The following is a 115343-nucleotide window of genomic DNA, read 5'->3' on the forward strand; positions in this document are numbered from 1 at the left end:
ACCAGCACCAGATCCGCCTGCTGCAGGGCGGTGGCCAGATCGGTGGTGGCGTGCAAGGTCTCCGGCAGCGGAATGCCGGGGAGGTAGCGGACGTTTTCGTGGTTCTGGTCGATGACCTCGGCGGCCCGCGCATCACGGCCCCACAAGATCACGGCATGTCCATGCCGCGCCATCAGCGCGGCCAGCGCGGTGCCCCAGGAACCCGCGCCCAGTACCGCGATTTTCAAGGATTCGGCCAAGCTTCTCCCTCCTGGAAACAACGGCGGGCCGGTTACGGCCCGCCAGATCGCCGCTTACCGCGGCGATTCAACCACAGGATCGGGTCGCGAAGATCAGACGTTGCCGACCGGCTCGGTGTTGGCGAGCTCGCCGCCATCGCCTTGGGCCGCGCGCTGGCGCAGGGTTTCGGCATACAGGCCGTCGAAGTTGATCGGCTGCAGGAAGAACGGCGGGAAGCCGCCGGCCTGGATCAGGTCGCTGAGCAGCTGGCGGATGTACGGGAACAGGATGTTGGGGCACTGGGTGCCGAGCAGGCCGTCCACCGCCTGCGGTTCCAGGCCGACCAGGCCGAATACGCCGGCCTGCTGCACTTCGGCGACATAGGCGGTCTTGTCGCCGGCCTTGCAGGTCAGGGTCACGCCGAGCACGACCTCGAACGCGTTCTCGCCCAGGCGCTGCACGCGCTGGTTGAGGTTGAGCTGCAGCTCGGGCTGCACATTCTCGCTGTAGATCGCGGGCGCGCCGGGCACTTCGAAGGACACGTCCTTGACGTAGATCTTCTCCACGGTGAAGGCGGGAGCGTTGGCTTCGGCGGGCGCGACGGCGCCGTTGGTGATTTCGTCGGACATGAACGTACTCCGTGGATCTGTATGGGAAAATCTGAATGGAAGAAGGAGGGCGCGAAAGAAAACGATTATCGCATGGGATGGCGACGCACCGGCCCGTGTTCAAGGACCGGCCGACGAAACGGCAGCAAGATTCAGCGGCTCTTGATCAGCGACCCTTGACCAGCGGCAGGTCGGCCTGCTGCCAGGCAGCGACGCCGCCGTCCAGCCAGTACACCTGCTCGAAGCCGGCTTTCTTCAGGCGCTTGGCTGCCGCGGCCGAGGCCTGGCCGTTGCGGCAAACCACCACGATGGGCAGTTGCCTGGCCGCCGCCACTACCTTGTTCTCCGGATCGAACTGGCTGGGGGCGATGTTGCGGCTGCCGGCGATATGGCCTTTTTCGAAATCGGCGCTGGCCGACAGGTCCACCACCAGGGCGTTGTCGCGGTTGATCAGGCCGGTCAGCTCGGCCGGGCGCAGGGCCTTGTAGCCGCGGAACAGGCGGGCGATCTCGGTGACGATGATGGCCAGGGTCAATCCGACCAGGGCCAGCGACAGCATGGGCGAGGAGCTGGCGAAGGCCTGCAGTTGTTCGAAGTTCACGGTATGGATGGCTGCAAAACGGGCCGCGATTGTCGCATAGGCCCGGGGCAAGTTCGTGCCCGGCGGGCGAAAGGCGCTTTGCCGGCAGGTCGGGGCCTTATTCGCCGTTCCACAGATCGGGCAGCCCCACCACCAGCCACCAACGCTTGGCTACGGGGTCCCAACGCCATTCTTCGCGGTAGCGCAGGCTGCGTTCGGCCATGTTGTGCTTGTTGATCACGCGCAGTTCGACGTTGCGCAACACGTTGCCGTCTTCGCTTACGGAACTGTTCTTGTCGGTATAGCCCGAGATCTCGATGTGCTTGTAGCGCTCGAACGCCAGTTCGGTCATTGGATGCGCTTCGCGATAGGCGGGATCGACCAGTTGCCAGGCTTCCTCGAATTCGCCCCAGCGAATCGCCGTGGCGTACGCCAGCTGCATCGCTTCGAGCTGGCCGCCCTTCTTGCGCTTACCCAGGGCGCTGGCTGGCGCTGCGACCATAAGCGCCAACAGCAGCACCGCCAACAGGTTCAGCCATTTGCGCATATCGGACCCCTCCGTTCCCAAGCGCTGCATCCTACCCTTTCGCAATGGCTACGTAGCGGCCGCTCAGGTCGGCCATGACCTCGCCTTCAGGCCCGTTGATCCGCGCCTGCAACTGGATGCGTGCCCGGCCCCGTTGGGCCAGCGTATTCAGGAACGGCGCCCACGACTCCTCCGGCGCCAGTTCCGCCTCGGTGCGCAGGTCCGCATACAGCGGCTTCCGATAGCGCACGGCGCTGTCGGCGACGAACACGTCGGCCTGCAGTCCCGCCTGGTGCAGCTGCAGCGTCACCAGTCCCCAGCCCGCATAGGTCATCAGCGAGGTCATGCTGCCGCCGAACGCGCTGCCCTTGTCGTTCATGTTGACCGCCAGCGGCGCGTCCATATGCAAACGCACGCCGTCGTATTCGCCAACGCGTACCTGCATCGCAGCGAGCGGCACCAGTTCGCGGGTATAGACGCGCAGCGCCTCCAGGGCCGATTCGCGCGTGGTCGCCTGCTTCAAACCTGCCTGCTTCAAACCTGCATTCTTCAAAACCGCATCCATCTGAGATGATCCACCCATGGCTTTCGCCGAACCGCCCGGATGGTACGTCATCTCGCTGCGCCCGCAGGGCGGGCACGCTTCGTTGCGCCATGCCGCCAGCGCGCAGGGTGCGCGATTGATCGCGTTGTCTCCGTGGCGCGTGGTGCTGCGCGGCGACGATCAGGCGCGCCAGGCATTGGCGCGTGCTTTGCCGGCGCGGCGCCTGCTGTTCACCAGTCCCAATGCCGTACGCGCAGCCGCGGCGCTGTTGCCGCTGGTGCGCAGGCCGGGCCAGACCTGGATCGCGGTCGGCAGCGGAACCGCGGCGGCGCTGCGGAAAGCGGGAGTCGATGGGATCGACTTTCCCTCGCGCATGGACAGCGAGGGCTTGCTGGCGTTGCCCGCGTTGAAGGATCTGCAGGGAATCCGGATCGGATTGGTGACCGCGCCCGAAGGCCGCGAAGTCCTCTCGTCCGCATTGCGCGAACGCGGCGCCGAAGTCCTGCGCGCGGATGTCTATGCGCGCGAACCGATTGCGCTGTCGACGCAGGCGCTACGCAAGCTGCGCACGCTCGACGCGCCCGCCGCGCTGGCGCTGAGCAGCGGCGGCGCATTGAAACAGTTGCTGGACAAGGCGCCGGCCGATTTGCTCCAACAACTTCGCAATCAGCCGGTAGTGGCGGCCAGCGCGCGATTGCAGCAGCTCGCCCGCGATGCCGGTTTTGCCGAAGTGGAGCTGGCGGAGGGGCCCTTGCCGAGGCAACTGATTGCCGCCATGGCGCGCCGCTTCCGTTAGCATTCGGATTGCAATGACTGCTTGTGAACAGACTGCTCGTAAACAGGGACGCTGGCGTGACCGAAGAAACAATTCCTTCCACCCCCAGGCGCGGCCGCACCGGAGTGATCGTGATGCTGCTGGCGCTGCTATTGCTGGGCCTGTTGGGCTGGCGCGGTTGGGCGATGTGGCAGGCGCGCGAAACCCACGCCCGGGCCAGCGCGGCCGAGGCTGAACAGCGTCTCGGTGCGCTGGAGCAACGCATCGACGCCCTGCGCCGCGATCAGCGCGCGCAGACCCAGCGCATTCTCGATGCCGCGGCCACCAATCGCGTGCTGCGCGACGAGGTGCTGGGCCTGAGCCAACGCGGCGCGTTGCTGGAAGACAGCGTCTCCAAACTCGCCGATCCCACTCGCCACGGCGCCCAAGCCTTGCGCCTGGACGAAGTGGAATTGCTGTTGAGCCAAGCCCAGCAGCGCCTGGCCATCGCCGACGACCTGGACGGTGCCCGCCGCGCCTACACCCTGGCCGACGGTGCCTTGCAGGGGATCGACGACCCGCGCCTGCTCAACCTGCGCCAGGCGCTGGCGCAGGAGCGCGCCGCTCTGGATACGCTGGGCAACGGCCCGCATGCGGCCATCGCACGGCAACTGGACGTATTCGCTGCCGCCTTGGACAAACTTCCGGACCGCGCGCCCGCCGCGGAAGGTCATCAAGCCGTCTGGCAACGCCTGCTATCCCCTCTGGTGAAGATACGGCCAACCGAAAGCAAGACCGTGATCGCACCGACCGAGCGCGCCGCCGGCGAAGCCGCCCTGCAGATCGAACTGGGCCTGGCGCGTGCGGCACTGGAACGCGACGATGCCGCCGGTTTTCGCGCCGGAATCGTCCGCATGGAGGCCTGGCTGACGCGCCTATGGCCGGAGTCGCCGGCCTTGCAGCAGCGCCGCAATGAATTGAAGGCGCTGCGCACCGCCGCCTTGCAACCCTCGCTGCCGGTGTTAGGGAGTACCTTGCAGCAACTGCGGCAGTTGCGGAACTCGGGTTACTCATCTCCGCTTCCGCAGGCCGCCGCAACGCAGCCGCCCCCCACTGCGGAGATCGAACGATGAAAATATTCCGCACCGCGATCCTGCTGCTGTTGATCCTGCTCGGAGTGCTCGGCGCGCAATGGCTGGCCCGCGATGGCGCCCGCGATCTCGGCGAAGTCTTCGTGCGCGCCGGCGGCTACGATTTCAGCGCGACCCTGCCCGGCGCGCTGCTGGCGCTGGCGGCCGCCGCGTTGCTGCTGTGGATCGGCTGGAAACTGCTGACCTTGCCGTTCCGCGCCTGGGGCCGCTACCGCCGCAAGCAGGCACGCGCACGGCTGACCGAAGGCCTGGAGGCGTTGCATGGCGGCTACTGGCAACGCGCGGAGAAATTGCTGCAGCTCGCCGCCGAAGACGACGAGGTCGGCACCATCGCCCGCACCGCCGCCGTGCGCGCGGCCGATGCGCGCGGCGATGAAGCCGCGGTGCAATCGCATCTGAGCGCGCTGGCCCAGCGTAGCGCCAGTGCGCATGCGTTGGCCGTGGCCGACCGGGCGATGGCGCGGCAGCAACCGGCCGAAGCGCTGGCCGCGCTCGACGCGCCTGCCGCCCAGCCGTTGCCGCCGCGCGGTCTGGCCTTGCGCGTGCAGGCGCTGGCCGACAGCGGCCGCGCCGGCGATGCCTACGGCATGTTGGGACCGCTGAAACAGCAGCAAGCGCTGTCGTCGGCCCGCTACACGACGCTCGAATCGGAACTCGCCGCGCAGGCCATGCGCGAGGCCAGCGACGCCAATGTCCTGGCCGAACGTTGGGAAACCCTGCCCAAGCCGCTGCGCGCCGATGCCGCCATCGTCGCCGCCTATGCCGAACGCGCGGCCGCGCTGCGCTGGGAGGATGCGGCCGCGCGCAGTCTGGAGCAGGCCATCGACGCCCGCTGGGACGAATCGCTGGTCGCACTGTACGGCCGTCTGCCGATCGGCAAACTCGATTCGCGCCGCGCCAGCGCGCAACGCTGGCTGCAGGCGCATCCCGCCAGTCCGCCGCTACTGGTCACGCTGGCGCAGCTGGCGCGCCTGCAGGGGCAGTGGCCGCAGGCGCAGGAGTTCCTGCATCGCGCCTTGGCCCAGGGCGCCAGCGCCGACGCCTGGGAAGAACTGGGCCATGGCTTCGCCGCCGCGGGCGAGGAAATGCTGGCGCGCCGCAGCTACGCCAATGCGCTGGCCGCCAAACGCGGCGTGGCGGCGACCGAACTGCCCGGTCGCGACCTCAAGCAGAAGATTTTCGATGAGGCCGTGGTGGAAGAACGCGATGAGCATGGCGTGCCGCGATTGCGCGAGTAGCACATGCGCGCATCAGCGCATGGCTGTAGCGCGTCCTCGATAAGGTCGTCATCCCGGCGAATGCCGGGATCCCTCTTCCCGATCTCGTTAAGTTGGGTCCCGGCATTCGCCGGGATGACGACCCTTTTATTCTCTTGTTTGCCGCTGCCGCCGACTGACTTACTTCCTGCGCCACCGCCGGTAAGCCCACACGCCGAATGCGATCAGCAGCCACAGCGGCCACAACGCAATCAGTTGGATGAACGCCTCCAGCACGCCATACCAGCCGATCCGCAACGAACTGCCCAGGCGCGGGAAGAAGCCGGGACTGTTGGCTTCGAACACCGCTTCCACATCGGTCAATTCGGTCTGTCGGATCTTTGACAACTGATACAACGACAGGTCGATGGTGGCGAAGGCGACCCGGTCCTCGAATTCCTTCTGCGCCACCAACGCTTCGTCCCGAGCGGATTTCGCGTCGCCGCGTGCGGCTATCGATTCCACCTTCTGGCCCAGCTTGCCGCCCTGCTGGGTGGCCTGGCCGAGTTCCTGCTGCGTTTCCTGATTGCGCTGGTAGGCCAACTGCTGCCGCAGCATCGCGAACTGCGCGTCGGCGGCGTCGAAGTTACGACGATCCAGGAATTCCATCTGGTTGACGATGCTGCGCAGGAATGCCTGCGCCTTGTCGCTGGGCACGCGCACCGACAGGTTGCCGCGCACCGTGTACTCGGCGAGCTCGATCAGCTTGCCGTCGCCCTTGGGACGGCGCTGCACTTCCTGCACATCGGCGGCGATCTCGTTCCTGACCACGAATCCGCCCTGCGCCGCGACCGCGTCCTCAATGGCCAGCGCGGACTGATACACGTCCTTGACCCGGAAGTTGGCTTGCGCGGTGCGGATGAACTTGCGTTGCGCGTCGGTGTAGGTGGCGGCGCTGGAACTGAGTTGCGCCTGGGTCGGCGGCGCTGCGGAAGGCGCGTCGGCGGAAGCGTCCTCTCGCAAGGACCCTCCCACCGATGCCTTCGCGGCATCGGTGGCGGCGGCTTCCATTTCCATTGCGGGAGCGGCGGCGGGTGCCGGCGCCGCCGAGTCCATCGATGCTTCAGCCGCCTGTTCCTGTTTGGAACAGGCAATCAACAGGGTAATCAGTGCCGTGCACAGCGTGATGCGAAGCAGATGGCGGGATTGCATGTCTCGTCCTCAAGGAAAATCGCCGGCCTGGCGAAAGCCGCGCACGGTGCGCGGCGTGATCCCTGACAACGAAGCAAGACAAGATTCGGGGTTAAGCGAACCCCGGCAATACCGCTTGCGAATGCTCAGCGTTCGACGATGGCGACCACGCCCATGCCGCCGGCGGTGCAGATCGACACCAGCGCGCGGCCGCCGCCGCGCTGTTTCAGTTCCTTGGCCACGGTGGCGATGATGCGGGCGCCGGTGGCGGCGAAGGGATGCCCGGTGGCGAGAGAAGACCCGTTCGGATTCATCTTGGCCGGATCAATACGGCCCATCGGCGCGTCCAGGCCCAGACGGTTCTTGCAGTATTCCTCGCTCTCCCACGCGCGCAGCGTGCACAGCACCTGCGCGGCGAAGGCTTCGTGGATTTCGTAGATGTCGAAATCCTGCAGGGTCAGGCCGTGGCGCTTGAGCATTTCCGGCACGGCGATGGTCGGCGCCATCAGCAGGCCTTCGCCGTGCACGAAATCCACCGCCGCGACCTGCGCGTCGCGCAGGTACGCCATCGGCTCATGGCCATGGGCCTTGGCCCATTCGTCGGAGGCCAGCAGCACCGCGGCGGCGCCATCGGTCAACGGAGTGGAATTGGCGGCGGTCAGCGTGCCGCGGCCGGAAGTCTTATCGAAGGCCGGCTTCAACGTCGCCAGCTTTTCCAGCGACGTATCGGCGCGCAGGATGTTGTCGCGTTGCAGGCCGCGGAACGGCGCGATCAGGTCTTCGAAGAAACCGCGTTCGTACGCCGCGGCCAGTTTGTGGTGCGAAGCGACCGCCAGTTCGTCCTGCGAATCGCGCGAGATGCTCCACTGTTTGGCCATGTCTTCGCAGTGATCGCCCATACTCTTGCCGGTGCGCGGCTCGGCCACGCCGGGGAATTCGGGTTTGAGTTCGGCGAACTTGAAGCCTTTGACCAGCGTCTTGACCTTGTCGGCGGTGGTCTTGGCGCGATTGGCGGCCAACAGGCGCGCGCGCAGCTTCTTGCCGTAGACGATCGGCACTTCGGAAGTGGTGTCCGAACCGCCGCCGATGCCCGATTCGATCTGGCCCAGCGCGATCTTGTTGCCGACGGTGATGATGGAATCCAGGCTGGTGCCGCAGGCGCGCTGCAAGGTGATGCCTGGAGTGAGCGGCGACAGGCCGGAGGAAAGCGCGGCTTCGCGGCCCAGGTTCCAGTCGCTGGAATGCTTGATCACCGCGCCCATCGCCACTTCGCCCAGTTGCTGGCCGTGCAGGCCGAAGCGCTCCACCAACGCACCCAGCGTACGCACCGACATGCCCAGGTTGCCCACGTCCGAATAAGCCGTGTTCTGCCGACAGAACGGAATACGGACGCCGCCGAGGATGGCGACGGGACGGGCTGCTGGCATGGGTAACCTCGCGGAGTGAAGGCGGGACAAGCGGCCCGTTAACGCACAGCGGGCATAATGCGAAAGTGTAATGCCGTGACGGCACCGGGCCAACCTAACGATGACTCAATCCGACTTCGGTGTTCATGTGATGGATCAGCATGTGATGGGCGAGCATGTAATGGGAGTGTTCGCGCTCGAGCTCAGCGGCGGCAGTTTTCCCGCCGCTGCGGCGTTGCCGCAAACCCAGGCCGGCGGGCTGGCGGAGCTGCTGGCGCGCGACCTGAGCAAGCTGGTGCCGGGTGCGAGCGCGCTGGACTTGAGCTTCGCCGCCGCCCATTTCGATCCGGCCGAAGTGCTGCGCCCGGGCTGGCCGCTGCATCGGAGGCTGGACGAATTGCGCCAGCGCGCGCCGGGGCGCGAACAAGGCCCACGGGTGATCGCGTTCGGTGCCGACGGCGAAGGCAAGGTGCCGCTACCGTTCGCCGCCGAGGCCGGGTTGCAAGGCGGACAGATGCGCGTGCTGCCCTTCCTGCTCAGCGGGGCGCCGGAAACCGTCCGCGCCTTGCAGGAGAATTTCGAGGAAGTGCTGCTGGACCGCGGCATGGCCGGGGCCGATACCGCGTTGCTGGCCCAGCAAGCCTTCGGCGCGCAGATCGAACACGCGCGTTACCTGACCGTGCACGACCTGACCGCGATCACGGCCATGCAGTACCAGAACCAAGGCCTGCAGCGCCTATGGCCGATCATCGAGACCGCGCTGCTGGCCCCGAACAGCGAAGAATGGTTGGATGAACCGCCGGAACCGCTGCTGCGCTACGCCGGCGGCGAAGTGCAGATAGCGCTGCTGGATCCTGTTGCATGGCGGCAGCGTCATGCCGATCACCTCTCCGGCGATGCGACGCGGCTGGAACAGGCCTACGAGTACTTCCAGGCGCGCCAGCGACAAATTGCGGCGGTGCTGGAAGCGCACGGGATTCCGGTGACTTTTGCTTATTGCTCGGGTGCGGAAGACGCGCGCGACACACTGCGCGTCTGATTTTCCTTCTCCCATCGGGAGAAGGTGCCCGAAGGGCGGATGAGGGAATGGGATATCAGCTTGTAATGTAGTTTCCGTGAGTTTGAGTTCTCCCTCCCTCATCCGTCGCTACGCGCCACCTTCTCCCGGAGGGAGAAGGGAAGCAAGAACTATTGCGTGACCTTGATCACCCCGCAGGCCACACGCGCGCCGGCATTGCCTGCGGGCTGGCTGGTGTAGTCGTCGGGTGCGGCGTGCACCACCAGAGCGCGCCCGGCGATGTCGTTGACCGCGCCGCCGCCCAGGGTGACGCCAGTGATGTGGATATCCAGCTTGACCACGCCTTCACGGTCGGCGACCACGTTGTCCATGTCCCCGGCATGGTGCGGGCCCGATTCGGCGTTGCCGTGCGCAGCAGCGAAGGGATTGAAATGCGGGCCGGCGCTGCTGGCGTCCACCGCGCTGCAGTCGCCTTTTTCGTGGATGTGGAATCCATGCGTGCTGTTGGGCGGCAATCCACCGACGGTGCCGGTGATGTGTACGCCACCGCTCATCGGTACCAACGTGGCCTTGCCGCTGACCAGACTGCCGGAGGCAGACGCCAGATTCACGACCGCCTGTTTGGCGGTGCTCTGCGTCGGCACTTCCACCTTGGGGGCCTGCTTCGGCGGCGGGGTACTGCCGCAGGCGGTGAGAAAAACGGCAGTAGCGGCGGCCATCAGGGCGATGCGCATGGGGATGCTCCGTAGAGGTTCGCAGCCAACGTAACCGCGCGACGGTTTACGCGCGATGAAAGCGGTACTGATGCGAGCAGGATCGTGGGAGCGGCGCGTGGGAGCGGCGTCCCGCCGCGAGCTTTCCGCACGGACCGAGCACCAAGATGAAAAGCTCGCGGCGGGACGCCGCTCCCACGCAAGGCCGCAAGGCTATTTGGCGATCAACGCCGTTTGCGTCCCGGCCCCAACTTGCGTGTCACCGTATTGCGGCCGACGCCCAGCTTGCTGGCCGCTTCGGCGCGGCGGCCATGGGTGAACTGCAACGCCACTTCCAGCAAGGTGCGATCGAAGCGCTCGCGGGCTTCGGCGTGCAGACCTTCGGCGCCTGCGTCCAACCGCGCATGCGCCCACACCGCGAGCGCCTGGTGCCATTCCATCGCCTGCGGCGCCGACGTCGTGACGTTGGTGGAGAGCGCGCCCTGCAGGTCGAAGGGAGTAATGGTTTCGCCCGGCGCCATCGCCGCCAGGCGCCAGCACACGTTTTCCAGCTCGCGTACGTTGCCCGGCCAGTCGTAGGCGCGCAAAGCCTCGAGTGCGGCCGTCGCGAAACGCTTGGCCGGCGCGCCGAGCTTGCGCGAAGCGATGGCGAGGAAATTTTCCGCCAGCTGAGCGACATCGTCGCGGCGTTCGCGCAACGGTGGAAGCTGCAGGCGCACCACGTCCAGCCGATGCAGCAGGTCGGCGCGGAAACGGCCTTCGGCGACCAGCGCTTCCAGGTTCTGGTGGGTAGCGGCGATCACGCGCACGTCGACCCGGATCAGTTCGCGGCCGCCGACGCGGAAGAATTCGCCTTCGGCCAGCACCCGCAGCAAGCGGGTCTGCAAGGGCAGCGGCATGTCGCCGATTTCATCCAGGAACAACGTGCCGCCGTCGGCTTGTTCGAAACGCCCGATGTGCCGGCGCTGGGCGCCGGTGAAGGCGCCGGCCTCGTGGCCGAACAGTTCGCTTTCCAGCAACTCGGCGGGAATCGCCGCGGTGTTGAGCGCGATGAACGGCTTGCGCGCGCGCGGCGACTCGCTGTGCAGCGCGTGGGCGACCAGTTCCTTGCCGGTGCCGGTTTCGCCGGTGACCAGCACCGACAGCGGCGCCTGCGCCAGACGGCCGATGGCGCGGAACAACGCGCGCATGGCCGGCGTATCTCCGATCAACTCGGTGCCACCGACGTCGGAGCCGGACGCTTCGGCAACCGGTTCCGGCGCGGGACTCGCGGCGACATCGGGCAAGGTGCGCGCGGCTAGCGCGACGGCGTCGTCCAGATCGAAAGGTTTGGAAAGGAATTCGTGCGCGCCGCCGCGGAACGCACCGGCAGTGCTGGCGATATCGGTATAGGCCGACATCACGATCACCGGCAGTTGCGGATGCGCGAGTTTCAACTTCTCCAGCAGCGCCAAGCCATCGTCGCCGGGCATACGCACGTCGGTGAACAGCAAATCAGGCGCGCCGCGCGCGCTGAGCGCCTGCAAAGCGGACGCCGCACTGTCGAAACCATCGACCGCATAACCGGCATCGCGCAACGCGGTGGCCAGCACGAACCGCACCGAACGATCGTCGTCCACCACCCAGATGCGCTGCGCGTTGGGCGCGGCGGGAGCGAAGGAAGCCGGGTCAATGGACATGGCGCTGCTCCTCGGGGCGCTGCCCCTCTGAGCGATGCTCGTCCGGCTGCGGCAGCAGCAGGGTGAACACGGTATGTCCCGGGCGCGAACGGTAGGTCAGCGAGCCGCCGTGTTCGCGCGCCACCTGCTGAGCCAGCGCCAGACCCAGCCCGCTGCCTTCTGCGCGGCCGCTGACCAAGGGCAGGAACAGGTGTTCGGCCAATTCTTCGGGCACGCCCTTGCCGTCGTCGATGATCTCCACCCGCAGCGCCATCGCGTGCAGGTGGTCGTGGATGCGGACGCCATGCTCGACGCGGGTGCGCAGGGTCACGCTGGCGGCGCCAGCCTGGATCGCGTTGCGCACCAGGTTCCAGACCGCCTGGGTCATGCGGTCGGCGTCGCCGGGGAATTCGGGAATGCTGGGGTCGTAATCGCGTTGCAAGCGCACCGACCAGCCGCCTTCGGTCTCGGCCAGGCGCAGCACGCGTTCCAGCACCACGTGGATGTTGAGCGCCGTATGCGGGCGTTGCGGGGAGGGAGAAAGCAGTTGGTCGAGCAAGCCGTTGAGGCGTTCGATCTCCGATTCGATCAGGCCGATCAGCTCGCGCTCGTCATCGTTGTCGTCGCGATGCAGCGCACGTCGCGCCAGCAGCTGCGCGGCACCCTTGAGGCCGGCCAGCGGATTGCGAAGTTCGTGGGCCAGACCTTTCAATGCCGCACCCAGGGCGCTGGGCAGTACCTGGGCCGGATCCAACGCCGGGAATTCGTCCAGCGGATGCGCCTCCAGCAACCAGCCGCCGTCATCCAGCCGCGACAGCCAGCCTTCGGCGAAGCGTTGCGATTCGCCCGGCAGGCCCAGGGCCATGCGGTGCAGCCGCAACACATCGCGATCGGTGTTTTCTAGGAAACGCGCCATGGCATCGCCATCCATTTCCAATGCCGCAAGAGGTTGGCCGAGCAAGCGTCGTGGGCTGACGCCCATCCAGCGCGCAAAGGCCGGGTTGACGCCGAGCAGGTTGCCCCCGGCGTCCGCCCAGGCCACCGCCGTGCTGAGCACGTCGGCGGAGGGTCCGTCTGTAGCCAAACTTTTGAGGGTCAAGGGCGGCATTGCACCAGTTTAGTGCAAGGCCGCCCCCGATGTGCCATCAGGCCTCGTACGCCGCTTCGCCATGCGAGGAGATGTCCAGACCTTCGCGTTCGGCTTCTTCGCTGACGCGCAGGCCGACGGTGTACTTCACGATCAGGAAGGCGACCAGGGCCACCACACCCGACAGCACGATCGTGGTCAGCACGCCCTGGGCCTGGATCCAGACCTGGCCGGCGATGTCGTATTCCGGCAGCGCGGTTTCGGTCACGTAATCCCAGATGCCCGCGCCGCCCAGCGAGGGAGCCGCGAACACGCCGGTCAGCAACGCGCCGGTGATGCCGCCCACGCCGTGCACGCCGAACACGTCCAGGCTGTCGTCCGCGCCAAGCAGCTTCTTCAGCCCGGTCACGCCCCACAGGCACAGCACGCCGGCGATGGCGCCGATGGCCAGTGCGCCGTTGAGGCCGACGAAGCCGGCCGCCGGGGTGATCGCGACCAGACCGGCCACCGCACCCGAAGCCGCACCCAACAGCGACGGCTTGCCCTTGAAGATCCACTCCATCAGCGTCCACGCCACCACCGCCGCGGCCGTGGCCAGGAAGGTGTTGACGAAGGCGATCGCGGCCACGCCGCCGGCTTCCAATGCGGAACCGGCGTTGAAGCCGAACCAGCCGAACCACAGGATCGAAGCGCCGACCATGGTCAGGGTCAGGTTGTGCGGCTTGATCGCTTCACGCCCGTAACCGGTGCGCTTGCCGATCACATACGCACCGACCAGGCCCGCGACCGCGGCGTTGATATGCACGACCGTGCCGCCGGCGAAATCCAGCGCGCCCTTGGCGAACAGGAAACCGGATTTGGACAGCGCGGTGGTGGCGGCAGCGGCGTCGGTGAACGCATCCGGGCCGGGGAAGAACCAGACCATGTGCGCCATCGGCAGGTAGGCGAAGGTGAACCACAGCACGGTGAACAGCATGACGCCAGCGAATTTCACGCGCTCGGCGAAGGCGCCGACGATCAGCGCGCAGGTGATGCAGGCGAACGCGCCCTGGAACACGAAGAACGCCAGTTCCGGGATGTACACGCCCTTGGTGAAGGTGGCGCCGATCGACGCGGCATCCAGTCCCTTGGCGAACAAGCGATCCCAACCGCCGATGAAAGGCGAGCCTTCGGTGAAGGCGATGCTGTAGCCGTACAGCGCCCACAACACGGCCACCAGCGAGAACACCGCCAGGTTCTGCACCAGGATCGACAGCACGTTCTTCGAACGCACCAGACCACCGTAGAACAGCGCCAAGCCGGGCAGCGTCATGAAGATCACCAGCGCCGCCGACATCAGCACCCAGACCGTATCCGGCTTGCTGATGGAGGGTGCCGGCGCGGCTTCTTCCGCAGGAGCGGCTTCGGCAGCGGCGGGCTCGGCAGCGGCAGTCGCGGCGGCTTCGGCAGGCGCCGGAGCGGGGGCGGCGTCAGCGGCGGGAGCGGCGGCCGGGTCGGCCGGCGCGGCAGCGGTTTCTGCAGCCGGCGCCGCGGTGTCCTGCGCCATCGCGCCGAATCCGGTACCGAGCGCCACGCAGCACAATGCCGCCAGGCTCATGACTTGCAGTCGGGTTTTCCACCCGGAGAAAAAACGCGTCTTCATGTGGGAACTCCGAGTAGGGGTTAGAGCGCGTCCGCGCCGACTTCGCCGGTGCGGATGCGGATGACCTGGTCGATGGCGGTGACGAAAATCTTGCCGTCTCCGATCTTGCCGGTGCCCGCCGCCTGCTGGATGGCCTCGATCACGGCATCCAGGCGTTCGTCGGTGACCACGGTTTCGACTTTGATCTTGGGCAGGAAATCGACGACGTACTCGGCGCCCCGGTACAACTCGGTGTGGCCCTTCTGCCGGCCGAAGCCTTTGACTTCGGTGACGGTGATGCCCGACACGCCCGCTTGCGACAAGGATTCTCGAACCTCGTCTAGCTTGAACGGCCGGATGATGGCGGTGATCAGTTTCATGCGCATTCCCCGTGGGTGGATGGAACCGGCCTCGCGAAGAGACCGGTGGGTTTCGTACACAAAACAGAAACCGCATTCGACGTGGGAGAGGGAGCTGCGGTTCGCTGTTTCTGTTCTTCTTTCTGTTGCCGGTCGAAAGTTACGAAGGAAAAACGCGGCGATAGCGACGTGTGGGAGGGGTACGTCCGTCGCTATCGCCGCTAAAACTCAGTTGCCGTAGTACAGCTGGTATTCGAGCGGATGGGTGGCGGCGCGGAACTTGGTCACTTCCTGCATCTTCAGCGCGATGTAGCCGTCGATGAAGTCGTCGCTCATCACGCCGCCGGCCTTGAGGAACTCGCGGTCGGCATCCAGCGCTTCCAATGCCTGGTCCAGGCTGGAGCAGACCTGCGGGATGTTCTTCTCTTCTTCCGGCGGCAGGTCGTACAGATCCTTGTCGGACGGTTCGCCCGGATCGATCTGGTTCTTGATGCCGTCCAGACCGGCCATCATCAGCGCGGTGAAGGTCAGGTAGCCGGTCTGCAACGGATCGGGGAAACGCATCTCGATGCGGCGCGCCTTCGGGTTGGACACCCACGGGATGCGGCACGAAGCGGAACGATTGCGCGCGGAGTACGCGAGCATCACCGGCGCCTCGAAGCCCGGCACCAGGCGCTTGTAGCTGTTGGTGCCGGAGTTGGCGAACGCGTTGATCGCCTTGGCGTGCTTGAAGATGCCGCCGATGTACCACAGCGCCAGCTGCGACAGGCCGCCGTAGCCGTCGCCGGTGAACAGGTTGGTGCCGCCCTTGGCCAGCGACTGGTGCACGTGCATGCCGCTGCCGTTGTCGCCAACGATCGGCTTGGGCATGAAGGTGGCTGTCTTGCCGTTGCGGAAGGCCACGTTCTTGACGATGTACTTCATCGTCAGCAACTCATCGGCCTTCTTCACCAGCGAATTGAACTTGGTGCCGATCTCGCACTGGCCGGCGGTGGCCACTTCGTGGTGGTGCACTTCGACTTCGATGCCGACCTGTTCCAGCGTCTTGCACATCTCGGCACGGATGTCGTGCAGGGTGTCGGCCGGGGCCACCGGGAAGTAGCCGCCCTTCACGCCCGGGCGATAGCCGCTATTGCCGCCTTCGTATTTGGTGCCGCTGTTCCAGGCCGCTTCTTCCGATTCGATCTTGAAGAAGGTGTTGCCCATGTCGTTGGCGTAGCGCACCGAATCGAAGATGAAGAATTCCGGTTCCGGGCCGAAGAACGCCTGCTCGGCGATGCCGCTGGACTTGAGGAAGGCTTCGGCGCGCTTGGCGATGCCGCGCGGGCAGCGCGAATAGCCCTGCATGGTGGCCGGATCCAGCACGTCGCAGGTCAGGACCACGGTCGGGTCGGCGGTGAACGGGTCGAGGTAGGCGGTGCTGGCGTCGGGCAGCAGGACCATGTCCGATTCGTTGATGCCTTTCCAGCCGCTGATGGAGCTGCCGTCGAACATGCGGCCGTCCTCGAACAGCGATTCGTCGACGATATTGGCCGGGAAGGTCACGTGGTGCTGGATGCCGCGCACATCGGCGAAGCGCAGGTCGACGAACTCGACCTTGTTGTCCTTGATCAGCTTTTCGACTTTGTCCGCAGACATCTTGGAACCTCGGTTTTCGGATTTGAGTGAGGTCCTTATTGCAAGCCGCGTGCCAAGCTTCGATGCACCGTAAGTGGCTGATTCGTATGGTGCGACGCGTCACGGATAGAGGCTTAATGCACAATTTCGGGGATTTAAGTACAGAAATTGCACCATATTGGTTCTTTATAAATCCACTATTCTTGAGGGCGTCGCACCGAACGTGGTCCCTACAGAACGTCGTCATCCCAGCGAAAGCTGGGATCCACCTTGATCTTGCTTTTTGCTTGGCGTGACCAGCCAGAGCCAAAGTCAAAATGGATCCCAGCTTTCGCTGGGATGACGATCCTTTTGAGGTGATTGCCCTCGTCTGGGCTGCCAGGCCCTTCGACTGCCCGAAGCCACATCCCCTACCTCAGACCCCACTCCATGATCGAACTACTCAAAGCCCTGCTCCTCGGCATCATCGAAGGCATCACCGAATTCCTGCCCATTTCCAGCACCGGGCACCTGTTGCTCGCCGAACGCCTGCTGGGGCTGGGCCACCGCAGCGACCTGTTCAACATCGGCATTCAGGCTGGCGCGATCCTGGCCGTGGTGCTGATCTATCGGCAGCGGTTGTGGGATCTGGCGATGGGATTCTTCGGTCGCGGCGCGCCCGCCGACCACGACCCTGCCGGCATGGCGCTGAGCCCGGCGCAGGCGCGCGCCTACGCGCTGAAACTGGCAGTCGCCTTCGGCGTCACCGCCGTTCTCGGCCTGCTGGTGAAGAAGCTGGGCTTCAAGCTACCGGAAGAAGTCATCCCCATCGCTTGGGCGCTGATCCTGGGCGGTATCTGGATGATCGCCGCCGAATATTTCGCCGCCAAGCGCGCGCAGGCCTTGGGCGAACGCAGCGAGATCAGCTGGACGGTGGCGGTCCTGGTCGGCATTGCGCAGGTGGTGGCTGGCGTATTTCCCGGCACCTCGCGTTCGGCGGCGACGATCTTCGTGGCCTTGCTGGCGGGTACGACCAATCGTGCAGCGGCGACCGAATTCGCCTTCCTGATCGGTATTCCGACCATGTTCGCAGCCACCGGCTACGAACTGATCGACGTGCTGCACTCGGGTCAGGCCGCGAACGAGGACTGGGCGGCGTTCGCCGTCGCTTTCGTCGCTTCGGCCATCACCGCCTTCATCGCGGTGAAATGGCTGCTGAGCTATATCCAGAGCCACCGCTTCACCGCGTTTGCGATCTACCGTTTCGTGCTGGGCTTGGCATTGCTGGCGATGGTGCCGGCCGGCAGTTGATCCCGTGCGTAGGAGCGACGTGAGTCGCGAAACAGACATCAATCGCGACTCACATCGCTCCTACGCCGATCCGGCAGCTTCACCCCATTCGTTGCATTGATGCGTTTGCCTGAGCTCATCGCTGGAGAACGAAATGAAACGCTGCCTGATCCTGATGTTGCCGCTCGCACTCGCCGCCTGCGCCAAGCCCCCTGAGGGTGAGCCGGCCACGCCGCCCGCCGCGGTCGCTCCGGCCGCAACACAACCCGCGCCGGCCGATACGACTGCCCTGTCCGCCTATCACTGGCGATTGAACGACGCCAAGGATGCCAGCGGCAAACGCATCGAGGCGCTTTTCGTCAGCGCGGACAAACCGTTGCAACTCGATTTCGCAGACGGACGCATCAGCGTCAGCAACGCCTGCAACCACATGGGCGGCGCGTATTCGGTAGAAGGCGACAAGCTGAAGTTCGACCGCCTGGCGTCGACCCTGATGGCCTGCACCGATCCCAAACTGATGGCGCTGGACCAGGAGATCGGCAAGCGCCTGGAAACCGTGTCGACGTTCGCGCTGCAATCAGGCGATGCCCCGACGCTGACGCTGACCGGCGGCAACGGCGACGTACTGACCTTCAAAGGCGATCCCACCGCCGAAACCCGTTACGGCGGGAAGGGCGAAACCGCCTTCCTCGAAGTCGCCGCCCAGACCAAGCCCTGCAATCATCCGTTGATCCCGAACATGCAATGCCTGCAGGTGCGCGAGCTCGAGTACGACGACAAGGGCATCAAGACCGGCACCGACGGCGAGTTCCAGAATTTCTACAGCGCTATCGAGGGATATACCCACGAGCCGGGCATCCGCAACGTCGTACGAGTCAAGCGTTACGCGATCAAGAACCCGCCGGCCGATGGCAGTTCGCTGGCCTACGTGCTCGACATGGTGGTGGAGTCGGAGACCGTCGCGCCCTGATCATGGGTCGCTTCGACACGCGGCTTGGATACCACGTAAGTGCGGGTAATAGAATCGTGCCACGCCCGACGCACGTCGTCGTCGCTTATGAGCAGCGACAGCGCATCGAAGGGAATCAGTCGGCATAAGCTGCGCAGCAATGCCCGCTTGAACGTCAATCGCCTCCCCTCCGCATCGACTACGCGCGTACCGGTGATCAGCTTCCCGATCGTCAGACCAAACAAGCCTTCCATTGCGGTGTAGTAGATCAAAACCATGGCGAAATCGATCGCATATTCGGTCGGCTTGTTCATGCCGTCGATCCATTCCAGCGCAGCGTCGCTTCCGAAGACTCCAATCAACGCCGCCGCCAACACCATCAATCCAAGCATGGCCAGCTTGTCGATGAGCCAGTTCAGGAATCGGCGCGGCTTGCTCGCCGATTGGATATGGTGGACCAAAGGCGCCTCGACGATCTCGCCATCGGGCGTTCGATACGGGTTATGCGCATCCATGCGGTGTTCGGTCAAACGCCGGAATTCAGCGAATAGAAGCCATGTATCGCGGTTTCCGCCAGGACATGTCCCTGCATCGCACGTAGCACCTGCGCCGCAGTGAAACGCTCCGGCACCTCGAGCTTTTCCACATCCAGCGCGAACAAGCGGAAGAAGTACCGGTGCGTGCGCAGGTCGTTGAACGGCGGGTACGGACCGTCGTAGCCGAAATAATCGCCGCCCATGTCCGCATCGCCGGCGAACCAACCGGTGTAGTCGTTCAATCCCTGGCGCGCGCCCGGCGGACCCGGCGGGTTCCGCTTGCCCTTTGGCGTGATGCCATCGCTGCAGCTGCCCGCTTCGATCAGGCGCACATCGGCGGCGATATCGATCATCGCCCAGTGCACGAAATCGCCCCGCGGCTGTTCCACCGGAATCTGCAGGTCGTCGCGACCCACCGTTTCCGGCACCGTCGGCGCGTCCGGATCGACGCACAGCAAAGCGAACGAGCGGGTTCCCTCCGGAACTTTATTCCATTCCAGATGCGGGTTGCGGTTCCCGCCGAACCCATCGGGCAGACCCATCGCGAACTCTGCCGGGATGCGCTTGCCGGATTCGAAACTGTCGCTTGCGATGCGCATGGCCATTCTCTGGGAAATCAGGCGTCGGGATAACCGAGGCGGCGGGCAACGGCGTTCAGCGCCGCGAACGGACCGGCGAGGGCCTCAGCATAATTCCGCCAGTGCCCTGAGACAAAACGACCAGGGCCTAGCGCGGGTGCGGGCGACAACTCGATACCCAGCGCCTGACCGGTGGCGGCAGCGATCGCCGCGGCATCGTCGGCGATCGCATCGATACGTACGACGCGATTGGAAACCGGGCTGCCCTCGGCCACGGTCGCGACCTGTTCGAGTACATGGGCCAGCCAGACCGCGATTCGCATCGGCGTGCCGGCGTCGTAGCGGATATAGGAATCGCGCTGCAGCCAATCGACAAGCATGTCGCGAGGATCGCACAGTACGAACAACACCAGAGCCTCAGGCAGCGCATTGCGCAAGGCGTGCAGCAATGCGTTGTCCCACCATGGCAGCCAATCGATCGGTCCGTTCGACTCGTCCAGGCCGCGCGACGCCAGAGTGGCGCGCCACGCGGAAATGACCGTCGCAGCGTCCAGTTCGCCTACCGAAAGGCGCAAGGCGGTCTGTGGGTATTGCAGGGGGTCGTGCGGCGGTTGCAGGCTGGTGCGGTCTATGCCGATCCGCGACCTCGTGTTGTGGAGCAGCGTCGACACCACGCGCTCGACGCCCGACCCCGAAGGGCCGAACAGGAAAACCGGGCGGGGTGCGTTGCCCTCCGGCTCGGCGATAGGAGGATAGATCGTTGCGTCTCCGCTGCTCGCCGGCAGAGGCTGCGCCTGTGGGTCGGGGATCGCGTGCAACCGAGTCCAAGTAGCCGCCGCATCGGCATACTGGCCCGCCCGATCCTGCGCCCGGCCCAGCCAACCCAGCACCATACGTCCGGTCCGCGGATCGGTAATGTTGGGGAGCAGAGCCTGGATGTAGGCGACCGCCGCGGGCGGATCGTCGAGAAAGAGCTGGTTGACGATCTGGCTGTTCGCTTCGACGTGCCCTGGCTCGAGCTCGATGATGCGCTCGGCCAGCGCCTTCGCCGCCTGCTTGTCGCCTTGCTGTTCGGCTTGCCACATCTTTACATGCAGGGGCTGCACCGATTCCGGAATGGCGGCCTGCCAGCGCTTCGCAAGTCCGTCGATATCGCCATCGGCCGGCTCGAAGGACAACCTCGCGGACCATAAACCGTCGATGTGGGGCGACGTAGCCAACGCGGCCTCGAGCGTGTTGCGTGCGTCGGCGGCATCGCCGTTGCGGCGCAGCGCTTCGATCAGCGCGTCCAAGGTCACCCGATCGTCCGGCGCGGCAGCGGCGGCGCGCTTCAGCAACGGAAGCGCGCGGGCATGATTGCCGGCGACCAGCCACAACTCGCCGGCGTAGCGCATCAGGTCCGGCGGCATGGTGTTGTTGGGGACCAGGCCCGCTTCGATCACTTCGGCCGCTTCCGCATGCCGGCCTTGACCGCGGATCACATCGGCCAGCATGTGGCGCACGCCGTGCGCGGTCGGATTTTTTTCGACCACGACGCGGAACGCCTGCTCCGCGAACGAAAGATGGTCTTGGGCAAGGAAAGACAATCCGAGCGCATAGCGTGTCTGCAACGCATCGGGAGCGAGCTGCGTCGCGCGCATCAGAAGCGCATGCGCCTCCTTCAACTGCTTGCGATGCAGCAGCACCATGCCCTGCACCGTCAACAGCCACGCGTGGTTCGGATCGACGCGCGACGCAAGGCGGACCAAGCGTTCGGCTTCGTCCAGATCGCCACGGCCAAGCGCGATCTGCGCCTGCATCACATAGGCTCGCAGTTCGTTAGGATCGGCGCTTATCGTGCGGCCGAGTTCGGCCTGCGCTTCGTCGATGCGAGCTTCGGCCATCAGCAACGTCGCGCGCTGGTAGTGCAGGCTGCTGTCAACGGGGGCAAATGCCATTGCTCGATCGAGCGCGGCATGCGCTTGCCGCGAATCGCCGTTCATTCCGAGCGCGAGCGCGAGCAAACGAAGTTTCTCGGGATCGTCCGGGGCAACCGCAACGGCGGCCTGCGCCATCCCTAGGGCAGCCGCAATATCTCCGCGGCGGAGTGATTCAACGATTTCTTCGTGCATGTGGCTGGAATGCTGCTGCAGGCGCGGGCCCGGAACCGCTTATTGTAGCCAGTCGACCGTCAGGTCGCCGCCAGCAGGTGCTCGGTCACCCAGCGTTCGCCGAATCCGTCGCAAGCCGCGTTCTCGATGAATCCGCAATGTCCGCCCCAGCGCGCGGTTTCCAGATGCGCCAGGGCGGGCAGCTGCCAGGCCTGGAAATGGGCGAAGGGGATGACCGGATCGTCCTCGGCCATCAGGATATCGGCCGGCACGGTCAGGCCGCTAAGGCGGTCGCCGGCGATGGAATAGCCTTCGAAATAGTCGTCGATGGTGCCGAAATCGGTATGCCGCTCGACCATCCAGCGGGTCAGTTCGCGCACGCTCTTGGCCAGGGTTTCGTCGTCGTAGTTGTGGCGCTCGGGAAACAGCTCGCGCTTACGCTCCAGCGAGTGCCGCCACTTGCGCTGGAAATACCAGTGATACAGCGGCAACCCTTCCTCCATGCCCATCAGCGATGCGGAAGGATCCAGTACCGGGCAGACCGAGGCCACCCGCGCCAGCGGCAAACCCGCCTGGGGCGCGCGCAAGGCCAGGCGCAGGACGAAATTGCCGCCCAGCGAATAACCGGCCGCCACGAACCGGCGGTGCGGGAAGCGCCGGGCCACATCGCCGGCCGCGTTGACCACTTCATCCAGCCGGTTGGAGTGGAAGATTTCTTCGTTGAGATGATGGGTGCCGCCGTGGTCGCGGAAATTCAGCCGTACCACCTCGAAACCGGCCTCCAGCAGGCGCGCGGCGGTCATGCGCATGTAGCTGGATTCGGTGCTGCCTTCCCAGCCGTGCAGCAACAGCGCCAGGCCGCTGGAGGTCTTGCCCGGTACCGCGCTGTGCCAGCCCTGCAGGCGCACGCCGTCGCCGCCGTCGAAGATGTGTTCGGTGGTCACCGCACCAGTGGCGTTGAGCGCGCGCAGGCCGCGCCGGCGGCGCAGGCCGCTGGAACTCAGCACCGATTGCAGATGCGGGTTATGCAGCCACTTGGGCGGATGGTAGTCGTCTGCAGTCAGCATCGGGGCGAGCATGCTCGCGTGGATTGGAGCATTGTCTCCAAACCCCTCAAGCGTCCGATTCCATCGCCGCGACGATGCGCTCGCGCGCCAATTCGGCGATCTTGCTGCGGCCTTCCAGTTCGCCCGCCGCGATCGGGGCCAGGAAACAGATATCGGCGCTGCGTGCCGGTTCGCCCAGCAGACGCATGAAATTGGCGAAGAAGCTTTCCCCGGCGCCGAACGCCACCAGCGTCTGCGCGCTGCCGCGCGGGCCGTAACGCAGGGCCACCGGCTGCACCGGCACGCCGGCTTCCACAGCCGGCTGGAAAATGCGCGCATGGAACGGACCCACCTCGGAACCGTCGCGGGTGCGTCCTTCGGGAAACACTCCGACCGGCCGGCCGGCCTGCAGGCGCGCCAGCATGGCGTGCATCACCCCGCCCATCGATTCCTGGCTGCCGCGCTGGTGGAAGATGGTTTCGCCGCGGGCCGTCAGCCAACCCACCAGCGGCCAGCCGCGGATTTCCTGCTTGGCCACGAAGCCCATCATGCGCTGGCTGTGCAGCATCTCGATATCCACCCAGCTGACATGGTTGGCCACGAACATCGCCGGATCCGGCAACGGCGTGCCGAGCCGGCGCAGACGGAAACCGAAGATGCGCATCAACCCGGCCGACCACAAGCGGATGGCCAGATGCTCGATGCGCAAACCGGCCACGCGGATCCCCGACCACAGCGGCACCATGCTCAGCAGCACCAGCGGCAACAGCACCAGGATGTGGATCAGCAGCAGGGGAACGCGGTATAGGTAGCGGAACGCGCGCCCCAGTCCGCCGCCTGAGGTGGCGTGAGGTAGGGGGGAAATCATCCCCTCACAATACCGGATGGGGCTGGAGTACGGCTACTAAGCGCTGGGCCGTAAGTCGGGGCTACGCCCCCGACGCACGCGGCGCATGGTCTGCGAGCGTCATCGGGACAATGCGGTCGGGGGCGTAGCCCCGACCTACACTGCGGCTGGAATCACCGCCAGCGTGATCCGCGAAATGCAAACCGGCTTGCCGGCTTCGTTCTCGATGCGGATTTCCCAGACGTGCGTGCTGCGTCCGACGTGAAGCGCGCGCGCGGTGCCAATGACCATGCCCTCGCGTACGGCGCGCAAGTGGTTGGCGTTTATTTCCAATCCGACCACCGCTTCGGTGGCGCTGTCCACGCACAGGCCGCCGGCCATGCTGCCCAGGGTTTCGGCCAAGGCCACCGACGCGCCGCCATGCAGCAGCCCATAGGGTTGCTTGGTGCGCGCGTCCACCGGCATGGTGCCGCGCAGCCAGTCGTCGCCGGCTTCGATGATGAGGATTCCCAGGTTCTCGACCATGGATCCGCGCACGCGCGCGTTGAGGGCGTCGATGTCGACAGGATTGCGGAAGGCCATAGCGGCTCCTCTCAGAGAATGGGGACCAGACCGGCGCCGAACGCGGTCAGCAGACGCGTATACAACCACTTGGGACCGACGTTGACCTCGGGGAAATCGCCGACGGCTTCATAGCAGCGATGGAAGGCGGGATCGTTCGCAGGCACCGGCGCGGGGCAGTCGGGGCCGGGCTTGAACTCGTAACTGGTGGCGTACCGCCACGGCCAGAGGTCGAACAGGGGCAAGGCTTCGGAGACCTTACCCATGCTGTAGTCCAGCCCCGACAGCACCGGCGGCTTGGCGCGCGGCGCGATCACCCATGAATTCTCCGGCGACGTATCGCGGCGGATACTGGCGGCCAACGCCTGGGCGAAGGCGGCGTCCTCGATCACCACTGCCGCCTCGGTGTTGTAGTTCTCCGAACGCGGATCGAAGTTGTGCGTGCCGATCACGCCGATGCGGTTGTCGATCACCATCGATTTCGCATGCAGGCCTATGCGTACGCCGGCGCGCTTGAGCGGCAATGGCGAAGTAGCGGCGCCGCTACTGAGGAAGGAAGGGCGCGACTCGGTGCGCTGCAGCCGTCGCGTGGTTTCGCCGGTGCGGGCCGATCCCGAGGACGGGCCGATCGAACCGGACGGGCCCCGAAAACTCTCCTCGCCCTCCATGGCCAACGGCGGGCCCTCGGGCATCAGTGCGGCATAGTCCACCGGGGCGTCTTCGGGGAAAGGCTTGTACTCGTAGATGCGGAACCCGAACTCGCGCAGATAGCGGCGCTTGTACTTGAACGACATCGAATACACCACGGCATTGTCGGTGGCGGCCAGGCTGTTGGTGGACACGATCACCTGCGGTGCGGACTCGCGCTGGTGCAGCGCGCGGAACAGGTCCTGCGCGGGTTCGGACATCACCAGGTAAGGCGTCTGCAACAGCACTTCCGATTGTGCGCCCGCGATCAGCGTCTCCAGTTCCGGCGCCGCGGGCGCGGCGTCTGCGGGCCGTTCGCGGCGGTGCTTCTGCGGAAGATCGGCCACGTATTTCACCACTCCCACCGGCATCGCGGCCTGCGCCAGGCGATCGCGCACCAGTTGCTCGTCGCCGGCTTCGGCCGACAGCGCCGCCACCCGGTCGGGACGCAGGAAAGCGTCCGCCGGCATCGCCGGCACGCCTTCCTTCAGCAACATGCGGCCGACGTCGTTCAGGCGTTCCACCGGTATGCTGCGGCGGGCGTTCCAGAACGCTTCGAAATTGGTCGCCATCTCGCGCGAGGCCGGTCCGGCCACCAGCACGTCGCGGTCGCGGAAGTTGTACTCGGCGTCCCAGTCGTAATAGTCGTCCTGGTAATTGCGTCCTCCGGTGATGCCGACCGCTTCGTCGATCAGGATCAGCTTGGTGTGCATGCGCTGGTTGAAGCGCCGGAAGCAGCACAGCACGCTGCCCGCGTAGTCGAAGTAGTTGAGCTTGGCCTTGCGGAAACTGGGGTTGTAGATGCGGATCTCGAAATTCATGTGCGAGCCCGACAAGGCCGCCAGGATGCCCAGGTCCGGGATCGCGGAAAGCTGGTCGATCAGCAGCCGCACTTTCACTCCGCGGCGCGAGGCGGCCAGCAGTTCGTCCAGCACCAGCCGTGCGCTGTCGTCCTTGTCGAAGATGTAGGTCTGCACGTCGATACGGCTGCGCGCGCTGCGGATCAGGTTGATGCGCGCCAGCAACGCGTCGCGGCCACGGTCCAGGATCAGCGCGTAATGGCGCGGGGTCTGCGGGCTCGATTCGGTGTAGGCGCGGTCGCTCAGCTCATGCAATGGCGACGGCTGCGCGCAAGCATTGGCGGCGCTGCAATCCACGATCCGCGAACGCGCCGCCACGGCGATGGAAGCGGCGCGATTGCGCTGGGTCTCGGACAGACTGACGCAGGCCGCGCTCGACAGCGCCAGCCACACCACCAGGCCGCGGAAGAGCAGGTTCATGGCGCGACCTCCGCCTTCAGGCGCGCGCGCAGCACGAACACCACCCGGTCGCTGACCGCCATCATCCAGTCGTCCATGTCGTAATCGCTACGCCGCACCGCGCCGGTGGCGATCACATCGCAATCCCGACCCGGGCGCGCGCAGGTGGAAGGCGCCACCGTCAGCGTCTTGGGCCGGGTGATGCCGCGAATGCTCAGGTCTCCGGCGAGGTCGCCGCCGTATTTCAGCAGTTGCTCGTCGTAGGGCTTGGAGACGAACACCACCACCGGATAGCGTTTGGCTTCGAAGAACTGGGGGCCACGGGTCCACTCCGAATAGCGCGGATGGCCGATGATCTCTACCGATTCGGTGAACATGCGCAGCACCACCTGGTGGCGACCGTCGTGCAGGTGTTTCACCTCGCCTTCGTAGCGTGCGAACTCGCCTTCCAGTTTCATGCCCCAGCGCGTACGCAGTTCGAAGCCGAAACGCGAGGCGGCCGGATCGAAGGTCTCGGCCGTCGCCGCGAGCGCGGGCCACAGGCACAGCACGGCCAGGCCACACCACCCCCAGCGCTTCCAGCCGAACATTGGAGCCGTCACGGCCACCAGAAGGCGGAAAGGGTCGCGACTCCCGGTTCGATGCTGGCGTCCGCAGGCAGCTTCAACACCACTACGGACGCGGGGGGCATGCCGCGATAGTCGCCCGACTGGCCGCTGTGCATCAGCGCCGCCAGTCGTTCCAGACCGGGATTGTGGCCGACCAGCAGCAAGCGCTCGGCCTCGCGGTGAGCATCGGCCAGTTCCGCCAGGGTGCCGGCGGTGGCTTCGTAGATGCGATCTTCCAGGCGCTGCTCGACGTAACCGATGGTCTCCAGGACCGCCTCCAGAGTTTCGCGCGCGCGGCGGGCCGGCGAGCACAGCACCCGGTCCGGCACCAGACCTTGTTCGGCAAGCCAGCGGCCGGCGGCGGCGGCCTCGGCCAGTCCGTCCGGGGACAGGGGCCGATCGAGGTCGGGCTGCCCGGCGGCGGCGGGTTCGGCATGCGCATGGCGCAGGAGTATCAGTTCACGCATGGCATCCCTTCGGTTGGAGCGAGCTCAGAAGCAGGCTCAGGCTTTCTTGATCCATTTCAACAAGGGATCCCAGTCGGCCTGATGGTCGCGCACTTGCGCGGACCGGTAATCGAACAGACTGCGGCCCAGCCCGGCCAGGACCACGTAGGCCTGGGTATCGCGCAGCTGCGCGACCACCTCATAGGGCCAGGTCTTGAGCATTTCCACGGCCTGCTGCGAGGTGTTGGTCCACGGCTTGCTGCGGTTGACCACCAGGCCCACCGGCAGCTTGCGCTTATGTACGCGCGACACCTTGGATAGAGAATTCAGGAAGCCCACGGTGGCCTCGATGTCCAGCGCCGACGGCAGCACCGGGACCACGATGGCGTCCGCGTGCTCGATGAACTGCGGCAGGTCGTCGGCCATCGCTCCGGCCGGGGCATCGATGACCACCCGCTCGGCGTCATCCGGCAACCAAGCGCGCCAGGCGCGTTTGCCGCTGGCATCGATGGGAAGTACGGCGGTTTCCAGCTCGGCGCGGCGTTCGGCCCAACGGGTGGAGGAGTGCTGGGGATCGGCGTCCACCAGTACGGTGCGCTTGCCGTCCAGCGCGAAATGCGCGGCCAGGTTAGTGGCCAGTGTGGTCTTGCCCGCGCCACCCTTGGAGCTGGCGACCAGAATCGTCTTCATGCGCACGCCTCGTTACCGGGAAGCCGCAGGGTACACCGGCGACGGTTAACGGGGAACGGTCTCCCCGACCTCCCCCTTGGGAAAAGGGGGATTGAGGGGGATTTGCTTTTGCTCCTTTGCTCAAGATCAAAAGCGGACCCTGCATGGGCCTCGTTTCGAACGGGCAAAGCGCAAACCCTCCATTCCCTGTTTCCCGCTTTGCTATCGTGCGCGCTGCCAAGGACCCGGACCGATCGTGAGCGAACTGCAGGACCTGACCGCGCTGATTCGCGCCAATACCCCGTTGATCGTCATCGAGACCCAGGACGAAGGCCGCGCGGTCGAGCTGTTCCGCCAGGCTTTGTCCCAGGTCTGGCGCGCGCTCTATCGGTGGTCTATCACCGAAGGTCTGCGCCGCATCGACATGGACCGCGAGGACGAAGCCGAAGGCCCGCCCGATGCCAGCGCCGCTTTGCAGGCGATGAAGCAGGCTGAGCAACGCGGCATCTATCTGTTGCTCGATTTCCACCCCTACCTGGGCTACGCCAGCAGCCAGCGCCAGCTACGCGATATCGTGCAGCGTCGTCATTGCCAGCCGCACGTGGTGGTGCTGGTCGGCGCCAAGGTGGAGTTGCCGTCGGAACTGGAAGCCATCGCAGTGCGCTTCAATCCGCGCCTGCCCGACGCCAACGCCCTGCTGAAGATGGTGCGCGAGGAAGCCAGCGAATACGCCCGCGAAAACGGCGGCCGCCGGGTCGAAGCCGACGGCGAAGCGGTGCAGCAGATCGTGCGCAATCTGCAGGGACTGAGCCTGCCCGATGCGCGCCGCATCGCCCGCCAGCTGATCTACGACGACGGCGCGCTCAACGCCGCCGATCTGCCGCAGCTGTCCAAGCTCAAGTTCGAGCTGCTCAACCGCAGCGGCCATCTGCACTACGAATACGACACCGCGCGCTTCGCCGACGTGGCCGGAGCCAGACGCCTGAAGCGCTGGGTCGAGCAACGCCGCGAGGTGTTCGTCGCAGGCACCGCGCCACCGGGTCTGGACCCGCCCAAAGGCATGCTGCTGCTGGGCGTGCAGGGTTGCGGCAAATCGATGCTGGCCAAGGCCACCGCGGCCGGTTTCGGCGTGCCCCTGTTGCGCCTGGATTTTGGCACCCTGTACGACAAGTACCATGGCGAGACCGAGAAGAACCTGCGCAGCGCGCTGGCCTCGGCCGAACAGCTGGCGCCGTGCGTGCTGTGGATCGACGAGATCGAGAAAGGCCTGGCCGGCGGCAGCGGTGAAGGCGACGGTGGCGTATCGCGTCGTGTGCTGGGTTATCTGCTGACGTGGATGGCCGAGCGCAAGAGCCAAGTCTTCCTGGTCGCCACCGCCAACCAGGTAAACGAGCTTCCACCCGAACTGCTGCGCAAGGGTCGCTTCGATGAAATCTTCTTCGTCGACCTGCCCGACCCGGACACGCGGGTGGAACTGCTGCGCCTGCATTTGACCCGTCGCAAGCTGGAGCCGGAGGATTTCGCGTTGCCCGCCATGGCCGCGGCCAGCAACGGCTTCTCCGGCGCGGAGATCGAACAGGCCATCGTCGCCGCGCTGTACACCGCCCACGCGGACCGCAAGCCGCTGGACACCGACCTGTTGATGCAGGAAATACGCAATTCGCGTCCGCTCTCGGTGATCATGGCCGAACAGGTTTCGGCGTTGCGCGCGTGGGCGAGCGAGCGGACGGTGCCGGCCGATTGATCGCAGCGGGTCGATTTCTCGTAGGAGCGACGTGAGTCGCGACTGATGCTTGTTTCGCGACTCACGCCCCGAAGGAAGTCCCCTTGGGGGACGTCGCTCCTACTAGGCACCGCCGCCGAAGCGTTGCAGCACCCACACCCACGCTGGCAGCGTGGCCAGGGAAAGAAGAATCCCGTAACCCACCAACGCCGCCGCTAGCCGTGGCGCCAGGTTGTGGGCGATGGCTAACGCGCCGGCGGAGATCATGGTCGGCATAGCCGACTGCAGCGCATTGACCTGCAACATTCCGCCGCGCATGCCGAACAGCAAGGCCAACGCCAGCGCGAGTGCGGGCATCATCACCAACTTCAACAGCAGGCCCGTGGCTAAGGGCTTCACCTCATCGCGCGGCAGCTTCAACTGGATGGACAGGCCCACCGCCAGCATCACCAGCGGCAGCAACGCGTCGGCGAGCTTCTGCAAGGCGGACGCGATCCATTGCGGCGGCTGTTCGGGCATGACGGTCAGGCCGAGTATCAACGCCCAAACCGGCGGGAATTTAAGGATGCGCCGCAGTATCAGCTTCGCCGTGGGCGCCTCGTCGCCCGCGTATTTCGCCAGTACGTACAAGCCGAACGTGGACAACAGCACGAACGTGCCGAACTGGTCGTAGACCACCGCATAGGGCAGCGCACGTTCGCCGAGCAGCGCGCGCACCATCGGATAGCCGATGAAGCTGGTGTTGCCCAGCGCCACGCACAACAGCAACACGGCGTGTTCGTCGCGGCGGAACTTGAACAGGCGCGTGGCCAACGCCACCAGCAGCAGGGTCGCGGCCGCGAGCAGCCAGGGCGTGGCGATCAATCCCGCCAGCGAGACGTCCACATGCAGGCGCGGCGCGTAGATCAGCACCGCCGCCGGCAGGCATACGTATAGCACCACCAGATTGAGCGTCTCCGCCGCGTTGGCGGGCAATAACCTGAGACGCGCGAATCCCATGCCCAGGGCGAGCATGGTCAGGATCAGGGCGAACGCGTCGAAGGCCATCGCCAATGATTATCCCGGGTTGCGCCGCTTACGCACCCGCAGCTTCGTCGCAGACGAGCATTTGCCGGTTGCGCGATTCCAGCCATGCGCTGAAACCGGTCAGAGCCAAACCCACTGCAGTGACCGACGCGGCGGCAATCGCAAGATGCGGATAGCCGTGGCCGTCGGTCAGCAGGCTCGCGCCCAGCCATGCGCCGCCGGCATTGCCGAGATTGAATGCGCTCTGGTTCAAAGTGGAAGCCAGCAACGGCGCTTCGCTGGCCTGCTGCACCGAGCGCGCCTGAAGGGCCGGACCGCCCAGGAAGCCGATGAATCCGATCAGGAACACGCTGGCCACCGCGAACGCCGGCAGGTGCATGAGGCCAGCGAACAGCAGGAAGAATGCGCACAACGTCGCCAGGGCGACTCCCAATGCGGGCATCAGCTTCCAGTCGGCCAGGCGCCCGCCCAGCAGCGTGCCGCCGGTGGCGCCCAAACCGAACAGGACCAGCACCCAGCTGATCGTGGATTCGCCCAGGTGCGCTTCGCTGGTGAGGATGGGCACGATGTAGGTGAACACGGTGAAGATGCCGCCGAAGCCGAACACCGTCATCGCCATGGCCAGCAACACCTGCGGCTGACGCAGCACCCGCAGTTCCTGGCGCAGCCGCGGCGGGGTCAGTTCATGCAGCGAAGGCACATTGCGGGCAAGGATCAGCAGCGAGGCCACGCCCAGAATCACCACCGCCCAGAACGTGGCGCGCCAGCCCAGCGCCTGTCCGAGCAGAGTGCCCAGCGGCACGCCCAGGATGTTGGCGACGGTCAATCCGGTGAACATCAACGCGATCGCCTGCGCGCCTTTTCCTTCCGGCGCGATATGGCGTGCGACCACCGCACCCGCACCGAAGAACGAACCATGCGCCAACGACGCGATCACCCGCGCCACCATCAGCGTTTCGTAATTAGGGGCCAGCGCGCACAACAGGTTGCCCAATACGAATACGCCCATCAGCACCAGCAGCACCGTTTTGCGCGGCAAGCGGGCCGTGGCCATGGCCAGCAGCGGCCCGCCGATCACCACGCCCAGCGCATAACCGGACACCAGCAGACCCGCCGACGGTATCGAGACGCCCAGGTCCGCCGCCATCTGCGGCAGCAGGCCCATCACCACGAATTCGGTGGTGCCGATGGCGAAGGCGCTGACGGCCAGCGCGATAAGGGGCAGGCGCATGGGGTTCCTTGTAAGGTCCGCGCGCGATCGGCACGGAGGCATCGGACAAGGGTATTGTGCAGTGCAGCAACGGTATCGGCAATCCGATTTCACCAAACCCAGCGTTGCAAATTCGGGGAATACGTATGCGCTCGGTAGGAGCGCCCCATGGGCGCGAGCTCTTTGCACGCGTCAGGAAAAAGCTCGCGCCCATGGGGCGCTCCTACCGGCTAATAACCGGCGGCTTGTCCGTCCTTACGGCTTTCCGACGCGCCGAAATACACGCCGGTCTGCGGGTCGCGGCGAATCGCCTGATAGCCGCCGTACGGACCGAGCGCCCATTCCACGTGATGGCCTTTGTCCATCAGGCCGCGCACGGTTTCGTAGGGAAAACCGGACTCCAGCTGCACCACGCCGCCATCGCTCATCGCGGTGTTCTGGCCGGTGGGCTCGGTGTCGTTCTCGTGCTGGATGCGCGGCGCGTCGCCGGCTTCCTGCAGATTCATGCCGAAGTCGACCAGATTCATCACCATCTGCACGTGTCCCTGCGGCTGCATCGCACCGCCCATCAGGCCGAAGCTGACGAAGGGTTTGCCGTCCTTGGTGATGAACGCCGGAATGATGGTCTGGAACGGACGTTTGCCCGGTTCGAAGGTGTTCGGATGACCGGGTTTGAGCACGAACATTTCGCCGCGATCCTGCAGGATGAAACCCAGCCCCGGTGGCGCCATGCCGCTGCCCATGCCGCGATAGTTGGACTGGATCAGCGACACCATCATGCCGTCGGCGTCGGCGGTGGTCAGGTAGATGGTGTCGCCCTGATCTAGTTCGGCCGGCGTACCGGGTTGCACTTCCCGCAGCGGCTTGTCTTCCGAGATCAACTTGCGTCGCTGCTGCGCGTACGCCTTGGAGATCAGCTTGGCCACCGGCGCCGGCTGGAACGCCGGGTCAGCGTACCAGCGCGCGCGGTCGGCGAAGGCGAGCTTCTTGGCTTCCACGAACAAGTGCACGTGTTCGGCGCTGCCGAACGGGATCTTCGAGAAATCGTAGCCCTCCAGCACATTGAGCATCTGCAGCGCGGCGATGCCCTGGCCGTTGGGCGGCAGCTCCCATATGTCGTAACCGCGATAGTTGGTGCTGACCGGCTCCACCCATTCGCCGTGATGCGCGGCCAGGTCTTCATAGCTGAGGAAACCGCCGTTGGCCTTGAAATAAGCGTCGATGGTGCGGGCGATATCGCCCTTGTAGAAGGCATCGCGACCGCCATCGGAGATTTTCTGCAGGGTGTCGGCCAGATTGGGGTTCTTCCACAACTCGCCGGTGCGCGGGGCACGCCCGCCGACGGTGAACTGCTCGCTGAAGCCCGGGTACTTGGACAAGCGCGGCACCGAACGACCCCAATAGTAGGCGATGGTTTCGGCGACCGGATGGCCTTCGCGCGCATAGCGGATCGCCGGCGCCAACACGTCCTTCATCGGCGCCTTGCCGAAGCGGTCGTGCAGGGCGAACCAGCCGTCCACCGCGCCCGGCACGCTGACCGGCAGCGGACCCAGTGGCGGAATGTCGGTAAGGCCCTGCTTCTGGAAGTAATCGAGCGTCAGCGACTTCGGCGAGCGGCCGGAACCGTTGTAACCGTAGAGTTTCTTCGTTTTCGGATCCCACACGATCGCGAACAGATCGCCGCCCACGCCATTGCCGGTAGGTTCCATCAATCCCAGTGCGGCGTTGGCGGCGATCGCGGCATCGACCGCGCTGCCGCCCTGCTTCATCACGTCCAGCGCGATCTGGGTGGCCAGCGGATGCGAAGTGGCGGCCATCGCATGCGGCGCGATGACTTCCGAGCGAGTGGCGAAATCGCGTCCGGTAATCCGGTCGGCGGCATAGGCCGGCGCCGCGCACAGCAACAGCAGCGTCAATAGATAGCGCATTGGAAGGCCTCGCAAAAGTCAGCGACGACGCCGACCCACCCGCCGCATGTTACGGCCAGGCGGGGGGATTGGCTGCCCAGGCCGTATACACCTCGGCCAGACGCTTGCGATCCTCTTCGCGCCAGTCCGGCAGCAAAGTCGGGTAGTTGGCCGGGTCGTTCCACAGGTTGGGCTCGGTTCGCACCGCGGCGGCGTACCACTTCACGGCTTCCGCCTTGCGATCCGCGCTCCACAACGCCAGGGCAAGCGTTGGCGGCACCCAGGACGGTTGGCCGTAGCCGTGGGCGAGTTCGGCCCAGAACGCCAGCGCCGGCGCCACTTCGTCGTGCTTGTACAGGTCCCACGCATAGTTCCAACGAATCGCACGGCCGATACCGCTGTTGACCTGGGTCGCTCCCACCGCCTCGGTGTACAGCGTCTTGCCCAGGTCGGTGCGGTTGTCGGACATCGCCACGTGCGCCAATTGCGCCGTCGCCTCCATCAGCTTGCGGCCCCGCTCGCGCATCTTGACCAGCTCCGCGGCCAGGGCGTCGCCCTCGCCCTGCGCCACCACGATCTTGCGTGCGGTGCCGGCATCGGCGTCGAAATAGAACTCTTTTTGTTTAGGCAGGGCTTGCGCCTGCGCGGCAAAGCCGTGGATGGCCAACAAGATGGCCAGAAAAACCCGAATAGTAGTCATGCGACATTCCCCAACCACGAACAGCAACCTCCCCATCGCCATCCTAACCGCTGCAGCGCACATCCGGGGAGTGAGGAAGGTCACGAAATACCGCGCTGATACAATTCGCTACCACGCGTCCGGCGTTCGCCGGACGTCGCCAGCCGCCTCCGACACCCCCGGGCCAGCCATGACCAGCACCGCCGAACTCACCTCGCCGTCGTCCGCCAACACCCCGCAGATCGACGTGCTGGACAACGACTACACCCTCGAACACAAGTACACCCGCACCGACGGCCGCATCTATTTGAGCGGGGTACAGGCGCTGGTCCGGCTGCCGCTGATGCAGCGCCTGCGCGACCAGGCCGCGGGACTGAATACGGCCGGGTTCATCAGCGGCTATCGCGGCTCGCCTCTGGGCGGTTTCGATCTGGAGCTATGGCGGGCGAAGAAGCATCTGGCCGAGGCGCAGGTGAAATTCATTCCCGGGCTGAACGAGGATCTGGGCGCGACCATGGTCTGGGGTACCCAGCAGACCAACCTGTTCCCCGGCGCCAAGGTCGAGGGCGTGTATTCGATGTGGTACGGCAAAGGCCCCGGCGTGGATCGCTGCGGCGACGTGTTCAAGCACGGCAACGCCGCCGGCACCTCCAAGCACGGCGGCGTGCTGGCCATGGCCGCCGACGATCACAACTGCCGCAGCTCCACCCTACCGCACGGTTCGGAAGACGAATTCGTCAGCGCGATGATGCCGGTGCTGAACCCGGCCGGCGTGCAGGACATCCTGGATCTGGGCCTGGTGGGCTGGGCGATGAGCCGCTACACCGGGCGCTGGGTCGGCTTCAAGACGATCGCCGAAACAGTGGAATCCTCCGCCTCGGTGGAAGTGAATCCGTTCGCACGCCGCATCGTGCTGCCGGAGGATTTCGAGATGCCGGTCGGTGGGCTGAACATCCGCTGGCCCGATCCGCCGCTGGATCAGGAAATGCGTCTGCACCGTTATGCGGTGAAGGCCGCGCAGGCCTTCGCCCGCGCCAACGGCGTGGACCGCATCGTGCTGGATTCGCCGCGCGCACGGCTGGGCATCGTCACCACCGGCAAGAGCTACCTGGACGTGCTACAGGCGCTGGAATACCTGGGCCTGGACGAACAGGCCTGCGCCGACATCGGCATCCGCGTGTACAAAGTCGGCATGACCTGGCCGCTGGAGCCGGTGGGCATCGCCCACTTCGCCCACGGCCTGGAAGACATCGTGGTGGTCGAAGAGAAGCGCGCCTTCATCGAGCGGCAGATGAAGGAACAGTTCTACAACTGGCCAGCGAGCGCCGGCCCGCGTCCCTCCATCGTCGGCAAGTACGACGAGGCAGGCGAATGGATCCTGCCCTCCACCGGCGAACTGACGCCCGCGACCATCGCCGGCGTCATCGGCCGCCGCATCCAGCGCTTCTTCACCACCGAATCCATCGAACAGCGGTTGCGTTGGATGGAAGAGAAGGAAGCGGAGATGGCATTGCCACGCGCCAATTTCCCGCGCGTACCGCATTACTGCAGCGGCTGCCCGCACAACACCTCGACCGTAGTGCCGGAAGGCTCGCGCGCACTGGGCGGCATCGGCTGCCACTACATGGTGACGTGGATGGACCGCGACACCGACACCTTCACCCACATGGGCGGCGAAGGCGTGACCTGGTCGGGGCAGGCGCCGTTCACCGAAACCGAGCACGTGTTCCAGAACCTGGGCGACGGCACCTTCTTCCATTCCGGCTCGCTGGCGATCCGTCAGTCGGTCGCCACCGGCGTCAACATCACCTACAAGATCCTCTACAACGACGCGGTCGCCATGACCGGCGGCCAGCCGGTGGACGGTACGCTTAGCGTGCCGCAGATCGCGCACATGATGCGCGCCGAGGGCGTGCAGACGATAGTGATCGTCAGCGACGAAATCGAGAAGTGGAGCAAGCCGGAGATCTTCCCCTCCGGCGTCGAATTCTACGACCGCAAGCGCCTGGACGAAGTGCAGAAGCAACTGCGCGAAGTGAAGGGCGCCAGCATCCTGATCTACGACCAGACCTGCGCCACCGAGAAGCGCCGCCGCCGCAAGCGCGGCAAGCTGGTCGATCCGCAGAAGCGGGTCATGGTCAACACGCTGGTCTGCGAAGGTTGCGGCGACTGCGGCGTGAAGAGTTTCTGCGTGTCGGTGCTGCCGAAGGAAACCGAGTTCGGGCGCAAGCGCGAGATCGACCAGTCCAATTGCAACAAGGACTATTCCTGCGTCAACGGCTTCTGCCCCAGCTTCGTCACCGTGCATGGCGGCGGGCCGCGCAAGGGCAAGAAAAAGGATCCGGCCGAACTGCTGGCCAATTTGCCCGCGCCCGTTTTCAAGGCCGATTTCCAGCAACCCTGGAACATCCTGATCACCGGCGTCGGCGGCACCGGCGTAGTGACCATCGGCGCGCTGCTGGGCATGGCCGGGCACTTAGAAGGCAAGGGCGCCAGCGTGCTGGACCAGACCGGTCTGGCGCAAAAGGGCGGCGCGGTCACCACCCACATCCGCATCGCGCGCACGCCCGAAGACATCCACGCCGTGCGCATCGCCGCCGGCGAAGCCGACGTGGTGCTGGGCTGCGACATGGTGGTGGTGAACGATTACTGGGTGTTGTCGAAAGTACGCGGCGAACGTTCGCAGGTGGTCCTCAATACCTACCAGGCGATGCCCGGCACTTTCACCACGCGGCCGGATATGGAATTCCCCGCCGCCGGCATCGTGTCCGCAGTGACGCAGGCGCTCGGCGGACGCGCGCCGCTGCAGGTCGACGCCACGGTGCTGGCGACGGCGCTGATGGGCGATGCGATCGCGGCGAACCTGTTCATGCTGGGCTACGCCTGGCAACAGGGATTGGTGCCGATTTCGTTCGAGGCGATCATGCGTGCGGTCGAGTTGAACGGCGCGGCGATAGAAATGAATCGCCAGGCTTTCGCCTGGGGCCGCCTGGCCGTGGTCAACCCTGTGGCCGTCGCCGAAGCGGCCGGCGTGATCCACAACGCGCAGACCGAATCCGAGCGTACCCCGCACAATCTGCAGATCCTGCCGCCGGGCGAATGGGAGACCAGCGAGTGGGCCAGCCCCAGCGCCCCGCGCACCCCCGACAACGAGCATGAAGTGCGCGGCCTGCAGGATGCCAACAGCGGCGACAGCAATCTCGCTTTCCTGCCGCTGGACGACCTGCGCCTGTCGCGCTCGCTGGACGAACTGATCCAGCGCCGCGTCGCCTTCCTCACCGAGTACCAGAACGCCGCCTACGCCAACCGCTACAGCGCGCTGGTCGACAAGGTGCGCGACGCCGAACACGTGCGTGCGCCGGGTTCGACCGCGTTGAGCGAGGCGGTGGCACGCTACTTCTTCAAGCTGATGGCCTACAAGGACGAATACGAAGTCGCGCGCCTGTACACCAGCGGCGATTTCAGAAGGAAGCTGGAGCAGCAGTTCGAAGGCGACTACAAGCTGCACTTCCACCTGGCGCCGCCGTTGCTGGCGAAGAAGGACGCGCAGGGCCGGCTGATCAAGCAGGAATTCGGTCCGTGGGTGTTCAGCGCGTTCAAGCTGATGGCGAAGTTCCGGTTCCTGCGCGGCGGCCTGCTGGACATCTTCGGCTACACCGAAGAGCGCAAGGGCGAACGCCGCCTGATCGGCGACTACGAGAACACGATCGGCGGGCTGCTGAGTTCGCTCAATGCGGACAATCTGCCTCTGGCCGCCGAAATCGCCAGCATCCCCGAACACATCCGCGGCTACGGACACGTCAAGGAAGCCCACCTGCACAAGGCCAAGGCGCGCGAAGCGGCATTGCTGGACAAGTGGAACAACCCACGCGAGATCCCGCTGGTGCAGGCAGCGTAGGGCGGGTCTTGACCCGCCATTGCCATCATTCCGGTGGTATTGGCGGCGGTTGGGCTTCTTTCCATTGCCGTCGCGAGGTTGATGCATGGCCATGGCGGGTTGAAACCCGCCCTACGTCCTGGCAATCAGGATATCAATTCAACGATCTATTCACAATTGGTGTCATGGTCTGAGATTTATCCAGTTCTACTCATTAAATAGACTTGATTATTTATTCATAAATCTATTCAATGCTCGTATGGAAAATCTCCGAACGAGCCAATTGGAAGATCTGCTGCGCTTGCGGAGTCCGCAAACCGCAGCAGAACTGGCCGGCGCCCTTGGCATCAGCCAACCAACCCTTTCGCGTCTGATCGCCTCCAGTGACCGCGTTGTCCGAATCGGCAATGCTAGGGCGGCGCGTTATGTCCTGAGCCGTGAAATTGCGCGTGCCGGCCATTTGTGGCCCCTGTACCGCATAGACGCTTATGGTCAGGCGGAGACCCTGGGTGAACTGCGCGCCTTGCACGGTGATGAATTCCACTTTCAACCCGCGCAGGCCTTACCCGCCTTCCTCCGAGGCGATTTCGCCAACGGCCAGTTCCTGAACGGCCTGTTCCCTGGCTTACCCTGGTTTCTCGACGACCAACGCCCGCAAGGGTTCCTGGGCCGCACGTTCGCGCGTCGTGTCGCTGCGGACATCGGCGCATCGGGAGATCTGACGCGCTGGCGGTCTGACGACGTGGTGCTTGCCCTGCTGCGCTACGGAGACGATCAGCCCGGCGATCTCGTCCTCGGTGAGTCCGCGCTGCAAAATGCATTGCAGAAGGCGCTGGCGCCTGAAGACGCCATGCCCGTCAACGAGCGCGAGGCCCGCTATCCCCCGCTTGCCGAAGCGGTGCTGCGCGGTGAGAACATCGGTTCGTCCGCGGGCGGCGAACAGCCCAAGTTTCTAGCGACGCTGCGTGGAGACGATGGCTTCCAGCCGGTGATCGTGAAGTTCAGCGAACGCGGTGAAACACCCGCCGCCCGACGTTGGGCCGACCTGTTGCGTTGCGAGCAGATCGCCGGGGCGGTCCTGCGTGCGCACGGCCAGCCTGCCGCCCTCGGCGAGATCGTAGAGGCCGATGGCCGCACGTTCCTGCAATCGACCCGCTTTGATCGCACTTCGGTACTGGGCCGTCGCGGATTCGTATCGCTAGCGGCGCTGGACGCCGCTTTCTACGGTCACGGCCGCATCGACTGGTGGCGCTTCGCACCGCAGCTGCAACGTGATGGCTGGATCGATACCGAGAATGCGCAGCGCCTGCGCGTGCTCGGGTGGTTCGGCGCGCTGATCGCCAACAACGACATGCACTTGGGCAACGCCGCCCTGGCCCTCACCGATGACCGGCCGCTCGCGTTGGCGCCGGCCTACGATATGCTGCCGATGCATTTCCGTCCCGCCGCCAGCGGCGAGATAGTGCCCCGCGAGTACGCCGTCACCTTGCCTACGCCGGAATTTCGCGAGAATTGGCGCGTGGCGGCGACCCTGGCCCTGGCGTTCTGGCGACAAGTCGCCGACAACCCCGCGATCTCGGAAGCCTTCCGACGCATCGCCGAAGGAGCGTCGGCTTCGCTGGGTCACGCGGTAGCGCGGCAACGCTAGTCCTTCCTCGATGCGGGTCTGGACAGGCGATGCAGGTGCAGATCAGAGCGGCACCTGTATGGGCGGCCCTTCCCGCCTCAATGCATCAAGGATCTTGCGTCCTGCGCGCCCATCCTGCGGCTGCAATCCCAGCCGCTGTTGTTCGGCCACGATCGCACGGCGGGTGAGCGTGCCGATCATGCCGTCCGCTTCGCCGATGGCATGCCCGCGCGCCAGCAGCAATAGTTGCAGTTGCTTGCGTTCGCCGCGGCCCAGCCCCGGATCGTCGGTGGGCCAGGGCGTGATCAAGGCGCCGCCACCGCGCAAGCGGTCGGATAAAGTTGCGATGGCCAGCGCATAACTCTCGGCGGCGTTGTACGAATAGATCGCATCGAAGTTGCGGAACACGAGGAAGGCGGGGCCCGTCGCGCCCGCAGGCAGCAGTACGCCGGCCTGCGCATCGGACGCCGGCAGCGGCGTGCCGTCGACGCGGGTGATGCCGCGCGCGATCCAGTCGGACAGAGGTCGCTTGTTCTTCCTGCCGGCGAGCGCGGCATCGAAACCCGCGGGCAGTTTCACTTCGTATCCCCAGGGTTCGCCCGTGCGCCAGCCGGCTTGCTTGAGGTAGTTGGCGGTCGAGGCCAGCGCGTCGGGAATGCTGGCGACCAGATCGCGGCGTCCATCGCCGTCGCCGTCGACCGCGATGCGCTGGTAAGTGGTGGGCATGAACTGGGTATGGCCGAACGCGCCGGCCCAGGAGCCGGTCAAACCTTCCGGTTTCAAGTCGCCGCTTTGCAGCAGATCGAGCGTGGCGAAGAACTCGCCCCGGAAAAAATCCTGGCGGCGCCCGAAGCACGAGAGCGTCGCCAGCGAAACCAGCAAGGGCCGCTTGCCGAAGGTCTTGCCGTAGTCGCTTTCCACGCCCCACACCGCCACCACGGTCTGCGGGTCCACGCCGTACTCCTGCGAAACCTGGGCGAGAGTCGCGGCGTTGGCCAGCAGCATGGCCTGGCCATCGCTGACGCGCTGGTCGTCGACCAACGCGGCCAGATAGTCCCAGATCGGAGTAGTGAACTCGGGCTGCGCATCGAGCAATTCCAGCACGCCCATGTCCGGAACAAGATCGCGCGTGTTGGCGTCGAAGCTCGCTCCTTCTATGCCTGCCGCTTCGGCCTTTCCTCGCAAACCCGCCAGACAATCATTGAAGACCATCTCGTCGGCGGCCGCGTTCGACCAGAACGCGAGCGCCAGCGAGGCGCACAAGAGTGTTTTCATGGACATCCTCTCCTTCCAACGGACCCGAGCCCTCTTTGTCGGAGTATTGCGCATCCTTCCGCAACGGCGCGTGACATCACGGTAAAGCGCCGCCGTAGCGAGGCTTTCTGTCCTCCCGCATGCCCCGGTCGAAGTCGCGACGACTACTTCCTCGGCGCAAGCAACTGCGTCAGACGATCGGGTGTTCCCGCAATACGCTGCAGATGCGGATGGCGCAGGCCGTTGCGATAGTCGAGCTGCAGCGTGCGATAGGCATCGCCCTGCTTCACCAGCAGTTCGAGCGGTCGCTGGTCCGTGTGCGCGACGGTGATCGCGCGCTTCAGGCGCTCGGCGTTGTAGGCCATGCCCGATACCGCCACCAATTGCATGTCCTTGGCCATGCCCGCGCGATAAGCCGGACTGTCCCAAAGCACGTCGTTGACCGTGCCTTCGTCGTGGGCGACCTGCAGGCCCAGCGAGTAGCGGAAATCGTCGTACTCGCCGTCGCCTTCCGCATCGGCGATGGCTAGGTTGGGCGTTTCGTCGTAGACCAGTTTCCAGCCAGCGCGCGCCAGTCCTTGCAAAGGCGCGGCGGGGCCATGGCTGTCCACGCGCTCACGCAAGTACGACGCCCAGTCGTGCGCCTGCACGCGATCCAGCGCCTGGACCACCTCAGCGAAACCGTAGCGGCTCACTCCGACTTCGCCCGCGTAGCCGCCGAAGAAGCCCTGCGCGAAATCATCGAGCGAACGTTTTCCCTTCGATAGCTCGCGCAGTTTGGTGTCTACATCCAGCCATACCAACGTGCCTTCGTCGTAGAAGTCGTAGCCGCGCTGCCAGCTCTCCCACGCCTGCGGTGCATCGTTGAAGTCGACGATGCCCTGGTAGACGGTGTCCTGCAGACTGCGCCATCCGCGGCCGGCGCGATGCTCGAACATCGCAGCGTTGGCGGCCAGCACTTCCCGCGCCTGTTGCGGCGTATAAAGCCCGGCGCGCGCGGCCAGCACCCACGCCCAGAACTCGGTCTGCCCTTCGTACACCCAGAGCAGATCGTTCTGCATCGGGGTGTTGTAGTGCGGCGTCCACAGCATCGCCGGACGCATGAACTTGCCGTTCCAGCTGTGCGCGTATTCGTGCGGCAGCAGATAGTTGTCGGTGAAGGGCGCATCGCCGGTCAGATAGCCGGGAAAGGTGCCGTTCTCGCTCGATTGGTGGTGTTCCAGGCCGATGCCGCTGAACTGGTCCGACAGCGCCAGCAGGAAATCGTAGTGGACGAACGGGCGCGTGCCGAACACCCGATCGGCCTGCTTCACCAGCGCACGGTGCGCGGCGAGGATTTCCGGCTTGGCATCGAGCAGTTCCGGCGCATCGGCGATCACGTTGAGGCGCACCGGTATTTTCGCGCCTGGATCCAGGTCGAATCGCTTGAAGTAACGGCCGGCGTAGACGGGAGAATCGACCAGATCGACGAGCGCGAGCGGCTGAAAGCGAGTCACTCCGTCATCGGACCCAGCCGTTTCCAGCGCGCTGCCGAATTGCCAGCCTTCGGGCAAACGCAGACTGGGTTCGAAACGGATTCGGCGCGCATCGTAACCGGCCGGATACAGCAGCAATCGCGACCACTGCACCGACATCAGTTCGGTGGTCATCGCCACCCGGCCCTGATCGTCGGCAGTGGGCGAAAGCGATTGGAATTCGATCTCGAGCGCGGCGACGCCCACGGGTACGTCCAGATGGAAGGCGTAGACGTCCAAGGGGTCGCGCCGCCATTCGATGCGCTGGCCGTTGCCTGCGATCAGCAGACCCGCGAACTGGTTGATCGGGCCGGTGGCCGCGTGATTGCCGGGTATCCACTGCGGGTACCAGAGCTTCAAGGGACCGGGCTGGACCGGAAGGCGTTCGCGCACCCGGTAGATGCGGCGCGACACGTCGGTGGCATCGACCGCTAGCGATATCACCCCCGGGTAATCGCGGTCGGAAACCACGGGCGCGACGGTAGGCGCCTGTGCCCGCACGGGAAACGGCAGGGCCAGCAAACAGAGCAACAGGATCACGAGCCGCGCCATGCGGGTTCCAGTTACGTGGGAAGCCAGCATTCTGGGCATGTCACGCGGGAAACGACAAGCTTGCAGCCGGTCTCGGCCCTATCGACGGAATCGCCGGCTAGGCTCTTGAGGCACGCGGGACGAGTGCGAGCGTTGCCACTGCCTGCGGTGCAAGAAACTGTTGGGTATGAACATCAAACACCAATCGGGTGGGCGCTCTTCCCATGCGCTGGCGATCTTGGCGTTGCCGACGCGAGAGAGATTGGCTTTCTTCGATCCTTTGCTTCTGCCCCTACCCCTCGAGAAAAATTACCGTCCCGATCTTTCATGGCATCGGCGTCACGCCGCTATCACCTACGTTAACGCCGGTTAGAGGAGAGATGAATTCATTGAATTTTTCTTGCTGAACACGTCGCAAAAAAATTGCAAAGCTTTCTATTACACAAGCAACATATGACGACTTTATGACAGGCCCACCGCCCGGTTTCGCGGACGGCAGCAAGTCATCCCGTTAGGAGGTCATATGCACGCCGCTGTCGGTCGTCAACCCCATTCCCTCCCCTATCTTGTCCCGCGCGGCCTGCGGCTCGCGCGGGATTTTTTGATCCTGCCCGATCGTGCGCATCGATGGTCTGTTGCGGCCGTGACCGGCACGATGGCGACGCTGATTGCCTGCTTCATAAGGTATGCGTATGTGGAGAGGCATCATCTGACCGACAGCTTCTTCTATGACCGCCTCCAGTTCTCGTTTGTCGACCGAGGCTATCCCGAAATCTTCGGCTACGGCCTGGAACTGGCGGCCTGCGCGCTGTTTGCCCTATCCGCCCGCGTGTATGGCAAGAAGCAGTGGTATGCGTTCGCGGCGATCCTGTTCGTGACGTTTCTGGACGATGCATTCGAACTGCATGAAGCTATCGGGCACCTGTTCAATGTCGGACTGGGTCTGTCGCCGGTCGCCGGGGATCTGATCGGATTCTCCACCACGGGATTCTTGTCCGTCGTGTTCTGGCTCGCCGGCACGCGCCTGATTCAAGGCGAAGACGACTGGCTTCCCTACCTCGTCTTTACGGCCTACTTCGCGACCTTGATTTTCTTCGGTGTCGGCGTGGACGCCGTGCATGGGATGCTGGGAAAGAATGTGTCGCAAACCTTGCTGACCTTGATCGAAGATGGCGGCGAACTGGTGACGACCGCCATCATCAGTCTGTCGGCATTCGGCATGTGGCTGCGGCATAAGCACGCGTCGATCGCCCGCGGCGCGCCGATGGAGTCCGCATTGCCGAACCCCTGAACGATCTTGAATCCCGCCACCAATGCTAGGTGCGGGGTAAGTTGCGGCCGATTGCGTAGACGTTCGTGGTGTTGCGGCGCGGGTGCTCCCTGTACGGAGGCCTGCAACCCGTCTTCATGGGTAGGACAGCCCGGGCGGGGTGCGCGGGAACGACTAGCGGAATCGGATAGCGCCATGGGCTCCCACCCAGCCCGCGACATGGCGACGAACCCACCGCCATTCGCCGCAGTACTGTCCGTCGCTGTCCACTAACCGCGTTGCAGGTCATATCCGGCCCCCGCCGGCGAGGTCAGCCCGCGTGGTCTTCAACTCCCTTACGTTCATCGTGTTCTTCGCGTTGGTGCTTGCGCTGCACGTAATGCCGTTCCGCTGGACCACGAAGAAAACCAATCTGCTGGTCGCCAGCTATCTGTTCTACGCGGCCTGGAATCCGCCGTTCGTGATCCTGCTGTGGGTGTCGACGGTGGTCGACTGGTGGGCGGCGAAGAAACTGGTAGACGCGGAGAAGCCGGCGGCGCGGCGCGCGTGGATGCTGCTGTCGGTGGTGGTGAACCTCGGCATGCTCGGCTACTTCAAGTACGGCGGCTTCCTGATGGAGAACTTCCAGGCGCTGATGGCCGCGCTGGAGGTGGCCTATCAACCGCCCGCGCTCGACATCGTGCTGCCGGTCGGCATCTCGTTCTACACCTTCGCCACGCTGTCTTACACGCTGGACATCTATCTGCGGCGGGCGAAACCGGCGAAGAGCTTCCTCGACTACGCGCTGTTCGTGACCTTCTTCCCGCACCTGGTCGCCGGACCGATCATGCGCCCGACCGAGCTGGTGCCGCAGTTCGCGCACGAACGCCGCGCCACGGCCGACCAGCTGCGTTTCGGCCTGGCGCTGATGGTTCTGGGGCTGTTCCAGAAGATCGTGCTGGCCGACGGCTTTTTGGGACCTGCGGCCGAAGCGGTCTACGACGCGCCGGGCCGGATCCCCGGCGCGCTGGACGCATGGATGGGCACGCTGGCCTTCAGCGGACAGATCATCTGCGATTTCGCGGGTTATTCCACCACCGCCATCGGCGCGGCGATGTGCCTGGGCTTCGCCATGCCGGACAACTTCCGCTTTCCGTACGCGGCGATCGGCTTTTCCGACTTCTGGCGACGATGGCATATCACCTTGTCGGCGTGGTTGCGCGACTATCTCTATATCCCGCTCGGCGGCAACCGCCATGGCGAGGCGCGCACCTACTTCGCATTGATGGCCACGATGCTGCTCGGCGGCCTGTGGCACGGCGCCAGCTGGACCTTCGTGGTCTGGGGCGGCTTGCACGGGTTGTATCTGGCGGCCGAGCGCATGTTGCGCGCGCGCTTCCAGGGCTATCGGCCTGGGCCGTTGGCGCTGGTCGGCCTGGGTTTGCTGACCTATGGGTTGATCAACATCACCTGGGTGTTCTTTCGCGCCAAGGGTTTCGAACAGGCATGGACGATTCTTCGCGGCATGTTCGGCGGCAACCCGGAGGCGCAACCCATCCTGACCACTGCGCATCTGGCGATGGTGGCGCTGATCGTGGGCGGGATAGTGATCGCCCACTGGCTGATGCGCAGCCGCACGCTGGAAGCGATGCTCGCGCGGCGGCACCCGGTGCCGCTGTCGGCGGCGCTGGGTGCGATGGCGTTCGCGGTGGTTGCGGCACAGGGAGCGGGCAATGCCTTCATCTACTTCCAGTTCTGATGCCGGGGAAATGACCATGACCAGCGATGTCGCCATTGGGACGACCGAACGCTTCGAGCGTCCCGGTTTCGTGCGCCTGACCGCCTCCGACCGGCCCGGCGTCGCCCAGCCGGTGCCGGAACGCGACATCCCACCGCAGCCGTGGGGAAGGATCCTGCTCGGGGCGCTGGCGCTGTTCCTGCTGCTGATGGCCGGATGGGAATGGTATTGGCGCGCGTTCGGCGCCACGCCGGGTTACCGCAACAGCAATGGCGCATGGGCCGAGCAACGCCGCCGCATCAATGAAGGCGAAGGCGGCAAGACCGTCTTGATCGGCAGCTCGCGCATCCTGTTCGACGTGCAACTGCCGGAGTGGGAACGCGCGACCGGCGAGCGCCCGATCCAGCTGGCGCTGGAAGGCACATCGGCGGTGCCGGCGCTGGAGGACCTGGCTGCTGATCCGGACTTCACCGGCCGTCTGGTGGTGGACGTCACCCCAGGCCTGTTCTTCAGCGGCTTCGCCTACCGGGGCGAGGCGATTTCGCACTACCACAAGCAGGGGCCATCGCAGCGCAGCGGGCACTGGCTGTCCAAGCGCCTGCTTGAACCGTACTTCGCCTTCTACGACCCGGATTTCGCGCTGGCCACGGTGATCCGGCGCCAGGATTGGCCGCCGCGCCCAGGCCTGCGCAAGGACACGCGCGTGCGCAAGCTGATGACGCAGGACAGCGGCGATCGCAACACCCACATCTGGCGCAAGGTCGAGGTCGATCCGCAATATCGCGCGCTGGCGCGCAGCATCTGGGCCGAGAACTTCACCGGTCCGCCGCCGCCGATGATGGATACGCCGGAGAAGGCGCGGAAGCTGATGGAGACGCAGATCGAGCGCGCGGTCAAGGCCATCGCCACCTTGCGCGCGCGCGGCGTGCGCGTGGTGTTCGTGCGCCCGCCCAGCGACGGCGAGTACTACGCGTTCGAGCAGAAAACGACGCCGCGCGCGCGGACCTGGGACGTGCTGTTGCAGCGCACCGGTACGCCTGGCATCCACTTCGAAGACTACCCGCAACTGCAAGGCTACGAATTACCGGAGTGGTCGCACCTGACCGCCGCCGATGCCAAGCGCTTCACCACTGCGCTGGCGCCGCTGGTCGAGCAAGAGTTCGCACGCGCCGAACCTGGATCGCGAGTGGCGGCCGCCCGCTAGGGACTGCGCCGCCAGACCAGCGTGCGGTTGTTCGCCGGCATCGTCACATCGGCGGCCAGCCGCAGGCCGATCGCGCGCGCCAGAGCATCCACCGCCTCGAAGTCGCGGATGCCCATGCGCGGGTCGCGTACGCGCAGCGACGCATCGAACTGTCGATTGCTGTCGCTGGTGAACTCGCCGTCGTAGTTGAACGGACCGTAGACCGCCAAGACGAAAGGTGCGGCGGCAGTCGGGGCGAACGCGAGCATTTCGCCCAGGCTCACGAAGCACGCCTCGACCTCGTCCCAGCCCATGATATGCAGGGTATTGGCGGTGAATACGGCATCGAAATGCGTCGGCGACCATGAGCCATGCGCGACGTCGAGTTCGATCGGCGCCGGCGTGTTCGGCAGCCCAGCCTCCTCCAGCCACATACGGATGCCTGGCAGCTGCTCCGCACGATCCGAGCACTGCCACCGTAGCCACGGCATCGCCGCCGCGAAATGCACCGCATGCTGGCCGGTGCCGCTGCCGATCTCCAGCACCTCGCGCGCTTGGGCGAAATGCACGCGCAACACCTCCAGGATCGGATCGCGGTTGCGTTCGCTGGCCGGCGAGAACGGTTTTTCGGCAACCATGACGGCCACTCAAGCCAGCGAGCGGACGTAGATCATTTTGTTGGAACCGCTCGCACCGCGCTCCTCGATGGCGAAATACCGGGGCTGATGCTTCAGCAGATCGCTGAGTTTGCGGTGCCCGTACAGACGCGGGTCGAAGTCCGGCTGGATCTTGTTGAGGTAGCTGCCGACCGCGCCCAAGAACGCCCAGCCGTTGTCATCCGAAGCTTCTTCGATGGCCTGGCGAATCAGCGCCAGCGGCAACTGCTCGGTGGATTTGTTCTTGGCCTCCACCGCCGGCACGGGCGGCGGTGTCGCGGTCGAAGCCGGTTTCGTTGGCGCAGACTTTGTCGCGACCTTCTTTGCGGGCTTGCTCGCCGCCGGCTTCACGGGTGCGCTGGCCGCTTCCATGCGCAGCACTTCGGTATAGATGAACTTGTCGCAGGCCCGCACGAACGCATCCGGCGTCTTCTTCTCGCCGAAACCGTACACGGTCAGACCCTCCTCGCGCAGGCGCTGGGCCAGCCGGGTGAAATCGCTATCGCTGGAGACCAGGCAGAAGCCGTCGAAGCGCTGCGTGTACAGCAGATCCATGGCGTCGATGATCATCGAGCTGTCGGTGGCGTTCTTGCCGCTGGTATAGGCGAACTGCTGGGCTGGGCTGATCGAATGCCTGAGCAGCGCCGCCTTCCATTGGGTCATGCGCGGACTGGTGAAGTCGCCATAGATGCGCTTCACGCTGGCCACGCCGTACTTGGCCACTTCGCCCAGCAGACCCTCGATCACCGACGGCTGGGCGTTATCCGCATCGATCAGCACCGCCAATCGCGGCTGGTCGTCGTCGTTGTCGGACTTGCCGTTGTTTCTGGATTTCATGGGGTTGATTCCTGGCATGCCAAAGGACTGACCCAACATACTCCTTCGATCTTGCAGAGCACATGATCAGCCCCCTCCCTTGCGAAGCAGGGGAGGGTTGGGGAGGGGTGCTTTTTGCGGTGACGTTAGAAAGCCATGACCTGCTCCTGTCGGAATACAGCCGGTGACTTTCAAACCACCCGCCGACTATCGCGCCAAGAGCACCCCTCCCTAGCCCTCCCCTGCTTCGCAAGGGAGGGGACTAAAAGCTAGACGGCGCTCGCGATGCCGGCTGCGATCATCTGCATGGCAACCGCCTCAGCCGCCTTGATCCCATCCACGCCCGCAGAGAGGATTCCCCCCGCATACCCTGCTCCTTCGCCCGCAGGAAACAAGCCAAGCGTGTTGAGACTCTGCCCATCCACGCCACGAGTCATGCGTACCGGAGAAGAAGTGCGCGTCTCCACGCCGGTGAGGACCGCGTCGTCCATCGCGAAACCCTTGATCTGCTTGTCGAAGGCAGGCAGCGCTTCGCGGATCGCGTCGATCGCGTAGCGCGGCAATGCGACCGAGAGGTCGCCGAGCTTCACCCCCGGCGTATACGAGGGCTGGACCGACCCGAATTCGACGGACGCGCGCTTGCGCAGGAAATCGCCTACGAGCTGTCCCGGCGCGTCGTAGCTTTCGCCACCGAGGCGAAAGGCCTGCTCCTCCCAATGCCGCTGCAAGGCGATGCCGGCCAGCGGACTGCCGCTGGGGTCGAACTCGGCGTAGTCCTCCGGCGTGATGCCGACCACGATGGCCGCATTGGCGTTGCGTTCGTTGCGCGAGTACTGGCTCATGCCGTTGGTGACCACCCGTCCCGGTTCGCTGGCGGCGGCGACGACAGTGCCGCCCGGGCACATGCAGAAGCTGTACACCGAACGTCCGTTGCGGCAGTGGTGGACCAGTTTGTAGTCGGCCGCGCCGAGGAGCGGGTGCCCGGCCTGCGGACCGAAGCGGGCGCGATCGATCAGGGATTGCGGATGCTCGATGCGGAAGCCGATGGAAAAGGGCTTGGCTTCCAGGAACACGCCGCGCTCGTGCAGCATGAGGAAGGTGTCGCGCGCGCTGTGGCCCAGCGCCATGACCACGTGGTCGGCGCGGATTTCCTCTCCGTTCGCAAGCACCACGCCGCGGATCGCGCGTGCGCCGGACGACGAATCGTTTTCGATCAGCACATCGTCGACCCGATGCGAGAAGCGGATCTCCCCGCCCAGCGCTTCGATGTCCGCACGCATGTTTTCCACCATGGACACCAGGCGGAAGGTGCCGATATGCGGCTTGCTGACGTAGAGGATCTCCTCCGGCGCGCCGGCCTTGACGAACTCGGTCAGCACCTTGCGCCCATAGTGGCGTTTGTCGCTGATCTGGCTGTACAGCTTGCCGTCGGAGAACGTGCCCGCGCCGCCTTCGCCGAACTGCACGTTGGATTCGGGATTGAGGATCTTCTTCCGCCACAAACCGAACGTGTCCACGGTGCGTTCGCGCACGTTCTTGCCGCGCTCCAGGATGATCGGCCGCAAGCCCATCTGCGCCAGGATCAGGCCGGCGAACAGACCGCAGGGACCCATGCCGATGACCAGCGGCCGCAGCGCCGCCGGATGCGGGGCCGCCTGCACGGATTCCTCGACCGTGGTCGCCACCACCCGCGCGTCTTCCGAACACACCGATAGCGGCACCTGCGCGGAGGCCGTCGTTTCTTTCGCATGGGCCACGGGTTTGTAGGTGGTGTCCGGCGTCGGCCCGACCCCGTCTGCCGCTTCCTCGTCCACCTGCAACCGCTGCAAGATGTCCGCTTCCCGGGTCGTCTCCACGTCCACCGCATAGATCAGCATGATCGCGCCGCGTTTGCGCGCGTCGTAGCTGCGCTTGGCCACGGTGAAGCCGACCAGCTCGTCGGCGGCAATGCCGAGGCGGGCGACGATCGCCGCAGGCAAGGCCGCTTCGTCGTGGTCCAGAGGAAGTTTCAGGTCGGTGAGTCGAAGCATGGCCGGATCCGCGGAGAGGCGCCAGTTTAACTGCGGCGAGGAAACGGGCGCTGTAAGGTAGCCGGCATCGCCAGACCGTCAGGAGAGGGCGCATGCAATATTTCCGATCGATGCGACGCAGCACGCTGCTGCTTGCGGCACTCAGCGCAAGCCTGGCGACGGCGGCCGAACCGCCTGGACGCCGCACTTATGCCAACCCCATGGATCTGGACTACCGCTACAACTTCGAGCAGCTCAACGAAGGCATTTCCTATCGCACCGGCGCCGATCCGGTGATCGTGCGGCATAAGGACGCCTACTATCTGTTCCAGACCCTGGCCGACGGCTACTGGCGCTCCACCAACCTGCTGGACTGGCGCTTCGTCACCCCCAGCCGCTGGCCGTCGGAAAGCATCGTGGCGCCGGCCGTGGTTTCCGACGGCGATCGCTTGGTGATCATGCAGTCGGCGTTCGGCCCGCGCGCATTGCTGCAATCCACCGATCCGGCCAGCGGCAAGATCGACTACCTCACTCGGCTGCTGCCGCGTATTCCCAGCGCGGTGCCGCCGGGCCAGGACCTGCTGCCGCTGCCGGCCGGCAAGACTCCGCCGGGGCCATGGGATCCGGATATTTTCATCGACGACGATGGCCGTTGGTACCTCTACTGGGGCTCGTCGGACACCTACCCGCTGTACGGCATCGAGATGGAAAAAGCCCCTCGCGGGTTCACCTTCCGTGGCGAACCGAAGGTGATGCTGGCGCTGGATCCGGCCAAACATGGCTGGGAACGCTTCGGCCCCGATCACCGCGGCATGAATTTCCCCAACGGCAAACCGGTCGGCAACTACATGGAAGGCGCGTGGATGACCAAGGTGCGCGGCCGCTACTACCTGCAATACGGCGCCCCGGGCACGGAATACAACGCCTACGCCAACGGCACCTATGTCGGCGACAATCCGCTGGGCCCGTTCGAATACGCGCCCTACAACCCGGTGGCGTACAAGCCCGGCGGTTTCGTGCAGGGCGCCGGGCACGGTTCCACCTTCCAGGACAAATACGGCAACTGGTGGAACACCGGTACGCCTTGGATCGGCTACAACTGGACCTTCGAACGCCGCATCGCGATGTTTCCGGCGGCGTTCGCCGATGACGGACAGATGAGCGTGTCCGCGCGCTTCGGCGATTTCCCGCATTGGATGCCGGAAGGCAAGATCGCCGATCCGGAATCGCTGTTCACCGGCTGGATGCTGCTGTCGTACCGCAAGAAGGCGACGGCCTCGTCCACGCGGGGCGAGTTCGCCGCCAGCCGGGTCACCGATGAGAATCCGCGTACGTTCTGGGTCGCCGGCAGCAGCGAACCCGGCCAGACCTTGACCGTCGACCTGGGTGCGGAGAAGACGGTGCGCGCCGTGCAGGTCAATTACGCCGATTATCAGTCCGGGCGTTTCGCCGATGCGCCGGATATCTACACGGCGTTCCAGTTGCAGCATTCGACGGATGGAAAGAAGTGGAAGCCGTTGGCGGAAGTCGGCGATGGTCCGGACCGTCGCGACCGTCCCAACGCTTACCTGCAACTGCCGGAACCGGTGCGCCTACGTTATCTCCGTTATGTGCACGGGCATGTGGGCGCGGCCAATCTGGCCATCAGCGACTTGCGCGTGTTCGGCAATGCGGAGGGCAAGCCGCCGACTGCGCCACGCGATGTGGCCGTGAAGCGCGATCAGGATCGCCGCAATGCGGTGGTGACCTGGAAGGCCGTTCCCAGCGCGGTGGGATACAACGTGCGCTGGGGCCTGCGCGCGGACCGGTTGAACCTGAGCTATCAGGTGTTCGCCGACAAGGGCACCACCCTGGAACTGCGTGCCTTGAACGTCGACCAGTCCTACGTGATGGCGGTCGAGGCGTTCAACGAGACTGGAGTTTCCGGGTTGAGTGCAGCCAGGCAAGCGGAATGAACACCTTCCTACCTCTGCAATTGCGGAAGGATGTCCACCTCTGTTGACCTTTATTGGTGGAATGAAAGGCAGCGCCGCCGTCGAGCCAGCGAACCGATCGGGTTTGGGGAATCCGCGGAGAAAATATTGAAACACTTCGCTCCGTCTATGCCAAAAGTCATTTGACGTCGTTTCCGTCGGCGGCAATGATCGCTGTCGGCCATGGCGTTGCGCCGCATGCGCGTCCCAGTCGTCCGATCCTGTCGTTCGATCCAGTTTCCCCTTCCCGTGCGATCCGCGCGGGCTCTACCGATGGAGAGCAGCCTTGCACAGACGTGACTTCCTGGCCATCAGCGGCCTCAGCCTTGGCGGCCTGATCGTGCCGTCCTTCCTCGGCAAGGCGATCGCCGCCGAGCAATTGCAGACCACGCTGGACATCGGTTTCAAGAAAGGCCTGGCCGATGCCGCGCTGGCCGCGGCCACCGAGGCCGGCGCCAGCTATTGCGACGTGCGCGTGGGCCGCTATCTGCGCCAGTTCGTGATCACCCGCGAAGACAAGGTGCAGAACGTGGTCAACACCGAATCCACCGGCGCCGGCGTCCGCGTCATCGCCGATGGCGCCTGGGGTTTCGCGGCCACCAACGACCTGACCAGCAATGGCGTGGCTCGGGCCGCGCGCCAGGCCGCGGCCATCGCCAAGGCCAATGCGAAGATCCAGACCGCGAAAGTGCAACTGGCGCCGGTCAAGGGCGTGGGCCAAGTGGCGTGGAAAACGCCGATCGTGAAGAACGCGATGGAAGTTCCGATCAAGGACAAAGTGGACCTGCTGCTGGGCGTCAATGCCGCCGCCATCAATGCCGGTGCGGATTTCGTCAATTCCATGCTGTTCCTGGTCAACGAACAGAAATATTTCGCCAGCACCGACGGCTCCTACATCGACCAGGACGTGCACCGCATCTGGGCGCCGACCACGGTCACCGCCATCGACAAGGCCAGCGGCAAGTTCCGTACCCGCGACGGCCTTTCCTCGCCGATGGGCATGGGCTTCGAATATCTGGACGGCGCCGCTTCGGGCAAGTTCGTGTCGCCCAATGGCGTGGTCAATTACGGTCTGTCCTACGACATGAAGGAAGACGCCATCGCCGGGGCCAAGCAGGCGCGCGAGAAATTGAAGGCGCCCTCGGTCAAGCCCGGCAAGTACGATCTGGTGCTGGATCCCTCGCATACCTGGCTGACCATCCACGAATCGGTCGGCCATCCGCTGGAGCTGGATCGCGTGCTGGGCTACGAGGCCAACTACGCCGGCACCAGCTTCGCCACCCTGGACAAGCGCGAAGCGAAGTTCCAGTACGGCAGCGACATCGTCAACATCGTCGCCGACAAGACCCAGGTCGGCAGTCTGGGCGCGGTGGGCTACGACGACGAAGGCGTCAAGACCAAGCAATGGGACCTGATCAGCAACGGCAAACTGGTCGACTACCAGGCCATCCGCGACCAGGCCCACATCCTGGGCAAGAAGGAATCGGACGGCTGCTGTTACGCCGATTCGTGGTCCAGCGTGCAGTTCCAGCGCATGGCCAACATCTCGCTCAAGGCAGGCAAGGAAAAGTTGAGCGTGGCCGACATGGTCAAGGATGTGGAGAACGGCATCTACATCATCGGCGACGGCTCGTTCTCCATCGATCAGCAGCGTTATAACGCCCAGTTCGGCGGCCAGCTGTTCTACGAAATCAAGAACGGCAAGATCGGCGCGATGATCGAGGACGTGGCCTACCAGATCCGTACGCCAGAATTCTGGAACGCTTGCGCGGGGATCTGCGACCAGAGCGACTACCGCATGGGCGGCTCGTTCTTCGACGGCAAGGGCCAGCCTGGGCAGGTGTCGGCGGTCTCGCACGGGTCCAGCACCGCGCGTTTCAACGGCATCAACGTCATCAACACCGCCCGCTCGCTCGGCTGACCGCATCCAGGAGACCACAAGAACATGAGCATCCTCACCGAAGAGCAAGCCAAGGCCATCCTCGACAAGGTCATCGCCTTGTCCAAGGCCGACGAATGCACCGCGCAGCTGTCCGGTTCCATTTCCGGCAACATCCGCTTCGCCCTGAACAACGTGTCCACCGCCGGCATCGTCGACAACACCGATCTGGCCGTGCAGGTGGCTTTCGGCAAGCGCGTGGGCGTGGCCACCATCAACGAGTTCGACGATGGCGCGCTGGAGCGCGTGGTCCGTCGTGCCGAAGACCTGGCCAGACTGGCGCCGGAAAACCCTGAGTTCGTGCCGGCGGTGGAAAAGCAGACCTACAAAGCCAGTCAGACCTTCAGCGAAGCCACTGCGGCGATCACTCCGGAATACCGCGCCCAGGTGGCGGCCGATTCCATCGGCCCGTGCCGCGCGGAGAAGCTCATCGCCGCCGGTTTTCTGGAGGACGGCCAGAGTTTCGTCGCCTTCGCCAACAGCAAGGGCAACTACGGCTACCAGAAAGCCACCAACCTCGATTACACCTGCACGGTGCGCACCGAGGACGCGCGCGGTTCGGGCTGGGTCGGCCGCAATCTGCAGGACGCCACGCCGTTCAAGGCCGGCCAGGACGTGCGCACGGCCATGCGCAAGGCCAGCGAGTCGGCCGAGGCCAAAGCGCTGGAACCCGGCAAGTACACGGTGATCCTGGAACCGGCCGCGGCCGCCGGCCTGATCTCGTTCATGATGAATTTCTTCGATGCGCGCCAGGCCGACGAGGGCCGCAGCTTTCTGTCCAAGAAAGGCGGCGGCAACAAGATCGGCGAGCAGGTCTACGACCCGCGCGTGAATATTTCCGCCGATCCCTGGCATCCGGAAGCGCCGGTGATGCCGTGGGACGAGGAGGGCCTGCCGCGCGAGAAGACGTCCGTGGTGGAAAACGGCAAGGTCGTCAATTTGGAGTATTCGCGCTATTGGGCGCAGAAACAGGGCAAGCGCGCGACCGGTGCAGCCGGCAATCTGCTGATGTCCGGCGGCACCAAGTCCACCGCCGAGCTGGTCAAGAGCACGCAGAAGGGCATTTTGGTCACCCGCACCTGGTACATCCGCATGGTCGATCCACAGACCGTGCTGCTGACCGGGCTGACCCGCGACGGCACCTTCTACATCGAGAACGGCGAGATCAAGTACCCGGTGAAGAATTTCCGCTTCAACGAATCGCCGGTGATCATGCTCAACAACATCGAAGAACTGGGCAAGCCGGTGCGCGTGGCCGGCGACGAGTCCTCGTTCGTGATGATGATTCCGCCGATGAAGCTGCGCGACTTCACCTTCACCTCGCTGTCGGATGCGGTCTGAAAGCGAGGAGAGAGCGGAGAGGGGAGAGAAGCGAGTAAGGGCGCGGGTTGATCGAACCCTCCTGGCACCCGCGGCTCCTGCCTCACTCCTCCTCACGACTCACTCCTCTTCACTCGCTCCATGACCCGCGCTCAGTTCCTGCGGTTGATGGCCGGCGCTTTACTCGCCGGCCCACTGCGCAACGCCAGCGCAGCGGTCTCGGGCTACGACTTCTGGTTCACCCGCCTGAAGTACGACTCCGGCGACTGGGATGTGGACCAGCGCATGCCGGCCAATCTGATCACCTCGCTGATCGACTACACCAACCTGCGCGTGGACCCGAAGGAACACGTGCTGGCCCTGGCTGATCCGAAGATGCTGACCGCGCCGTTCTGCTATCTGGCCGGGCACAAGCTGGTGGAATTCAATCCGGCCGAGCGCCGCAACTTCGAACGCTACGTGCGCAACGGCGGCTTCGTGCTAGTGGACGACTGCAACCACGACATCGACGGCTTGTTCGCCAAGTCGTTCGAGGCGCAGATGGCGGCGATCTTCGGCGCCAAAGCGCTTAAGAAGTTGCCGAACAACCACGCCATCTACCGCAGCTTCTTCAAGTTCGACGGCCCGCCGGCCACCGGTTTCGAACTCAACGGCTGGGGCGACGACCTGGTGCACGAATATCTGCAGGGCATCGAGATAGACGGCCGCCTGGGCCTGCTCTACAGCAACAAGGACTACGGCTGCGAGTGGGACTACGACTGGCGCAACAAGCGCTTCCTGGCCGAGGACAACACCAAGTTCGCGGTGAATATCGTTATGTATGCGTTGACGGCATGAGCGTGTCCCAGCACGCCGAAATCTTTCCGCCGTCATCCCAGCGAAAGCTGGGATCCACCTTGATCTTCGCTTTGTGCGTCGCGCAGAAGCAAAAGCAAAATGGATCCCAGCTTTCGCTGGGATGACGACCTCTTTTTTTTCGCAACCGGCCGCATTGAAGTCAGCAAGGAACCACCATGACCACCCCCCTCACCGAATCCGACGTCCAATCCCAACTCGCGCGGCTGGGCCAATTGCGCCAGGCCATCGCCCAGGCCATCGTCGGCCAGGATGAAGTCGTCGAACAGCTGCTGATCTGCCTGCTGGCCGGCGGACACTGTCTGCTGGAAGGCGTGCCCGGCCTGGGTAAGACTTTGCTGGTGCGTTCGCTGGGACAGGCGCTGGAGCTGCAGTTTCGCCGCGTGCAATTCACCCCAGACCTGATGCCCAGCGACATCCTGGGCACCGAGCTGCTGGAAGAAGACCACGGCACCGGCCATCGCCATTTCCGTTTTCAGCCCGGTCCGGTATTCACCAATCTGCTGCTCGCCGACGAACTCAACCGCACTCCGCCCAAAACCCAGGCCGCGTTGTTGGAAGCGATGCAGGAACGCACGGTTAGCTACGCTGGCGTGACCCACGCGCTGCCGGCGCCGTTCTTCGTGTTGGCCACGCAGAATCCGCTGGAACAGGCCGGCACCTATCCCCTGCCCGAGGCGCAGCTGGATCGCTTCCTGCTGCACATCCGCGTGGATTACCCCAGCGAACGCGAAGAGCACGACATCCTGGCCCAGACCACCGGCAGCCGCAGCAACGAAGTACCGCAGGTGATGCACGGCGACGAAGTGCTGGCGCTGCAGGCGCGGGTGCGCGAAGTGCATCTGGGAGAGGATCTGCTGGCATGGATCACCCGACTGGTGCGCGCGAGCCGGCCAGGCGACGGCGCTCCGGAAGAAGTGCGCAAGTACGTGAAGTGGGGCGCCGGCCCGCGTGCCGGACAGTCGCTGGTGTTGACGGCCAAGGCGCGCGCGCTGCTGCACGGACGCCTGGCCGCGACGCGCGAAGACATCGTCGCCTTGGCCGCACCGGTCATGCGTCACCGCCTATTGCTGTCGTTCGCCGCCGAAGCCGAACAGAAAAGCGCCGACGATGTGATCGCCGCGCTGCTGCGCAGCGTGCCGTTGCCTGCCGCCTGAACGGCCGCGCGCGGTGTCGTACGAACTGATCCCGCCCCAGGTTCGCAGCCGGTTGAAAGACCTGCGGCTGACTTCGCGGCGTGCGGTCGGTTTGCACGGCATCGGCCTGCACCATAGCCGCAGTCGCGGCGCGGGACTTGAGTTCGCCCAGTATCGCGCCTACGAGCCCGGCGATGAACTGCGCCAGATCGACTGGAAGCTTTATGCGCGCTCGGATCGCTTCTTCGTACGCGAAGCCGAACGCGAAAGTCCGCTGGCGGCGTGGATACTGATCGACGTCAGCGCTTCGATGGCGCAGGAAGATGCGGCGCGTCCCGGTTGGTCGCGATTGGACGCGGCCAAGGCGCTGGCCGCATGCGTCGGCGAGTTGGCGATGCGCCAGGGTGATCGCTTCGGCTGGGTGGCCTTGCGCGATGAGGGTTTGCAGCTGGTCGCGCCCGCGGCCGGCGCGAGGCAGCGCGACCGCCTGTTGCTGGAAATGCATGGCTTGTCGGCGCGCGGCGGTTTCCCCGGCGTGCAGCAGTTGATGCCGTTATGGGACCGGGTCGGTGCGCACGATCTGGTGATCGTGCTCAGCGACTGCTTCGATCCGGCCTGCCTGGAGCTGATGCAGAAGTTGGCGGCGGCGCGGCGCGAGGTGCTGGCGATCCAGTTGCTGACCGTGGAGGAACGCGACTTTCCGTTCCACGGCGGTCATCGCTTCCGCGATCCGGAAACCGGCGAAGAACTGTTGGGCGATGGCGTCGCGCTGCGTGCGGACTTCCTGCGCCGCTTCAGCGAAGCGCGCGACCTGTTGCATGCGCAACTCGATGCCAGCGGCATCCGCCACGCCGGTTACGTGCTGGACCAGGAACTGGATGTGCCTTTGCGTCGCCTGTTCGGTTCGCGCGACGCCGCGGAGTACGCATGAACGCGGCTTTGTTGCTACCGGCCGCGTTGGCCGCGCTCGCCGCGCTGCTATTGCCGTTGCTGATCCATCTGGCACGGCGCAGCGAACAGCACCCCACCGATTTCGCCGCGTTGCGCTGGTTGCGGCAGAAACCCAAACCGCGCCATCGCATTCGCTTCGACGAATGGCCGCTGCTGATTCTGCGGCTGTTGCTGCTCGCCTTGCTGGCGGTGTGGTTGGCAAGGCCGGTGCTGTTCGGCAGCGCAAGCGAAGCGCCGTGGGTGGCGGTGATGCCCGGCATCGACGCCGTGCAGGCACGCGCGGCCGTCGACGGCAAGAAGGCGCGCCTGCATTGGCTGGCGCCCGGCTTCCCTGCCCTGGATCAGCCACCACCCACAACCGCATCGCTGCCGTTCGCTAGCCTGCTGCGCCAGCTCGATTCGGAACTTCCTGCGGCGGTGAAGTTGAGTGTCGTTGTTCCGGAACAACTGCAGGGCGCGGATGCGCAACGACCGCAGCTGTCGCGCGTCGTGGAATGGAAGGTGCTTCCTGGGGCGATGCCTGCGCCAAAGCCGCTGGCGACACCCGCGCCCGCGCTCAGCGTGCGCTATTCGGAAGATCACCGGGAAGGGTTGCGTTATCTGCACGCGGCGACCGCCGCGTGGCAGCCCAGCACGACAAGGACCGCCTTCGCAGCGGCGCCGGTCGCGCAAGCGCTTCCGGCCGAGACGCGGAACCTGGTCTGGCTCGCGTCCGGTCCTTTGCCCGCAGCAGTCAATGACTGGATCCGCCAAGGCGGAACCGCGCTACTGGCGACGGAGACCGAGTACGAATTTCCTGCCACGAGCAGCGTCTACTGGCGCGATGAAGTCGGCGCGCCGCTGGTCGAGGGCGCGGCGCTGGGGCGTGGCCGAGTGCTTCGCTTCACTCGCGCATTTTCTCCGGCGGCGATGCCGCAACTGCTGCAACCCGAGTTCCCGCGCAATCTGCGGACCCTGTTCGCAACGCCCGCACCCGTGCCGGCGCGGGTGGCCGCGCGCGACTACACGCCGATCACGGGAGGAGCGCCATACGCGCAGCCTCCGCGCGATCTGCAGCCGTGGCTGGCCCTGCTGATCGCAGCGTTGCTGCTAGTCGAACGCTGGCTGGCGACGCGGCGCAGCCGGGGATCCTCCCCATGAGCACGAATGCGCTCCTCTCTCGGTTGTCGCAACCGGCACGAACGCGCAGCGTTGTCGATGACCTGCTGATCTGGTCGCCGTTGCCGTTGGTTGTAGTCGCGGTGGTCTGGCGCTGGCAGGGCGCAATCGCCGCTACGCTGGTTACGCTCGCTGGCCTCTTGGCGTTGGCCGCATTCGCGTGGTGGCGCGCACGCCGCTTCGATCGGCAGTGGTTGATCCGGCAACTCGATGCGCGTCGCGTGGACATGGAGGACAGCGCAGATCTGCTGTTCGCCGAAGATGCAGGATTGAATCCTCTTCAGCAACTGCAGCGCGCGCGCTTACGGCAGCGTCTGGCTGCGGGTGCCGCGCCCGATTTGCGGCCGGCCTGGTCCTCGTCTCGCATTGCCGCGTCCTGGATCGCCGGTGCGCTGGCCGTCGCCGTGCTCGTTTTCTGGCCAGCCCGGCAATCGACGACAGCCCTCGCGCCCAGCACGGAGAATCTGCCGGTGGTGGCTGGCGTGCCGCGGCTGGTGGCGCAACGCCTGCGCATCGTTCCGCCTGCCTATACCGGATTGGCGGCGCGCGACGACGCCAGCCTGGATGCGAAAGCCCCACAAGGTTCGCGTCTGCGCTGGACCTTGCGTTTCGAACCGCAAGCCGCCGCTGCCGATCTGGTCTTCCATGACGGCACGCGTATCGCATTGGTCCGCGACGGCGACGATTGGAGCATCGACCGCAACCTGGACAAATCGGTGCTGTACCGCGTAGTACCGCGCGGGGCCGAGACGCAACCCGCGCCGCCCTTGCACCGGCTGGATGCGCTCGCCGACGCGCCGCCGCAGATCAAGGTGCTGGCTCCCGAGCGCAGCCTGAGCCTGGTCACGCCGGGCCAGCGCAGCTGGCCGCTGACCTTCGAAGCGAGCGACGATTACGGCGTGGCCGCGAACGCGCAGCTGCGCATCACCCTGGCCCAGGGCGAAGGCGAAAACATCACTTTCCGCGAACGCACGCTCGACCTGCGCGGCACCGGCGACGGCAGGCTCAAACGCTTTTCGCCGCAGCTGGACCTGGCTTCGCTGGGATTCGCGACCGGCGACGATCTGATCGCGCAGCTCACGATCAGCGATAACCGCGCACCGCAGCCGCAGAAGGTCCGCAGTCCCAGCTTGATCCTGCGCTGGCCTTCGGACCTGGGCGCCGAAAGCACCGGCCTGGAAGGCATGGTCAAGAAGGTGATGCCCGCGTACTTCCGCAGCCAGCGCCAGATCATCATCGACGCCGAGGCACTGCTGAAAGAGAAACGCAAGCTAGATGCGGAGCGCTTCGTCGCCCGTTCCGACAGCATTGGGGTGGATCAGCGCATCCTGCGCCTGCGTTACGGCCAGTTCTTGGGCGAGGAAGCCGAGGGCGGCGCGAAACCGCCGCCGACCAACGACGCCGAGACGCACGACGCCGAGCATGCCGAAACGCAAGCGGAGGCGGCCAGCCACGACGACCATGACCACGCAGCCGCCAGCGAAGAGGCGAAACCCGCATTCGGCGCCGACGCCAATGTGCTGGAGGAATTCGGCCACACCCACGATCATGCCGAAGCGGCCACGCTGCTGGATCCGGAAACCCGCGCCACCTTGAAGCAGGCGCTGGACCAGATGTGGCAGTCGGAACTGCACCTGCGTCAGGGCCATCCGCAACAGGCGCTGCCGTATGCGTACAAGGCGCTGGGCTTCATCAAGCAAGTGCAGCAGGCCACGCGTATTTTCCTGGCGCGCGTCGGCCCCGAACTTCCGCCCATCGATGAAACCCGACGACTGAGCGGAGACCGTGCAGGACTCGCGCGCCGCGAGCTGGCGCTGACGAGCAAGAGCGCCTACACCGATGCCGCACCCGACGACGCATGGCGCTTGCTTGCCGAATCACCGGACACGGCGAAGGCCGCCGAACTGCCGCTCGATGCGCTCGAACGCTGGCTGCATGCGAACGAAGCGCTTGTTCCCGACCCGCTCGCTTTCGTCAGCGCGATCGATGCGGTGCGGCGCGATCCTTCCTGCCTCGAATGCCGGCGCAACTTGCGCGGACTGTTATGGATGGTGCTGCCACGACCGCCGGCCAACGTATCGCGGCGCGGCGACCCGGGTGCCGAGGGGCGTCACTACCTGGAGGCCTTGCGCCAGGAGGCCGGGCCATGAATCTGTCGTTATGGCTGGCTGCATTGTTGGGACTGGCGGTCGCGCTCGCCTGGGTGCGCCTGGGACTCTGGCAACGCCGCACGCCGGCCGCGTCGCGATCGCGCAGCTGGCGACTGGCGTTGCTGTGGCTGCTGCAACCGGTGTGCGCAACGCTGCTGTACTTCACGCTATCGCCGCCCACGCTGCCTACAGAAGCGGGAACGCTGGTGGTCGCTACCGCGGGCGCGACGCGCACCGGCACGCAGGCGACAGGCGATCGTTTGCTCGCACTACCCGAAGCGCCGGCCTTGCCCAATGCCGAGCGCGTGCCCGATCTGGCCACCGCGTTGCGCCGGCATCCCGGCATGCAGCGACTGCGCGTCATCGGCGCCGGACTGGAACCGCGCGACCGCGATGCCGTGCGCGGCTTGTCGCTGGTCTTCGATGCGCCCGCATTGCCGCGCGGCATGGTGCGCCTCGACGGACCGCAACGGGTTGCCGCCGGCGCTGCATTCCAGGTCGGCGGGCAAGTGAACGGCGTGGACCAAGGTTCGGTGGAACTGCTCGATCCGGCCGGTCGGCGCGTGGATGCATCGCCCTTGCCCGCGACCGGCGCTTTCGTTCTCGCCGGCACTGCGCGGGTGCCGGGGTTGGCGACCTTCACCGTGCGCGTGCGCGATGCGCAGCGCAAACCATTGCAAGACGTGCCGGTGCCGGTGTGGATCGTGGCCGACCCGGCGCCGCGCGTGTTGCTGTTGGCCGGCGCACCTTCGCCGGAACTGAAATACCTGCGCCGCTGGGCCACCGATGCCGGACTTCCGTTGCATATCCAACTCAGCGTGGGCGACGGCCTGCAACTCGGCGATGCGCCGCTGCCGTTGAATGCGGCCACGTTGCAGCGTTTCGATTTAGTGGTGTTGGACGAACGCAGCTGGGCGGCGCTGGGCGTGGGCGAACGCGCGGCGCTGGTCGACGCCTTGCGCAAGGGTCTGGGCATTCTGCTGCGTGTCACCGGACCTCTGCCCGATGCCACGCGCCGTCAGTGGCAGGCATTGGGTTTCGCGCTTTCCGCGGGCGCCGACACAGCCGCGGTCCGCCTTCCCGCTGAGTCGATCGATGAAGAGGCACTGCGCGCACGTCGCGGACCGGGCACGGCGGATACGGCCGCCGCGCCGAATGGCATGCAGGACGGAAATCCGGCGCTCTCCCGTCGCGCACTGAAGTTGGGCGGTGTCGACGCCACACCCCTGCTGCGCGATGCCGACGGCAACGTGCTCGCGGTCTGGCGCGCGGAACAGCGCGGACGCGTCGCGGTCTGGAGCATGACCGACAGCTTCGCGCTGGTGCTGTCCGGGCAAGGCGCGCGCCATGCCGAGCTATGGAGCAGCGCTTTCGCCACCCTGGCCCGCGCACAAACCGATTCCGCTCCACGCATCGAGCAGCAACCGCACGAGCAGCAGCGCCTCGCGTTATGCGGGCTCGGCGGAAAACCCCGCGTCGTTGCACCCGATGGACAAGTGGCCGTGCTGCTGACCGATCCCGCCACCGGCGACTCCGCCTGCGCCGCCTACTGGCCGCGCCACGCGGGCTGGCACCTGTTGCGGCAAACCGATGCCGAAGCGGGTGAGCGCGAGTGGCCCTTCTTCGTCTACGCGACCGACGCCGCAGCCGGATTGCGTGCAGCCGAACTCCGCGACGCGACGTTGCGCCTGCAAGCCGTGCCGCTCAGTGCCGCCGGCAAGTCCAATGACCCTGCGGCGCCCGGACGGCGCGGACCGTCCTGGCCCTGGTTGCTTGCTTGGCTGGTCAGCGCTGGCGCGTTGTGGTGGCTGGAACGTGCACGCGCAGGTCGAACCAGCGTCGCGACATGAGTGGGAGCGGCGTCCCGCCGCGAGCTTTTTGAAAGGCGAAGAGCTCGCGGCGGGACGCCGCTCCCACGAAAGGAATCCTAGTCTCACCAAGTGAGAAAGCGGCGCGGTGAACTGGTGACCCCTCCCTAGCAGTCATCGCCATGCCGCCGGCCCAGGCCCTAGCCAAACGTACTGAAGACGACGAACGCCGCCTTTCCACTCTTTCCGATGGGCGCCTGAGCCGCGATGGCGGCCTGCTGACCGAGCGGCTGTCGAAACGCTACGCCGACCGCATCACCGGCAACTTCATGATTCCGGGACGCGAGGGGCGGTATGCGCCTCTACCCGATGACGTGCCGGAAGCGCTAAAGGCGGCGTTGCGGGCGCGCGGCATCGACCGGCTGTACAGCCACCAGGCCGAGGCGTGGGCCGCCGCGCAAGCGGGCGAACACGTCGCCATCGTCACCCCGACCGCCTCCGGCAAGTCGCTGTGCTACACGCTGCCGGTAGTGGCCACCGCGATGACCGGCAACGCCAAGGCCTTGTACCTGTTCCCGACCAAGGCGCTGGCCCAGGACCAGGTGGCGGAACTGTTGGAATTGAACCGCGCCGGCGAGCTGGGGGTGAAGGCGTTCACCTTCGACGGCGACACCCCGGGCGATGCGCGCCAGGCGATCCGCCTGCATGGCGACATCGTGGTCAGCAACCCGGACATGCTGCATCAGGCCATCCTGCCGCACCACACCAAGTGGGCGCAGTTCTTCGAGAACCTGCGCTATGTAGTGATCGATGAGGTGCACACCTATCGCGGCGTGTTCGGCAGCCACGTCGCCAACGTGCTGCGCCGGCTCAAGCGCATCTGCGCGTTCTATGGCGTGCAACCGCAATTCATCCTGTGCTCGGCGACGATCGGCAACCCGCAGGCGCATTGCCAAGCGTTGATCGAGGACCGCGTGCATGCGATCACCGAGTCGGGCGCGCCCACCGGCGACAAGCACGTGCTGCTGTGGAACCCGCCGGTGGTCAACGCCGATCTGGGCCTGCGCGCCTCGGCGCGTTCGCAGAGCAATCGCATCGCGCGCGTCGCCATCAAGTCCGGACTGAAGACGCTGGTGTTCGCGCAGACGCGGCTGATGGTGGAAGTGCTGACCAAATACCTGAAGGACGTGTTCGACCACGACCCGCGCAAGCCGCCGCGCATCCGCGCGTACCGGGGAGGCTACCTGCCGACCGAACGTCGCGCCGCCGAGCGCGACATGCGCGCCGGCAGCATCGACGGCATCATCGCCACCTCCGCGCTGGAGCTGGGCGTGGATATCGGCAGTCTGGATGTGGTCGTGCTGAACGGCTATCCCGGCACGGTGGCGGCCACCTGGCAGCGCTTCGGCCGCGCCGGACGCCGCCAGCGGCCTTCGCTGGGCGTGTTGGTCGCCAGCTCGCAACCGCTGGACCAGTACGTGGTGCGGCATCCGGATTTCTTCGCCGACGCGCCGCCGGAACACGCGCGTATCGCCCCGGACCAGCCGTTGATCCTGTTCGACCATATCCGCTGCGGGTCCTTCGAACTGCCGTTCCTGGTAGGCGAGGCATTCGGACCGATCGATCCTTCGGTGTATCTGGAAGCGCTGGCGGAAACCGAAGTCGTGCACCGCGAAGGCGAGCGCTGGGAATGGATCGCCGACAGCTATCCGGCGCAGGCGGTGAGTTTGCGTTCGGTGGCCGACGGCAACTTCGTGGTGGTGGATAGAACGGAAGGGCGGCAGACGATCCTGTGCGAGGTGGATTACTCCGCCGCCGCGCTGACCCTGTACGAGGGCGCGATCCATATGGTGCAGAGCACGCCCTACCAGGTGGAGCGGCTGGACTGGGAAGGACGCAAGGCCTACGTCATCCGCACGCACGTGGACTACTACACCGACAGCATCGATTTCACCAAGCTCAAGGTGCTGGAGCGGTTCGACGGATGCGAAGCCGGCGACGGCGACAGTCTCCATGGCGAGGTGCATGTGGTGCGGCGCGTGGCCGGCTACAAGAAGATCCGCTACTACACGCACGAGAACATCGGCTACGGACCGGTGAATCTTCCCGACCAGGAACTGCATACCACCGCGGTGTGGTGGCAGCTGCCGCAGGCGGTCCTATTCAAGGCGTTCGCGTCCAAGCAGGATGCGCTGGATGGTTTCCTGGGCGCGGCTTACGCCTTGCATGTGGTGGCGACGGTGGCGGTGATGGCCGATGCGCGCGACCTGCAGCAGTCGGTGGGCAACGGCGACGGCGCCTGGTTCGCCACCCAGGACGGCAAGGGCAACGGACGCGTGCAGGACGATGACGGGAAAACGGTGCCGATGCTGGAAAGTTCGTCTCTCGACGTGCAGCAGTTCGTGCCGACCGTGTATCTGTACGACAACTTTCCTGGCGGCGTCGGCCTGAGCGAGCCGCTGTGGCAGCGGCAGGCCGAACTGGTGCAGCGCGCGCGTGAGCTGGTGGGGCGCTGCGATTGCGTCGCCGGCTGCCCGGCCTGCGTGGGGCCGGTGCTGGCGGCCAGCGAAGGCAAACCGCTGACGACGCCGAAATCGCTGGCGCTGGAAGTGCTGGGACTATTGGGAAACCGCGAGCGTGCATGATTCCCGTAGGAGCGACGTGAGTCGCGAAGGAAATTCGCCTGCTAGCGGAAAGACTTCGGCGGAGGATCTTTCGCGACTCACGTCGCTCCTACGCAGAAACCGGATGGCGGACGCATGAGCGTGTCGCTGGAGAAGCTGCGGGCGCTAAAGCGCGAGGCGGGTGCTCTTGCCCCCTCCCTTTGCGTAGCAAGGGGAGGGTTGGGGAGGGGTGCTGTTGGCGCAGAATCGTCTGGAGACTTTGCGTCGGGTGATGGGAAGAACAAAAGCAACAACAAGATCAAAAGCACCCCTCCTCAATCCTCCCCTGCGCTTCGCGCAAGGGAGGAGGCTGATCCGCCGCTCGCTGATGCTTTGCGTTTTCCTGCGACGCGTCCTGCTTCGCAGTCCATCGACGCGCTGCAAAAGCTCCTGGGCCTTCGCGAAAAGAATTCCGCCCCTCCACGCCCACGCAAATCCACCGACCGCGAAGTCCCAGGCGAGGAAATCGCGCCCGGCCTGCGCCTGATCGAAACCCACCTGCCCATGCCCGCGCCTGATTACGAGCTCTCACTGGCATTCGCCAAGCGTCATGACGAATCGGTAGATCCGCGCAACCTGCTCTTCTTCGACACCGAAACCACCGGTCTGGCCGGCGGTACCGGCACGCGCGCCTTCATGATCGGCGCCGCGGATTGGCATATCGACAGCCGGCACGGCGATGGATTGCGCGTGCGCCAGTTGCTGATGACCACGATGGCGGCCGAATCCGCGATGCTCGACGTGTTCACCGGCTGGCTGCGGGAAAAGGACACCGTGTTGTCCAGTTACAACGGCCGCTGCTATGACTCTCCGCTGCTGAAGACCCGTTACCGGCTGGCGCGCAAGGCCGATCCGATCGCACCGCTGGACCATGTGGATCTGCTGTTCCCCACTCGCCGGCGATACCGCGGCACTTGGGAAAACTGCCGGCTGGCGACGATCGAGCGCGAGTTGCTGCGCATCGTGCGCGAGGACGATCTGCCCGGATCCGAAGCGCCTGCGGCATGGCTGAACTATCTGCGTGGCGGGTCGGCGCGCAACCTACGCCGCGTGGCCGCGCACAACCACCAGGACGTGGTGACGCTGGCGTTGTTGATGTTGCGGTTGGTGGAGGTGGAGGCGGCGGGAGAGGAGACGGTGCCGTTCGTCGAAGCGCCATGATGCCGGTGCTCCCTTGTTGTTGGGACAAGACCCGGTTAACGCCTTGCGAATGCGGGATGCGGGATGCTTGAATCAGCCCATCACCTTCGCCGGAGCCCCGCATGTCCCGATTCCTCTTGCCCGCCTTCGCCTTGCTGACCCTGGGTATCGCCGCTTGCACCTCCAAACCGGACGAACAGGAACAGGCGGTGGCCCAGTCCGAGGAACGTGCAGAAGCCGCCGCGCAGCCGGCGCCGCCGACACCGCCGGCAGTCGCCACGGCCTGCGACGACTCACAGGCGCAATGGGCGGTCGGCAAGAAAGTAACCGACGCGGAGGTGGAGCAGGCGCGCAAGGACAGTGGCGCCCAGACTGCGCGGACGCTCAAACCCAACCAACCGGTGACGATGGAATTCAACGCCAACCGGCTGAACCTGGATCTGGATGAAGCCGGCGCGGTGACCGCGATCCGTTGCGGCTGATATCCGCCACCGACTTCTTCCTGGAAGGCACGCCCCATGGCAAGGTCGATCGTTATCGTTCTGAGCCTGATCCTGTCGTTGTCCGCCTGCGCGCAAATTCCCGCTCCGGCCGACGCAGCTTCGTCGCCGACGTCGGGCGCCGAAGCCGCCGCGCCGGCGCATTGCGATGCCGGCAAGGCCTCGGACGCGGTCGGCCAACTGCCCACGCCGGAAACGCAGGAGCGGGCGCGAACCAGCGCGGGCGCCGAAGTGGTGCGCGTGCTTAGGCACAACCAGCCCATCACCAAGGAATTCAGGGTGGGTCGGCTGAACCTGGTGCTGGATGCGGAAGGCAGGATCGCCCGCATAAACTGCAGTTGATTCGGGTTCGGCAACATCGGAAAAAACAGTTGCTGTTGTAACTAACCAAGCTACGTGCCGTTCGTGTTGCGGCACCGCACCATCTATGTTCTAGTCGGGTTTCCGGAGACATTCAGTAGCGCCGCTTTGCGCAGGGTGCGGTGTCGTCGTCACTTCAGCTGATCGGCGTGAGCCGGCCAGCCCGTATTGGTTGAGGCAAGAAGATGGCCCCCCGCAGTCGCCAAGGGCTCTACGATCCGAACGACGAACGCGATGCCTGCGGTTTCGGCATGGTCGCGCAGCTCGATGACCAGCCGTCGCGTTCGCTGGTGGATACCGCTATTTCCGCGCTGTCGCGCATGACCCATCGCGGCGGCGTCGCCGCCGACGGCCTCACCGGCGACGGCTGCGGCCTGCTGATCCGCAAACCCGATGCGTTCCTGCGCGCACTGGCGAAAGAAGCCGGCATCTCCGTGGGCGAGCGCTATGCCGCCGGTCTGGTGTTCCTGCCGCACGACGCCGAACAGGCGACGCTCTGTCGGAACACTCTTGCGGAGGAATTCCAACGCGTCGGCGTCAAACTGCAAGGCTGGCGCGTATTGCCCACCGACGATTCGGTGTGCGGACAACTGGCCAAAGACACGCTGCCGCGCATCGAACAGGTCTTCGTCGATGCCGGCGAAGGCCAGAACGACGATGCCTTCGCGTTGAGCCTGTTCCTGGCGCGTCGCCGTGTCGAACAACGCCTGCGCGAGCCGCTACTGGGCGACAGCGCCGCCGATTTCTACGTGGTCACACTTAGCCCGCACGCCATCGGCTACAAGGGCATGGTGCTGCCGGACAAGCTCTCGACTTTCTTCCCGGATCTGCAGCGCAACGATCTGACCGCCAGCGCGGTCGTGTTCCACCAGCGCTTTTCCACCAACACCCTGCCGCGCTGGCCATTGGCGCATCCGTTCCGCCTGCTGGCGCACAACGGCGAAATCAACACCATCGAAGGCAACCGCCGCTGGGCGCAGGCGCGCAGCAAGGTGTGGAAGACGCCGCGTTTCGACATCGCCGAATTCGATCCGGTGATCTCCATGCACGGCTCCGATTCGCAGAGCCTGGACAACATGCTGGAACTGATGATCGCCGGCGGCATGGACCTGCTGCAGGCGCTGCGCATCCTAGTTCCGCCGGCCACGCAGTCTTTGGAATTCAAGGACCCCGACCTGGCCGCGTTCTACGAGTTCTACGGCTTGAACAGCGAGCCGTGGGACGGCCCCGCCGGCATCGTCGCCTGCGACGCGCGCTACGCGGCGTGCATGCTGGACCGCAATGGCTTGCGCCCGGCGCGCTGGCTGCTGACTTCCGACCGCCATTTCCTGGTCGCCTCGGAAGCCGGCGTGTGGGAGCTGCCGGCCGAACGCATCGTGCGCAAGGGCAAGCTGGGTCCGGGCGAGATGATGGCCATCGACCTCAAGCGCGGCGATCTGCTCGACAGCGAGGCCGTCGATCGCATCAACCGCGGCCGCGCGCCGTACAAGCAGTGGCTGCAGCACGGCGTGACCTACCTGCAGACCGAACTCATCGATCCGTCGCTGGTCGAGGAACCGTTCGACGAGAAGACCCTGCGTAGCTACCACAAGCTGTTCCAGCTGACCAACGAGGAAGTGGAGTTCGTGCTGCGGCCGCTGGCCGAGACCGAGCAGGAAGCCACCGGCTCGATGGGCGACGACACCCCGATGGCGGTGCTGAGCCGGCAGACGCGTCCGCTGTACGACTATTTCCGCCAGGCCTTCGCCCAGGTCACCAACCCGCCGATCGATCCGCTGCGCGAAGACTGCGTGATGTCGCTATCCACGCAGCTCGGCAAGGAAACCAACATCTTCCACGCGGGCCCGGAAACGGTGAACCACGTGATCCTCAACTCGCCGGTGCTGTCGCAGCGTAAATTGCGCCAGCTGTTGAAGATGCAGCCGTACGACAAGAAGAACCGGTTGATCGACCTGTCGTACTCGCACGAAGAAGGCCTGAAGGCCGGCATCGAGCGCATCTGCGCGGAAGCCGAACAGGCGGCGCGCGACGGCATGGTCATGCTGCTGCTGAGCGACCGCTACCCGGTCGCCGACCGGCCGATGGCGCACGCCCTGCTCGCCACCGGCGCGGTGCACCACCATCTGGCGCGCGTAGGCTTGCGCTGCGACGTCAACCTGATCATCGAAACCGGCACCGCGCGCGATCCGCACCACATCGCCTGCCTGCTCGGTTTCGGCGCCACCGCGGTGTATCCGTATCTGGCTTACCAGACCCTGTTCGATCTGGGCCGCCGCGGCATCCTGCACCTGAAGAAAGGCGGCGAGCAGGCGCAGATCGGCCGCAGCTACCGCAAGGGCGTCTACAAAGGCCTGTCCAAGATCATTTCCAAGATGGGCATCGCGACCATCGCCAGCTACCGCGCCGCCCAGCTGTTCGAGATCGTGGGCCTGCAACCGGACGTGATCGACCTCTGCTTCCCGGACACGGCCTCGCGCGTCGGCGGCGTAGACCTGGCGCGGCTGGACGTGGAAGCACGCCAGCTGACCCGCAATGCGTGGAACGAACTGCACAAACAGGAGATCGGCGGCCTGCTCAAGTACGTGCACGGCGGCGAGTACCACATGTACAACCCGGACGTGGTGATGTCGCTGCAGCACGCCACCCGTACCGGCGAAGCTGCCGACTGGCAGAAGTACGCCGATTTCGTGCATGCGCGTCCGCCTTCGGCCCTGCGCGACCTGCTTCAGTTGAAGAAGGCGGAAACGCCCACGCCGCTGCAGGAAGTGGCCGACGCCAGCGACCTGCTGCGCCGTTTCGACACCGCTGCGATCAGCCTGGGTGCGTTGTCGCCCGAAGCGCATGAAGCGCTGGCCATCGCCATGAACCGTCTGGGCGGGCGCAGCAACTCCGGCGAAGGCGGCGAAGATCCCGCGCGCTACGGCACCGAGAAGCGCAGCAAGATCAAGCAGGTGGCGTCGGGCCGTTTCGGCGTGACCCCGGAGTACCTGGTCAACGCCGAAGTGCTGCAGATCAAGGTGGCGCAGGGCGCGAAACCCGGCGAGGGCGGACAACTGCCTGGCCACAAGGTCAACGAAATGATCGCGCGGCTGCGTTACGCCAAGCCGGGCATCGGCCTGATCTCGCCACCGCCGCACCACGACATCTACTCCATCGAGGATCTGGCCCAGCTGATCTTCGACCTGCGTCAGGTCAATCCATCGGCGCTGATCTCGGTGAAGCTGGTCTCGCACGCCGGTGTCGGCACCATCGCCGCCGGCGTGGTGAAGGCGGGTGCGGACCTGATCACCATCTCCGGCCACGACGGCGGCACCGGCGCCAGCCCGTTGAGTTCGATCCGTTACGCCGGCGTGCCGTGGGAACTGGGCGTGGCCGAATCGCACCAGGCGCTGGTCGCCAATCAGTTGCGCGACCGCACCGTGCTGCAGACCGACGGCGGCTTCAAGACCGGTCTGGACGTGGTCAAGGCGGCGCTGTTGGGCGCGGACAGTTTCGGTTTCGGCACCGCGCCGATGATCGTGCTGGGCTGCAAATACCTGCGTATCTGCCATCTGAACAACTGCGCCACCGGCGTGGCCACCCAGGACGAACACCTGCGCGCCAAGCATTTCACCGGCCTGCCGGAACGCGTGGAGAATTTCTTCCGCCTGCTCAGCGAAGAAGTTCGCCAGTGGCTGTCGTACCTGGGCGCGCGTTCGCTGGACGAGATCGTCGGCCGTACCGATCTGCTGCAGCAACTCGAGGTGTCGCCGCGGCCTGGCGTGCATGTCGATCTGTCGCGCCTGCTCAAGCACGTGCACCAGGACACCGGCCATTGCGCCGCGCAACGCCTGTACGAATCGCCGGACAGCCTGGCCACGCAGCTCGATGGACTGATGGCCGGACCCATCGCGAAGAAGAGCGGCGGCGAGCAGCGCTTCCTCATCCACAACACCGACCGTTCCATCGGCACACGTCTGTCGGGCGCCATCGCCCGCGCGCACGGCAACCACGGCATGGACGATGCGCCCTTGCAGCTGCGTTTCCGCGGCACCGCGGGACAGAGCTTCGGCGCGTTCAACGCCGGCGGTCTGTTGATGGAGCTGGAGGGCGAGGCCAACGACTACGTGGGCAAGGGCATGGCCGGCGGCCGCCTAGTGGTGCGTCCGCCGCGCGGCGCGCGTTTCGAGGCGCGCAACACGGCGATCCTCGGCAATACCTGTCTGTACGGGGCGACCGGCGGCGAGCTGTTCGCGGCCGGCCGCGCTGGCGAACGCTTCGCGGTGCGCAATTCCGGCGCTTTGGCGGTGATCGAAGGCGCGGGCGATCACTGCTGCGAGTACATGACCGACGGCATCGTCATGGTGCTGGGCCGGGTAGGCCTGAATTTCGGCGCCGGCTTCACCGGCGGCCTGGCTTACGTGCTGGATCTGGATCGCGATTTCGTCGACCGCTACAACCACGAACTGATCGACATCCATCGCATCTCGCCGGAAGGCTTCGAGAGTCACCGCCAGCATCTGCACACCCTGGTCACCCGCCATCGCGAACTGACCGGCAGCATCTGGGCGCAGCAGATCCTCGACGAGTTCCGCGACTACGTGGGCAAGTTCTGGCTAGTGAAGCCGAAGGCGGCGAGTTTGGAGTCGTTGACGGAATCGTTGAGAAGGGCTGCATGATGAGTCTCTGCCCATCGTCCCAGCGGGAGCTTCTCTTGTCGTCATCCCAGCGAAAGCTGGGATCCATCTTGATCTTGGCGCGAACCCGAACGAAAGAAGCAGAAGCAGAAGCAAAAGCAACGTCAAAATGGATCCCAGCTTTCGCTGGGATGACGTCGGAAAGATTTTTATGAGCCGCAAGCAAGTCTTCCAATTCGTAGAACTCCCCCGGCAGATGCCGCAGCGCATCCCGCTGGAACTGCGCACCAATGGCGATTGGGGCGAGATGTACGGCAAGTTCGCCCTGCCCGAGGCGCAGCATCAGGCCGGGCGCTGCCTGGACTGCGGCAATCCGTATTGCAGCTGGAAATGCCCGGTGCACAACGCCATTCCGCAGTGGCTGCAGCTGGTGCAGGAGAACCGCCTTGAAGAAGCCGCGGCGCTCTGCCACACCACCAATCCGTTGCCCGAGATGTGCGGCCGCGTATGCCCGCAGGACCGCTTGTGCGAAGGCAGTTGCACGCTGGAGGACGGCTTCGGCGCGGTCACCATCGGCGCGGTGGAGAAATACATCGTCGATGCGGCGCTGGAAAAAGGTTGGCGTCCCGATCTGAGCGAGGTGGTCGCCACCGGCAAGCGCGTTGCGGTGATCGGCGCCGGCCCTGCGGGACTGGCGTGCGCCGATGTGCTGGCGCGCAGCGGCATCCAGGCGGTGGTGTTCGACCGTTACGAACAGATCGGCGGACTGATGCAGTTCGGCATTCCCAGCTTCAAGCTGGAGAAAAGCATCATCGCGCGCCGCCGCGAGGTGCTGGAAGGCATGGGCGTGCAATTCCATCTGGGCGTGGAGGTCGGCCGCGATATCCAGATCGAGGAATTGCTGGGCGACTACGACGCCGTATTCCTCGGCACCGGCGCCTATCGCTATACCGATGGCGGCCTGCCCGGACAGGATCTGAAAGGCGTGCTGCCCGCGCTGCCCTTCCTGGTGCAGAACGGGCGCATCGTCGGCGGCAACGATCCCTGGGGCCGGCCGATCGCCGGCTGGGAAGACACCATGCAGCTGCCCGACATGAGCGGCAAGCGCGTGGTGGTGCTGGGTGGCGGCGACACCGGCATGGACTGCGTGCGCAGCGCCATCCGCCTGGGCGCGGCCAAGGTCACCTGCGCTTACCGGCGCGACGAGGCCAACATGCCCGGTTCCGCGCGCGAAGTAGCCAATGCGCGCGAGGAAGGCGTGCGTTTCCTGTTCAACCGCCAGCCTCTGCTGATCGAAAGCGATGGCGATGAGCAAGTGGTCGGCGTGCAGGTGGTGGAGACGAAACTGGGCGAACCCGATGCGCGCGGGCGCCGCAGTGCGGTGCCGATCGAAGGCAGCGAGTCGTTGCTGGAAGCGGATATCGTCATCATCGCTTTCGGTTTTTCGGCCACGGTGCCGGAGTGGCTGGCCGCGCAAGGCGTGCAAGGCAGCCCGAACGGACGCATCGTCGCCGGCGGCGACGATCGTCTGCCGTTCCAGACTACGAATCCGAAGTTGTTCGCCGGCGGCGATGCGGTACGCGGTGCAGACCTGGTGGTGACCGCGGTGGCCGAAGGCCGCGATGCGGCTGGCAGCATCGCGCAGATGCTGCTTTCCTGAACTCTGCGACGGGCTCCACTGCCCGTCGTAGTCCACGATGCTAAGGTCGGCGTGTCGTGAACGGAGAAATCGATCATGCGTTTGCATGCTCTTCCCTATTGCCGGACCGCCCTCGCGGCCTGTCTGGTTCTGTTGTCGGCCAGCCTGAGTCCGGTTTCGGCGCAAACCACACGTGTGCTGGAACACACCGGCTTGAAGCTGGCCGGCGTGAATCTGGCCGGCGCCGAATTCAATTCGTCGAAAAAACCCGGTGTGCTCTACAAGGACTACACCTATCCCAGCGAGTCTGACTACGCCTACTACGCGTCCAAGGGCATGAACGTGATCCGCCTGCCGTTCCTGTGGGAGCGGCTGCAACCGCAGGCTTCCGGGGCGCTCGACAGCGAACAATTGTCCCTGCTGCGCACGGTGGTGACCCGGGCCAAGGCGCAGAATCTGCGCGTGGTGTTGGACGTGCACAACTACGCTAAATACAACGGCAAACGGATCGGCACGCCGGAAACGCCGGTCGCGGTGTTTTCGGATTTCTGGAGCAAGCTCGCCGCCGAATTCAAGGACGACGACGCAGTCATCTTCGGCCTGATGAACGAGCCCAACGGCATCGACGCCAACGAATGGGCCGCTGCCGCGCAAGCCGGTTTGAACGCAATCCGCGCTACCGGCGCGCGCAATCTGGTGCTGGTGCCGGGCACCGCGTACAGCGGCGCGCACAGTTGGAGCAGTACCGGTTACGGGGGAACTTCCAATGGCGAGGCGCTGCTTGCGATCACCGATCCGGCCGACCGTGTCGCATTCGAGGCGCATCAGTATCTGGACTCGGATTATTCCGGCACTTCCGGCCAATGCCAGAGCGAGCAGATCGGCGCGCAGAAGCTGCAGGTTTTCACCGACTGGCTGCGCCGGCACAACAAGCGGGGTTTCCTCGGCGAATTCGCCGCCGGCAGCGATCCGGTCTGTCTGGCGGCGCTGGACTCCATGCTGGAGCACATCCATGCCAACGCCGATGTGTGGCTAGGCTGGACTTACTGGGCTGGCGGCGCCTGGTGGAAGCCGGACTATCCGTTCAATGTGCAGCCTGATAAGGAAGGCAACGAGAAACCGCAGATGACGGTGCTTTCGAAGAGGGCGCATCAGGTTACGGATTGATCCGAACGCAGCGTAGGAGACAGGTCTTCGGCATATTTCATGTATAGCGATGGTGCGGTATTTCATGGCGCCTCTGTCTCTTTCAGACACCCGCCGATGGATAATTCATTCGAGCCGAACCTGTTTAGCGGATCGGTTCAATCTAGACATTAGGTTTGCAAAGAACGCTCAATGACACTGACCATAGAACAGGGATACGCACCCGGCTGCATCGGACGCATTACCGAGCTCCACGCCGATTTCTATGGCCGTCTCGTCGGGTTCGGCCTGCCATTCGAAGCGAAGGTCGCCCATGGCTTGGTTGCATTCTTTGAGCAGTACCAAGCAAGACGCGATGGAATTTGGCTGGCTGTCGATGGAAGAAAAATACTGGGGTCCATCGCCATAGACGGGTCGCGCGCCGAGGAAGAAGGGGCGCACCTTCGCTGGTTCATTGCGTCCGAGGAAACTCGCGGGACAAGAATCGGAAGCAGACTAATTGAGCGCGCCATGGAACATTGCATCGCGCAAGGCTTTCGTCGCGTTTATTTGTGGACTTTCGAGGGCCTGGAGGTTGCGCGGCATCTCTATGAAAGGCATGGCTTTCGGTTGGTTCACCAGCAAGCCGGCGACCAGTGGGGGAAGCAAGTCAATGAACAACGCTTCGAATGGAAAGCCTAACAGTTCATTCAAACCGGATCCGTTTCGTGGGCGGCTTAGTTCAGGCGTCAACCCGCAGGAGTAGGCGATGAAACGTACATGGACAATCATCGGTGTCGCCGATGTTGCTCGCAGCTTCGCGTGGTATCAGGCGCTGTTTGGCCAACCGGCGACGCATCCGGCCCACGACTACTTCGGGCAAATCCTCGATACGGATGGGACGGTCCTGCTTTGCCTACACCAGTGGGGCGCTCACGAACATCCCTCCTTGGCCAGCCCGGATCGCGCACAGCCTGGAAACGGACTGCTTCTGTTCTTCCGCGTCGATGATTTTGACGAGGCGCTATCTCGAGCACGTTCTCTGGTTTCAGCGCTGGAAGAAGAGCCTAACGTGAATCCGAACACGGGTACCATGGAGTTCGCATTGCGTGATCCCGACGGGTATTACGTCATGATCAGTGCGCTCTCTGCGGCCTGATAATTCATTCAAGCCGAACCCGCTTTGCTGGCGGGCTTGGTTAAGGCAGTGAGCTGTCATTTCAAATGGTGAGCAATATGCAGGTACATATTTTTAGAGGCCCGGATCGTGTATTCGCTTTCACGGCCGATCCGTCGGGAGCCAACCTCCCACCCAAGTACGCTCCTTGGATCGCTTTCAAGACGGTCGAATTGAAGAAAGACGTGCCCACTCCTGGCGTGGACGTTAACGACTGCCTGCGCGATTTGGAGGCGTACGGCGTTCACGTCACCGATGCGCACGTTCGAATAACCGAAGATGCAATTCGGTGATCATGTTGTTGGCAGGTCTCGGCATGCAGATCCAAGTAGCCGGCGCGTGGCCTGACAGTTCATACGAGCTAGCTGGATACATCTCATGCTGAATTTTCCAAAGGTCATTCTGTTAGCGTTGCTGCTATCGGCCTGTGGGCCGACAGAGAATAAAGATGTGATCACAAAGGATCAGCTTATTGAGATGTTCGACAGCATGTCTCAGGACAGTTCTTGGGACTATTCCAAGCCTATGCTGTGGGGCTATTTTTTCACTGACGCGTCTAAAGAGCGGCTACAAGCCGCTAAGCCGTTCCTAGAGTCCCAGGGATACAGGTTTGTGGACATCTATCTTGCCGACAAGGAAAGTTCTAAGGACCCTGATCTGTGGTGGCTGCATGTCGAGAAAGTCGAGATTCATACACCAGATTCACTCAACCAAAGGAACATAGCGCTGTGCAAATTTGCGGATGATCATGGTCTTGAGTCGTATGATGGGATGGACGTAGAGCCTGTCAATGCGAAGAATTAGTCCGCCACCTAACAAATAGTTCAAGCCTAACCAACTTCGCGACTCGTCTAATTCAGCCGTTAGGGCGCTGACCCATCGAGAAGGCTTACGACCCATGCCAAACAAAAACGAAGTTCTTCAAGGCGGGTGTCAGTGCGGCGCAATCCGCTATGAAGTGTCCGGCGGTCCGCTGCAGCTTTACGTGTGCCATTGCAGGGAGTGCCGCAAACAGTCCGCGTCGGCGTTCGGCATTTCCTTTATCGTGCCGCTGACCGCACTGCACGTCACGCAAGGGGAACCAAAACTCTGGTCGCGCCCCACTGAGACCGGACACACGCTTGACTGTGCATTCTGCCCTGAGTGCGGCTCGAGACTTTGGCACCAGCGTCGCGGCTCTGCCGACATACTGAGCATCAAGGGTGGCTCGCTGGATGAGCCCGTCGATCTCGGTCAGGCCGTCCATATTTGGACGTCTCGTATGCTTCCAGGCATCATCCTGCCGGAGGGGTCCGCTTCTTTTTCGGGTGAACCCGACGAATACTGAGACTCGACCTAGTAAGCCATTCAAACCGAATCCGCTTCTCGGGTCGGCTTCATTCAGGCGTTAGCCGCCAAGGAGACAAATCGCGTGCGCTTTATTACTTTTCTGGTGCTTCTTCTCGCAGTGATACCGCTGAATGCCATCGCGCAGCAGCCTCCCGTGGCGCATCCTCCGTTCGTCGTCGAGCAAACCTATTGGATCAAAGCCGGCAAAGAACTGCAGTTCATCGGCTTGTTCGAGAAGAATCGAGTTCCACTCCTGCGCGCCAAGATAAAAGAGGGCCGTGTGCTGTGGGTGCGCTTGTCCAGGCCCCCCTTCAACGCCAGCAACGATCAATGGGATCTGCGGGTTACGGTCGCCTGGCGCGACGCGGACAGCGCCCTGGAGCCGATTACCCAGGCGAAGACGCAACTGACCACCGAACAGCAGATCATCGAAGAACTCATCGTGCAGCGCACCGACGTGCCCATTCAGGAGTGGAGTGTGAGCGGCGCCAGCAATTAGTCAGTTCGGGCCGAACATGCTTCGTGGCTCGGCTTAGTACCGTCGGCCAGCGGGCCCGCTGGAATATCATGCAGTCATTCGAACAGACCATATTCATCGCCGCGCCGGCGAACGCCGTGTGGGAAAGCTTGACCCAGAGCCAGCTGATGAAGGAGTGGATGGGCGAGCCTGAAATGGCGATTGAGGTCGAAACCGACTGGACGGTTGGCGGCCCGATTGTCGTGCGGGGATTTCACCATGTTCCCTTCGAAAATACCGGCGCGGTCTTGGAATTCGAACCCAGAGCGAGGCTCGCCTACACGCATCTGAGTTCGCTATCCCGGCTTCCCGATGTGCCTGAGAACCACACGACTCTCGAATTCACTCTTGAGTCCATCGGCGACACCGCCTTTATCGCCTTTGCAGCGACCGGCTTTCCTTCGGATACCATCTTTAAGCACCTGCAGTTCTATTGGAGCGGAACATTGGAAATCCTGAAGCAGCATGTGGAACGACGCTCAGCCCACGATGCAAACATCGGGGCATAGACGGCCTTGGGATAATCGGCGATGTTCAGCAAAAGCAAAATGAGCTATGCGCTTCCGGCTGTGGTCTACGCAGTGCTCATCGGCACCGTGTTTTCGCCGGAGGTCCAGCCTGTTCTCGCCAAAGCCTTTGGCTCTGCGCCGTTCGGATTCCCGGTGGTCTGGGTTGTTGCGGTAGCTCAAACTATTCTTCTATTCCCTTTCATCTTCGCCATCCGCCATTTCATGCTGATTGCGGAGCAAGCCGCTGCCGACGGCCACAGCATCGGAAAAATCGGCCTGCTGATGTACTTGGCAAGCGTTGGGAAGCGTCATCCGCAATTGCGTCGATCGCAGATGATTTCCTTGGGCGGCCTGATCTATTTTGCTTTGATCTGCGGCCTCTGGATTGCCTACGCCGATGCAAAGGGCATTTAGGCTGGTCGTGCTGCCTAATAATCCAATCAAACCGAACTTGCCTAGCGCGTCGGCTCAATTCGGACGTTGGCCGGGTAGGAAACAAACCATTGGCTCAGTCGCATGAACAGAATCCTCTACTCCGGCACGAAGAATGCTTCCAGTTGGGCGTTTCGGGCCTGGCTGGCGCTTAAAGAGCAGGGCATCGAGTTCGAGGAACGCGTCGTCGATATTCGGAAACCGCAACGCTTCGCCAATCTTGCGCGTATTGCCGAGTTTTCACCGCCGGGCGCCGTACCCGTACTGGTGGATGGCGACGCAGTCATCTACGACTCGCTCGCTATCATGGAGTACGCCAACGATCTGGGCGATGGCTCACTTCTGCCGGCGGATATCAAACTTCGGGCCAAAACCCGCTCCTTGGTTGCTTGGCAGCATTCCGGCCTTTCCAATCTGTGCCCGCGACTCTCTTTCGAAAGCTCGTTCTATCCGAACAAGCGGCCCATGAGCTCCGAGGAAGCAGCGGACACGAGGCGGTTGTTCGATGTTCTGGAGGAAACACTCCAGCGCAGCGATGGGCCTTTTCTTACGGGCGCGCTATCGCTCGCGGATCTTGCGTTCGTCCCTACTCTGATCCGCATCATGTCGCACGAACCGGATTCGGACGCGTGGCCTTTGACGGGGACCTGGTACGAACAGCTCCTGCGCAGGGATTCCGTCAAGGAATGGATGCAAGAGGCTTTGGGTCTTCCTCCCGTTTTGCTCGACGGATACAGAGCTTAGAGACTTGCTTCGCCTCACCATCCGGCCCTGATCGGGCTCTAGGGATATTCCAACCATCATGCAGATTCGACAAACAACGGCCGCCGATCTCGACGCGATGTGGGACATTTTCCAGTCCGTTATTGCCACGGGCGACGCGCTGCCGTTTTCCACGGACTTCGATCGCGAGACGTTCCATTCGCACTGGTTCGGTACGCAGACCTCTTATGTCGCCGTCGTCGATTCGGCGGTGCTTGGCATGTACAAGCTAGGCGCGAACTATCCGGGCCTTGGATCGCATGTCGCCAGCGCTACCTATCTGGTCAGCTCCGTCGCCCAAGGCAAGGGCATCGGACGCGCGCTGGTGCTGCACAGCATCGCCCAGGCCCGGAGCGAAGACTTCATGGCGATGCAGTTCAATTATGTGGTGAGCACCAACGCACCAGCGGTGGAGCTGTACCGGAAACTGGGCTTCGCCATCGTGGGCACCTTACCGAAGGCCTTTCGGCATCAGGAACTTGGGTTTGTGGATGCGTACGTCATGTTCCGGTTTCTGCAGCCGCAAGACGACTGACGATTCCATTCGCTGAATGCCGCCCTTGTCCGCCAGCTCCTGACTAGCGATTTTCGCGACGAACCCCGGGACGCGCCGGCCCCGACCACGTAGAATCGCCGGCCCCCGCGCGCAAGCATCATCCCTCGCATGAGAATCGGCATCGACTTCGGCACCAGCTACTCCGCTGCGGCCGCGCGTATCGGCGACCGGCTGGAACACATCCGCTTCGGCGGACTGCCGCAGTTCCGCACCGCGGTGTTCTTTCCCACCAGCCTGCCCGACCCGGCCGATTTCCGCCTGACTCCGGCGCTGGAAGGCGAAGTCGCTGCGCTCGTGCGCGCGGCCAAGGCCGAGCAGACCCGCAGCGGGGTGATGCCGCGCAGCGATGCGCAATTGCATCGCGATGCCGTGCAGGTCGTGCGTCGGCAATGGCTGGAAGCGCAGGTCAAGGAAGCCGAGGACGCGGCGGCTGACCTGGATGATGCCGTGTTCGGCGAAGACGCGATCGACCGCTATCTGCTGGAGGGCAGCGGCCACCTGGTGCAGTCGCCCAAGTCGATGCTGGGCTACGACCTGCTGCCGCGCGCGCGGCAGACCATCACCGGCATCGCCGCGCACATCCTGGAACACATCCGTCTGACTGCCAGCCAGCAGCTGGGCGCGTCGGTGCGCATCGCCACGATCGGGCGACCGGTGCAGTTCCGCAGCTCGCTGGGCCCGGCCGGCGGCGAACAGGCGCTGGATATCCTGGCCGAAGCGGCGCAGATCGCCGGCTTCGATGCGGTCGATTTCCTGGAGGAACCTGCCGCCGCCGCCCTGCATTACCACGTGGGCAGCGACACCCGGCATTCCACGCTGGTGGTGGATATCGGCGGCGGCACCACCGATATCGCCCATGCGCGGGTCGGCGGCAGCGAGGCGCCGGTGATCCATCGCGCCTGGGGCCTGCCCAATGGCGGCACCGACGTGGACCTGGCGCTGAGCATGGCCCACTTCATGCCGCTGTTCGGACGCGGCGACACGCGGGTGCCGGCGCACCATTTCGTGGATGCGGCCATGGTCCAGGACATGCCGCGCCAACGCGCTTTCCACAAGCGCGATTTCAGCGAAGTGCCGGCGCCCTACAACGGCCGCCTGCAGGCGCTGCAGCTCGATGGCGGCACCACTCGGCTGTACCGCGCCGTGGAAGCGATGAAGATGCGGCTCAGCGAACACGATGCCAGCCGGCATGCGCTGGACTACATCGATGCGGCGCTGTCGGTGGCGGCCACTCGCGAGGACCTGCAGTTGGCCAGCGTGGATTTCCTGGGCCGGCTCGCCCGCCTGTTGGCGGAGGTGAGCGAGACGCTGGAAAACCCGCCCGACAGTATCTTCCTGACCGGCGGCATGTCGCGTGCGCCGTATGTGCGGGCCGTGGTGCGCGAGGCATTTCCGCAGGCGCGCATGGTTCACGGGGATCCGTCGCTGGGCGTGGTCTCGGGATTGGCGAATCACCTGCCCTAGCTCCGAGAAAGCGCCCCATGGGCACGAGCTATTCTGCCGGCCGCTCGAAGAGCTCGCGCCTATAGGGCGCTCCTACGGTCACGGGTTGGGCGACAATGCGGCCATGAGCCGGAATCCCTTTCAGCATTTCGTACGCGACTTTTCTCTTTCTGCCGTGGCCGCCGGTTTCGTCACCGTGCTGGTCGGTTTCGCCAGTTCCGCTGTGATCGTGTTCCAGGCCGCGCAGGCGTTGGGCGCATCGGAGCAGGAGATCGCCTCGTGGATGTGGGCGCTGGGACTGGGCATGGGCCTCACCTGCATCGTCCTGTCGCTGCGCTACCGCATGCCGGTAGTGACGGCATGGTCCACACCCGGAGCGGCGATGCTGATTGCGAGCACCGCGGGCCTGCCCTATCCGGAAGTGATCGGCGCGTTCGTGCTGTCGGCGTTGCTGATGGCCATCGCGGGTTTCAGCGGCGTGTTCGAGCGGTCGTTGAACCGCATTCCGGTTTCGCTGGCTTCGGGCATGCTGGCCGGGGTGCTGCTGCGCTTTGGCTTGGATGTATTCGTCTCCATGCAGACGCAGCTGGGCATGGCGTTGACGATGTTCGTAGCCTATCTGTGCGGCCGCCGCCTGTTCCCACGCTACGCGGTGATCGTGACGCTGTTGCTGGGCATCGCCATCGCCGGCGCCACCGGCTTATTGCATACCGACGGAGTACGTCTGGAATTCGCGCGCCCGGTCTTCACCACGCCGGCCCTGTCGCTGGCTTCCGTATTCGGCATCGCGCTGCCGTTGTTCATCGTCACCATGACCTCGCAGAACGTACCCGGCGTGGCCGTGATCCGCGCTTCGGGCTACGCGGTGCCGATCTCTCCCGTCATCGGCTGGACGGGCGTGGCGAACGTGCTGCTGGCGCCGTTCGGCGCATTCGCCTTGAATCTGGCCGCGATCACCGCGGCGATCTGCATGGGCCGCGAAGCGCACCACGATCCCGACAAGCGCTATGTGGCGGCGATCTTCGCCGGCGTGTTCTACGTGCTCATCGGTCTGTTCGGCGCAACGGTCGCGGCGGTGTTCGCGGCGTTTCCGAAAGAACTGGTGATGGCCATCGCCGGGCTTGCCCTGTTCGGCACCATCGGCAACAGCCTGGCGGCGGCGATGCGTGAGGAAAGCGACCGCGAACCGGCGTTGATCGCTTTCCTGGTGACGGCTTCCGGCATTTCGCTGGGCGGGATCGGTTCGGCGTTCTGGGGTCTGGTCGCCGGCGCGGTTACCTTGCTGGTGTGGCGCCGTCGACACTGAACCGGGCTTCGCGTCGGCCGGTTCTTCTCACGGATTTAATCTTTACTGGAGTCCAATTCACTCCAGACGATGCGTGGATTCGCCTGTCGCCAAGACTGCCACGCCGCCCCGCTCCCAGCGCTAATGCTGGGTGTTTCGGGCACTTCCCGGGGCGAACGGGCATCCGCCCGCTGCCGCAATCCGGCACGAATCCAGCGCAGACACCCGAAGTGCCCGGCGCGCACCGCGCAAGCGCGTTGCAGGTGCCGCGCGTGGACGAACGCGACTCCGGGAGCTGCACATGAATATCAAAACCATGATCCATATGAACGAAAGAGCGGCCATGCGCACGCTGTTGCTGGTCCAGGCGACCACGTTCCTGATCGGCAGCGTGGCGCATTCCGGGCTGTTGATGGCCGGCTATGAGCACCGCCAGGCCAGCATCGTCGAAGCCGTGCTTGCGCTGGTGCTGTATGCGGCGGCGGCGATGAGCTGGATAAAGCCGGCGTGGACGCGGAGCGATGCGTTGGCCACGCAGGGCGTTGCGTTGCTGGGAACGCTGATCGGCATGTTCACCCTCTTCGCCGGAACAGGTCCGAGCACCGGTGCGGATATCGTGTATCAACTCATCGTCGTCGCGTTGCTGGTATCGGGCCTGGGACTCGCCAACCGCATGCACGGAGAACCGCCGACGACCGCGGGCCGCAGAGGAGGAGGCGCACCGCTGGCGCACTGACTGCTTCGCCGCAGCATGGGAGCGCAATGCGGGCACGCGTTGCCTGCGAGTCAGCATTGTCCACGTGCCGTGAGTTCACGCGACAGTGAGGTGCGGGCTTGCACACTCCGGGCTCTATCCAACGCGGGAGAATATCCATGCGCAAATTCCGACTACGAACGTTGTTGTTGCCTGCCGCGCTGTTCGCGTCCGGTGCCGCCCTGGCGCAAGCGCCCCAGACCAATGCGCTGACCGAACCGCAGGTACGTGCGTTGCTGACGGAGAAGGGCTACACCCGCATCGACGATCTCGACTTCGAGGACGGTGCCTGGGAAACCGATGCCACCAGCGCCGACGGCAATCGCGTCGACGTGCGGGTCGATCCCGCCAGCAAACGCATCTATGCCGAAGCGCTGGTCTCCAATTTGAGCGAGGACGACGTCAAGGCCAAGCTATCGGCAGCCGGCTACTCCAAGGTGCACGATGTCGATTTCGACGATGGCGTGTGGAAGGCCGAAGCCGAACGCGCCGATGGCAACGATGTGGAAATCCACCTCGATCCGAAGGACGGCCACATCCTTCATGTCGAGAACGATTGAGCCGTTCTCCGCTCGATGCGAGCAAAGAGGGCCGCAGCGATGCGGCCCTTTTTTTTTGCGATCCGTGAGGCATTGGTACTGGCGCGGCCTGCGTTTGCGGCCGACAATGCGCGCATCCGGAGGAACGCCTATGTTGAAGAACGCTTACGCTGCAGTGCTGTTGCTCGCAATATGCGGACCCGCCGCCGCACAGGTCGCCGCACCCGCCAAACCCAGTCCGTCGTTATATGCCATCAACTCGGCGGCCTTGGCCAGCGCCATGACCTACTGCAGTACCAAGTACGCCAATTTGCAGACCGGGTCGCCGGGGCAAGCCTGCTTCGTCAAGGCGCGCCAGATCCTGGCCAATTACGGACTGAAGAAAATTTCCGCGGACGTGGACGCGAGTTGCGCCAACCCGGCGACATTCAACACTTGCCTGACGCCGCAAGTCGGCAAGTTGGTCTACGCATTGAATGCCGAATTCGTGAAACAGGGCCTGTAATCCTTCAGAGAGCAGACACGCTGACGATCTGCTGCAGCGTATGGCTCTCATTGGGTTTCAGTTCGATCACGTCCTCGCCTGCATTGGCCGCTTCCAGGCACACGAAATGACGCCAGCCGTCGCCCGGGGCATCGCCGATCGCAGCGATGCCGGTCTGCCCCGGATTCCACACCACCAGGGAACGGCTGCCTGAGGTGGTCAAGTCGATGCGGCGATTCAGGGCCGGATCGACGAGCGCGAAACGATTGCCGCTGCGCTGGTAGGTGCGGTCGCTGCGTCCGGGGTCGCGTGGATCCTGCAGGTTCCATTCTCCCGATTGCGTATGCCGCTGGCCGTCGTAGCGGTCGGCGTACACCAAGCCTTCCAGTTCGGTGACGTGCGCGCGCTCGGCATCGCCGACGCGGAAATAGGTATGCAAGGCCTGGGTGAGCGAAATGGTCGCGCCGCCGTCATTGTGCGTGCTCAGCGACTGACGCAGCTCGCTGCCGATGCGCAAGGTCTGCGTCAGGCGCAACGGGACGCCTGTTTTTTGCGGAAGCGCCAACTCGATCGTGGCTTCGCCTTCGGCATCGATTCGCGAATCGATCAGGATCCACTGCGTGTTGCGTGCGAACCCATGCTGCGGCGCTTCGGGCGACTGTCCCTCGCGACCGAAATACGGCCAGCACACCGGTACGCCGCCGCGGATCGCATCGGGCGCGCGCTTGCTGACCGGCGAGAGCCACAACAGGTCGTCGAATCCGCGCGGCGCATACGACAACAGCTGGCCGCCATGCAACGAAATCGCGGCGCTGGCCAGCGGAGTCTCGATCCGCAGTACGGGAAAGCCCTGGAATTCGCCTACTGCTATCGTCACGGCTCCTGCTCCGCGCCCGACCAGGCCGCGGCAGGCGCCGGGCGTTCGCGCGCATAGCGCCATCCCACCAGCAGCGCGCCGAACAGCAAGCCCGCCGCCAGCAGCCACGGCGCGCCGGGCAGGTGCGTCGGCGCGCGTTGGCCGATGAACAGTGCGAAGGTCCCTGCGAACAGCATCGGGCCGAATACGCCGGCCAGACTTACCAGGCTCATCAACGCGCCCTGGATACGGCCCTGGACGTCGGCGCCGACCTGCCGCGTAATCAATGCTTGCGTAGCGGGACCGGCCAATCCCCACAGCGCGCTGATCGGAATGCCGATCAGGAATATCCAACCCACCGATGCGAAACCATAGATCACGAATCCGGTCACGCCGCAGGCCAGTCCGAACAACAATGCCCGACGTTCGCCCATACGTTTGACCAACGGCCCGATCAAGCCCGCCTGCACGATCACGCTGCAGACACCGACCATGGCCAGCACCCAAGCCACTTCACGCGGACCCCACTGGTAGCGATAGTCGGCGAACAGCACGAACACGCTGGGATAGATGTAATGCGCCAGGTTCGCCAGCAGCACTACCGCGGCCAGGCCGAACACCTGCGGGTAGCTTTTCAACAGAAGCATCGAACCGAACGGGTTGGCGTGCGACCAATCGAACCGCTTGGCGCGCTTTTCCTTCGACAGCGATTCCGGCAGCACGAACCAACCGTACAGGAAATTCAACAACGCCAATCCCGCTGCGAACCAGAACGGCAGCCGCAGGCTTATTTCGCCAAGCTGGCCGCCGATCAGCGGACCGATGATGAAGCCCAAGCCGAAAGCGGCGCCGATCATGCCGAACGCCTTGGCGCGCTGCTCCGGCGGAGTGATGTCCGCAATGTAGGCGTTGGCGGTGGTGAAGCTGGCCGAGGCGATGCCCGAAATGATGCGGCCGATCATCAGCCACGGCAGCGAATTGGCCAGCGCCATGAAGATGAAATCCAAGCCCAAACCCAGGCAGGAAAGCAGGATGACCGGGCGACGGCCGAAACGGTCGGACAATGCGCCCTGGATCGGCGAGCTCACGAATTGCACGCCCGCGAACACCATGCCGAAGATGCCGACCCAGATCGCGGCTTCGGAGATACTGCCGCCGACGAAATCCTGCACCAGGTGCGGCAGCACGGGAATAATCACACCGAACGACAACACGTCGATCAGCACAGTCACGAAGATGAAGATCAAGGCGGCGTTGCGCTTGCCGGAAGTCTGGTTAGTCGCGTTCACAGGAAAGCCGGTCGACAGAAAGGCCGCAGTTTAGCTTTTCCTTTGTTTCCTTGCGGGAGAAGCGACCGCCCTGTACTCGGTACGGGTTCTCGTTAAAACCATCGCGGGTCCGGATGCCCCCTTCTCCCCTTGTGGGAGAAGGTGCCCGAAGGGCGGAAGAGGGGTGAGCGGAGTAGCAATCCATGGCCAATGTGGTCAGCGCAACGGTCGATATCGAGTGGGCAGCCGCACTAGTGGGCCAACTTTGCTGTCTCCGCTCGCCCCTCTCCCGCCGCGCAAGCGCGTCGACCTCTCCCACGAGGGGAGAGGTGGGTCATTGGCCTCGCCTGGTGCTCAACATTCTCAGTATTTCTGCCAGAACCAAGTCCGTACGCAGAAGCACATCGTCATTCCAGAACCGCAGAACCCGAAAACCCTCGCTCTCCAGCCATTCCGTACGCAGGGCGTCCGAAAGCTGCGCTTCAACGTGCTGCCCACCGTCTACCTCGACGACAAGCTGCTGTTCAAAGCAAACGAAATCCACGATGTAACGGCCGATGGGCTGCTGCCTTCTGAACTTGTATCCGGCGAGTCGCCCCGCCCGCAGGTTTCGCCACAGTTTTGCTTCGGCATCCGTAGCCGATTGACGCATGCGCTTTGCATGCAACAACGAATTGGCGGTTCTTGTCATGAGACCTCCTTGTCTCAAATCTCTTTCCGCTCAGGGAAAGATCACTTCACTCAGCGCTTGCCGTTGCCCACCTCGATGAAGCGCAGGAACTCGGCGCGAGTGCGCGCATCCTCGCGGAAACTGCCCAGCATCTTCGAAGTGACCATGCTGACCCCGCGCTTGTGGATGCCGCGCGTGGTCATGCATTCGTGCGCGCCCTCCACCACCACGCCCACGCCCAGCGGCTGCAGCACGTCCTGGATGCACTGGGCGATCTGCGCGGTCATTTTTTCCTGCACCTGGAAGCGGCGTGCGTAGGCTTCGACCACGCGCGCCAGCTTGCTGATGCCCACCACCTTGCCATTGGGCAGGTAACCGACATGGACCTTGCCGATGATCGGCGCCATGTGGTGTTCGCAATGGCTTTCGTATTCGATGTCGCGCAGCACTATCAGTTCGTCGTAGCCGGCCACCTCCTTGAAGGTGCGCGCCATGTACTCTTGCGGATCCTCGCGGTAGCCGCTGAACCAGTCGCCATAGGCCTCGGCCACGCGCCTGGGCGTATCCAGCAGGCCCTCGCGGGCGGGGTCTTCGCCGGCCCAGGCCAGCAGCGTGCGCACGGCGTCTTCGGCCTGATCCTGGGTGACTTGGCGCGGGCTGGTTTTTTTCGCGGACTTGCTCATGGGATCGGTTTCCCTGTGGGGACGCGCATCGTAACCCAGTGGGCTGTCGGAAGCCGTCATGCCAGGCGCGCGGCGAGGCCCGATACGCGTTCGACGCGGTGGGCCAGCGCCTGCCTCAAGGCGTCGGCGCTGGCGCAGACATGCACTTCGCGGCGTGCGCGGGTCAGTGCGGTGTAGACCAGCTCGCGCGAAAGCACGCGGGTACGCTGACGCGGCAGTTGCAACCAGACCTCGTCGAATTCCGAACCCTGCGCCTTGTGCACGGTCATGGCGAAGGCGCTTTCGTGCGCGGGCAAGGCGGCCGGAGGGAAGGGCCGCGGCCCGCTTTCCCCATCGCCCGCGAACCACACCACCGGCGCGCCCTTGTCGCCACGCAGGCAGATGCCGATGTCGCCGTTGAACAGGCGCTGCCGGTAACTGTTTTCGGTGACGAGCAGCAAGCGGCCATGGAAATACGCACCGCCCTGGCCGCGATTTGCTCCCAATGCTTCTTCGATGCGCGCGTTGAGTCCGCGCGCGCCTTGCGGCCCTTCGCGTACGGCGGTCAGCAACCGCAGACGCGCCGCCAGCGCTAGCGCGGATTCGGGATCGTCGATCTCGGCCAGCCGACGCCAGTGCACGAGCAATGCGTCGCGATGCGCTTGCAGCGGGTCGAGCAGGTTTTCGTGAAAATGCACGCCGGCCAAGCGGCCGCCACGCAGCAATGCGATCGCGGCATCCGCATCGCCTTCACGTACGGCGAGCGCGAGCGGTGCGAGTCCGAACGCGCGATCCTGTCGATAGCCGCGTTGCAGTCGCACGTGGTGTCCGGCCAGGGGCGAGGCGGAACCTTGCGTTGGGGGTTCGCGACACGAATCGGAATCGCCTTCACCAAGCAGAGGCGCGAGCGCGCGCTTGGCATCGGCGCTGTCGCCGGCGCCAGCCGCATCGAGGATGGCGGCGAGCACATCGCCCGCTTCCACCGAAGGCAGCTGGTCGGGATCGCCGAGCAGGACCAGCCGTCCGCGGTCGGGCACGGCTTCGACCAGCTTGCACATCAGCGGCAGATCGACCATCGACGCCTCATCGACCACCACGATGTCGAACGGCAACGGATGCTGCGCATCGAAACGGAAGCGCGGACTGTCGGGAATCGTACCCAGCAGGCGATGCAGGGTGCTGGCCTGCGTGGGCAGCGCATCGCATAGCGCGGCATCGACGCCCGGCGTTCCGCGCAAGGCGGAAATCGCGGTGCGCAGGCTTTCGGCCATGCGTTCGGCGGCGCGTCCGGTCGGCGCCGCGAGTGCGATGCGCGGCGCCGCTTCGCCGGCGTGCCGCGCTTGCGCCATCCGCAACAGCAGCAAGCGGGCGATGGTGGTGGTCTTGCCGGTCCCGGGACCACCAGTGACCAACAACAGCGAACGCAACAGGGCCGACCCAGCCGCGCGCGCCTGGCGATCGTCGCTGTCGCGGGCCTCGGGGAACAATATTGCGAACAACGGCGCCAACGCCGCGAGGTCATCGGCGTGTGGAGCCTGCGCCGCGATCTGCCGCAGGCGCAGGGCCAGTCGGTACTCGTACTGCCGGTAACGGCGCAGATAGAGCAGTCCGTTCTCCAACACCAGGGGCGCGGCGCTGGGGGCAGCGTCTTCCGCATTCGGTGTGCTGACCCAGCGCGAATCGGACAGCGCCCGATTCCATGCCTCGGGGTCCGGCCAGTCGATGTCGACATCGAAAAGCAGCTGCGGCCGTGCCGTATCGAATGCCGCATTGCCCTGCCCTACTGCGTAAGACGCCAGTGCGGCAGCGGCGAGCACAGGGTCGGGCGTGGCGGGATCGAGACGCCGCAGGCTCTGCGCCAGCGCGTGGTCGATCACGCGCAGGGCGCCACCGCGAAACAGATCGTCGAGCAAGCTCATGCGCCGCCTCCGGCGAACAGCGCATCGAGCGCGGCGACCAGCTCCAACGGCGGCTTCCAGGCATGGATGCCGCTGACCGTATCGCCTTGCATATCCAGGCCGCGGCAGAACAGATAGCGTGCGCCGCCGAAATCGCGCGTGTAGTCGTAAGCCTCGCCCAAGCGGAAGCGCAGCCAGCGGTGCAGGGCGAGGGTATAGATCAGCGCCTGCAGGTCGTACTCGCTATGCGCCATGGCCAGATCAAGGCTGGCGGCGTCGTAGGCAGGCAGACGATTGGATTTGTAATCGAGCAGGTACCAGCGTCCGTCATGATGGTAGGTCAGGTCGATCTTGCCGGTCATCAAGCCTTCGAGCTGGCGGCGCAAACCGAATGCGCGGCGCCCAGGCAACACGCCGTGCGCGTGCAGCGTCGCCAGCAAGGCCTCGACCGAAGTCGGCTTCAGCGCGAAATGGAATTCTAGTTCGGCGCGGCGCGCATCGGCCGGCAATTGGCACAGGCGCCCGCCTTCGGGCAAGGGCACGGTGAGTGTGCGCCCGACCAGGTGGGTGAGTTCGGCCACGCCGTCCTCCAGTTCCGCCTCGACATACCCGCCGCTGCGCAGCGCATTGCGAAGCAGCTCCTCCTGTCCGATTGGTGCGGCTTGCTCATGCCAATCGCGCCAGACGGCGAAGTCGACATGTTCCAGCGCTGCATGCAGCACGTTGCCGAAGCGGCTGCCGCTGAAGCGGTAGTCGATGGCGACGGGTGCGCCCAACTCTTCGCCCACCGTCGGTTCCGGTTCGTCCTCTGCGCCCCGCTCGCCTGTGGTCGCCGCGACTCCGTATTCGCCGGCGTCGGCCTTGCTGAGCTGGGTGAAGCTGTAGACCCACCAGTCGCGCGGCACTACGCGATGCGACTGGCGTACCGGTGGAACCTCGGGCACGGATTCGGGCGGCAACGGCGACGGCAGTCCTTGCGGCGCGCGCGCGTCGATGACGATGTCGGCGTGTCCGCGCAGCTCCTCCCACCGCGCCAGCATCGGCGCCAGTGCGGTGGCCTCGTTTTTGTAGAAGTCGCCGGACGCCAGCCACAACGCATGTTCGGCGCGGGTCAATCCGACATAGAGCAGGCGCGCATCCTCGGCACGCTGTTCGTGTTCCCATGCGGCGACCGCCTCCAGCCAGCGCTGCGAGTCGTCGCTCTTGCCCAACTTCCAGTGCAGCACGCGCCCGCTCGCAGTGGGCACCTGGCAATGGCGCGAGGGCTTGTCGTCTTTCTTGCCCACGCCGATGAAGGGCAGGAACACCAGCGGGAACTCCAGCCCTTTGGCTTTGTGCAGAGTCAGGATTTGCACCCGCCGCGCATCCGATTCCAGCCGCAGCAGTTGCTGCTCGTCGTTGGCATCGGCATCGGCGATATGCGCGCGCAGCCAGTCGACCAGTCCGTGCATGCCGAGCGAGCGCGCATCGGCTTCCTGCAGCAGCTCGCCGAGCTGCATCGAGTTGGTCAGCCGGCGCTCGCCATCGCCCAGCCGCAGCAGGCGTTCGGCGTTGGCCGCGCACAGATCGGAGACCAGCGCCAGCGGACCGTGGCGCTGCCAGCGTTCGCGCCAGGCCAGCGCCTGCAGCTGTTTGCTGCTGCGCCAGCCGTCGTCGTGGTCGAGGCGATCGATGGCGGACGCGTCGGCGCCCAGCAGCACCGTCGACAGCGCGGCACGCAAGCGGCCTTCGTCGGCGGGCTGCAGCAGAGCCTCGAATACCGCGAGCAGTTCGTCGGCCTGCTCGGTTTCGAACAGGCTTTGCTTGCCGGCGGCCACCGCCGGAATGCCGGCCGCCGAAAGCGCCATCCGCATGCGCGTGGCTTCGGCGTGGCTGCGCACCAGCACCGCGATGTCGCCGGCTTGCACGCGCTTGCCGTCGATACTCGCAAGCCCGGCGCGCGCGTCGCTGAGGACCGAATGGATCGCCTCGACGCAGGCTTCGCTGGCGATCCGGCGCGATTCGGGCGCGCTCAAGGGGGCCGGTTTGCTGTCGGCATCGGTTGCGTGGGCTGCCAGAACGCGGAGCGTCAATGCCGGTGCGACGCTTCCCTTGCGCTGGTAATCGACATCGGCGGTCCCCGCGCCTGGCGAGACGGGGTGGAAGCGGATGCCCTCATCGACGAACGCGTGTTCGCCCGCCTGGAGGTAGAGCGCCTCGATCGCGCGCAACACGCCGGGACGCGAACGGAAGTTGTGCGTCAACGGCGGCGCGGCAATCGCCTCCCGCTTTGCGGCGAGATACGTGTGCACGTCGCCGCCGCGGAAGCCGTAGATGGCCTGCTTGGGATCGCCGATCAGGAACAGCCCGGTTTGAACCAGCGCCGGCGCGGGGGATTCTGCGGTTTGCTCATCGGCACTGCCGAACACGCGGCGGAAGATCGACCACTGCCGTGCATCGGTGTCCTGGAATTCGTCCACCAGCGCGATGGCGTATTGGCTGCGCAGGTTGCGGGCCAGGGTTTCGCCATAAGGTCCGTCCAGCGCCTCGGCGACCTCGTCGATCAGGTCGTCGTAGGTCTGCATACGGCGCGTGCGCTTGAGCAGCTGCAGGCGCTGGCGCGCGTCGTCGCGGATGCGGTACAGCAGGATCAGCGCCTGTTCCGCCAGCCATTGCGTGCGCAAGCGGTCGGCGGCGAACCATTCGCCCAACGCGTCGAACAAGGGCGAAGTCGGCACACGATCCTCGCTGCCCGCCTTGGCGAAGCTCCGCAAACGCTCGGGCGTGAGCTTGTCCAGATGCGGATCGTCGCAGCTCAGGCAGATGCCGGCCACGCCGCGCTCCAGCGAATCCCAGGCCTGTTCGAAACTCGCCGCCCGCGCCTTGCGCCCGTCGAAATGCTTGGCCGCGAACGCGGTGCCGATCTTGGCGCGGGCGTCGGCGCCGTGGCTCGCCAGCGCCGCATCCAATCCATCGAAGGCGGCCTGCAATGCGGGCAGCGGATCGGGGCTGTCGTCGGGCCGATGCGGCGACAACGCGGGAATCCGCAGCAGCGCGCCGAGATCCCCGGCCAGCTGATCCGGGGATGACCACAGCGTCTGCAGCAATTCGGCATCGCGCGGATCGGCGCCGTGCGCGCGCCACAGGTCGGCGGCGAGCTCGTCGTGCAGTTCGCGTTCGCTGCCGATCATTTCCGGCGGGTCGAAAGCCTGGCCGGTCTGCAACGCATGTTCGGCCAGCAGGCGCGCGCAGAAACCGTGAATGGTGAACACCGAGGCCAGGTCGATTTCGTGTTCGGCACGCCGCAAACGCGCATGCAGCGTCGCGGCGTCCTCGAACGCCAGCTGGCGTTCGAGGATCTGCCGGGTCAACGCGACTTCGGGGGTTTCCGGGTGCGCCGGATCGGCACCGGCCAACATTCCGCGTGCGATATCGGCGGCCAGCGCCAGGCGTTTGCGCAGGCGTGCGCGCAACTCCTGCGTCGCCGCGTCGGTGAAAGTCACCGCCAGCACCTGCTCCAGGCGCAGGCCGCGCTCGATCAGCAGGCGCATGACCAGCGTGGCCAGGGTGAAGGTTTTGCCGGTGCCGGCGCTGGCCTCGATCAGCCGCACGCCGTGCAGAGGGACATCGAGATAGGCGTCGGCAGCGCCTTGCAGGGCGATGGCATCCAGCGGCGCGCTCATGCGGCCTCTCCATCGCGTCCCAGGATCACCGCATCGAAAACGATCCTGGCGATGGCGCGGAATTCCTCTTCCAACTCGGAGTCCTGGAACGGATCGCGCCCGCGCAAGGCGAGCCGCGCGCTGCCGGTGCCGCCTTCGCTGAAGCCGCGCTCGGCCTGCCATTGATCGTGGGCGCGCTCCCACGGCGTCTTGCTATTGGCGCGCGGCTTTTCGCCTGCGGCGAGCCGGCTTTCTCCGTCGTACAACAGCCAGCCTGCGCGCGGACCGAACGGCAGGGGTTCTCGCAAGCCCTGCGTGCGCAGGCGCAGCAACGCACGCAGCGCGTCGCGCGCGGCTTCCACCTGCACCGGAGCGCGCGGGACGGGACCGGGACCGCTTCCGGTTTCGTAGAACTGGAACAGCGTGCTTGCGCGTCCCAGCGCGGACATCGCCAGCCAGTCCAGTCCGTGGGCGATCTGCGAAGGCCCATGCAGCTTGTCGAAACGGAACCGCGCCAATCCGTTGGCGTACGACTGTTCGATGCGTCCGTGCAGGCGCACGCCATCCAGATCGAGTTCGAACGCTTCCGGCTGCGCTTCCTGTTCGCCGCGCCAATTCACGAACGCATCGGCGTAGGGCTGCACCTGTGAACGCAATGCTTTCAACTGGCGCTCGCCGAGCGGGCCGGACGGCAGCAGCGCGCGTGCGCGCAGTTCGCGGTGCAGCTGCGCATCGTCGACCGATCCGCGCACGCAGGCTTCGAACAACGCCTGCTGCAACCGCCAGCGCCGTAGGCCGCGGCCGGGCGCGGCCAGCGGCTCGCAGTCTTCCGCGGCCTCGCCCGCCTCCGGCAGGCGCAGCGCAAGGCGATGACGCAGGAAGGCATCGGCGGGATCGCGCAGAAAATTGCTCAAGTCGGAGAGCGACAGCGATTCCACCGCTTCGCCCGACGGCAACGGATCGACTACCCAGCGCGCGAGTGCGCTGCGCGACGCCGGCGCGGCGGCGGCCGGCCGCCATTCGCTGCGATAACTGTAGCGGCGCGGTTCGGCCCGTTCGTCACCGTCTTCGTCGCCCGCACCGAAGGCGGCCGCCGCGAACGGCTGCAAGGGATGACGCACGACCAAGGCTTCGACCGCGACCTGCGGTTGCGAGTGATAGCGGGCGGCGATGTCGATCAGCTCGGACACCAGTACCGACGGTTCGCGTGCGCTGCCGTCGCGCGGGTCCGCGCCCAGGTAGCTCAGATAGAACACTTCGGAGGCGGCGGTGAACAGCTGCAGGAGCAGATAGCGGTCGTCCTCGCGCAGGGAGCGGTCGCCATAGCGACGCTTGTCGGTTCCCAGTTCGGCGGTGAGCTGGTTGAGTCCGGCCGCCGGATCGCGGCGTGGGTAATCGCCGTCGTTCATGCCCAGCACGCAGATCGCGCGGAACGGCAGCAAACGCATCGGTACCATGCGGCCGAAGCTGACCCCGCCGGTCAGCAGCGGCGCGCGGGTGTCCGCCTCGGCCAGTTGCGTAGCGAAATGCGCGCGCACCACTTCCGGCGGCACCGGTTTATCGAAGCCGGCACGGTGCGCGGCCTGGGCGAAGTCATCGATGCCATTGCGCAAACGTTCCAGCGCGCGCTGATCGGCGAGCGCTTGCGGCGCCTGCGGCAGGATCGCTTCGAGCAGGCCCAGCAATCTTTCCCGCCACTGCGCCGGCGCCATCGCTTCGCCCAGCACGCGTTCATGGCGCGCAAGCACGCGCAGCAGGCGGATCAAGGCATCGAGCGCAGCCAGTGCGCTGCCCTCCAGTTCCGGCCACGGCGCTATACCGGCGATGTCGTCTTCGTCGCCGCTGGCGTGACCCAGCAACAGGCGGTCGAGCGCGAACGTCCAGGTGTAGGCGTCATCGCGCGGGGCCTGATGGCGTTGGCGATGGTCCGCGTCGATGCCCCAGCGCGCGCCGGCTGCGGACAGCCAGCCGTGCAGGCGCTCCAGTGCGGGCGCATCCAGACCGGCGGCGCTGGCGATGGGCGCGCAAGCCAGCAGGTCGAGGATTTCGTTGAGACCGAAGCGCGAGATCGGCAGCGCCAGCAGATGCAGGAAAACCTCCGCCAGCGGTTCGCTCGCCAGCGGGCTGGTATCGGCCAGGGCATAGGGAATGAAATCCGCGCTCCCAGCCAAACCGCCGAACACGGCCTCGATATGCGGAGCGTAAGGATCGATATCGGGCGCCAGCACGGCGATCTCGCGCGGCTGCAGCGGCGGATCGTAGCGGGTGTCTTCGAGCAGGCCACGCAACTGATCGTGCAGCACCTGTACTTCGCGCAGGCGTGTGGGCGAGGCATGCACTTGCAAGCTTGGATCATGGACATCGACGGCATCGCGCCATGGCGTCGAAGGCGGCGGACGCCGATGCAGCAGGTCGCGTTGCAGGCGTTGCAGCAGGCTGTCGCGGTCTGGGCGGTCGTCCCGGCGCTGCTCAGGATCGGCGTAGGCCGCGATCTCGCCGGAAGGATGCACCACTTCGTAGCTGCCGAGCACGCCGATGAAATCGCGGCCGGCCGCGCCCCAGGCTTGCAGTAGAGGGTTGTCGGATTCGACCGCGCCGAACGGATCGCTTTCCTGCGCGCGCAGGCGCTGGCCCACCGTCTGCAGATCGCCCCAGTACGAGCGGGTCGGGGTCGGCATATAGAAATGCAGCACGCCGACCCGGGCCTGGGTGGCGATCACCCGCAACACGTCAGGCGAAACATTGAGCGTGGCGAAGGCGAACAGCCGTGGCGGCAGATCGGCCGGAAGCGTGGCGTTGCCGTCGCCCGCTTGCCCGAAGCGCGCGAGGTAGTCGTCGATGCGGCGTGCACGGTGCGCGCGCCCGCCGGCGATACGCCGCCACAGTGCCGCCTGCGGATCGCGCGGCGCCTGCCCCGCCTCCCAGCCCAGCAGCCAGTCGCGGCGCCAGGCTTGGTACTTTTCGAACACCGACGCCAACTCTGCTGCCAGCGACCACGGTTTCAGTGCGTCGTCGCTACCCAGATAGCGCCTGAGCGGCTGCAGGGCCGGTTCGCGCAGGACCGCCGCATCGGTGAGCGCCGCGTACAGCTGCCAGCGCAAGGCGTCCGCGCCCAAATCGTCTGCGGCGCCGGCGACATTGGCGTCGAGCGCGCGCTGCACGAACTCGCCCGGGGTCAGGAATTCCAGGTTGGCGGCGATGCCGTATTCGGCCGCGAGCGTGGCCTGCAGCCAGCGTCGCATCGCCACCTGCGGGATCAGCACGATATCCGGCGCCAATAGCGGCTGACCGGGAACAGGCTGGCGCAACTCGGCCGCCAGCAGACCGGCGAGCACGTCCAGCGCGTTGGAGTGGTACAGACGGAAATCGGAGGAAGGCCCGGGCATCGGCCCATCTTGCCGCAGACTGGTCGCAGCCACCGCGACCGCACTGCATTTCCCCCTCGCCGTCGGACCGGCCGGTCGCCTGTTTGCGCCGCAGGACATAAAATGAAACTGGGTAGTGCACTATTGTTCAGCCGTCTACCCTGATGCTCCACGGTTGTTCCGGAATTGCCTGTGCCGATGACCTCCCCCGATTCGCCTGTAGTGCACCTGTCCAACGCCCGGCTCGACCGGGGCGGACGCACGATCCTGCGCGATATCGACCTGTCGGTGCCGCGCGGCAGCATCACTGCGGTGCTGGGCCCGTCGGGCAGCGGCAAGTCCACCTTGCTGGCGGCGCTGACCGGCGAGCTGCCGCTGGCGGCGGGTACGGTCGAGGTGTTCGGCAAGCCGGTGCCCCGGGGCACCCGTCATTTGCTGGAAATGCGCAAGGGCATCGGCGTGCTGCTGCAGGGCAACGGCCTGCTGACCGACCTGAGCGTGGGCGAAAACGTCGCCCTGCCGCTGCGCACCCACACCAAACTGCCGGCGGTGCTGGTGGAACGCATCGTCAACTTCAAGCTCAACGCCGTGGGCCTGCTGGCCGCGGCCGATGCCTATCCGCGCGAGCTCTCCGGCGGCATGGCCCGGCGTGTTGCACTGGCGCGCGCGCTGGCGCTGGACCCACCGCTGATGATTTACGACGAACCCCTGACCGGACTGGACCCGATCGCCAGCGGCGTGATCATGAGCCTGATCCAGCGCCTCAACGACACCCTGGGCCTGACCAGCGTCATCGTTACCCACCACGTGCACGAGACCCTGCCCATCGCCGATCAGGCGGTGGTCATCGCCAACGGCGGCATCGTGTTCTCCGGCACCCCGGCGGAACTGGAAGCCACCACCGACCCGCTGGTGCTGCAGTTCCTGCGCGGGCAGCCGGACGGCCCCATCGCCTTCGATGCCACCCCCCGGACGGAGGCCGCCTGATGCCCCTTGTCGCTTCGATCCGTTCGGTGGGCCGCGCCGGTCTGTTCACCCTGTCGGTGTTCCGGTCCTCGAAACCGACCAAGGACTTTTTCGCCGAACTTACACGCGAAATCTACAAAATAGGCGCACGTTCGCTGCCGATCATCGCCGTGGGCGGCGCCTTCGTGGGCCTGGTCCTGACCCTGCAGGGCTGGCGCACGTTGACCACCTTCGGCGCCTCCGATGCGCTCTCCACCCTGCTGGGCCTGTCGCTGTACCGCGAACTGGGGCCGGTGCTGACCGCCCTGCTGTTCATCGGCCGCGCCGGTTCCTCGATCGCCGCCGAACTGGGCCTGATGCGCGCCACCGACCAGATCAAGGCGCTGGAGCTGATGGCCATCGACCCGGTGGCCAAGGCCGTGGCTCCGCGCTTCTGGGCGGCGGTGCTGACCGTGCCGTTGCTGACCGGCTTCTTCTGCAGCCTGGCCATCAGCGCCAGCTATCTGGAAGCGGTGCACGTGCTGGGCCTGGACAACGGCGTGTTCTGGTCGGCGCTGAGCAATAGCGTCGATTTCTACGACGACTTCGGCGTGGCCCTGTTGAAGTCGGCGGTGTTCGGCGGCACCTGCGCCCTGGTCGCCGCCTACGAAGGCTTTCATGCCGAGCCCACCATCGAAGGCACTTCGGTCGCCACCACCCGTGCGGTGGTGAACGCCTCGCTGCTGGTGCTGATGTTCAATTTCGTTCTTTCCGCCTTGTTGTTCAGGAGTTGATGCCATGGCCGTCCGTGGACCCCGTCTCGAATTCGCCGTCGGCGCCTTCCTTTTCCTGGCGCTGGCTTCGCTGCTGGTGCTGGCCATCGCCTCCACCAACAAGAAGTTCGGTTTCGGCAGCAGCAGCTACGAGCTGACCGCGCGCTTCACCAACCTGGGCCAGCTGCGGCCGCAGGCGCCGGTGAAGATCGGCGGGGTGGTGGTCGGGCAGGTGGCCCGTATTCAGCTGGACCCGGTCAAATTCGATTCCATCGTGACCCTGGATATCGACAAGCAGTACAAGGATCTGCCCGCCGACACCTCCGCCGGCATCTTCACCAGCGGCCTGCTGGGCGAAAACTACATCGGCCTGTCCCCGGGCGGCGACCCGGAAGTGCTCAAGCCCGGCGAAGAGATCGCCTACACCCAACCCGCGGTCGACCTGCTGCAACTGGTCGGCAAATACATGTTCAGCGGCGGCGGCAAGCCGGCCGGCTCTGGCGAGGCAAACAGCGCCGAAGCCGGCGCCGACGCCAGCGCACCGCCCGCCGCTACCCCGCCCTCCGAGGAACCTACCAAATGAAGAAGTCACTGCTTTCGCTCGTCATCGCTTCCGCCCTGCTCGCCGGCGCCCCGCTGCTGGCCACCGCACAGGCGGCCAAGCCTGCCGCCGCCGCGCCCGCCGCCCAAGGCAGCGCCAGCAAGGTGGTGCTCGACAGCAGCACCCGCATCCTGACCACGCTGGAACAGCGCCGCGCCGAGTTCCGCAAGAATCCGGCCGCGCTCAAGCAATTCGTCACCAGCGAATTCAACCGCACGTTCGACCGCGATTACGCCGCTCGCCTGGTGCTGGGCGTGCATGGCCGCGGTGCGTCCGATGCCGACGTGAAGCTGTTCTCCGATGCGCTGGCCGACAACCTGATGTCCCGCTACGGCACCTCGCTGCTGGACTTCAACACCAAGCTGCGCGTGCGCATCAAGTCCGAGTCGCCGCTGCCCGGCAACCGCGGGGTCAAGGTCTCCAGCGAGATGCTGCGCGACGGCGGCGACCCGATCCCAGTGGACTATCTGGTCCGCAATGTCGGCGGCCAATGGAAAGCGTTCGACGTGATGATCGAAGGCATTTCCTACGTGCAGACCTTCAAGAACCAGTTCGACGCGCCGCTGCGGCAGAAGTCCATCGCCCAGGTCGCCGCCGACCTGCGCGCCGGCAAGATGCAGGCCAATGGCGGCCAATAACACTGGTGATACGGCCAGCGTCGATCGCGACGGCGACGCGCTGGTGTTCGCTGGCGCGATCGATCGCGCCGCGGCCGCCGGCTTGTGGCCGTCGGCCAGCAAATTGCTGGCCGGCGCGCAACGCATTGTCCTGACCAAAGTCACTTCCGTGGACAGTGCCGGGCTGGCATTGTTGGCCGAACTCGCCGCGCGCTTGCGCGCGGCAGGCGCAGCTCCTCAGATAGAGGGCGAACCCGCCGGCTTGTCCGAGTTGCGCACCGCTTATCGCTTGACGTCCGGGCTGGATTTCCCCGGCACCACCCCCACGCCGTAGTACCCAGGGAAATGGGATGAACCTGTTACGCATCGCTATTGTGGTCGTCTTCGCTGCGCTGGCATCGGCTTGCGCGTCGACCAAGCCCGCCGCCTCCACCGCGCCGCCGGCCGAAACCATTGTCGTCGGAGAAGCTCCGCAGACGGCTCCCATCGAAACGCCCACGCCTAACGACGCCGGCATCGACACCAACGCCGATGCCAATGCAGTCGCGGCGACGGCGACGCCTGCCGCAACTTCCACCGGCGGAGAAACCGCCGCCGAAGACGACTTCACCGCCATCTACGGCCAGGACGAATACAACGCGGTCGCCGACCCCACCCTGCCGCCCGGCGTGGAAATGCCGAAGTCGTACGACCCGTGGGAAAAGTTCAACCGCAAGGTGCATACCTTCAACAACGCGGTGGACCGCACCATCGCGCGGCCACTGGCCCGGGGCTACGTGAAAGTGGTGCCGCGGCCGGTGCGTCTGGGCGTCGGCAATTTCTTCAGCAACCTGGGCGAGCCGATCACCGCGCTCAACAGCCTGCTGCAGGGCAAACCCAAACAGGCCGGGCAATCGCTGGGCCGTTTCCTGCTCAATTCGACGCTGGGCATCGGCGGCATCTTCGATCCGGCCAGTGACGCCAAGCTGCCGCGCAAGAACGAGGATTTCGGCCAGACCCTGGGCGTGTGGGGATGGAAGCGTTCGCGCTACGTGGAATTGCCGTTGTTCGGGCCGCGCACCATCCGCGACGTGTTCGGCCTGGTCGGCGATGCGCCGCTGTCGCCGATCCGCCAAGTGGAGAACGACAAGACCCGTTTCTTCCTGCAAGGGCTGCAGCTGGTCGACGTGCGCGCACAACTGCTGTCGATCGACGCGCTGCGCGAAGGCGCGGTGGACGAGTACGCGTTGTTCCGCGATTCCTGGCTGCAGCGCCGCAACTACCAGATCGGCGACGATCGCAAGAAGTCGGACGACGATAATCTGCCCGATTATCTGATGGAAGAAGAAGACAACCCGACCGTGCCGATGGACGCGATGCCGGTGATCGTGCCGACGCCGGGCGGCGGTTGAGTCTGTTGTTCCCTTCTCCCGCCGGGAGAAGGTGCCCGAAGGGCGGATGAGGGCCGAGCGAAGCGTGAAACCTCAATCTCCAGCAAGCCCCTAAACAAGCGGCTCTGGATGTTGATGGACTCCGGCCGATCTGAAGCTCTCTAACTCCGCTCCTCCCCTCTCCCGCCGCGCAAGCGCGTCGACCTCTCCCACAAGGGGAGAGGTGAAACTGGGCTATTCCACTTCATCCCCCGCGTACGCATGCCGGTCTTTTCGATCTAGGTGCTGGCCCTGGTCCACCTACTTAAGAGCCGTCATCCCAGCGGCTTTCAACAGCGAAGCTGGTCAAGCTGGGATCCATCTTGATCTTGGTGGGCGACGCGGCAAAGCAAAGGCAACAGCAACGTCAAAATGGGTCCCAGCTTGACCAGCTTCGCTGTTGAAAGCCGCTGGGATGACGTCGTCGGGTTGCTGAGCTATTCCTGCGGATCCTCGCTTTCGCTTCCCAACAACCCCGGCTCCCCTTCGCTAGGCAGCGATTCCACCTCGCGCAGCCTGCGCTCGATGGCGCGCGTACGTACGCCGGTCTTCTCGATCTGGGTGCTGGCCTGGTCCAGTTTGCTCTTCACCGAATCCAGCACGTCGCCGAACTTGGAGAATTCGGTCTTCACAGCGCCCAGGGTTTTCCACACTTCGCTGGAACGCTTTTCGATAGCCAGGGTGCGGAAGCCCATGTGGAAGCTGGTCATCAGGGCGAGCAGGGTGGTCGGCCCGGCGACGGCGATGCGCTGGTCGCGCTGCAGGGCGTCGACCAGGCCGGGGCGGCGCAGCACTTCGGCGTACAGGCCTTCGGTGGGCAGGAACAGGATGGCGAATTCGGTGGTGCTGGGCGGCGAGACGTATTTGTCGCGGATCCGCGCCGCTTCCAAACGTACGCGGCGTTCCAGCGCCTCGCCCGCGGCGCGCGCGCCTTCGGCGTCGGCTTTTTCCTGGGCGTCCAGCAGGCGTTCGTAATCCTCGCGTGGGAATTTGGCGTCGATGGGCAGCCACACCACCGAGTCGACTGACGAGCCGGGGAAGCGCACGGCGAATTCGACGCGTTCGTTGCTGCCGGGCACGGTGGCGACGTTGGCCGCGTACTGGTCGGGGGCGAACACTTGTTCCAGTAGGCCGGCCAGCTGCACTTCGCCGAACACGCCGCGCGATTTGACGTTGTTGAGCACGCGCTGCAGTCCGCCGACGTCGGCGGCGAGTTTGTTCATATCGCCCAGGCCCTGGTGCACCTGGGCCAGCATGGCGGTGACGTTGCCGAAGCTTTCGGTCAGGCGCGTTTCCAGGGTGGCATGCAGTTTTTCGTCCACGGTCTGGCGCATGAGTTCGAGTTTGGCGGTGTTATCGGCCTGCAGTTCCTTGAGCCGCGTTTCCAGGGTGGCGCGCAGTTCGCCGATGCGCAGTTCGTTGCGCTGGGTCAGTTCGTTGAGGCGCTGGCTGAGGGTGTCGCTGAAACGCTGTTGTTGTTCGCTGCTTTCCAGGCGCCCCTTGCGCGCGTCTTCGCCCAGGGCTTCGCGCAGCAGGTCCAGGCGCTGGTCGGTGCGGGTGCTCAGCTCGGTCAGGTTGCGGCCGAAGCCTTCGATCCGGGTTTCCTGCTGCTTGGACAGGCTGTCCAGCTGTTCCCGCAATTCGCTACGCCCGCTGCGCTGTTCCTCGCGCAGGGCCAGCTCCATGCGCTGTTCGGGGCGGCGCAGCAGCAGCAAGACCAGCAGGACGACGGCGACTGCGGCCAGGACGAGGAGGATCAGCAGAAGGGTGTTGGTATCCATGGGGGACAGTGTAGCGGGGTCGGTCTCAGGGGTTGCGCCGGGGCGTTTGTCCATCTCGTATAACGCTTCATACTGCGTTACACCTCATTCCCGAGGCCCATTTCTTGTTAGCTCTCACGAGAATCCATGAAGATTTACGGATACAGCGACCAGGGTTTGCCGATTGAGGACATTGTGCCCGTCGAACTTGCGGAAATAACGCTCAATGCGACTCCCGATGAGACACGGAAGATTGCTGCCTTCTTGCTCTCGGCCGCAGATAGTATGGAGCGCATGGGCGATTCTTACAGCCATGTGCACCTCGCAGATGTGCAGCCCGAGTTTGAGGGCTCACCCCACTTCACGGTGTTCAACTCCGAGCTATCGGGTGGGCGCTGAAAATTCAGTTGGACCGAAGCCACGTTAGGAGCTTTATGGGTGTCTGATGAGTAGTGTTGATGATCTTCCGCCTCAACCAGTTGATGCGCACGGGAAGCTTCTGGCGCCGGGAGTCCTTGTCACAATCGTGGCCGTGACGTCTTGTGCTCGCGAACTACCGCGGGATGATCAGGATCGTCTTTCCGCCCTGGTCGGAGAGAAACGAACAGTCGTCGAAGTTGACCGATTTGGATTTGTTTGGCTGTCTTTCTCGGCTTCACGCCGAACTGCGGATTTCTGCTTGTTGCCAGTCGAGGTGACAAGTGAGTGACGTAGCGAGGGTAGAGAGCGATGAACCCGAGGTTCCGGCCATGTCGCTCCGTGGCGGCAACGCAGTCGACGATCACGCACCGGTGCCGCCGTTCGACGCCGTACTTGACCAGATCACGCCGGAATACTTTGAGATGTATTTCTGGGGCATCTCCCACCTTGACGCGGAGTCCTGGCGCTTTTACCTGCCGCACTTGCTGCGTTACGCCCTGGACAATATTGCTAGTCCGGAGTCGAATGCGATAGATGCATTTCTATATTCGCTGAGGCCTCCTGACCGCACCCCACCTCGTTTCGGCGCGCTTACACCGGCTGAGGAGACGGCGATTGTCGCCACGTTGGACCAACTCGCATTTTCGGACGAGTCCGTCTGGAAAGAGCCGGCTATGATTGCCCTCGAAGAGTACTGGGCACCCGGGGCGAACTACCCGTGAGCTGACTGGCGCCTGGCAGTTCATTCAAGTGACGTAGCCCGGGTAGAGCACAGCGAAACCCGGGCTACGCTACTGCGCTCTGCCTCATTTCTCGAATCGATTTCTTTGTTAGGCCGCTTATGGATACGTGGATTCCAATTACAGCCCAGGAACTAGAAGCTCTCCTTGAAAGGGAGTTATCTAGGTGTTCGGACGAGCAGAGACAGTACTTTACCCGGATATCAACCGGCCTTCGAGAAGCCAAGATTGAGAGATTTGGTTTGATCGAGAACGTGTTTGTAGTCGCGCAAGATAAAGGGATTGCTCTGTACTACGAGGATGTCGAGGAAGGCTTCAATTTGTCTCCTCTAACCATGGATGGAGCAATAGCCTCGCCAGGCTGGGAAGGCTGGGAGCTTCATCATGCGCTTTATCATTTGGCGGCCCAGGTCTCGTAGGACGGGCTCTAACTCGCATTCTCGGTACATATTTCAAACGCTGGACAGCACATGACTGAAATCAACGAACTCGACCAATTCATTCTTAGTTCCATTGATTCCAATTGGCAGAAGGTTGCAATGGTCATTGCTAAAGCTCTTGCCGACCAAGAGTTGGATTTTCCCGAAAGCGAGGACGATGCGGGGTTTATCGCGAGTCGAGTCGATGAACTCATTCGGGCTGGCCATCTAGAAGCAAGTGGTGACACAAGCAATTGGAGATTCAGTGAGGTTCGGCGGGTAGCGGTTATGGATGACACAACAACCATTTTGTATCGCCCAGTGGGACCGGAAGAGTTGGAGCTTCTGAAGCAAAGCGACTTCACTCGCTGGCCGCCTCGTCTCCCTGAGCAGCCGATCTTCTATCCGGTTACAAACGAAAGATATGCTTCGGAGATCGCGGAGAAATGGAACGTCAAAGATAGCGGCTATGGCGCTGTGACCATGTTCCGTGTCCGCTCGTCATTTATGTGTCGGTACCAGATTCAACAGGTGGGTGGATCTCATCATACGGAGTGGTGGATTCCAGCCGAGGATCTCGAAATTCTTAACGACAATATTGTTGGCAGGATCGCGGTGATCCGTGAATTTCGCGCCCGACAGCCTTAGGATTTGGATTCACCCAATACGTTCATAACCTGCGCGTCAGTGCCACCTCACTGGAAAAGCCATGACCGAACAAACCCCACCCTCCGAATACCTGGTCCTCTCCCGCGGCCAATGGGACAAGGACGCCGCGCCCGCGGACATCCAGGTCGCCATCGACGAGTTCTACCTCTGGTTGGAACGCCTGATCGTGGAAGGAAAAATGAAGACCGGCCAGCGCCTGGATACGCCCGGTGCGACGGTTTCAAAAAAGAAGGGCGTGGTGACCGACGGACCTTTCGGCGAATCCAAGGAAGTCGTGGGCGGTTACTGGTTCATCCTGGCCCATAGCCTGGATGAAGCCGCGCAACTGGCCGCGCAGAACCCGTGCATGCAGTACGGCCTGTTCTACGAGATCCGGCCGATAGATCCGCAGAAAGGCAGCGCCTACAACGTGACCAACGAAACCCCGACGGCCTGAGATCGACGGATGACGAATCCCGTCCCCACCCTCTACGAATGGGCCGGCAGCCTCGACGCCCTCAACCGCCTTACTGCACGCTTCTACGAGCGCGTGCACGACGACGAAATCCTGGCGCCGATCTTCGCGCACATGGATGCCGAACACCCGCAGCACGTGGCCGCGTTCCTGGCCGAAGTGCTGGGCGGCCCGGCGGAGTATTCGGCCAGCCATGGCGGGCATCCGCATATGATCCGCCAGCACCTCAACCGCCACCTCACCCAGCCGCAGCGGCGCGCCTGGGTGGCGCTGCTGCTGGACACCGCCGACGAACTGGGACTGCCGGACGATCCGGAATTCCGCTCGGCCCTGGTCGGCTACCTGGAATGGGGATCGCGGCTGGCGGTGCTCAACTCCCAGGACGGTGCGCAGGCGGAAGAGAACGCGCCGATGCCGCGCTGGGGCTGGGGCGAAGTCAAGGGGCCGTACACGCCGCCCGGCGGCTGATCGCCGCAGCGCACATCGCATCGCCGCGGCCGATGCGCCACTATGTGCCACCTTTTCCTTTCGAAACTCAGGGGCACGCATGCAGACTTGGCTCAGGCGCAAATCGATCGACCAGGTGACCGTGCACGAAGAAGGGCGGCGGCTGGTTCCCACCCTGAGCTGGCCGCACCTGATCGCACTGGGCATCGGCGCCATCGTCGGCACCGGCATCTACACCCTGATCGGCGTCGGCGCCAACCTGGCCGGCCCCGCCGTGCTGCTCTCGTTCGCCATCGCCGGCATCGTCTGCGCCTGCGCAGCGCTGGCTTATGCGGAAATGGCCACGATGATGCCGGCCGCCGGCAGCGCCTACACCTACAGCTACATCGTGCTGGGCGAAACCCTGGCCTGGATCGTGGGCTGGAGCCTGATCCTGGAGTATTCGCTGGTGGTGAGCACGGTGGCGGTCGGGTGGTCGGGCTACGCGGTGGGCTTCCTGAAAGGATTAGGCGTGGATCTGCCGCTATGGGCGACCGCCGGACCGCACGCTGGCGGATTCATCAACTTGCCAGCGGTGGCCATCGTCTTCGTGGTCGCCGGCCTGCTGATGGCGGGCACGCGGGAAAGCGCCACCTTGAATGCGGTGCTGGTGGTGGTGAAGGTGATCGCGCTGGCGATCTTCGTGGCCATCGCGCTGCCGCACTTCGATGCGGCGCGGCTGGACCCGTTCATGCCGTTCGGTTTCGCCAAGTCGATGGGCGCCGACGGCGTGGAACGCGGGGTGATGGCGGCGGCGGCGATCATCTTCTTCGCCTTCTACGGATTCGATGCGATCTCCACCGCCGCCGAAGAAACCAAGAACCCGGAACGCGACCTTTCCATCGGCATCGTCGGTTCGATGATCGGCTGCACCCTGATCTACATGATCGTCGCGCTGGCCGCGGTCGGTGCGTTGAGCTACACCGTGTTCGGCAACAGCCCCGAACCGCTGGCGCTGATCCTGCGCGAACTGCAGCAGGGCAACGCGGCCACGATCATCGCCGCCGCTGCCGTCATCGCCCTGCCGACCGTGCTGCTGGCGTTCCTGTACGGGCAAAGCCGCATCTTCTTCGTGATGTCGCGCGACGGCCTGCTGCCGCGCGGGCTGTCGAAGGTGAGCAAGCGCACCGGCACGCCGATCGCCACCACCCTGTTCACCGCAATCCTGGTCGCCGCGCTGGCCGGCGTGGCGCGCCTGGACGAGATCGCCGCGCTGGCCAACGCCGGCACGCTGGCCGCCTTCATCGCCGTGTCGGTGTGCCTGCTGGTGCTGCGCAAGCGCGATCCGTCGCGCCGCCGCGTGTTCCGCACGCCGCTGGCATGGGTGGTGGGACCGATCGCGATCTTCGGCTGCCTGTACCTGTTCTGGAGCCTGCCGCAACGCACGCAACTGTACTTCCTGATCTGGAACGCGATCGGACTGGTGGCTTATCTGGCTTATGGCCGGCGCGCGAGCCTGTTGGCGAAAGGCGGCGACGCGTAATCCCTCTACTTGTCATCCCGAACGAAGTGAGGGATCTGCTTCAGGCTTCAGGCCTGGCGAAGAGCAAGAGCAGAAGCAGATCCCTCGCTACGCTCGGGATGACAAGGATCGGGTGATGGATTTCAAAACACCCGGCAGAACACCGCTTTCAAATACCGCGATTCCTGCACATGCGCCATGAACGGGTGATCGGCGCCCGCGCCCGAGACTTTCAGGATCTGGATGGTGCGGCCGGAGAAATAGGCCGCGCGGCGCAGCATGTCCAGGAATTCCTGCTCGCTGACCAAGCCGGTGCAGGAGAACGTAGCGAACAGGCCGCCCGGCTTCACCACGCCCAGCGCCAGCTTGTTCATGTCCAGGTATTTCTTCAGCGCGGCGATCACCTGCTCGCGGTCGCGGGTCATCTTGGCCGGATCCAGGATCACCACGTCGTACAGATCCTTGGCATTGCCGGCGTCGCGCAGCCACGGAAAGATATCGGCCTGCACGAATTTCAGACGCACGTCGTTGAGCTTGGCGTTGCCTTTGGCGATGGAGATCACGTCCTCATCGATATCCACACCGACGACTTCCTCGGCGCCGCGCACTTTCGCGTACACGCCGAAGCCGCCGGTGTTGCAGCAAAGATCCAGTACCCGTTTGCCGGCGACCTGGTGCGAAAGCCACTCGCGGTTCTCGCGCTGGTCGGCGAAGAAGCCGGTCTTGTGCGCGCCGGCCGGGTCGGCGCGGAAGCGCACGCCGTATTCGGTGATGATCGCCGGCGCCGGCGGTTCGGTGCCACGGAAGTCGAACGACTCCTGCTTCTGCACGTGTTCTTCGGCGAAGCTGTAGAAGCGCGCGCCGGGGAACTGTTCGGTCAGCGCTTCGTAAATCCACTCGCGATGGCGGAACATGCCCGCGCTGAAGAATTCGACCACCAGCAGATCGTCGTAGCGGTCCACGACCAGGCCGGACAGGCCATCGCCTTCGGCATGCACCACGCGCCAGGCGTTGGACACCTCGTCGAGCTTGAGTACCTCACGGCGCAGGGAAACCGCTTCGGCGATCTTGCGCGAGAACCAGCCGGCGTCGACGGGCACGTCGGGGTCGGTTTCCAGGATGCGCACAGCGATACGCGAATGACCGTTGTAGAAACCGCGGCCGATCCATTCGCCCTCCACGCCGATCACGTCGACGATGGTGCCGGGCTTGGGTTTCTGTTCGGGCTTGGCTACCAGTTTCTGGAAGATCCAGGGATGGCTGGAACGCCAGGCGTTCTTGAGATGGACGGTGGGGAGTGGGGTATTCATGCTCATATTCTACTTTGTTGTTCCCCACCTCCCTTCTGAGAGAAGGTGGGTGTGGCTCCCTTCTCCCCTTGTGGGAGAAGGTGCCCGTAGGGCGGATGAGGGGCGAGCGAAGAAGAAGAGCTTGAGGACTGCGGTCTTCCAACAGGCGACTCGACTGTGGTCGGGAAAGGTGACCTGATGCCCTATCTCTCCGCTCACCCCTCTCCCGCCGCGCAAGCGCGTCGACCTCTCCCACGAGGGGAGAGGTGGCCCATTCACACTTTTCCTGCACATGCAGGCCACGGGATTCATCATCCCGACCCTCCCCACCCTTGCATTCCCGCACCCCGTCGCCATCCCTTTCGCATGGACCCGCATCATCCCGACGATCCGCGCTACGACGCCGAAACGCAGGCCAAGGCCGACCGCCGCCGCCTGATCCGCGCGCTGAACCTCAGCCTGGCCTTCGTGCTGACGCTGATCCTGGTGTATTCGGCGCAGGGCAGTTTCGACTGGGCGCCGTTCGCCGTCGCCCCGCACAGCGTGCAAGGCTTGCTCGGCATTCTCACCGCGCCGCTGCTGCACGGCTCGGTGGAACATATCGCCGCCAACGGCGTGGCCCTGCTGATGCTGGGCACGCTGGCCGGCAGCGTGTATCCGCGCGCCACCTTGTGGTCGTTGCCGCTGCTGTGGCTCGGCTCGGGGCTGGGCGCGTGGTGGCTGGGCGATGCGGGATCGCGCCACCTCGGCGCCAGCGGCGTGACCCACGGATTGATGTTCCTCATCTTCATGCTGGGCGTGCTGCGCCGCGACCGGCCGGCCATCGCCACCGGCATGATCGCGTTCCTGTTCTACGGCGGCATGTTGCTGACGGTGTTGCCGCACGAACCCGGCGTGTCCTGGCAATCGCACCTGGGCGGTGCGGTGGGCGGCATTGTCGCTGCGCTGCTGTTCCGCAGACTGGATCCGGCCTTGCCGCGCAAGCGCTACAGCTGGGAAGACGAAGAAGAAAATCTCGCGCCGCTGGACGACGAACTGGAACCGCCCGCGCCGCGCGAAGTGCCGGTGCTGTGGGTGCGGCCCCAGAACGAAGGTTCGCGCGGCGTGATCCTACGCTTTCCTCCGCGCGATCCGCCGCATTCCTGATCGGACATCCATAACGACAAGCATTCGGTCACGTTCTGTCCTGCGCTTGTCCGACGATCGTTCCGATCATGCCTTGGCTCCCTGCCGAACATCGCGCCGTTATAGTTGGCCCTTGCGACCGGCGCAGGTATGAAAATGGAAGCCTTGTACAGATACATCGTCCGCTTGACGACCGGCCTGGCTTTGGCCGCAGCATTCGTCCACGGTCCCGTCTATGCGAAAGACGCTGCGCGCGACTACCGCATCATCGGCTATGTCGCGGATGGCCCCACGCTGCCGAAGATCAGCGCGGACAAGCTGGACGTCGTCAACTTCGCTTTCGCGCAAGTTAATCCGGCGCACGAGGTTTTTCTGCCGCACGAAACCGCCGCCCGTTCGCTGGACGGACTGGTGGCTTTGCGCGAAACGAATCCGGACCTGAAAGTGCTGCTGTCGATCGGCGGCTGGGGCGCGGGGAATTTTTCCGAAGCCGCACTGACCGACGTCTCGCGCGCACGTTTCGCCGACACCGCGTTGGCGCTGGTGCGCAAGCACGACCTGGATGGGTTGGACATCGATTGGGAGTATCCGGCCCATCCGGGACCGGGCATCAGCCATCGCCCGGAGGACAAGCAGAACTTCACCCTGCTGCTGCAGGCGATACGCGCCAAGCTCGACGTACTGGGAGCAAGCGAAGGCGGCCGCCGCTATCTGCTGACCATCGCTGCAGCCGACGGCGAGGCCGCGCGCGGCTTGGAGATCGCCCGCATCTCCGAGGTGCTGGACTGGATCAACCTCATGACCTACGACTTCTACGGCAGTCTCACCCCGACCACGGGACATCACGCGTCGTTGTACCGTTCGCGCACGGCGGCGGCGGGCAGCCGCACAACCGAGCAGGCGGTGGACGAGTTCCTGAAAGCCGGCACTCCGCCGCGCAAGCTCAACGTAGGCCTGGCGTTCTATGGTCGCGTGTTCGGCAAGGTGACCGACGCGCAGCAGGGGCTGCACCAGCCCTTCGCCAGCGAAGGCGGTTTCGTCACTTGGCAGCAAATCGCCCGCGATCACCTGGACAAGGGCGGGTTCGTCCGTCTCTGGGACGAACAGGCGCAAGCGGCCTGGCTGTGGAACGAAAAAGATAAACGCCTGATCAGTTACGAAGACCCGCAGGCGTTGCGGGCCAAGGCGGATTTCGTGCGCGAACGCGGCCTGGGCGGCGTGATGTACTGGGAGCAGCGCACCGATCCGGACGAGCAATTGCTGGACGTGGTCCACGCGGCCCTGCGCAAAGCGCCGTAGCAATACGCAGGAAAGCGTAGGAGGCACGACTATAATCGCCGTTTTCCGACGGCGGCGCGCGGCATGCGGATACTGGTCACCGGCAGTGCGGGACACCTGGGCGAAGGGCTGATGCGCACGTTGCGCGCGCAAGGCCGCGAAGCCGTCGGCATCGACATCGCGTCCTCTTCGCATACCGATTTCGTCGGTTCCATCGCCGACCGCGATTTCGTCGACCGATGCATGCGCGGCATCGGCGCGGTGCTGCATTCGGCCACGCTGCACAAGCCGCACGTGGCCACGCACACGCGCCAGGACTTCGTTGACACCAACATCACCGGGACGCTCAATTTGTTGGAAGCGGCCAAGCGCAACGGCGTGGGCGCTTTCGTGTTCACCAGCACCACCAGCCTGTATGGCGACGCGTTGGTGCCGCCGCCGGGCGCGCCTTCGGCCTGGATCACCGAAGACGTGGTGCCGGTGCCGAAGAATATTTACGGGGCGACCAAGATCGCGGCCGAGAACCTGTGCCAGCTGTTCCACCGCAACGAACGGCTGCCTTGCGTGGTGCTGCGCGTTGCGCGCTTCTTTCCGGAGACCGACGACCGCAGGCAGGTGCGCGAGAGCTTCGCCGACGCCAACATCAAGGCCAACGAGTTCCTGTATCGACGCGCGGACCCGCAGGACGTGGTCGACGCGCATCTGTGCGCGATGGAGCGTGCGGCCGGGATAGGTTTCGGCCGCTTCATCATCAGCGCGACCACGCCTTTCGGTCGTGAGGATCTGCAACAACTGCACGACGACGCGCCGTCCGTGGTGGCGCGGTATTTTCCCGATTACGAAGCCGAGTACGCGCGCCGCGGCTGGCGCATGTTCGCGGGTATCGAGCGCGTGTACGTCAACGCCGCCGCGCGGCAGGCGCTGGGATGGAAACCGAACTACGATTTCGCCCGCATCTTGGAGTGCCTGCGCACCGGCGAAGATCCGCGCAGCCCGCTCGCCGTCGAAGTCGGCGCGAAGGGCTATCACGAGCGGAGTTTCGAGGACGGGCCCTACCCGGTGGAATGAGCGGCCTGTCCCCTCTCGGGACAGGCCGCGGTGTTGCCGGTCAGAACTTGGCGTTGAACTCCACGCCCACCGTGCGCGGCTCGTTGATGAAGCCGGTGAGGTTGTTGAAGTCGATGCCGCCGACGATGCGGGTCTGGTCGGTGATGTTGCGGCCGAACAACGCCACGCCGTAGTCGCCCTGGTTCCAGTTGTAGCCGACGCGCAGGCCGCCTTCGAGCGAGGACTTGCCGGTGAACTCGATCGAATCGTAGAGGAAGAAGTTCACTTCGCTGCGGTAGGCCCAGTCGGTGAACACGTAGAACTCGCCGCCCTCGCCCACCGGCATGGCCCAGCGCGCGGTCATGTTGTGCACCCACTTGGGCGCCTGCGGCAGCGAGTTGCCGTCGATGAGCGCAAGACCGCCGGCATTCAGCGGATCGGTCACGGTGCAGGCCGCGCAGACGGCGACCGCCAGATCGGCATCCTTGATCTCCGTGTCGTTGTAGCTGCTGCCCAGCGTGACCAGCAGGTTGTCGGTGACGTAGGCCTGCAGGTCCAGCTCGAAGCCCTTGCCCACCGACTCGTCGGCATTGAGCAGGATGTTGGCATTGGCGGCGCCGCCGACGGCGGTGAGCTGCTGGTCCTTGATCTTGTAGAAGAAGACCCCGGCGCTGAGGCGCGCGCGCTTGTCGAACAGATCGGCCTTCACTCCGGTTTCGAACGACGTCACCGTCTCCGGGTCGGCCACCGACTTGGCATTGAAGGCGCCGGCGGCCTGGATGCTGCTGCCGCGAAAACCAGTGGCCGCGCGCGCATAGACGTTCACGTCTTCGTTGACCGCGTAGGTGGCCGACAGGTCCCAGCTGACCTTCTTGTCTTCAGGCGAAGCCGACAGGTCGCCGTCCGGTTCCAATGCCGCCAGTTGCGCCAGCGTGCACTTGCCCTGCAGTACGCACGGCACGAAACCGGTGTTCCAGTAATCCTCGACGGTCAGCTCCTTCTCATCCACGGTGTAACGCAGGCCGCCGCGCAGTTCGAGCTTGTCGGTCGCCTGCCAGGTCACCGCGCCGAACACCGCCCAGGCGTCGTTGGTCTGGCGGATGCGTTCGTAACCGTCCTGCACGCTGCCGGCCGTCGTGTCGTAGCTGAAGCTTTCGACCTTGTAGTCTTCCTTGAAGTAGAACAAACCCGCCTGCCAGTTGACCTTACCGGCGTAATCGGACTCGATGCGGAATTCCTGCGTCCACTGCGAATGGTCGGGGATGCCGTCGGCCGTTTCCGATGCGAACGGAAGTTCCGGGGTGAAGTAAGGCCCGGAACCGCCGTCGATGTCGCCGCGGTTGATCGTCTCGACGCTTTCGTAGCCGGTGATCGAGTACAGGTTGTAGTCGCCCAGATCCCAGCGCAGTCGCGCGCTGGCGCCCTGCGATTCGAGTTCGGAGTAGTTCAGGCCGTCCTGCGACACCTTGTCCACATCGAAGCCATCGACCAGGTTGTTGGTGCCCGGCTCGATGATGTTGGCGCGGAACAGGCGCGCGGTGCCGTTCAATTTGCGGGCATGCGCGTTGAGCAGCGCT

99 protein-coding genes and 2 pseudogenes (2 of these 101 cut by a window edge) are annotated in these 115343 nt (G+C 64.8%); 59 read left to right on the forward strand and 42 right to left on the reverse strand.

Going from position 1 to position 115343, the window contains the following annotated elements; genetic code table 11:
* The 5 genes from J2W94_RS09760 to J2W94_RS09780 form a co-directional block, all read right to left on the reverse strand.
* On the reverse strand, window positions 1-239 hold the start of the coding sequence (locus J2W94_RS09760; protein WP_310092661.1) for an NAD(P)H-dependent glycerol-3-phosphate dehydrogenase. The gene continues 787 nt to the left of window position 1, outside the view; the window shows 239 of its 1026 coding nt (coding positions 1-239); the start codon lies at window positions 237-239; the stop codon falls past the left edge of the window.
* A gap of 93 nt (window positions 240-332) precedes the next feature.
* Window positions 333-848, reverse strand: coding sequence for a protein-export chaperone SecB (secB, locus tag J2W94_RS09765; protein WP_310092664.1), 516 nt, complete (start codon window positions 846-848; stop codon window positions 333-335).
* 145 nt (window positions 849-993) lie between these two features.
* Window positions 994-1428 carry a rhodanese-like domain-containing protein gene (locus tag J2W94_RS09770; protein WP_310092667.1) on the reverse strand — a complete coding sequence of 145 codons (435 nt, stop codon included), beginning with the start codon at window positions 1426-1428 and terminating at the stop codon, window positions 994-996.
* 97 nt (window positions 1429-1525) lie between these two features.
* Entirely contained in the window at window positions 1526-1954 is a 429-nt protein-coding gene (locus J2W94_RS09775; protein WP_310092669.1) for a hypothetical protein, read from the reverse strand.
* A gap of 31 nt (window positions 1955-1985) precedes the next feature.
* A complete protein-coding gene (locus J2W94_RS09780) occupies window positions 1986-2498 on the reverse strand; it encodes a YiiD C-terminal domain-containing protein (RefSeq protein WP_310092672.1) in 513 nt (170 codons plus the stop codon).
* A gap of 16 nt (window positions 2499-2514) precedes the next feature.
* Here J2W94_RS09780 and J2W94_RS09785 point away from each other — a divergent pair, with 16 nt between their 5' ends.
* The 3 genes from J2W94_RS09785 (at window position 2515) to J2W94_RS09795 (ending at window position 5620) form a co-directional block, all read left to right on the forward strand.
* Window positions 2515-3273, forward strand: a complete 759-nt coding sequence (locus J2W94_RS09785; RefSeq protein ID WP_310092675.1) for a uroporphyrinogen-III synthase — start codon at window positions 2515-2517, stop codon at window positions 3271-3273.
* Window positions 3274-3386: 113 nt separating this feature from the next.
* Window positions 3387-4364: a uroporphyrinogen-III C-methyltransferase gene (locus tag J2W94_RS09790; RefSeq protein ID WP_310093679.1), complete on the forward strand. Its 978-nt coding sequence runs from the start codon at window positions 3387-3389 to the stop codon at window positions 4362-4364.
* The gene (locus J2W94_RS09795) at window positions 4361-5620 is read left to right on the forward strand and encodes a heme biosynthesis protein HemY (protein ID WP_310092677.1); all 1260 of its coding nucleotides are present in this window, start codon (window positions 4361-4363) and stop codon (window positions 5618-5620) included. Before J2W94_RS09790 ends, J2W94_RS09795 begins: the two co-directional genes overlap by 4 nt.
* Before the next feature lie 159 nt (window positions 5621-5779).
* On the opposite strand, the gene J2W94_RS09800 is transcribed toward J2W94_RS09795, so the two are convergent.
* A complete protein-coding gene (locus tag J2W94_RS09800; RefSeq protein ID WP_310092680.1) occupies window positions 5780-6790 on the reverse strand; it encodes a DUF4349 domain-containing protein in 1011 nt (336 codons plus the stop codon).
* 125 nt (window positions 6791-6915) lie between these two features.
* The gene (locus J2W94_RS09805; RefSeq protein WP_310092683.1) at window positions 6916-8196 is read right to left on the reverse strand and encodes an acetyl-CoA C-acetyltransferase; all 1281 of its coding nucleotides are present in this window, start codon (window positions 8194-8196) and stop codon (window positions 6916-6918) included.
* A 100-nt stretch (window positions 8197-8296) separates the two neighbouring features.
* Here J2W94_RS09805 and J2W94_RS09810 point away from each other — a divergent pair, with 100 nt between their 5' ends.
* Window positions 8297-9214 (forward strand): hypothetical protein, encoded by a 918-nt coding sequence (locus tag J2W94_RS09810; protein WP_430540582.1) that lies wholly within the window; start codon window positions 8297-8299, stop codon window positions 9212-9214.
* Window positions 9215-9363: 149 nt separating this feature from the next.
* Here J2W94_RS09810 and J2W94_RS09815 read toward each other — a convergent pair whose 3' ends face one another.
* The 6 genes from J2W94_RS09815 to glnA all read right to left on the reverse strand — a co-directional run bounded on the left by J2W94_RS09815 (window position 9364) and on the right by glnA (window position 16269).
* Window positions 9364-9933, reverse strand: coding sequence for a superoxide dismutase family protein (locus J2W94_RS09815; protein WP_430540597.1), 570 nt, complete (start codon window positions 9931-9933; stop codon window positions 9364-9366).
* Between the two features lie 197 nt (window positions 9934-10130).
* Window positions 10131-11585 (reverse strand): nitrogen regulation protein NR(I), encoded by a 1455-nt coding sequence (gene ntrC / locus J2W94_RS09820; RefSeq protein ID WP_310092689.1) that lies wholly within the window; start codon window positions 11583-11585, stop codon window positions 10131-10133.
* On the reverse strand, window positions 11575-12606 hold the full coding sequence (locus J2W94_RS09825) for a two-component system sensor histidine kinase NtrB (protein WP_430540598.1): 1032 nt from the start codon (window positions 12604-12606) through the stop codon (window positions 11575-11577). Before J2W94_RS09825 ends, ntrC begins: the two co-directional genes overlap by 11 nt.
* Window positions 12607-12709: 103 nt before the next feature.
* Window positions 12710-14293 (reverse strand): ammonium transporter, encoded by a 1584-nt coding sequence (locus tag J2W94_RS09830; RefSeq protein WP_310092691.1) that lies wholly within the window; start codon window positions 14291-14293, stop codon window positions 12710-12712.
* Window positions 14294-14313: 20 nt separating this feature from the next.
* Complete coding sequence (locus tag J2W94_RS09835) at window positions 14314-14652, reverse strand: P-II family nitrogen regulator (RefSeq protein WP_310092693.1); 339 nt, start codon at window positions 14650-14652, stop codon at window positions 14314-14316.
* A gap of 207 nt (window positions 14653-14859) precedes the next feature.
* On the reverse strand, window positions 14860-16269 hold the full coding sequence (glnA, locus tag J2W94_RS09840; protein WP_310092695.1) for a type I glutamate--ammonia ligase: 1410 nt from the start codon (window positions 16267-16269) through the stop codon (window positions 14860-14862).
* 408 nt (window positions 16270-16677) lie between these two features.
* On the opposite strand from glnA, the gene J2W94_RS09845 reads away from it, so the two are divergent.
* Window positions 16678-17538 (forward strand): undecaprenyl-diphosphate phosphatase, encoded by an 861-nt coding sequence (locus tag J2W94_RS09845; protein WP_310092697.1) that lies wholly within the window; start codon window positions 16678-16680, stop codon window positions 17536-17538.
* Window positions 17539-17671: 133 nt separating this feature from the next.
* The gene (locus tag J2W94_RS09850; protein WP_310092699.1) at window positions 17672-18487 is read left to right on the forward strand and encodes an META and DUF4377 domain-containing protein; all 816 of its coding nucleotides are present in this window, start codon (window positions 17672-17674) and stop codon (window positions 18485-18487) included.
* Here J2W94_RS09850 and J2W94_RS09855 read toward each other — a convergent pair.
* The 10 genes from J2W94_RS09855 to J2W94_RS09900 all read right to left on the reverse strand — a co-directional run bounded on the left by J2W94_RS09855 (window position 18442) and on the right by J2W94_RS09900 (window position 27814).
* Window positions 18442-18996, reverse strand: coding sequence for an RDD family protein (locus J2W94_RS09855; RefSeq protein ID WP_310092700.1), 555 nt, complete (start codon window positions 18994-18996; stop codon window positions 18442-18444). The genes J2W94_RS09850 and J2W94_RS09855 overlap by 46 nt on opposite strands.
* Entirely contained in the window at window positions 18993-19601 is a 609-nt protein-coding gene (locus J2W94_RS09860; RefSeq protein ID WP_310092703.1) for a YbhB/YbcL family Raf kinase inhibitor-like protein, read from the reverse strand. The genes J2W94_RS09855 and J2W94_RS09860 overlap by 4 nt, the downstream gene beginning before the upstream one ends.
* Before the next feature lie 17 nt (window positions 19602-19618).
* Window positions 19619-21517: a tetratricopeptide repeat protein gene (locus J2W94_RS09865; RefSeq protein ID WP_310092705.1), complete on the reverse strand. Its 1899-nt coding sequence runs from the start codon at window positions 21515-21517 to the stop codon at window positions 19619-19621.
* Window positions 21518-21750: 233 nt separating this feature from the next.
* Window positions 21751-22734 carry a YheT family hydrolase gene (locus J2W94_RS09870; protein ID WP_310093686.1) on the reverse strand — a complete coding sequence of 328 codons (984 nt, stop codon included), beginning with the start codon at window positions 22732-22734 and terminating at the stop codon, window positions 21751-21753.
* Window positions 22735-22783: 49 nt separating this feature from the next.
* Entirely contained in the window at window positions 22784-23584 is an 801-nt protein-coding gene (locus J2W94_RS09875; RefSeq protein ID WP_310092708.1) for a lysophospholipid acyltransferase family protein, read from the reverse strand.
* A gap of 135 nt (window positions 23585-23719) precedes the next feature.
* Window positions 23720-24145: a hotdog fold thioesterase gene (locus J2W94_RS09880; protein WP_310092710.1), complete on the reverse strand. Its 426-nt coding sequence runs from the start codon at window positions 24143-24145 to the stop codon at window positions 23720-23722.
* Between the two features lie 11 nt (window positions 24146-24156).
* Window positions 24157-26091 (reverse strand): phospholipase D family protein, encoded by a 1935-nt coding sequence (locus tag J2W94_RS09885; protein ID WP_310092712.1) that lies wholly within the window; start codon window positions 26089-26091, stop codon window positions 24157-24159.
* The gene (locus J2W94_RS09890) at window positions 26088-26660 is read right to left on the reverse strand and encodes a YceI family protein (RefSeq protein ID WP_310092714.1); all 573 of its coding nucleotides are present in this window, start codon (window positions 26658-26660) and stop codon (window positions 26088-26090) included. The genes J2W94_RS09885 and J2W94_RS09890 overlap by 4 nt, the downstream gene beginning before the upstream one ends.
* 8 nt (window positions 26661-26668) lie before the next feature.
* Window positions 26669-27145, reverse strand: coding sequence for a SixA phosphatase family protein (locus J2W94_RS09895; protein WP_310092715.1), 477 nt, complete (start codon window positions 27143-27145; stop codon window positions 26669-26671).
* Between the two features lie 36 nt (window positions 27146-27181).
* On the reverse strand, window positions 27182-27814 hold the full coding sequence (locus tag J2W94_RS09900) for a ParA family protein (RefSeq protein ID WP_310092716.1): 633 nt from the start codon (window positions 27812-27814) through the stop codon (window positions 27182-27184).
* Window positions 27815-28049: 235 nt separating this feature from the next.
* Between J2W94_RS09900 and J2W94_RS09905 the strand changes: the two genes are divergently transcribed.
* Window positions 28050-29537: an AAA family ATPase gene (locus J2W94_RS09905; RefSeq protein ID WP_310092718.1), complete on the forward strand. Its 1488-nt coding sequence runs from the start codon at window positions 28050-28052 to the stop codon at window positions 29535-29537.
* 102 nt (window positions 29538-29639) lie between these two features.
* Here J2W94_RS09905 and J2W94_RS09910 read toward each other — a convergent pair whose 3' ends face one another.
* The 4 genes from J2W94_RS09910 to J2W94_RS09925 form a co-directional block, all read right to left on the reverse strand.
* Entirely contained in the window at window positions 29640-30563 is a 924-nt protein-coding gene (locus J2W94_RS09910) for an AEC family transporter (RefSeq protein WP_310092720.1), read from the reverse strand.
* Between the two features lie 28 nt (window positions 30564-30591).
* Window positions 30592-31773, reverse strand: a complete 1182-nt coding sequence (locus tag J2W94_RS09915; protein ID WP_310092724.1) for an MFS transporter — start codon at window positions 31771-31773, stop codon at window positions 30592-30594.
* Window positions 31774-31982: 209 nt separating this feature from the next.
* The gene (gene ggt / locus J2W94_RS09920) at window positions 31983-33680 is read right to left on the reverse strand and encodes a gamma-glutamyltransferase (RefSeq protein WP_430540583.1); all 1698 of its coding nucleotides are present in this window, start codon (window positions 33678-33680) and stop codon (window positions 31983-31985) included.
* Window positions 33681-33729: 49 nt separating this feature from the next.
* A complete protein-coding gene (locus J2W94_RS09925; RefSeq protein ID WP_310092729.1) occupies window positions 33730-34359 on the reverse strand; it encodes a tetratricopeptide repeat protein in 630 nt (209 codons plus the stop codon).
* 169 nt (window positions 34360-34528) lie between these two features.
* Here J2W94_RS09925 and J2W94_RS09930 point away from each other — a divergent pair, with 169 nt between their 5' ends.
* Both J2W94_RS09930 and yjjJ read left to right on the forward strand, forming a co-directional pair.
* Complete coding sequence (locus J2W94_RS09930; RefSeq protein ID WP_310092731.1) at window positions 34529-38236, forward strand: indolepyruvate ferredoxin oxidoreductase family protein; 3708 nt, start codon at window positions 34529-34531, stop codon at window positions 38234-38236.
* A 238-nt stretch (window positions 38237-38474) separates the two neighbouring features.
* The gene (gene yjjJ, locus J2W94_RS09935) at window positions 38475-39863 is read left to right on the forward strand and encodes a type II toxin-antitoxin system HipA family toxin YjjJ (RefSeq protein ID WP_430540584.1); all 1389 of its coding nucleotides are present in this window, start codon (window positions 38475-38477) and stop codon (window positions 39861-39863) included.
* 42 nt (window positions 39864-39905) lie between these two features.
* On the opposite strand, the gene J2W94_RS09940 is transcribed toward yjjJ, so the two are convergent.
* Together J2W94_RS09940 and J2W94_RS09945 are read right to left on the reverse strand one after the other, a co-directional pair.
* Complete coding sequence (locus tag J2W94_RS09940) at window positions 39906-41123, reverse strand: lytic murein transglycosylase (RefSeq protein ID WP_310092736.1); 1218 nt, start codon at window positions 41121-41123, stop codon at window positions 39906-39908.
* Between the two features lie 137 nt (window positions 41124-41260).
* Window positions 41261-43162, reverse strand: coding sequence for a M61 family metallopeptidase (locus J2W94_RS09945; protein WP_310092738.1), 1902 nt, complete (start codon window positions 43160-43162; stop codon window positions 41261-41263).
* A 502-nt stretch (window positions 43163-43664) separates the two neighbouring features.
* Between J2W94_RS09945 and J2W94_RS09950 the strand changes: the two genes are divergently transcribed.
* From J2W94_RS09950 to J2W94_RS09960, 3 genes are all read left to right on the forward strand, one after another.
* Complete coding sequence (locus tag J2W94_RS09950) at window positions 43665-44432, forward strand: hypothetical protein (RefSeq protein ID WP_310092739.1); 768 nt, start codon at window positions 43665-43667, stop codon at window positions 44430-44432.
* A gap of 298 nt (window positions 44433-44730) precedes the next feature.
* Window positions 44731-46149 (forward strand): MBOAT family O-acyltransferase, encoded by a 1419-nt coding sequence (locus tag J2W94_RS09955; RefSeq protein ID WP_310092741.1) that lies wholly within the window; start codon window positions 44731-44733, stop codon window positions 46147-46149.
* A 16-nt stretch (window positions 46150-46165) separates the two neighbouring features.
* Window positions 46166-47332 carry a hypothetical protein gene (locus J2W94_RS09960; RefSeq protein WP_310092743.1) on the forward strand — a complete coding sequence of 389 codons (1167 nt, stop codon included), beginning with the start codon at window positions 46166-46168 and terminating at the stop codon, window positions 47330-47332.
* Here the strand turns inward: J2W94_RS09960 and J2W94_RS09965 are convergent.
* From J2W94_RS09965 to J2W94_RS09975, 3 genes are all read right to left on the reverse strand, one after another.
* Window positions 47329-47949, reverse strand: a complete 621-nt coding sequence (locus J2W94_RS09965) for a DUF938 domain-containing protein (protein WP_310092744.1) — start codon at window positions 47947-47949, stop codon at window positions 47329-47331. The two genes, J2W94_RS09960 and J2W94_RS09965, sit on opposite strands and share 4 nt — an antisense overlap.
* Window positions 47950-47958: 9 nt before the next feature.
* On the reverse strand, window positions 47959-48804 hold the full coding sequence (locus J2W94_RS09970; protein ID WP_310092746.1) for an NYN domain-containing protein: 846 nt from the start codon (window positions 48802-48804) through the stop codon (window positions 47959-47961).
* A gap of 248 nt (window positions 48805-49052) precedes the next feature.
* Window positions 49053-50813 (reverse strand): NAD(P)/FAD-dependent oxidoreductase, encoded by a 1761-nt coding sequence (locus J2W94_RS09975; protein ID WP_310092748.1) that lies wholly within the window; start codon window positions 50811-50813, stop codon window positions 49053-49055.
* Between the two features lie 92 nt (window positions 50814-50905).
* Between J2W94_RS09975 and J2W94_RS09980 the strand changes: the two genes are divergently transcribed.
* The 30 genes and pseudogenes from J2W94_RS09980 to J2W94_RS10125 all read left to right on the forward strand — a co-directional run bounded on the left by J2W94_RS09980 (window position 50906) and on the right by J2W94_RS10125 (window position 85933).
* The gene (locus tag J2W94_RS09980; protein ID WP_310092750.1) at window positions 50906-52747 is read left to right on the forward strand and encodes a family 43 glycosylhydrolase; all 1842 of its coding nucleotides are present in this window, start codon (window positions 50906-50908) and stop codon (window positions 52745-52747) included.
* A gap of 304 nt (window positions 52748-53051) precedes the next feature.
* Window positions 53052-54686, forward strand: coding sequence for a TldD/PmbA family protein (locus tag J2W94_RS09985; RefSeq protein ID WP_310092751.1), 1635 nt, complete (start codon window positions 53052-53054; stop codon window positions 54684-54686).
* Window positions 54687-54710: 24 nt separating this feature from the next.
* Entirely contained in the window at window positions 54711-56045 is a 1335-nt protein-coding gene (locus tag J2W94_RS09990) for a TldD/PmbA family protein (RefSeq protein WP_310092753.1), read from the forward strand.
* 147 nt (window positions 56046-56192) lie between these two features.
* The gene (locus J2W94_RS09995) at window positions 56193-56861 is read left to right on the forward strand and encodes a DUF4159 domain-containing protein (RefSeq protein ID WP_310093688.1); all 669 of its coding nucleotides are present in this window, start codon (window positions 56193-56195) and stop codon (window positions 56859-56861) included.
* 176 nt (window positions 56862-57037) lie between these two features.
* Window positions 57038-58036 (forward strand): AAA family ATPase, encoded by a 999-nt coding sequence (locus J2W94_RS10000; protein WP_310092755.1) that lies wholly within the window; start codon window positions 57038-57040, stop codon window positions 58034-58036.
* A gap of 13 nt (window positions 58037-58049) precedes the next feature.
* Window positions 58050-58946: a DUF58 domain-containing protein gene (locus J2W94_RS10005; RefSeq protein ID WP_310092757.1), complete on the forward strand. Its 897-nt coding sequence runs from the start codon at window positions 58050-58052 to the stop codon at window positions 58944-58946.
* Entirely contained in the window at window positions 58943-60106 is a 1164-nt protein-coding gene (locus J2W94_RS10010) for a BatA domain-containing protein (protein WP_310092760.1), read from the forward strand. The genes J2W94_RS10005 and J2W94_RS10010 overlap by 4 nt, the downstream gene beginning before the upstream one ends.
* A complete protein-coding gene (locus J2W94_RS10015) occupies window positions 60103-62274 on the forward strand; it encodes a hypothetical protein (protein ID WP_310092762.1) in 2172 nt (723 codons plus the stop codon). Before J2W94_RS10010 ends, J2W94_RS10015 begins: the two co-directional genes overlap by 4 nt.
* Window positions 62271-64124, forward strand: coding sequence for a carboxypeptidase regulatory-like domain-containing protein (locus J2W94_RS10020; RefSeq protein WP_310092765.1), 1854 nt, complete (start codon window positions 62271-62273; stop codon window positions 64122-64124). The genes J2W94_RS10015 and J2W94_RS10020 overlap by 4 nt, the downstream gene beginning before the upstream one ends.
* Before the next feature lie 140 nt (window positions 64125-64264).
* Window positions 64265-66727, forward strand: coding sequence for a DEAD/DEAH box helicase (locus J2W94_RS10025; RefSeq protein ID WP_310092767.1), 2463 nt, complete (start codon window positions 64265-64267; stop codon window positions 66725-66727).
* Between the two features lie 60 nt (window positions 66728-66787).
* A pseudogene (locus J2W94_RS10030) lies at window positions 66788-67906 on the forward strand (ribonuclease H-like domain-containing protein); the annotation flags it as partial.
* A gap of 101 nt (window positions 67907-68007) precedes the next feature.
* Complete coding sequence (locus tag J2W94_RS10035; RefSeq protein WP_310092769.1) at window positions 68008-68367, forward strand: I78 family peptidase inhibitor; 360 nt, start codon at window positions 68008-68010, stop codon at window positions 68365-68367.
* A gap of 36 nt (window positions 68368-68403) precedes the next feature.
* Entirely contained in the window at window positions 68404-68727 is a 324-nt protein-coding gene (locus tag J2W94_RS10040; RefSeq protein WP_310092771.1) for an I78 family peptidase inhibitor, read from the forward strand.
* A 203-nt stretch (window positions 68728-68930) separates the two neighbouring features.
* Window positions 68931-73403, forward strand: a complete 4473-nt coding sequence (gene gltB / locus J2W94_RS10045) for a glutamate synthase large subunit (RefSeq protein WP_310092773.1) — start codon at window positions 68931-68933, stop codon at window positions 73401-73403.
* A 169-nt stretch (window positions 73404-73572) separates the two neighbouring features.
* On the forward strand, window positions 73573-75021 hold the full coding sequence (locus J2W94_RS10050; protein ID WP_310092776.1) for an FAD-dependent oxidoreductase: 1449 nt from the start codon (window positions 73573-73575) through the stop codon (window positions 75019-75021).
* Window positions 75022-75096: 75 nt separating this feature from the next.
* The gene (locus tag J2W94_RS10055; RefSeq protein WP_310092778.1) at window positions 75097-76167 is read left to right on the forward strand and encodes a glycoside hydrolase family 5 protein; all 1071 of its coding nucleotides are present in this window, start codon (window positions 75097-75099) and stop codon (window positions 76165-76167) included.
* A 171-nt stretch (window positions 76168-76338) separates the two neighbouring features.
* Entirely contained in the window at window positions 76339-76827 is a 489-nt protein-coding gene (locus tag J2W94_RS10060; protein WP_310092780.1) for a GNAT family N-acetyltransferase, read from the forward strand.
* Between the two features lie 67 nt (window positions 76828-76894).
* Window positions 76895-77284: a VOC family protein gene (locus tag J2W94_RS10065; RefSeq protein ID WP_310092781.1), complete on the forward strand. Its 390-nt coding sequence runs from the start codon at window positions 76895-76897 to the stop codon at window positions 77282-77284.
* Window positions 77285-77680: 396 nt separating this feature from the next.
* Window positions 77681-78106, forward strand: coding sequence for a ribonuclease E inhibitor RraB (locus J2W94_RS10070; RefSeq protein ID WP_310092783.1), 426 nt, complete (start codon window positions 77681-77683; stop codon window positions 78104-78106).
* 94 nt (window positions 78107-78200) lie between these two features.
* Window positions 78201-78629, forward strand: a complete 429-nt coding sequence (locus tag J2W94_RS10075; protein WP_310092784.1) for a GFA family protein — start codon at window positions 78201-78203, stop codon at window positions 78627-78629.
* An 84-nt stretch (window positions 78630-78713) separates the two neighbouring features.
* Window positions 78714-79130, forward strand: a complete 417-nt coding sequence (locus tag J2W94_RS10080) for a hypothetical protein (protein WP_310092787.1) — start codon at window positions 78714-78716, stop codon at window positions 79128-79130.
* A 68-nt stretch (window positions 79131-79198) separates the two neighbouring features.
* Window positions 79199-79657: an SRPBCC family protein gene (locus J2W94_RS10085; RefSeq protein ID WP_310092789.1), complete on the forward strand. Its 459-nt coding sequence runs from the start codon at window positions 79199-79201 to the stop codon at window positions 79655-79657.
* 21 nt (window positions 79658-79678) lie between these two features.
* Window positions 79679-80071 (forward strand): hypothetical protein, encoded by a 393-nt coding sequence (locus J2W94_RS10090; RefSeq protein ID WP_310092792.1) that lies wholly within the window; start codon window positions 79679-79681, stop codon window positions 80069-80071.
* Between the two features lie 102 nt (window positions 80072-80173).
* Window positions 80174-80833: a glutathione S-transferase family protein gene (locus J2W94_RS10095; RefSeq protein WP_310092794.1), complete on the forward strand. Its 660-nt coding sequence runs from the start codon at window positions 80174-80176 to the stop codon at window positions 80831-80833.
* A 58-nt stretch (window positions 80834-80891) separates the two neighbouring features.
* Window positions 80892-81386 carry a GNAT family N-acetyltransferase gene (locus J2W94_RS10100; RefSeq protein WP_310092796.1) on the forward strand — a complete coding sequence of 165 codons (495 nt, stop codon included), beginning with the start codon at window positions 80892-80894 and terminating at the stop codon, window positions 81384-81386.
* A gap of 129 nt (window positions 81387-81515) precedes the next feature.
* Window positions 81516-82871 (forward strand): Hsp70 family protein, encoded by a 1356-nt coding sequence (locus tag J2W94_RS10105; RefSeq protein ID WP_310092798.1) that lies wholly within the window; start codon window positions 81516-81518, stop codon window positions 82869-82871.
* Window positions 82872-82974: 103 nt separating this feature from the next.
* Window positions 82975-84156: a benzoate/H(+) symporter BenE family transporter gene (locus J2W94_RS10110; protein ID WP_310092800.1), complete on the forward strand. Its 1182-nt coding sequence runs from the start codon at window positions 82975-82977 to the stop codon at window positions 84154-84156.
* Between the two features lie 280 nt (window positions 84157-84436).
* Complete coding sequence (locus J2W94_RS10115; RefSeq protein ID WP_310092802.1) at window positions 84437-84871, forward strand: hypothetical protein; 435 nt, start codon at window positions 84437-84439, stop codon at window positions 84869-84871.
* 137 nt (window positions 84872-85008) lie between these two features.
* Window positions 85009-85449, forward strand: a complete 441-nt coding sequence (locus J2W94_RS10120; protein ID WP_310092803.1) for a PepSY domain-containing protein — start codon at window positions 85009-85011, stop codon at window positions 85447-85449.
* A 130-nt stretch (window positions 85450-85579) separates the two neighbouring features.
* Window positions 85580-85933, forward strand: a complete 354-nt coding sequence (locus J2W94_RS10125; protein WP_310092805.1) for a hypothetical protein — start codon at window positions 85580-85582, stop codon at window positions 85931-85933.
* Between the two features lie 4 nt (window positions 85934-85937).
* Here J2W94_RS10125 and J2W94_RS10130 read toward each other — a convergent pair whose 3' ends face one another.
* The 7 genes from J2W94_RS10130 to recC form a co-directional block, all read right to left on the reverse strand.
* Window positions 85938-86789, reverse strand: a complete 852-nt coding sequence (locus tag J2W94_RS10130) for a D-hexose-6-phosphate mutarotase (protein ID WP_310092807.1) — start codon at window positions 86787-86789, stop codon at window positions 85938-85940.
* A complete protein-coding gene (locus J2W94_RS10135) occupies window positions 86786-88057 on the reverse strand; it encodes a TCR/Tet family MFS transporter (protein ID WP_310092809.1) in 1272 nt (423 codons plus the stop codon). The genes J2W94_RS10130 and J2W94_RS10135 overlap by 4 nt, the downstream gene beginning before the upstream one ends.
* A gap of 313 nt (window positions 88058-88370) precedes the next feature.
* Window positions 88371-88727 carry an endonuclease domain-containing protein gene (locus J2W94_RS10140; protein ID WP_310092811.1) on the reverse strand — a complete coding sequence of 119 codons (357 nt, stop codon included), beginning with the start codon at window positions 88725-88727 and terminating at the stop codon, window positions 88371-88373.
* A gap of 50 nt (window positions 88728-88777) precedes the next feature.
* Window positions 88778-89389 (reverse strand): GTP cyclohydrolase I FolE, encoded by a 612-nt coding sequence (gene folE / locus J2W94_RS10145; protein ID WP_310092813.1) that lies wholly within the window; start codon window positions 89387-89389, stop codon window positions 88778-88780.
* A 56-nt stretch (window positions 89390-89445) separates the two neighbouring features.
* Window positions 89446-91287, reverse strand: coding sequence for an exodeoxyribonuclease V subunit alpha (gene recD, locus J2W94_RS10150; RefSeq protein ID WP_310092815.1), 1842 nt, complete (start codon window positions 91285-91287; stop codon window positions 89446-89448).
* Window positions 91284-94928 carry an exodeoxyribonuclease V subunit beta gene (locus J2W94_RS10155; RefSeq protein WP_310092817.1) on the reverse strand — a complete coding sequence of 1215 codons (3645 nt, stop codon included), beginning with the start codon at window positions 94926-94928 and terminating at the stop codon, window positions 91284-91286. Before J2W94_RS10155 ends, recD begins: the two co-directional genes overlap by 4 nt.
* Window positions 94925-98293 (reverse strand): exodeoxyribonuclease V subunit gamma, encoded by a 3369-nt coding sequence (recC, locus tag J2W94_RS10160; protein WP_310092819.1) that lies wholly within the window; start codon window positions 98291-98293, stop codon window positions 94925-94927. The genes J2W94_RS10155 and recC overlap by 4 nt, the downstream gene beginning before the upstream one ends.
* A 177-nt stretch (window positions 98294-98470) precedes the next feature.
* Here recC and J2W94_RS10165 point away from each other — a divergent pair, with 177 nt between their 5' ends.
* From J2W94_RS10165 to J2W94_RS10190, 6 genes are read left to right on the forward strand one after another with little or no spacing between them, the layout of a single operon-like run.
* Window positions 98471-99259, forward strand: coding sequence for an ABC transporter ATP-binding protein (locus tag J2W94_RS10165; RefSeq protein WP_310092821.1), 789 nt, complete (start codon window positions 98471-98473; stop codon window positions 99257-99259).
* On the forward strand, window positions 99259-100011 hold the full coding sequence (locus J2W94_RS10170) for an MlaE family lipid ABC transporter permease subunit (RefSeq protein ID WP_310092823.1): 753 nt from the start codon (window positions 99259-99261) through the stop codon (window positions 100009-100011). Before J2W94_RS10165 ends, J2W94_RS10170 begins: the two co-directional genes overlap by 1 nt.
* Window positions 100012-100015: 4 nt before the next feature.
* A complete protein-coding gene (gene mlaD / locus J2W94_RS10175; protein WP_310092825.1) occupies window positions 100016-100573 on the forward strand; it encodes an outer membrane lipid asymmetry maintenance protein MlaD in 558 nt (185 codons plus the stop codon).
* Window positions 100570-101229 carry an MlaC/ttg2D family ABC transporter substrate-binding protein gene (locus J2W94_RS10180; RefSeq protein WP_310092828.1) on the forward strand — a complete coding sequence of 220 codons (660 nt, stop codon included), beginning with the start codon at window positions 100570-100572 and terminating at the stop codon, window positions 101227-101229. The genes mlaD and J2W94_RS10180 overlap by 4 nt, the downstream gene beginning before the upstream one ends.
* Window positions 101216-101542: an STAS domain-containing protein gene (locus J2W94_RS10185; protein WP_310092830.1), complete on the forward strand. Its 327-nt coding sequence runs from the start codon at window positions 101216-101218 to the stop codon at window positions 101540-101542. Before J2W94_RS10180 ends, J2W94_RS10185 begins: the two co-directional genes overlap by 14 nt.
* Before the next feature lie 16 nt (window positions 101543-101558).
* Entirely contained in the window at window positions 101559-102599 is a 1041-nt protein-coding gene (locus J2W94_RS10190; RefSeq protein WP_310092832.1) for an MlaA family lipoprotein, read from the forward strand.
* 455 nt (window positions 102600-103054) lie between these two features.
* On the opposite strand, the gene J2W94_RS10195 is transcribed toward J2W94_RS10190, so the two are convergent.
* Window positions 103055-104398, reverse strand: a complete 1344-nt coding sequence (locus J2W94_RS10195; protein WP_310092835.1) for a DNA recombination protein RmuC — start codon at window positions 104396-104398, stop codon at window positions 103055-103057.
* A 126-nt stretch (window positions 104399-104524) separates the two neighbouring features.
* Between J2W94_RS10195 and J2W94_RS10200 the strand changes: the two genes are divergently transcribed.
* The 8 genes and pseudogenes from J2W94_RS10200 (at window position 104525) to J2W94_RS10235 (ending at window position 109048) form a co-directional block, all read left to right on the forward strand.
* The gene (locus J2W94_RS10200; protein WP_310092837.1) at window positions 104525-104776 is read left to right on the forward strand and encodes an Imm32 family immunity protein; all 252 of its coding nucleotides are present in this window, start codon (window positions 104525-104527) and stop codon (window positions 104774-104776) included.
* Window positions 104777-105126: 350 nt separating this feature from the next.
* Window positions 105127-105519: a DUF6714 family protein gene (locus J2W94_RS10205; RefSeq protein WP_310092839.1), complete on the forward strand. Its 393-nt coding sequence runs from the start codon at window positions 105127-105129 to the stop codon at window positions 105517-105519.
* 119 nt (window positions 105520-105638) lie between these two features.
* Window positions 105639-105956, forward strand: coding sequence for a hypothetical protein (locus J2W94_RS10210; protein ID WP_310092841.1), 318 nt, complete (start codon window positions 105639-105641; stop codon window positions 105954-105956).
* A gap of 51 nt (window positions 105957-106007) precedes the next feature.
* A pseudogene (locus tag J2W94_RS10215) lies at window positions 106008-106208 on the forward strand (DUF3658 domain-containing protein); the annotation flags it as partial.
* Window positions 106209-106244: 36 nt separating this feature from the next.
* Window positions 106245-106604, forward strand: a complete 360-nt coding sequence (locus J2W94_RS10220; protein ID WP_310093689.1) for an ADP-ribosylation/crystallin J1 — start codon at window positions 106245-106247, stop codon at window positions 106602-106604.
* 61 nt (window positions 106605-106665) lie between these two features.
* Entirely contained in the window at window positions 106666-107061 is a 396-nt protein-coding gene (locus tag J2W94_RS10225; RefSeq protein WP_310092843.1) for a YciI family protein, read from the forward strand.
* A gap of 9 nt (window positions 107062-107070) precedes the next feature.
* Complete coding sequence (locus tag J2W94_RS10230; RefSeq protein WP_310092845.1) at window positions 107071-107547, forward strand: group II truncated hemoglobin; 477 nt, start codon at window positions 107071-107073, stop codon at window positions 107545-107547.
* Window positions 107548-107626: 79 nt separating this feature from the next.
* A complete protein-coding gene (locus J2W94_RS10235; RefSeq protein WP_310092847.1) occupies window positions 107627-109048 on the forward strand; it encodes an amino acid permease in 1422 nt (473 codons plus the stop codon).
* Between the two features lie 122 nt (window positions 109049-109170).
* Here J2W94_RS10235 and J2W94_RS10240 read toward each other — a convergent pair whose 3' ends face one another.
* Window positions 109171-110337 carry a class I SAM-dependent rRNA methyltransferase gene (locus J2W94_RS10240; protein WP_310092848.1) on the reverse strand — a complete coding sequence of 389 codons (1167 nt, stop codon included), beginning with the start codon at window positions 110335-110337 and terminating at the stop codon, window positions 109171-109173.
* Window positions 110338-110682: 345 nt separating this feature from the next.
* Between J2W94_RS10240 and J2W94_RS10245 the strand changes: the two genes are divergently transcribed.
* The 3 genes from J2W94_RS10245 to J2W94_RS10255 all read left to right on the forward strand — a co-directional run bounded on the left by J2W94_RS10245 (window position 110683) and on the right by J2W94_RS10255 (window position 113787).
* A complete protein-coding gene (locus J2W94_RS10245; RefSeq protein WP_310092851.1) occupies window positions 110683-111462 on the forward strand; it encodes a rhomboid family intramembrane serine protease in 780 nt (259 codons plus the stop codon).
* 129 nt (window positions 111463-111591) lie between these two features.
* Complete coding sequence (locus J2W94_RS10250) at window positions 111592-112740, forward strand: glycoside hydrolase family 18 protein (RefSeq protein ID WP_310092853.1); 1149 nt, start codon at window positions 111592-111594, stop codon at window positions 112738-112740.
* 63 nt (window positions 112741-112803) lie between these two features.
* On the forward strand, window positions 112804-113787 hold the full coding sequence (locus J2W94_RS10255) for an NAD-dependent epimerase/dehydratase family protein (RefSeq protein ID WP_310092856.1): 984 nt from the start codon (window positions 112804-112806) through the stop codon (window positions 113785-113787).
* Window positions 113788-113827: 40 nt separating this feature from the next.
* On the opposite strand, the gene J2W94_RS10260 is transcribed toward J2W94_RS10255, so the two are convergent.
* Window positions 113828-115343: the 3' portion of a TonB-dependent receptor gene (locus tag J2W94_RS10260; protein ID WP_310092858.1), read on the reverse strand. 764 nt of this gene lie beyond the right edge of the window; 1516 of the gene's 2280 nt are visible here — the last part of the coding sequence; its start codon lies beyond the right edge, outside the window — the gene reads right to left on this strand; it ends in the stop codon at window positions 113828-113830.

The sequence above is a fragment of the Pseudoxanthomonas sacheonensis genome (assembly GCF_031455975.1).
GTDB classification, from domain to species: domain Bacteria; phylum Pseudomonadota; class Gammaproteobacteria; order Xanthomonadales; family Xanthomonadaceae; genus Pseudoxanthomonas_A; species Pseudoxanthomonas_A sacheonensis_A.

Excerpts from the sequence above, each read along its gene's own strand:
- secB (WP_310092664.1), bottom strand. The coding sequence starts at position 848 with ATGTCCGACGAAATCACCAACGGCGCCGTCGCGCCCGCCGAAGCCAAC.
- J2W94_RS09775 (WP_310092669.1), bottom strand. The coding sequence starts at position 1,954 with ATGCGCAAATGGCTGAACCTGTTGGCGGTGCTGCTGTTGGCGCTTATG.
- J2W94_RS09780 (WP_310092672.1), bottom strand. The coding sequence starts at position 2,498 with ATGGATGCGGTTTTGAAGAATGCAGGTTTGAAGCAGGCAGGTTTGAAG.
- J2W94_RS09785 (WP_310092675.1), top strand. The coding sequence starts at position 2,515 with ATGGCTTTCGCCGAACCGCCCGGATGGTACGTCATCTCGCTGCGCCCG.
- J2W94_RS09790 (WP_310093679.1), top strand. The coding sequence starts at position 3,387 with ATGCTGCTGGCGCTGCTATTGCTGGGCCTGTTGGGCTGGCGCGGTTGG.
- J2W94_RS09795 (WP_310092677.1), top strand. The coding sequence starts at position 4,361 with ATGAAAATATTCCGCACCGCGATCCTGCTGCTGTTGATCCTGCTCGGA.
- J2W94_RS09800 (WP_310092680.1), bottom strand. The coding sequence starts at position 6,790 with ATGCAATCCCGCCATCTGCTTCGCATCACGCTGTGCACGGCACTGATT.
- J2W94_RS09805 (WP_310092683.1), bottom strand. The coding sequence starts at position 8,196 with ATGCCAGCAGCCCGTCCCGTCGCCATCCTCGGCGGCGTCCGTATTCCG.
- J2W94_RS09810 (WP_430540582.1), top strand. The coding sequence starts at position 8,297 with ATGACTCAATCCGACTTCGGTGTTCATGTGATGGATCAGCATGTGATG.
- ntrC (WP_310092689.1), bottom strand. The coding sequence starts at position 11,585 with ATGTCCATTGACCCGGCTTCCTTCGCTCCCGCCGCGCCCAACGCGCAG.
- J2W94_RS09830 (WP_310092691.1), bottom strand. The coding sequence starts at position 14,293 with ATGAAGACGCGTTTTTTCTCCGGGTGGAAAACCCGACTGCAAGTCATG.
- J2W94_RS09835 (WP_310092693.1), bottom strand. The coding sequence starts at position 14,652 with ATGAAACTGATCACCGCCATCATCCGGCCGTTCAAGCTAGACGAGGTT.
- glnA (WP_310092695.1), bottom strand. The coding sequence starts at position 16,269 with ATGTCTGCGGACAAAGTCGAAAAGCTGATCAAGGACAACAAGGTCGAG.
- J2W94_RS09845 (WP_310092697.1), top strand. The coding sequence starts at position 16,678 with ATGATCGAACTACTCAAAGCCCTGCTCCTCGGCATCATCGAAGGCATC.
- J2W94_RS09850 (WP_310092699.1), top strand. The coding sequence starts at position 17,672 with ATGAAACGCTGCCTGATCCTGATGTTGCCGCTCGCACTCGCCGCCTGC.
- J2W94_RS09860 (WP_310092703.1), bottom strand. The coding sequence starts at position 19,601 with ATGCGCATCGCAAGCGACAGTTTCGAATCCGGCAAGCGCATCCCGGCA.
- J2W94_RS09865 (WP_310092705.1), bottom strand. The coding sequence starts at position 21,517 with ATGGCATTTGCCCCCGTTGACAGCAGCCTGCACTACCAGCGCGCGACG.
- J2W94_RS09875 (WP_310092708.1), bottom strand. The coding sequence starts at position 23,584 with ATGATTTCCCCCCTACCTCACGCCACCTCAGGCGGCGGACTGGGGCGC.
- J2W94_RS09880 (WP_310092710.1), bottom strand. The coding sequence starts at position 24,145 with ATGGCCTTCCGCAATCCTGTCGACATCGACGCCCTCAACGCGCGCGTG.
- J2W94_RS09885 (WP_310092712.1), bottom strand. The coding sequence starts at position 26,091 with ATGAACCTGCTCTTCCGCGGCCTGGTGGTGTGGCTGGCGCTGTCGAGC.
- J2W94_RS09890 (WP_310092714.1), bottom strand. The coding sequence starts at position 26,660 with ATGTTCGGCTGGAAGCGCTGGGGGTGGTGTGGCCTGGCCGTGCTGTGC.
- J2W94_RS09895 (WP_310092715.1), bottom strand. The coding sequence starts at position 27,145 with ATGCGTGAACTGATACTCCTGCGCCATGCGCATGCCGAACCCGCCGCC.
- J2W94_RS09900 (WP_310092716.1), bottom strand. The coding sequence starts at position 27,814 with ATGAAGACGATTCTGGTCGCCAGCTCCAAGGGTGGCGCGGGCAAGACC.
- J2W94_RS09910 (WP_310092720.1), bottom strand. The coding sequence starts at position 30,563 with ATGGCCTTCGACGCGTTCGCCCTGATCCTGACCATGCTCGCCCTGGGC.
- J2W94_RS09915 (WP_310092724.1), bottom strand. The coding sequence starts at position 31,773 with ATGCGCCTGCCCCTTATCGCGCTGGCCGTCAGCGCCTTCGCCATCGGC.
- ggt (WP_430540583.1), bottom strand. The coding sequence starts at position 33,680 with ATGCGCTATCTATTGACGCTGCTGTTGCTGTGCGCGGCGCCGGCCTAT.
- J2W94_RS09925 (WP_310092729.1), bottom strand. The coding sequence starts at position 34,359 with ATGACTACTATTCGGGTTTTTCTGGCCATCTTGTTGGCCATCCACGGC.
- J2W94_RS09930 (WP_310092731.1), top strand. The coding sequence starts at position 34,529 with ATGACCAGCACCGCCGAACTCACCTCGCCGTCGTCCGCCAACACCCCG.
- yjjJ (WP_430540584.1), top strand. The coding sequence starts at position 38,475 with ATGGAAAATCTCCGAACGAGCCAATTGGAAGATCTGCTGCGCTTGCGG.
- J2W94_RS09940 (WP_310092736.1), bottom strand. The coding sequence starts at position 41,123 with ATGTCCATGAAAACACTCTTGTGCGCCTCGCTGGCGCTCGCGTTCTGG.
- J2W94_RS09945 (WP_310092738.1), bottom strand. The coding sequence starts at position 43,162 with ATGGCGCGGCTCGTGATCCTGTTGCTCTGTTTGCTGGCCCTGCCGTTT.
- J2W94_RS09950 (WP_310092739.1), top strand. The coding sequence starts at position 43,665 with ATGCACGCCGCTGTCGGTCGTCAACCCCATTCCCTCCCCTATCTTGTC.
- J2W94_RS09960 (WP_310092743.1), top strand. The coding sequence starts at position 46,166 with ATGACCAGCGATGTCGCCATTGGGACGACCGAACGCTTCGAGCGTCCC.
- J2W94_RS09965 (WP_310092744.1), bottom strand. The coding sequence starts at position 47,949 with ATGGTTGCCGAAAAACCGTTCTCGCCGGCCAGCGAACGCAACCGCGAT.
- J2W94_RS09970 (WP_310092746.1), bottom strand. The coding sequence starts at position 48,804 with ATGAAATCCAGAAACAACGGCAAGTCCGACAACGACGACGACCAGCCG.
- J2W94_RS09975 (WP_310092748.1), bottom strand. The coding sequence starts at position 50,813 with ATGCTTCGACTCACCGACCTGAAACTTCCTCTGGACCACGACGAAGCG.
- J2W94_RS09980 (WP_310092750.1), top strand. The coding sequence starts at position 50,906 with ATGCAATATTTCCGATCGATGCGACGCAGCACGCTGCTGCTTGCGGCA.
- J2W94_RS09990 (WP_310092753.1), top strand. The coding sequence starts at position 54,711 with ATGAGCATCCTCACCGAAGAGCAAGCCAAGGCCATCCTCGACAAGGTC.
- J2W94_RS09995 (WP_310093688.1), top strand. The coding sequence starts at position 56,193 with ATGGCCGGCGCTTTACTCGCCGGCCCACTGCGCAACGCCAGCGCAGCG.
- J2W94_RS10000 (WP_310092755.1), top strand. The coding sequence starts at position 57,038 with ATGACCACCCCCCTCACCGAATCCGACGTCCAATCCCAACTCGCGCGG.
- J2W94_RS10010 (WP_310092760.1), top strand. The coding sequence starts at position 58,943 with ATGAACGCGGCTTTGTTGCTACCGGCCGCGTTGGCCGCGCTCGCCGCG.
- J2W94_RS10015 (WP_310092762.1), top strand. The coding sequence starts at position 60,103 with ATGAGCACGAATGCGCTCCTCTCTCGGTTGTCGCAACCGGCACGAACG.
- J2W94_RS10020 (WP_310092765.1), top strand. The coding sequence starts at position 62,271 with ATGAATCTGTCGTTATGGCTGGCTGCATTGTTGGGACTGGCGGTCGCG.
- J2W94_RS10025 (WP_310092767.1), top strand. The coding sequence starts at position 64,265 with ATGCCGCCGGCCCAGGCCCTAGCCAAACGTACTGAAGACGACGAACGC.
- J2W94_RS10035 (WP_310092769.1), top strand. The coding sequence starts at position 68,008 with ATGTCCCGATTCCTCTTGCCCGCCTTCGCCTTGCTGACCCTGGGTATC.
- J2W94_RS10040 (WP_310092771.1), top strand. The coding sequence starts at position 68,404 with ATGGCAAGGTCGATCGTTATCGTTCTGAGCCTGATCCTGTCGTTGTCC.
- gltB (WP_310092773.1), top strand. The coding sequence starts at position 68,931 with ATGGCCCCCCGCAGTCGCCAAGGGCTCTACGATCCGAACGACGAACGC.
- J2W94_RS10050 (WP_310092776.1), top strand. The coding sequence starts at position 73,573 with ATGAGCCGCAAGCAAGTCTTCCAATTCGTAGAACTCCCCCGGCAGATG.
- J2W94_RS10055 (WP_310092778.1), top strand. The coding sequence starts at position 75,097 with ATGCGTTTGCATGCTCTTCCCTATTGCCGGACCGCCCTCGCGGCCTGT.
- J2W94_RS10060 (WP_310092780.1), top strand. The coding sequence starts at position 76,339 with ATGACACTGACCATAGAACAGGGATACGCACCCGGCTGCATCGGACGC.
- J2W94_RS10065 (WP_310092781.1), top strand. The coding sequence starts at position 76,895 with ATGAAACGTACATGGACAATCATCGGTGTCGCCGATGTTGCTCGCAGC.
- J2W94_RS10070 (WP_310092783.1), top strand. The coding sequence starts at position 77,681 with ATGCTGAATTTTCCAAAGGTCATTCTGTTAGCGTTGCTGCTATCGGCC.
- J2W94_RS10075 (WP_310092784.1), top strand. The coding sequence starts at position 78,201 with ATGCCAAACAAAAACGAAGTTCTTCAAGGCGGGTGTCAGTGCGGCGCA.
- J2W94_RS10085 (WP_310092789.1), top strand. The coding sequence starts at position 79,199 with ATGCAGTCATTCGAACAGACCATATTCATCGCCGCGCCGGCGAACGCC.
- J2W94_RS10090 (WP_310092792.1), top strand. The coding sequence starts at position 79,679 with ATGTTCAGCAAAAGCAAAATGAGCTATGCGCTTCCGGCTGTGGTCTAC.
- J2W94_RS10095 (WP_310092794.1), top strand. The coding sequence starts at position 80,174 with ATGAACAGAATCCTCTACTCCGGCACGAAGAATGCTTCCAGTTGGGCG.
- J2W94_RS10100 (WP_310092796.1), top strand. The coding sequence starts at position 80,892 with ATGCAGATTCGACAAACAACGGCCGCCGATCTCGACGCGATGTGGGAC.
- J2W94_RS10105 (WP_310092798.1), top strand. The coding sequence starts at position 81,516 with ATGAGAATCGGCATCGACTTCGGCACCAGCTACTCCGCTGCGGCCGCG.
- J2W94_RS10110 (WP_310092800.1), top strand. The coding sequence starts at position 82,975 with ATGAGCCGGAATCCCTTTCAGCATTTCGTACGCGACTTTTCTCTTTCT.
- J2W94_RS10115 (WP_310092802.1), top strand. The coding sequence starts at position 84,437 with ATGAATATCAAAACCATGATCCATATGAACGAAAGAGCGGCCATGCGC.
- J2W94_RS10120 (WP_310092803.1), top strand. The coding sequence starts at position 85,009 with ATGCGCAAATTCCGACTACGAACGTTGTTGTTGCCTGCCGCGCTGTTC.
- J2W94_RS10125 (WP_310092805.1), top strand. The coding sequence starts at position 85,580 with ATGTTGAAGAACGCTTACGCTGCAGTGCTGTTGCTCGCAATATGCGGA.
- J2W94_RS10140 (WP_310092811.1), bottom strand. The coding sequence starts at position 88,727 with ATGACAAGAACCGCCAATTCGTTGTTGCATGCAAAGCGCATGCGTCAA.
- folE (WP_310092813.1), bottom strand. The coding sequence starts at position 89,389 with ATGAGCAAGTCCGCGAAAAAAACCAGCCCGCGCCAAGTCACCCAGGAT.
- recD (WP_310092815.1), bottom strand. The coding sequence starts at position 91,287 with ATGAGCTTGCTCGACGATCTGTTTCGCGGTGGCGCCCTGCGCGTGATC.
- J2W94_RS10155 (WP_310092817.1), bottom strand. The coding sequence starts at position 94,928 with ATGAGCGCGCCGCTGGATGCCATCGCCCTGCAAGGCGCTGCCGACGCC.
- recC (WP_310092819.1), bottom strand. The coding sequence starts at position 98,293 with ATGCCCGGGCCTTCCTCCGATTTCCGTCTGTACCACTCCAACGCGCTG.
- J2W94_RS10165 (WP_310092821.1), top strand. The coding sequence starts at position 98,471 with ATGACCTCCCCCGATTCGCCTGTAGTGCACCTGTCCAACGCCCGGCTC.
- J2W94_RS10170 (WP_310092823.1), top strand. The coding sequence starts at position 99,259 with ATGCCCCTTGTCGCTTCGATCCGTTCGGTGGGCCGCGCCGGTCTGTTC.
- mlaD (WP_310092825.1), top strand. The coding sequence starts at position 100,016 with ATGGCCGTCCGTGGACCCCGTCTCGAATTCGCCGTCGGCGCCTTCCTT.
- J2W94_RS10180 (WP_310092828.1), top strand. The coding sequence starts at position 100,570 with ATGAAGAAGTCACTGCTTTCGCTCGTCATCGCTTCCGCCCTGCTCGCC.
- J2W94_RS10185 (WP_310092830.1), top strand. The coding sequence starts at position 101,216 with ATGGCGGCCAATAACACTGGTGATACGGCCAGCGTCGATCGCGACGGC.
- J2W94_RS10190 (WP_310092832.1), top strand. The coding sequence starts at position 101,559 with ATGAACCTGTTACGCATCGCTATTGTGGTCGTCTTCGCTGCGCTGGCA.
- J2W94_RS10195 (WP_310092835.1), bottom strand. The coding sequence starts at position 104,398 with ATGGATACCAACACCCTTCTGCTGATCCTCCTCGTCCTGGCCGCAGTC.
- J2W94_RS10200 (WP_310092837.1), top strand. The coding sequence starts at position 104,525 with ATGAAGATTTACGGATACAGCGACCAGGGTTTGCCGATTGAGGACATT.
- J2W94_RS10205 (WP_310092839.1), top strand. The coding sequence starts at position 105,127 with ATGTCGCTCCGTGGCGGCAACGCAGTCGACGATCACGCACCGGTGCCG.
- J2W94_RS10210 (WP_310092841.1), top strand. The coding sequence starts at position 105,639 with ATGGATACGTGGATTCCAATTACAGCCCAGGAACTAGAAGCTCTCCTT.
- J2W94_RS10220 (WP_310093689.1), top strand. The coding sequence starts at position 106,245 with ATGGATGACACAACAACCATTTTGTATCGCCCAGTGGGACCGGAAGAG.
- J2W94_RS10225 (WP_310092843.1), top strand. The coding sequence starts at position 106,666 with ATGACCGAACAAACCCCACCCTCCGAATACCTGGTCCTCTCCCGCGGC.
- J2W94_RS10230 (WP_310092845.1), top strand. The coding sequence starts at position 107,071 with ATGACGAATCCCGTCCCCACCCTCTACGAATGGGCCGGCAGCCTCGAC.
- J2W94_RS10235 (WP_310092847.1), top strand. The coding sequence starts at position 107,627 with ATGCAGACTTGGCTCAGGCGCAAATCGATCGACCAGGTGACCGTGCAC.
- J2W94_RS10240 (WP_310092848.1), bottom strand. The coding sequence starts at position 110,337 with ATGAATACCCCACTCCCCACCGTCCATCTCAAGAACGCCTGGCGTTCC.
- J2W94_RS10245 (WP_310092851.1), top strand. The coding sequence starts at position 110,683 with ATGGACCCGCATCATCCCGACGATCCGCGCTACGACGCCGAAACGCAG.
- J2W94_RS10250 (WP_310092853.1), top strand. The coding sequence starts at position 111,592 with ATGAAAATGGAAGCCTTGTACAGATACATCGTCCGCTTGACGACCGGC.
- J2W94_RS10255 (WP_310092856.1), top strand. The coding sequence starts at position 112,804 with ATGCGGATACTGGTCACCGGCAGTGCGGGACACCTGGGCGAAGGGCTG.